This is a genomic window from Myxococcaceae bacterium JPH2 (genome assembly GCA_016458225.1).
GTDB lineage: Bacteria > Myxococcota > Myxococcia > Myxococcales > Myxococcaceae > Citreicoccus.
Genome location: JAEMGR010000023.1, coordinates 1 through 115,343, shown reverse-complemented (window position 1 = coordinate 115,343; position 115,343 = coordinate 1). Strand labels below are relative to the sequence as shown.

The following is a 115,343-nucleotide window of genomic DNA, read 5'->3' as shown; positions in this document are numbered from 1 at the left end:
CGAGGTCCCGCTCCGCGTCCACGCTGGCGGAGGACTGGCGCACCCGGCTCAGCTCGCTCAGGAGCCGCTGCGTCTCCTGCGAGGGCAAGCGGTGCTCCGGGAGCTTCGGGTGCACGATGTCGACGGCGGCGATCACCGCCCCGGGGGCCTCGACCTGGATGGAGTCGAGATCGACGCCCGCGGGAAGCAGGGGAAACTCCACGCGCTGGGAGCCCGTGAGGCTCAAGGTCGCGGTGCGACTCACCCTCGCGCTGTCTCGGTAGAGGGTGACGTGGGTGATGGGCGCTTCAGGAGTGGAGTGCAGCAGACTGCCTACCGCCAGCCCGAGTCCAAGAAGGAGCATGTCGCCACGCTAGGGGCCCGAGCGTGGGACATCCTCACCGGTTCATCATGGCTCGCGCATGTCCCGAGCACGCCCCGGGAGGCGATGCTTGGGGCTACGCGGCGCGCGAAGACGCACCTTCCAGCTCCGCGAGCCGCTCGTCGAACCGGCGGTCCAGCGCGGCGGGGAGCACCACGTTGCGCAGCAGGGACTTGCGCCGGTCCTGAGGTCCGTAGCGCGTGTTCACGACGCGGACCTCCTCGACGCTCAGGTATGTACTCTGGTGGCACGTGGCGCAGCGGTGGCGCAGCACCGAGACGCGGAAGTTCGTGCCCATGAGGTCGTCGGTGCGCAGCTCCACCAGGCTCCGCAAGTCGCCCGCGTCGATGAGCGGCTTCACGTCCGTGAAGTTCAGTCCGTGGGAGGACAGGCTGCGGGTGTCGAGCCAGCGTTGGCAGGGCTCGCAGAACAGCCGCCTCGGGCCCTCGCGGCCAGCGAACAGCGCCATGCCCACCATGACGATGGGCTCCACCACCCAGACGAGGGTCACCATGATTCCCTGCGTGGTCTTGCCCTTGCTGTCCACCCAGCCCGCGGCATTGCGCGCGGAGATCCACTCGGAGACGAAGTCCGGCGTCACGCTGCTCAGCAGCACGCCCCACGAGGCATCGGGATAGGCCTCGCGCAGCTCGAGCGCCAGCGTGCTGGCCCACGACGCGACCCAGGCCACCAGCGCGGCGACCACGATGAGGCCCCACGCGAACGGGGGACTCCGGCAGGGCGCTCGCGAGATGACGCCCTCGCCCAGCTTGCCGATGGCGGCGCCCAGCGCGCAGGGCAGGACAAACTGAAGGATCTGCAAGGGCATCACGTAGAGGAGCGGCTGATAGAGCGCCCCCATGAGCGCGGCGCAGACCAGCAGGACCAGCGCGAGCACCGGCATCCTCGGACCGAGGCGGTGAGACGGTGCATAGACAGACAAGGGCATGGGCATCGCGCCCACTCTATTCGAATCTCCTCACCGCGATGCTGCGTTCCGGGAGGTCACGGACGCGGAGGCACGTCGCGGACGCGCAAACCATACGGCCCGATGCGAAACTCCGCGCCTTCGCGCAGCGGGCGCCGCCCGTGTCCATGCACGCCGTCGATGAGCGAGCCCTCCTCGCTGTCATCCACCAGCACGAGCGACTCGTCCGTGACGCACAGGCGGATGGCGAGGCGGGAGACGCGCGCCGAGTCCAAGACGAAGTCCGCCTGCGCGGAGCGACCCAAGGTGATTTCCGGCTGCTCGAAGGCCTTGCGCTGTGCGGGCGTGCGCGCCCCCGCGTCCACGGGCCATGACTCCACGATGACCGCACGCCCCATCGCTCGACCTCCGAGGGCCTGAGGATAACCCTGCGTCCAGGCTGGGGTTTTTACCCAGGAGCGCGCCCCTCGCGCGAGGGCCCGCCCGGGCGCCTGCCCCGAGTGCCTGTCCATGGACACACGGTGGGGCGTGGACCCGGGTTGACGCGAGGGGGGAGCCTGGACACAACTTCACGTATGTCCGACCGCATCCAGACCTACGCCGAGTTCTGGCCGTTCTACCTGCGCGAGCACTCGCTGCCCATCACCCGCTGGCTCCACCTGGTGGGCACCAGCCTGGGCGTGGGCTTGGGCGTGACGGCCGCGGTGACGGGCCGCGCGGGGTTCGTGGGGGCCGCGCTCGTGTCCGCCTACGGCTTCGCCTGGGTGAGCCACTTCACGCTGGAGCACAACCGTCCGGCGACCTTCAAGTACCCGCTCTGGTCGTTCATCTCGGACTTCCGCATGGCGGGCCTGATGCTCACGGGCCAGCTCGGGCCTCACCTGGTGCGCGCCAACGCGGGCGCCTCGGCCGCCGCGTCCGAGCGGACCGCCGAGGCTTCGCGCTAGCGACACGCCGCGCTCCCACGTGTCGCTCGCGGTGCGAGGGATTAGAGGAACACGCTGAGCTGGATGCCCGTGGTCCCGAACGGGATGCTGATGACGTCCGCGTTGTGGTCGAAGCGGAGCGCCAGCCCCACCGTCCCGGAGATGCTCACGTTGGGGGCGAAGAAGTACTCCGCGCCCAGCCCGCCATGAAGGGCGAAGTTCACGTCATCGTCGAAGAGGAAGTCGAAGGTCATCCCACCCTCGACGTAGGGCCGCAGGTCGCCCGTGCGCAGGTGGTGGCGGTAGGCCGCGCCCAGCGAGAACTGCGCGTCCGCGTCGGGCTTGAGCGCGAAGTTCAGGCCCAGGTTGAGCCGCAGCGAGCCCACGTCGCTCAGGTAGTAGAAGCCACCCACCGTCGGCAGGGCGTTGATTCCCAGCGTCAGACCCTTGGCGCCCGCGGCAGGCCCATTGCTGGAGGCGCTGGCCTCCACGGGCACGTCGGCCTTCGCCGTCTCGGCGGCGGCCATCTGGAGGGGAATCGTGGTGAGAGCAATTGCGGCGAGCATGGGGAAACGCATGGAGTCGAAACCTCGAAGGATGTGACAGACAGCGGCTGTCGAGCCAACTGGGCCTTATATCCCGGTCTCTCCTGAGCGCCTCTTTTTGGCTGGAACGCTGAGTGTGCCTCCACGTCGAGGGGTAGAGGGTTCGCTCGCTGGGCGGGTCTTGATGAAGGTATGGGGAGAGCCAGACGCGGCTTGGGCGGAGTGACACTCTCATGGGCCACAGGTGTTCCCTATCGGGCGAAAGGCCCGGAGGGTGCACCATGGGGTCCTTGCAGAAGTGGGTAGGGCTATTCAGTGCCTTGGCATTGGGTGGGCTGGCGCAAGCAGCGCCGCCCAACGGTAAAGAACTCTTTCAGAAGCCTTTTCCAGGGACGAACGGGCGCTCGTGCGCGACCTGCCACGTCCTCGAAGAGGAGACCGTGCTGACGCCTCAGCACGTCGAATCGCTGTGGGCGCAGTCGCCGACGAATCCCTTGTTCAATCGGCTGGACGCGGATGACCCGAGCGCGGCGGTCCTCACCTACGCCCATCTCAAGAAGGGCCTCGTGCGGGTCACCCTGCCGGTCCCCGCGAACATGGATGTCATTGATGCGGCGGGGAATGTCATCACCCCCTCGGACCGGAAAATCTCTGTCTGGCGCGGGGTGCCGAGCGTCCGAGACACGGCCATCCTGGGGCCCTATCAATACGATGGGCGCGAGGCCTCGCTCCAATCGCAGGCCCAGTCCGCCATCCTGGGGCACAGCGAGGGTGGACTCGTCTCTCCGGAGGAGCTGGATGCCATCGCCCTCTCGGAGCGCGACGACTTCACGTCGGACCGCGCGCGGTTCGTCTCGAACCTGTTCGACTGGGGTGTCCCGCTGGCGTTCATTCCGGATCCCGAGCGCTTCATGTGGCTCACCCCACAGGAGCAGCGCGGGCGGGACGTGTACACGACGGCCTGCGAGGGCTGCCACGGCGGGAGCACGAAGAACCGCATCGTGAACCGCGCCGTCCACGACGCGGCGTTCCTCGCCCTCAAGCCCAACGGCACGGTCATCTTCACGGTGGATCCCCAGAAGGGGCCAGTGCTTCAGCGGGTGCCTCGCCCGAATGACGAGTTCCTGAACGTGGGCTTCGCGTTCTTGAGCTACCTGGGCCAGGTGGGCCAGCTGTCCATGTACAACTCGGATGTGCAGCTGCCGCGCTACCGCTTCCGGTTCTACACGGACGGCACGCGCCAGCACGCGGTCACCGAGCTGCCGCCCGTCCCGGTCACCGTGAGCGGGGATCCGCTCGACCCTCGGTCGGCGCTGGATGCGAATGGCTTCCCCATCGTGGGGCCCAATGGCGCGCCGCAGCTCTTCACGACGGACCCGGGCCGAGCGCTCATCACGGGAGACCCGGCGGACTTCGAGGCCTTCGACATTCCCTCGCTGCGAGGCATGGCGAAGACAGCGCCCTACTTCCACGACAACAGCAACGCGACGCTGCAGGACGTGGTGAACACCTACAGCCGGCTCATCCTGCCGTTCCTGCCGGACATGCACCTGCCTGCCGTCCACCCGCCCGAGGATGCGCAAGGCTTCCCCGAGTCCCTCACTCCCGCGCAGAAGCAGGACCTCATGGCGTTCCTGAAGCGCCTCTGAGTGACACGGTGCCGCGCGAGGCTCGCAGTCGCTTCGCGCGGCGCCATCGCAGTCCTCCCACTCGCCAGCGCATCCCTGATGGGAGCGTGGTTCAACGATGCGGAATCCATGACCGACCGGCCCGTGCTCGCGGAACTAGGCTCTGTGTTCGTGCGGTGCACTGGGGCCCGCGCGAATCGGTGCGGGGTATCGGATGCGAGGCGTGTGCACTTCGCTCGTCGCAGTGCTGTGTTGGGTCGGTGGGGCTTGGGGAACGACGGCGCGCGCGGAGCCGCTGCTGAGTGATGCGGAGCTGAAGGCTGCGCTCGAACGATTGGGGACGCAGGACCGTCCTGCCGACCACAGTACCGTGAGTGAGGACGAACTTCCCTCGCTGGATGTGGATCCACCGCGGCTTCTGCTCAGGGATGCGGTGAAGGAGCAGCTCGCTCCACGAGTCACGGTCCAACGCTTTGCTGAGATGTACGCGCTACCGGACGAAGCCGCGCGCGCCGTGCTCACCGCGGTGCTGCTCGCTGAGGGGAACATCCCCGTGGCGGACTCTTCCCTCGAGCGCGCCTTGCGGTCGCTTCAGTTGGCGGCGAAGGTGGCCCCGAACTCGTTGGTCCCGGTGGCCACGCTCATCTCAAGCTGGCTGCATTGGCAGAGCCCCCAGGCGCTCCGGACACTGCGAGAGCTTCTCCTCGCCGCTCCAGACCCCGTGGCATGGGCGCTGAAATTGAGGCCAGTGGCAGATACCCACATTGCTCGGTTTCTGTGGATCTTCGCCGTAGGCGAGCGCCCCGCGCTGTTGCCTCAAGCTCTGGCGTCCTTGCGCCCCGAGGACTCCTCGCCGGAGGCATGCGCTTTCCTGCAATCGGCTTTGGACTCACCGTCATTCCCGGAACAGGTGCTGCCACGGAATGCGCAGCGCGTGGCGCTGATGAAGTGCCTCCTCAACGAGGGGCTCCCGGAGCTTGCCCTTCAGCAACTTGAAGCGTTGCCCCCGGAGGAGGTTCGCGGCGCGCTCCTTCATCAGGCAGCGACTCGACTGGACGTCGCGGCGGCGTTCCTCATTCGAGGAGACAAGACCCAAGCCCAGGCCTGGTTGCCCACAGAGGCAGAACTCATCAAGGACGACCCAATGGCCACGTCCCCCAGGATGTGTGAAACGCGCGCCCCGATCGATGTGTTGAAGGCCTTGCTTGCCCCGGTTCCGCCTGCGGATGCGTTCTATTTCCTCGGTCAGATGCAGTGCGTGACGTCGCGCTACCCCTGGAGCCGATTCATGTCCGAGTTGCTCGCTCGCCAGTGTCCGGAGCGTACGCGCGAGCTTCTGGAGTGGGCCGCGCGCGCGCGGCACCCAATCGACGAGGCGGGGCCCGAAGCGGTGGAGGTCCTGCTCCCGTTCATCGCGAAGTCGATGAGTGTCATTCGTGCGGAGTCGTCCCGGCACGAGGTCGAGCTTCGTCAGGCGCTGGCGGCGCTGCCACGGCTTGGACTCGCGTCAACTCAGTCGCGAGAGGCTCTGGGCCGGCGTCTGAATGCCTCCCGACTGGGGGGCTTCATGGAACGGACCGACACACCCGAGACGGCTGGGCGTGCGGTCGTGGTACCCGTGCAATCGGTGATGCTCCCGAATGGCTTTGATGCCGTGTTGGCCCAGCGCTTGTCATCGGACCACCTCGTAGCGGTTGCATCGTCGAGTTTGTTGGACCCTTGGAATGAAGTCAGTCGTGGCGGGTACTGGGTGTTGTTCTCGGAAGACAAAGGGCGGACTTGGTCCGAGCCGCTGTACACGGGATTGCGGGTCAATGATCCCTTTGAGCTGGCCGTCGAGGAGCACGGGCCACTGGTCGTGGGAAAGACTCTGCGCTTCGAGGTTGTGCGCCGTGAACTCATTCGCGAGTCCACCTCTGTTCGTTACTGGGGTTCACAGTTTCGAGAGGAGCCGCGGCGGCGCATTTTGGAGGTGGATCTCGACCGCCTCCGGCTCGACTCGGACCATGACTCGCTCCCCGATATTGTCGAAGAGCATCTTTTCCTCGACCCGAACTGTGCGGACACCGACGGCGACGGCCGCTCGGATGCTGTCGACCCACTTCCTCGGTCCGCGCGAGCGGCTGGTCCCAAAACCGCACCTGCGGAGATCATCACCCACTTCCTTGCCTCGCTGGCTGAGACAGAGTCTTCGACTCCGCCCGACACGAAAGGGGCGAAGAAGACGCGCATCCCTCTCCATCAAACGACCTTCGTCATCTCTGAGCCGAGCGACCTGGACGGCGTGGAGGAGCCGGGCCGCATCATTGCCGTGAGTCCTGCAGAGGCCAGACTGCTGGAGCAACGGCTGGGTGAGTTCTACATGGTCGACCTCAACCTGTCCTTCAACGCCGCGGGAGACCAGGCCCTGCTGGTCTGGAGGAGCCGCGGGTATGGAGGTACGTTCCTCGTGACCAGGACGCCGGAGGGGACTTGGACGATCAAGGCGAAGAGGGAATGGGTCAGCTAGAGAAGAGGTGAACAGCGCGGGACTCGGGGGACGTGACTCAACCATGATGTTTCCATGACCGACCTACCCACGGCTCCGGGTCTAGGATCGGAGCCTGCGTGGTGCACTGGAGCCCGCGCGAGTCCGGCTGAGGTAGTTGATGAGAGGCGTGTTCACTTCGATTGCCGCAGTGCTGTGTTTGAGCTGTGGGCCCTGGGGCTCGCTGGCTCTGGCCGAGCCGCTTCTGCGCGATGCGGAGTTGAAGGATGGGCTCGAACGACTGGGGGAGAAGAACATCAAGCTCGCTGAGGATGTTCAGACCCAGCGGCTCATGGCCCTACTGAATGTGGATTCGCCTCGGACCTTGCTGGTGGGCGTGGTGCGTGAGCATCTTGCTCCAGCCGCGGCGGTTCAACGGTTCAGCCAGACCTATGGGGTGAGTCCTACCGCTGCGCGTGGCGTGCTCAGCGCGGTGCTCTTGGCGGAGCAGGGCAGGCGGATGCAACTGCTGCCCGCCTCCCTCGACCGGGCCTTGCTTGCGCTCCAAGTCGCCGCCAAAGAGGCCCCCGACTCGTTGATTCCAGCGGCTGCCTTCCTATCGGATGGAACGCTCATGGAGCGGCCCAGCGCTCTTGTCGCGCTTCGAGAGATTCTGCGCGCAGCCCCGCAACCTGCGGACCGTGCCGTGAAGCTGGTACCAGGGGTTGTTCCTCCTATGGCCACTGTCCTGTGGACCTTTGCCCTGGGAGAACGCCCGGACCTGTTGCCTGTGGCACTCGAATCCTTGGGCGTCAGGCCGAACTCACAAGAGCGATGCGTGTTCTTGCTCTCGGCCTTGGATTCGCCGGTGTTTCCGGACCAAGTGCTGTCTCGCAACGCGCTGCGTGTGACGCTGGTGCACTGCTTTCTCAGGGAGCAACTGTCGGGCCTTGCGCTTCAGCAGCTCGAAGCGCTCCCAGTTGACGCCCAGGAAGCACTGCGCGGACAGGCGGGCACTCGCGAGGATATTGCGGCGGCATTCCTTGTACGAGGGGAAAAGGATCGGGCTCGCGTATGGGCACTGGAGGCTGAGGCCCTCACCAGATTGCGCAAAGAAGTCAGCTCGGGAGCTGGCGGCGCGGACGAAACCTGTGAACAGTGGTTCAAATCCGAAGTGTTGGATGCCCTCCTGTCCTCTCAGCCGCTCACGGATGCGTTCCCGTTGATCCAACGGCGAGCGTGCATGCCCTGGGAGCATCCCTGGAGTCTGCTCACTGCCTCGGTGTTCGCTCGGCAGTATTCGTCCTACTCGCGCAAGTTGCTGAAAGACACGATGCAAAGAGTGGCTTTCAGTGGCGATGCGCCGGCGGATGATGCGGGCGCCTCGCTCCCCTTCATCAAAAACGCGCTGTCCTCTATTCGCGCCGAGTCGGCGCGGCGCAAGGCGTCCTACCTCGAGGCGTTGGCTGCGCTCTCCGAGATGTCGAGTGACAATGCCGCATCCGCTCTGGATGCCTTGAGTCAGCGTTTGGAGGCCACGCGTCTGGGCGTCTTCACCGAGCGGACCGCGGCGTCAAAAACTCCTCCATCCAAGGCGCCCAGCTCAGTCGTGACGGTGCCCGTGGCTTCGTTGACGCTCCCGGAGCGTTTCCGCCCGCTGCTGGCACAGCGGCTGGCTCCAAATCGCTTCATCGTGGTCGCGCTCTCTCAGATGTTGGATCCCTCGGGAGAGGTCAGTGGAGGGGGATACTGGGTGTTGCTTTCGCGTGACAATGGGCGCAGTTGGTCCGAGCAGCTGTACACCGGGCTGCGGCCTTACGAGCCCTTCGTGCTGGCAGTGGAGGGACACGGCCCTGTCCTCGAGAGGAACACCTTACGCTTCGAGGTCGTGCGGCGAGAACTTGTCCACGACTCCATCACGTTCCCTCCGGTGGAACTGGCGTTCCGCGAGGACTCGCGTCGGCGCGTCCTGGAGGCGAAGCTCGACAATCTTCGGCTCGACTCAGACCATGACTCGCTTCCTGATGTCATCGAGGAGCGCATGCTGCTGGACCCGAAGCGGGCGGACAGTGACGGCGATGGTCTCTCAGACGGGGTCGATCCCTTGCCACGTGCCGTTCAGACGCTGAGGGGCAAGGATGCTCGCACGGAGGTTCTCGCCAGGTTCTTCTCCGGGATGTCGAACGAAGAGTGCTCGGCCTCTCCTGGCCAGAAGCTGGTTGGGAAGCGCATGGCCGCAGCTCCCATTCCCGTGGAGCGCACCCTCTTCGTCGAGGCGACTCCGAGCGACATGGCGGGCGCGACTGCTCCGTGTCGTATCATCACCGTGAGCTCAGCAGAGGCTGAGGTGCTGCTGCAGCACCTGGGTGCGTTCTATGGGCTCTCCTTCGATTTGTTCTTCAATGCCGCGGGCGATAGGGCCGAGCTGGAGTGGGATCGTGGCTGGTACGGCGGTGCGTTCTCCGCCACATGGACCGAGACGGACGGTTGGACGCTCGTGATGACGAAGAGCTGGATTTCCTAGAGCTGTCACACGGCTGCTGCTCGGCTCCATCGAGCGACGCTTGAGCCACGTCTCGTGATGACGGGGTGCGCTTTCGTTTGATGGAGCGGGTTGCCGTGGGCGCGCGACAGTTGCCGTAGGCCACGGCGGCCGACAAGCCGTGTCCCTCAAGGGTAGACTCGGTGTCAGTGCGGCGCACCGGGCCCGCCCGTGAGTCTGACCAGAGGAATCCGATGAGAGGGATGCTCGCTTCGCTGGTCGTCGTGCTGGGTTTTCTCAGCGGGGCATGGGGAATGCCGGCGCACGCAGAGCCGCTCCTGAGCGACCTGGAGCTGAATGCCGCACTCGAGGAACTGGGCGGGCAGGATCTCCCGGCCGAGAAGGTGGTCCGGAGTGAGAAGGGGCTGTCTCTCCTGGAGGTGGAACCCCCCAGGCTCCTGCTGAGGGGTGCGCTGAAGGAGCACCTCGCGCCGCAAGCCGTGGTCCAACGCTTTGCCCAGACATATGGGCTTCCTCCCGAAGCTGCGCGCGGAGTGCTCACGGCCGTGCTGCTCGCTGAGAAGCAAGCTCGCATCGAGGACGCATCCGCCGCTCGGGCCTTGCAGTCGCTCGAGCGCGCGGCACGGCTGGCTCCGAACTCGCTGGTTCCGGCCGCCACGCTCATTTCGAATTGGACGCTCATGGTCAGCCCCCGCGCGCTCGGGACGCTGCGAGCGCTTCTCCTCGTCGCTCCGGATCCGGTGGCGCGAGCCCTGAAGTTGAGTCCCGCGGCCGAGGGTCCCATCTCTCGAAGCCTGTGGACCTTCGCGCTGGGCGAGAATCCAGAGTTGCTTCCTCAGGCGCTCGAATCCCTGCACGAAGAGGCCGACTCGCTGGATGGCTGTGCGTTCCTCCTCTCGGCATTGGAGGCTCCTTCATTCCCCGAGCAGACGTTGTCGCGAAATGAACAGCGTGTGGCTTTGATGCGCTGCTTCTTCAATGAGGAGCTGCCGGACCTTGCCCTCCAGCAACTCGATGCTTTGCCCGAGGCTGCTCGTCAGGGGCTGCGCGGCCAGATGGAGACTCGGCTGAACATCGCGGCGGCATTCCTCGCGAGGGGAGACAAGACCCAGGCTCGTGCATGGCTGCCGAACATCGCTGAACTCCCTGGGGACGACTCGGATGGAACGATGCCCGAGCTATACGAGCCTCGCTCCCAGACAAAGCTGTTGGACGCCTTGCTCTCTCCCTCGCCACATGCGGATGCGTTCTCGCTCCTCGAACAGCGTCGATGGGGGCTGTGGCGTTACCCCTGGACCCGGTTCGTGGCTGAGGCGTTCGCAAAGCAGTACCCAGGGGAGGCGCGCCGGACGTTGGAGCGGGCGACGGGCAGGACCTATCTCTTGGGCGAAGATGTGATGGCCGGGGCAGACGCCACGCTCCCCTTCGTGGAGAGGGCATTGAGGGCCATTCGTGCCGAGTCGGTCTGGCGCGAGACAGACTTTCGCCAAGCGCTGGCGGCACTCCCTTCTGTGTCGAGGCTGGGCGCTGCGTCAGCGCATGAGAAGGAGGCCCTGGGTCAGCGCTTGGACGCTGCCCGTCTTGGCGTCTTTACCGAGCGGACCGAGGCTGCGGAGGCACCTGCGAGCACGGCCGCGGATGCAGTCGTAACAGTGCCTCTGAAGTCGTTGAAGCTGCCGCAACGCTTCGAGGCTTTGCTGGCGCAGCGATTGTCCCGCACCCGCATGGTGGTGGTCGCCTGGTCTCGAACGCTGGACCCCTCGGGCGAGGTCGATGCAGGGGGATACTGGGTGCTGTTCTCGGATGACAACGGACACACGTGGTCCGAGCCGCTGTACACAGGGCTGCGGCGCTACGAACCCTTCGTTCTCGCCGTGGACGGACATGGACCGTTGCTCGTGGGAGACACCCTGCGCTTCGAGGTCGTGCGATGCGAACTCATCCACGAGTCCATCACCTTTCCTCCGGTGGGGTTGCGGTTCCGGGAGGACTCGCGGCAGCGTGTCCTGGAGGCGAAGCTCGAGCGACTCCGACTCGACTCGGACCATGATTCGCTGCCAGACATTCTGGAGGCGCGAATGCTGCTCGACCCGAATCTCGCGGATACCGATGGGGATGGCCTCTCGGATGCAGTCGATCCGCTGCCCAGGTCCGCACGAACGGCGGGTTCCCAAGCAGCCCGCGCGGAAATCCTCACGCGGTTCTTCGCTGCGGTTGACAGTGAAGTGTTCCCGTCGTCGCCAGAGTCCAAGACCCAGAAAGGGAAGACGCGAGGAGCGCGCATCCCCCTGGAGAAAACGCTCTTCGTCAAAGCCGACCTCGCGGACCTGGAGGGCGTGACAACCCCTGGCCGCGTCATTGCGGTGAGCCCTGCGGAGGAAGAAGTGCTGCGGCAGCGGCTGGGCGCGTTCTACCTGTTCTCTTTCGACTTGTTCTTCAATCTCGCGGGCGACCGGGCCCTGCTCAAGTGGAGTGCGGGGTGGATCGGGGGCTCGTTCCTCGCGAGCCAGAACTCGAAGGGGAAATGGGTGCTCACGAGAGATGAGGACTGGGTCACCTAGCTGGAGCCCAGCGCCGCTGCTCTGCTATGGGGGCGCGATGTTGGCCGACGCCCAGTTGTCACGCTCGGAAGGCTCCACGCCCGTTGGGCCCACCGTTGTCGCGCCCTCGGGTCGCCTGTTCATCGTGGCGGCCCTGCTGTTCACCTTGGCGCTCGTCGTGGCCGTGATTCTGCGCGCAGGGCCTTTGGTTTCATTGGGCATCTGGGGCACTCCGGTCGACTACGACGAAGGGGTGTACTCGGCCGCGGCCCAGTGGCTGTCTCGGGGCGTCTTGCCCTATCGCGACTTCGTCTTCGTTCACCCTCCTGGATGGCTGTACCCGCTGGCTGCGCTCACGCGGCTCCTGGCGCTTGAGCCTGCGGGAGCTTTCGCGGCTTCTCGCGTCCTGGCCGTCATCCTTGGCGTGGTGAACTCGGCGGTCGTGGGAGGGCTCGCATGGCGGTGGCGCGGCCCGGTGGCCGGGGTGTTCGCAGCGGCCTTCTATGCGGTGTACCCCGACGTGGTGCGTGTCGAGCGGGGCCCGTTCTTGGAGCCGCTGCTCAATCTCGTTTGCCTCACAGGGCTGGGGCTCGCGCTGCGCGCTCGAACGCGGAAGGCCACGTGGCTCGCGGGGGCTGTTCTGGGCTACGGCATTGCCATCAAGCTGACGGGTGGCGTCTTTCTCCTGGCCGCGTTGGCTGTCTTCTGGGGACAGGAGCGTCATGAGCGACGGCTGATGCCTCATGTCGCCGTGGCCGCTGCCATCGCTTGGTTGATCTGTGTTGCCCCTGTCGCAGGAGCGGCCCCGGTCGCGTTCCTGCGGGAGGTCTTCGTCTTCCAGCTCTGGCGACCCCCCGATGGGACCTCCCGCTTCCTCACGCGGTTGAGTGAGACCCTCTTCATTGGCCACGAGGTCATCGGTGTCTTGGCGATAGTGGGTGTCTGCCTGGCGCTCCGGGTGTGGAGGCATGACCGAGACGCGCGAGGCTGGGGCGTTGCCTTTGCCCTCATCGTCGCGCTGTTCCTGAAGAGTTCCTCCTATTGGAGCCAATACAACGCATTCCTCGCGACCGTGCAGGGCGTCCTGGCCGGCGTCGCGACGGCGACTGGGTTCAACTGGCTCGTACGGCGGTCCTTCACGGGCCGAGTGTGGGTCGCCGTGGCCGCGCTGTCGGCGGTTACCCTTGCTGCGTATTGGGGTGCTTTCAGTCCTCTCGCCAAGGATGACTCACTGGACAGCCTGCGCGCTTCCATCGCGTCGCGCGTGGCTCCTGGTGAGTGCTTCCTCCCGTTCGAGCCTGCTTGGGGCATCGCGGCCAACGTGCTCCCTTCCGGAGACAGGGAGCTGCCTCCGGTGGTGGACCCCTACGGCGCCATGTTGGTGGGCGCGATGAGCGAGGGGCGACGCTTCTCCGACGTCACCGAGGCCTTCCGAACACCCGGAGCCCAACAGGTGATTGCGCATCATGCCGCACGCTGCCCAGTCATCGTGCTGGGCTGGCGTGGTCGCTATCAGCTTGGCGAAGAGGCCGTCGCGAAGGTCATCGCGCGGCGCGTCCTCATGGGTCCGCAGGCGCGTTCCGCCATCGATGCGTGGGCCTTGAAGGACGCAGCGACGCCGTAACGGCGCGACGCTCCGAGCCCGCGCCATCACGCCGCGGCTCGGAGCCTCGCGTGATCGCGTCAGCCCTGGGTGACGTCCACCACGAGCTTGCCGAAGTTGCGCCCCTCGAGCAGGCCGATGAACGCCGTCGGCGCGTTCTCCAGGCCATCGACTCGGTCTTCGCGCAGCTTGACCTGTCCCGCGTCGACCCACGCGCCCATGTCGCGGCGGAAGGCCTCGAAGCGGTCGGCGTAGTGGTCGAGGATGATGAAGCCCTGCATGCGGATGCGCTTCTGCAGCACGGTGGCCAGCAGCAGCGGCATCCGGTTCGGTCCGGACGGCAGGTTTTCTTCGTTGTAGTGCGAGATGAACCCGCAGACCGGCACGCGCGCCCCGATGTTGAGCAAGGGCAGCACGGCATCGAACACGGCGCCACCGACGTTCTCGAAGTAGACGTCGATGCCTTTCGGGCAGGCCTCGGCGAGACGCTCGGCCAGTCGTGAATCCTTCCGGTCCAGGCAGACATCGAAGCCGAGTTCCTCGACCGCGAAGCGGCGCTTGTCCTCGCCGCCCACGATGCCGACCACACGCGCCCCCTTCAGCTTGGCGATCTGTCCGACCACGCTACCGACCGCGCCGGTCGCCGCGGCCACGACCACCGTCTCTCCCGGCTTGGGCTGCCCGATATCGAGCAGGCCGACATAGGCGGTGAACCCCGGCATGCCCAGTCCGCCCAGCGCCAGAGAGGGCCGCGCCATCTCGCCGAGCGAGAGCAGGTCCTGTCCCCCCGACACCGCGTAGTCCTGCCAGCCCGCATTGCCGAGCACCAGCTCGCCCTCACGGAACTTCGGGTTCCGGGACTTGATGATCCGATTGACCGTGCCGCCCACCATGAGTGCGCCCACCTGAACCGGCGGCGCGTAACCCGGGCCCACCTCGTCCATCAGGTTGCGCATGTACGGGTCGAGCGAGAGGGACAGCGTGCGCATCAGCACCTCCCCTTCGCCCGGAGTCGGGATGGCGGTCTCTTCGAGGCGGAAGTCCCGTGGAGTGGGTTGTCCTCGCGGGCGGGAGGCGAGGACGATGCGGCGATTGAGGGCGGGGTTGGACGACATGCGCGGACTCCAGGGGAGAGCGCTCGACGGGACACGTCAGTCCCACCGGTGGACGGAGGGCGTGGAGTCGCCGAGCACGCCCATGACTAAGGAGCGGCCACCCAGTCCGCCGCTGAAACGACACGGGGTCGTCTGTTCCTCAGCGGGACGTCGATGGGGATGGCCCAGTCGTCCCGCCGGAGTAAGAAGGTACGTGGCGAGGCCCCGTGTTGACGAAGCGGAGTCTGGGAGCCTCGCGGATAGCGAAGGCTCGCCCCAGGTCGGCATGCAGCCGCGGAGGGCGAAGCGGGGCTCGACCAGGCCGCTACCTCAAGTGATAGGTGGGTGAGCTGCCATTGGAGTAGGGCGCTGTGGTTTCTTGAACCCATTCCTCAAGCTGGCTCAAGCGCCCTGTCAATACTGTGTCGGAGGTGGATAACTCAGAACTCGATCGGAGGGGCCAGCCAGTGAGCCTTCAATGGGCACACTCTGCTCTTTTTACTATTCGCAGTCTGACATGGCGTGCTATTCGCGAAATGCGCGAAAGTACGGTTCGCGCCTTGCGCTGGAGTCATCAAATGAGAGCAGTCATCACCATCGCAGCCATCACTCTCATGACTGTTGCCTGTGGGGGAGTGGCGGATACTGCCGAGAGTCAGCCCCAGCTTGGCGTTCAGGAATCGAAGTTGCTCGATCCTTCGGATGTGCTGATTGGAAATTACTACCGGGCCGACTTTGGGGACCACACTATCACTGTCGCTGCAGGCGGAGCGTATACTACGGCGCCAATCTATGACGGGTATTGCTGGGGCGGCTCGCCCATCTATCGGAATATCAGCTTCAGTGAGACCAGTGGTTGTGGTCGGGTCTATACCGCTGAGCGATATTGGATGTGCTCTACGCTGACGCCGCCCTTCTGGGCTCCTATTCGGCTGGAGTTCTGGCCAGTTGGATGCATGGGAAACACGATTAGTTGGTTTGTGGAGCGCGACCCCGTGTCAGGAGACACCAACTACGCTTTCAAGAAGTACTGAGACGGAATGTCGCCCACTCGAGTGCTCGTGACACTCGAATGGTCCATGCTGCGCGCGGAGTTGGAGCCGTGCGCAGTGCTCAAGGCGCGGCGCGGGGGCCTTCGATGACGACTCGGAGTCCTCGGGGCTCGTTGACGGAGAAGGAGAGCTCCAGGCCGGCGCGCAGGCACAGCTCGCGGACGATGGCCACTCCCAGGCCGCTGCCTCGCGGGTCTCTTTGACGGGCTTCGCTGGCTCGGAAGAGGCGCTCGCCCAGGCGGCTCAGGTCCTCGGGGGGCACTCCCGGGCCGTCGTCCAGCACGGTGAGCCGGAAGCGCTCGGTGCCCACGGGCTCCAACAGCGCCACCACGTGCCCTCCCGGGTCTCCATGCGCCACGGCGTTGTGGAGCAGGTTGCTGACCGCCTGCTCCAGCATCGTGGGATGACAACGCACCCACAGCGGGGTGTCCGGATGGGCCGCGTCCATGGCCACGTCCTTGCGGCGGGCCAGCAATCCCAGACGCCGCACCACGCGCTCCACCAACATGCCCAGCTCCGCGCGAGGCTCGCCCTCCAGCGGATCCACGCCCTCGCCGAGCTGACACGCGAGCCTCAAGTTGTCCACGAGCGCCGCCAGGTACACGGTGTCCTCGATGCCACGCACCAACAGGGGCGACAGCTCCGTGGCCGGCGCGGTGGTGGCCAGCTCCAGCGCGAGCTGGAGCGAGGCGATGGGCGTCTTGAGGTCGTGCGCCACATCGGAGAGGAAGCGCTCCAGCGCGTGCTTCTGCGCCTCGATGCGCTCGGCATCCGAGCGCACCCGCGCGTGGGCCGCGTCCAGCACGCGAGACAAGTCCCCCAGCTCGTCCGAGGAGGTGTCGCGGGTGGAGTGATACGCCGTGCTGCCAATGGCGCCCGTGGAGCTGTGCAGGCGCCGCAGTCGGCGCAGCAGCGGGTAGATGACGAAGGCGGTGGACAGCGCCGCGGCCAGCGTCGTGAAGGTGAGCGCCGCGAGCAGCAGACGCCTCAGCCCCTGCGCGCGATCGACGAGGCGCGGCCAGTGGTACTCCAGGAGGCTGCACGGCCCCGCATCCGCCACGCGGATCAGCAGCGCGCCCGCCCAGGGCGCATTGTGGCCATCTTCGCGGAGCGGGAAGTAGACCTCGAAAGGTCGCGGGTCGCCCTCTCGCATCTTCTGCACGAGCGACTCGGCGGGGGCGGGCAGGGAGCTCGGCTGGGTGAGCACTCGGCGCGCGTCATAGGCGACCACCGTGAGGCCTTGGGGCAGGACCTGACTCCAGCCATCAGGTGCGGCGCGGCAGGCCTCGCCATGCACCTGCAGGATGCTGTCGGTGAAGACCTGGGCGCTCAGCCGCGTCGTGATTTCAATCGCCTTGTGGAAGGTGAAGTACGCCGTGGCGAGCGTGGCGAGCATCCCCAGCAGCACCGATGCGAGCGCGGTGCGCCACGCCAGCCCGCTCCACACCTTCATGGTGTGTCCTCCGGCTCGAAGCGGTAGCCGATACCCCAGGCCGTGCGCACGCTCGCGCCCGCGGGGCCCAGCTTCTTCCGGATGCGCGCCACATGCGAGTCCACGGTCCGCGCGTCGCGCTCCTCGTTGAGCGGCAAGGCCTGCTCGGCGATCTGCTCCCGGGTGAGCGCGCGGCCTGGGCGCTCCACCAGATACAGCAGCACGTCCAATTCGTTGCGCGTGAAGGACACCAGCCCCACGTCCTCACGGCTGACCGTGCGCGCGTCCAGGTCGATGCTCACGTCCGCCCAGCTTCGCTTGCGCCGGGTGGCCTCGTCCGGGATGCGCAGCCGCGCCTTGATGCGCGCGAGGAGTTCCTCCATCCAGAACGGTTTGGCCAGGTAGTCCACCGCGCCGAGTCCGAAGGAGCGCAGCCGCGCCTCCAATTCCTGTCGCGCGGTGAGGACCAGGATGGGGACTCGGAGACGGCCCTGCCAGGCCTGGAGCAGCTCGAAGCCATCCAGGCCCGGCAGGTTGAGGTCCAGTACCACCAGGGCAGGGCGCTCGCGCTCCGCGGCCTCCAGGGCGAGGCGCCCGTCGGTGACGAGCGACACCTGGAAGCCCGCGAGCTTCAGTCCGCGCACGATGCTGGCGGCGATGGGAGGGTCGTCCTCTACGACCAGGATGGGGCCCTGCGTGTCCATGGGGACGACCTTCCTCGGTTCAGGCAGCGGAGCCTAGCTGGCCAGGGCCCGCGGGGTGGCGGGTTCGGTGGACGCCGTGACGGTGAAGCTCGTGCGCGAGGCGTCCGTGCCGAGCGTGTTCTTCACCTGGACGGCCCCACTGTGCGCGCCCTGCGGGACCGTGAACGTCAGTCGGGTGTCGTTCAGCACCTGGACATGCGTCGCGGGTTGCGTGTCCACGCTCACGCCCGTCACGCCGGTGAAGCCCGAGCCCTCCACGGTCACCCGCGTGCCCGCGGGCCCCGAGGTGGGTGAGAGGGATTGGATGACCGGCTTGGCGCTGCTCTCCACCGTGAAGGTGTCCGACGTCACGACCGCGAGGTCGCTGGTGGCCACCTGGAGCGGCCCGTTCACCGCGCCCGCGGGCACGTAGGCGGTGAGCTTCGTGTCGCTCTGCACGCTGAAGCTGGCGCGCATGGCCGAGTCCCCGAAGCTGACCCGCTGCACCTGCGTGAAGCCGCAGCCCTTGAGCTGGATGGCCGCGCCCGTGACGCCGTGGCCGGGCGAGAAGCTCGTGACGGACAGGGGCACGGTGAAGACCTGGGAGGAATGCCCCGCGCCCAGCGTGTTGGTGACGACGAGCGCGTCCGTCACCGTGGTGCTGGAGAGCACCGCCATCAGCTCCGTGTCGCTGTGCACCTCGTAGCGCGCCACGGAGACCTTTCCCACGCTCACCGCCGTCGTCCCCGTGAAGCCGCTGCCCTGGAGGGTGACCTGCGTGCCCGCGCCTCCCGAGTCGGGCGAGAAGCCGGTGACCTGGGGCGCGCGCTGGGGCTTCACCTCGAACTTGTCGCTGCTGCGCGCCTTGCCGCTCGGCGTGTCGACGAGGAGGTTGCCCGTCACGGCGCCGGGCGGAACGGTGACGAGGAGCTGGGCCTGGTCGCCGGTGCCCTTCACCTGGAGGGCCGCCTCGGCGGTGGAGAACTGCCCGAAGCGCACGCGCGTCGCGCTCGCCAGCCCCGTGCCGTCAATCGTGACGGTGTCTCCCGCCTTGCCGGTGGTGGGCTTGATGCGCGAGACGGAGGGCGGCGTGACGTACTGGAAGGGCTGCGAGGACGTCGTGCTGTCTCGCGAGTTGCTCACGTGGAGGACGTCGCTGGGCGCCTTGTTGGGGACGTAGGCGATGAGCTGCGTGTCGCTCGACACCTCGAAGGACGCGGCGGGTACGTTGCCGAAGGTGACCTTCGAGGTGCCCGTGAAGCCCGAGCCCGTGAGGGTGACGGCCGTGCCTCGGCCTCCGCTGGCGGGCGAGAATCCGTCGATGCGCGGGGCCGCGTCACTCAGCACCGTGAAGGACGTGTCTGTCTTGACTCGTCCGCTGGACACGTCCGCGCTGATGGGGCCGCTCGTCGTGCCGCCCGGTGAGGTCGCGGTGAGCTGGGTGTCGCTGAGTACAGTGAAGGGAACCGAGACCCCCGGCGCGCCGATGTAGACATTCGTCGCGCTCAGCAACCCATGGCCTGTCACCGTCACGAGGGTGCCGGCCGCGCCCTGCTTCGGCGAGAAGCCGGTGAGCGCCGGCGCGGGCGTGACGCTGAAGGGCTGCGGGCTGACTCCCGAGCCGTGGGTGTTGGTGACGCGCACCGGTCCGGAGTTCGTTCGGAGCCCCACGCTCGCCACGAGCGAGGTGTCGCTGAGCACGGTGAAGGACGCGGCGGGCACGTCCTGGAAGCTCACCGCCGTGGTGCCCGTGAAGCCGGAGCCGGTCACGGTGACCTCGGTGCCTTCGGGCCCCGCGGGCGGGTCGAAGGCGGCAACGCTGGGGTTGACGTTGCTCATCACGGTGAAGGCATCCCAGGTGGCCTTGCCGCTGGGCGTGACGACGGTGATGGGGCCGCTGACCGCGCCGCCGGGGACCTGCGTGGACACTTGTGTGTCATTGGCCACGCAGGTGCTCAGGATGTTCTCGGAGAAGTACACCGTGGCGCCCGACAGGTTGCTGCCTCGGAGCACCACCTTCTGGCCCAGCGCGCCGCTGCCCTGGCTGATGCCCGAGAGCGTGGGCGGAGGCGTGACGGCGAACGCGGTGGTGGACGTGGCGGTGCCCGCGGGCGTGGTCACCTCGACGGGCCCATTCGTCGCGGTATCCGCGACGCGCGCCACGATGCGGCTGTCCGTCCAGCAGCGGAAGTACGACGAGCGTGCTCCCGCGATGCGCACCTCCTTCACGCCGGTGAAGCCCGAGCCCGTCACGGTGACCATCGTCCCGGGCGCTCCTCCGGTGGGGTCGATGTCGGTGATGACGGGCGCGGCGGAGCCAGCCATGGCCTTCACCGTGCTCGGAGGAGGAGGCGCCGAGGGCGCGTACTGTCCTTGCAACACCAGCCCGGTGACGAACTCCACGCCCTGGAGCGTGAGGTCCTGGAAGTCTGGCGCGTTCTTGGGGAAGCCCTGCTTGTCTCGCATCTTCTGGAGCGCCTGCGACTGCTTCCACGCCACCACGCCCATGAAGATGGCGCCGATGATGCCCGTCACCAGCGACAGCAGCGTGCCTAGCGCGAGGCTGGCCTCGTAGCTCACCACCAGCGGATCATCCTGGTCCGGCGTGAGCGACACCTTGGGGTTGTCGATGTCGTAGTAGAGGGCCTCGACGCCGTCCTTCTTCCTCAGCTCCAGCGTGACGGTCCCGGACGCCTGGGTGACGAGGTGATGCGAGGTCCCCTTCAAGGACATCGCCAATCCCTTGCCATTGGTGACGGACAACTTGAAGGACGTCAGGTGGATGTCCTGGCCATTCACCTTGCCATCCACCGAGTGGGCAAGGCTCATCACGGGCGGCGAGCCCGACACTTTCAGCGCGGACTCGGGGACGTGCAGCACCTTGGCCATGGTGGGGATCATCAACGTCAAGAGGCAGTTGTCGTCGATGGAGAGGCTGGTGTTCTGCGTGGCGGTGGTGCCGAGCCAGACGCTGGTCTGCACGGGCATGGGCAGCGGGTCCGTGGGCGGCGGGAGGTTGCCGGCCATGGCGAAGAGGACGAGGTCGGACTCGGGGTCCTTCGTCAGACGGAACGCGCCCGTGGTCGGCATGGACGCCGAGACGTCGCGCTGAGACGGCTGCTTCGCGGACATGCTGAGCTGCGACAGGTACTGGAGCACCCCGGTCTCGAGCTGGTTCGCGTAGGTGGAGTCCGGTGTCACCTGCACGGTGAACGTGTTCTGCGGGTCGAAGAACCAGACATACGTCTGCGCCTGCGGCGTCTCGTCCGCTGGGATGAGGGTGGCCTGTGAGATGACCGCGGCCCCGCCCTTCACCGCCCCCTTCACTCCGGTGACCAGGTTGACGAACTGCCCGTTGGCATACGTCCAGTCGCCCACGAGGCCGGGCGTGCTCTGCGCGGGAACCAGGACGTTCATGGACTGCTGGAGCTGCGCGGGCGCGCGGACGACGTTCCAGATGCGGGTGAGCGCGAGGTCTCCCGCGAGGGTCGCTCCAAACGAGAGGTCGGCGCCGGAGGCCACCTGCCGCGAGCTCAGGCGCGCGGTGCCCTTGGGCTGACCGTCCTGGAAGAAGGTGACGAGCTCCTGGTCGAGCGTCACCGCGACGTGGTGCCAGCTCCCGTCGCTCATCACCGCGGGGACTCCCGGCGCGACGCAGCGCTGGTCACCCCAGGTGAGCACGAGCTGATTGTCCTCCAGGCCGAGCGACAGGCCCTCATTGCTCATGGACAGCAGCGTCTGCGGTCCGGTGCCCTCCGTGCGGACCCACGTCTCCAACGTGAGGGCGTAGCTGTTCAAGTTCCAGACTCCGCCCGGCACGCCCGCCGATGGCGCGGTGCCGGTCGTCGAGAGGAACCAGTCCCGGTAGACACACCCGAAGCCGAGGTTCGCCAGCTTCACGCCAATGGACATCATCCCCGAGACGAGGACCGTCTCCCGCGTGGTGAGGAGCGCGTAGGGCAGCGTCAACACCAGCGCTCCCGCGGTCGTGTCGAGCGAGGTCGTGGTGCTCGCGACATCCAGTTGCAACAGCAGCGACGCGTTCACGGGCACCACCACGGGCTTGGCTCCGTCCGTGGAGTTGGCGATGAGCGTGGCGACGAGCGTCGGGTCGATGCCGATCGCGAGATTCCATCCCAGGTTCACATCCGTCATGACTGTCTCCCCCCTCTGGGCGCCCCAAGCGCCTCGCAAGGTGAGAAGAGGATGCGCGGCAGGTGTGGAGAAAGTGTGGAGCGCGCTCACGGCACCGGGGGCTTACCGGACTCGACGCTCGCACTGGCCCATCAGCGTGAAGACATACTGGGGATGTTCCGGGTCATCGCTGGTGATGTGAACACCCATGTGCCTGAGGCCCGGCGTTCGAGGTGAGAAGGACAGGGTGATGCTCACGGCCGAGCGTGGCGCGAGCTCCAACGGCAGCGTGGGCATGGCGCCGATGATGAAGTCGCCGGGCGTGGTGAAGACGACGCGCTGGATTCTCAACCGCGCGGTGCCGGTGTTGCGCAGGAGAAAGTCTTGGGCTGGGCCTGGGACGCGTTCGACCGCCGTGCCCAGGTCCCAGAGGGTGCCGGAGGGAAGCGCGTCGCCACCGTTCGTGACCTCCAGCGCGGGAACGCCGCTCACGGTGCTCGACATGGTCCTCCTTGGACTCACTGCTCGGACTCACTGCTCGGACTCACCCCTCGCGGGCGAGCAGTGCAGAACCAAGGCCATGGGCGGAAGGACGCGCTCTTCGAGGGCGCGCGTCGCGTTGCGCGACTCGCACCAGGGTGGACGTGTCCGTGGACGCGTCAGGGACTGCGGCTGACACGTCAGGGGTGGGCCTCGTCCTGGTGAGAGGGCGAGGCCCTGGGTGTGATTCAGGCCACGGTCAGGACAATCTTCCCGTGCGTCTTGCTCGACTGAATCAACTCCTGCGCTTTCCGCACGTCATCCAGGGGCAGGACCTTGTCCATGCGCGGACGCACGGCGCCCTTGGCGACGAGCCCCACCAGGTCCTCGAAGTCCTTCGTGTTGGGCTTCACGAGGAAGCGGACCGCGGAGCCGATGCCCATCGCGCGGGCCTTGTCCTCGTCGACGGCGTTCGCCGTCGCGGTGATGACGCCGCCCTTCTTCACCAGCGGATAGGAGCGGGAGAGGACGTCCGCGCTGCGCGTCAGGTCGATGACCGCGTCGACCTCCTGGGCGAAGTCCTCGAAGCGCTGCGTCTGGTAATTGACGACCACGTCGGCGCCGAGCTGCTTCAAGTAGTCGGCGTCCTCGCCCGCGGCGGTGGCGATGACCCGGGCCCCCTTGGCCTTGGCGATCTGCACCGCCATCGCGCCCACGCCGCCCGCCGCGCCGTGGATGAGCAGCGTCTTGCCGGGCGCGGCCTTCGCCACTTGCGTGACGAGCTGATAGGCGGTGAGGCCCGCCACGGGCAGCGCCGCCGCTGTCTTGTCATCCACCGTGTCTGGGATTCGCGCGAGCGCGCTGACAGGCACCGCGGTGTACTCGGCGAACGAGCCCGTCCGGCTCAAGCCATACACACGGTCGCCCTTCTTGAGCTGCGTCACGTTCTTGCCGACGTCGGCCACGTCCCCCGCGAAGTCCTGGCCCACCACCACGGGCAGCTTCACCGGCATCAGGTCCTTCATGACGCCCTGTCGGAAGATGGTGTCGAAGGGATTGACGCCCACGGCGTGGACGCGCACCAGCACGTCGTCGGGCCCGAGCGAGGGCATGGGCGCCTCCTCGAGCTTGAGTTCATCGACTCCACCGTAGTTGTGGATGCGGACGGCCTTCATGGTGGCGCTCCTTCGCGTGAGCTGGGGTCGCGTGCTCACGGAAGGTCGTCAGCCACCCGAGGACTGACAAGGCGAGCGAGGCGGGCGCCGTGGAGGGCCCTTCCTCGCTCGCCCGGTGATTCAGGCGCTGACGCCCACGCCGATGGGGCAGCTCACGCCGGTGCCGCCCACGCCGCAGTACCCGCCTGGGTTCTTGTCCAGGTACTGCTGATGGTAGTCCTCCGCGTAGTAGTACGTCGGCGCGGGGAGGATTTCGGTGGAGATGTCTCCGTGCCCTCGGGCCTTGAGCGCCGCCTGGTAGGCGTCTCGGCTCTGCTCGGCCGCGCGCTTCTGCGCCTCGCTGGTGAAGTAGATGCCGGAGCGGTACTGCGTGCCCACGTCGTTGCCCTGACGCATGCCCTGCGTGGGGTCGTGGTTCTCCCAGAAGACGCGCAGCAACTGCTCGTACGAGACCTTCTTCGGGTCGTAGACGACGCGCACCACTTCGTTGTGGCCCGTGAGGCCGCTGCAGACCTCTTCGTACGTGGGGTTGGGCGTCAGGCCCCCGGCGTAGCCCACCGAGGTGCTGTGCACACCCGGGACCTGCCAGAACTTCCGCTCCACGCCCCAGAAACACCCCATGCCGAAGACGGCGACTTCATCGCCTTCCGGAACGGGCCCCTTGAGTGGCGTGCCCAGCACGGTGTGGCGGGCGGGAACAGGCATCTCCGAGGCGCGACCAGGCAACGCCTCCTGGGGGGTCGGGAGCCTCAGCTTCTTCGGGGATGTGAAGAACATGCTTCAGCAATAGCGCCCAGAGGGCAGGAATGCCATGTGGCCAGGGGTGTTCTAGCGTCCAGCCCGCCATGCGCTCTCGACTCCTCGCCGCCCTCTGTCTGCTCGCTCCCGCCACTGTCCTCGCCGAGTCCGCCCCGGACGCCCGCTGCGCCGGGAAGCCTCAGGCCCGCGCCGCCCGCTTCTCCGCGAAGGCGATGAAGGGCGCCTCGCCCGCCGAGCGCTACGCCGCCTATGTCCGCGCCTGTGCCCTGGGCGACGTGGTGACGCTGACCCAGCAGCTTGTCCGATTCCAGACAGTGAGCGCCGAGACGCCCGCGTCGAAGGGGCCCGAGGCCGAGGCCATGGGTCGCTTCCTCGCGCAGTGGGCGAAGGCACACGGCTTCGACTACCGCGCCGTGGGCGCCAACGACGTCTTCGAGCTGTCGTGGGGCAAGGGCGCGCCGCGGCTCGGGCTCATCTTCCACGGTGATGTGGTGCCCGCTCCGGTGCACGAGTGGAAGCGTCCGCCCTTCGAGCCTGTCGTGGAGAACGGCCGCCTGTACGGCCGCGGCGTCGAGGACGACAAGGGGCCGATCGCTTCGGGGCTCGTCGCGCTCGCGATGGCCAAGGAGCTGGGGCTCCAGCCGCAGGGCCGCATCCTCGTCGCCATCGGCAATGGTGAGGAAGGGGACTGGACGGGCATGGGGCGCTACGCGTCGACCGAGCCGCTGCCCACGCACGTCATCTCGGTGGACTCGGGCTATCCGGTCAACGCCGCGCAGTCTGGCTTCGTCGCGTGGCACCTGGAGGCGCCGGTGGGCGCGCCGGCCGCCGCGGCGGGCACCGCGAAGATGCGCGCGGTGAAGGCGCAGGCGGGCGAGTTCCTCACGCAGGTGCCGGGGCAGGCCACGCTGACGTTGGCGCCCACGACGGGGCGCACGCGCGAGCAGGTGCTGGAGGACGTGCGCGCGGTGCTGGCCGAGGTGGGCAAGGCCCGCGCGGACCTGAAGGCGGACGCGGCCGTCGAGGGTGACGCGGTGGTGCTGACCACGCATGGCAAGGCGATCCACTCGTCGGTGGCGGACGAGGGCCACAACGCGCTGTGGGACCTGGCCGCGGTGGCTGAGCGTCTGCCATTGGAGGACAACGGCATCGCGGCGATGTTGCGCGTGGTGGCGCGTCGCTTCGACGGCGACCACCACGGCGACAAGCTGGGCCTGGCCTACTCGGACACGCTGATGGGGCCGCTGCTGGTCGCGCCCACGGTGCTGCGCGTGCAGGACGGCAAGGTCACCCTGGACGTGAACATGCGGCGCCCGCGTGGACAGGACGCCGAGACATTCGCGGCGTCGCTGGTGAAGGCCGCCGAGCGCTTGGGGCAAGACACGGGTGGCCGGGTGAAGGAGGCGGCGGGCCGCTACGTGGGCGAGCCGCACGTCGCGGACACCTCGGGGCCGCTCGTCACCACGCTGCTGGACATCTACCGGCGGCACCGCAACGCGCCGGACGCGGTGGCGGGCTCGGTGCGCGGCGGCACGTATGCGCGGCTGTTCCCGCGCGCGGTGGACTTCGGGCCCGCGTTCCCGGGTGAGGAGTACACGGGCCACGCGCCCGACGAGTCCATTGCGTTGGAGACGCTGGACGTGGGCACGCAGATGCTGTCGGAGGCGGTCCACACGCTGGCGCTGACGCCCGCGCCCCGCTGAATCCCAGACATCACTCCTGGCCGAGCGGAGCGCGGCGCGGCCAGGTCACGGTGAAGGTGGTGCCCTCCTCCGCGGTGGAGCGCACCTCCACCTCGCCCCCGTGCGCCTGGGCAATCTGGCTGACGATGTAGAGCCCCAGTCCCAGGCTGCGTCGCCGCTGGGCGTCCGGGTCGGGCGCGCTGGGCGCCTTGAAGGGGTCGAACAGGCGCGGAATCATCTCGGGCGCAATGGGGTCGCCCACGTTGTGGACCTCCATCCGCACGTCATGCGCCTCGCCGATGAGGCGCGTGCGCACCGGGGTCCCCTCGCGACCGTGGCGCACGGCATTGACGACCAGGTTGCCCAGCACCTGGGCCACGCGGTCGGGATCCCAGTCGCCCCACGTGTCGCCGTGCGCCTCCAGGCGCAGCTCCGGCGCGGGGTACGCTGCCTCGAGTTCCTCCAGCGTCGTCCGGCACACCTCGGCCATGTCGACGTGCTGGCGCGTGACGGGGATGCCGCCTCCGAGCCGGCTGCGGGCGAAGTCCAGGATGTCGTTGATCATCCGCGTCATGCGCGCGGTGGAGGCGCGGATGCGGTCGACCGCGCGCTGCCGGGGCGCATCCAATGGCTCACCATGCCCGAGCAGGAAGGCGGACGCGGTGATGGCATGCAAGGGATTGCGCAGGTCATGGCCGAGCACCGCCAGGAGTTGCTCGCGGAAATCCACCGCGCGCTGGAGCGCGGCCTCGGTTTGTTTGTGTTGGGTGATGTTCACCACGGAGCAGCCCACGCCGAGCAGCTCGCCGCTGGCGGTCCGCACCGGGAAGTAGTTGCTCAGCCAGCTTCGCTCCTCGCCGGTGAGGGCATCTTTCACGTTGAACGCGGCGTCGCGGATGGGCTCTCCGGTGTGCAGCACCTGAAGCAACAAGGGCTTCACGGGGCCCGCCACGGATTCGGGGAGCACCTCGTCGAAGTGGCGGCCCAGGTGGTTGGGCACCGGCACGCGGTTGATGTCCGCCAGGGTCTGGTTGATGCGCAGGTAGCGCAGGTCGCGATCCAGGAAGGCCAGGCCCACGGGCGCCGTGGCGAGCAGCGCATCCACCAGGGCCAGGGAGCGCTCGGCTTCCTGGCTCGCGGCGCGCTCTCGGGCCCGGGCGTGGCTCGTCAGCGTTCGGGCCATGGCCCGATCCAAGGCCTCCTCCATCCGCTCCAGGTCCCCCGGAATCAGGGGACGACCGCCGGCCTCCAGGCGCCGCAGCAGGCACTGGCGCAGGAGCGCGTACTCGGTGGCGACCTCGCCCACATCGAAGCCCTGGTCCATCCGCGTCATCGCGTGGGCCTCGGAGGGGTGTGGATCAAACCGCTCGGGGCCTTGCTCCACCGCGTCGGCGAGCGCGGTCAGCAGCTCGGGCATGTGGTCCATCAGCCAGGGGGCATGGTCGGAGCGGCCCGCGTAGAGCGCCTGCGCCTCGCGTCGCCACGCCTCCAGCACGGCGGCGTGCTCGCGGCGCAGGAAGTCCGCGGCCCGGAGCCCATCCGCGCGTCCGGTGCTTGTCTCCACGCAGGGGGAGTCCGGCTCCTGCATCACCCACCTCCTGGGGGGGCGCTCGCCCATGCCGCCTTCTCCACAGTCTGGACACGCTCGGGCGCAACGGCCTCGTCCCCGCGTCTGGGGAGGGCCGCGCGAGCGCCCGCTGGAAGTGTCTGCCTCTGGCATCTGTCTCACGCCGAGGCTGTGGGTCTGAACGGGCTCGGGTAGGGTGTCCGGAAGATGCGCACCCTTCTGCTCTCCCGCTCCGATGTGTCTCGCAACCTCCAGTCGCCGCTGCTCCTGGAGGACTTGCGCGAGGCCTGTCGCGCTGATGCCCTGGCTCGCACCGTGGCCGCGCAGGGCCCGCGTGTGTCGTTGCACCTGGGAGGCACCGCGATGGTGCGCTTCCCTGGGTGCCTGCCGAATGTCCCCGCCTACTCGGTGAAGGTGAGCGCGCGATTCCCCGCGCGGACGCCCGCCGTCCAGGGTGTGGTGCAGCTGCATGACCTGGGCACCGGCGAGCTGATGGCGGTGATGGACTCAGGCCACCTGACGGCGGTGGGCCTGGGCGTGATGGGCGCGCTGGGCGCGGACGTGCTGGCCCGTCCCGATGCCCGCCGCGTGGCGCTCTTGGGCTCCGGCGCCTCGCTGGTGATGCAGCTCAAGTCGCTGCGGTTGGTGCGCTCCCTGGAGCACGTGCGCGTGTTCGACCCGACGGATCCATCGCGCACGGCCGCGCTCGCCGCGCGCCTGTTCACGGAGCTGGACGTGCCGGTGCGCGTGGCGGAGTCCGTGGACGAGGCCATGGCGGACGCGGATCTCATCGGGGTCGACCTGGCGAGCCGACAGCCCCTGCCGTCCCCGAGCCAGCTGCCTCCGGGCGCGCACCTCACCGTGCTGGGCATGGACGAGTCCGGCGCGGGCGAGGGCGCGGCCGTGCTGCGCCAGCAGACCCTCTTCGTGAGCGATCACCGCGGGCTGTTGATGGGCGCCGCGTCAGCGGAGGCGGGCCTGGTGGAGCTGGGCGAGGTCCTCGCGGGCCTGAAGCCGGGCCGCACGTCCGAGTCGCAGGTGACGGTGTTCGCCCCGGTGGGGCCGCCGCTCATGGACCTGGCGTCGGCGTGGCACGTGTACCAGTCCGCGCAGGCCGATGAGGCCCTGCACGGACTGGACTTCGGCGGGTGAGGCGAGGGGCTACGCCAGCGCCTTCTGCAGGCGGGTGGCCTCGTCGCGCAGCTCGCTGCCCTCGGGGAGGGACAGGGCCAGCAGCTTGGTGACGGTCGCCTTCGCCTTGTCCTTCTGGCCCGAGCGGGCCTGGGCGAGCGCGAGGTTGAGCAGGGGCTCGGGCTGCGACGGGCCTCGGCGCACGGCCTCTTCCAGCACCGTCAGGGCGCGGGGGAGGTGTCGCTCGGCGGGCTCGGCCGGCATGCGCAGCAGGAGCTGGCCCAGGTTGTTGGCGGCGCGCCAGCCATCGGGAGACAGCCCCATGGCCGCCTCATAGGCCGCCACGGCCTTCTCGAACGCGGGCGGCTCCTCGGCCTCGTAGCAGGTGGCCTCGGCCATCTTCAGGCCCTCGTTGGCGAGCCCGAGCGAGTCCATGGTCCGGCACAGGTGCAGGGCCTGGGCGAACTGCCCGCGCGCGAGCATGAGCTGCGCGAGGTTGGCCTGCGCGTCCGGATCCTTCGGGCGCTGCGCGGCGAGCGCGGAGGCGGCCTGGTAGGACGCGCGCTGGTCTCGCGTGGCCATGGCCAGCACGGTGAGGGCGGCCAGCAGGCGCGGCTGGTTGGGCACCGCCTTGAGGCCCTGCTCCAGCGCGCGCCGCGCACCGAGGAAGTCCTCCTTGGCGGACAGCGCGTGTGACAGGGCCAGGTAGGCGGGGACGAAGCGGGGCTGCTGCGCGACGACGGCGCGCAGCGAGGCGAGACCTTCGTCCGCCTTGCCGGCTTCCAACTGGACCTGGCCCAGGCGGTAGCGGAACACGCCGTTGGTGGGGTCGAGCTGGGCGGCCTTGGCGAGCGCATCCATCGCCTGCGGCGCCTTGTCCTGCTTGATCAACATCATGCCGCGCCCGAAGTGGGCCTCGGCACGGGCCGCGTCCAGCGCGAGGACCTTGTCGAAGGCCTTCAGCGCGGCGTCGAGCTGGCCCTTCTGCGCGGTGAGGTTCGCGCGCACCAGCCAGGTCTCCGCCGTGGCGCCTTGGGCCTCGGCCTTGGCGAGCAGGGCTTCAGCCTGGGGGAGCTGTCCCTCCACGAGGGCCAGCTTGCACATCACCACCAGCGCGTCGCGGTTCGTCGGCTGGCGGGCGAGGGTCTTCTCCGCCTCGGCCTTCGCCTGGGCGATCTGCCCCGCGGCGAGGAGCTTCTCCAGAGGATTCATGTCGGGAGTGTCCCCCAGGGACCTGGGGCTGTCGAGCGGATGAGAAACCGCGAGGCCGCGGGGAGGCGCGGCCTCGGGATGGGGACGACTACCAGCCGTGGACGAGGTTCTTGATGCCCTCGCCCACGTTCTTGATGCCCTCGCCGACGTTCTTGATGCCCTCGCCGACGTTCTTCACGGCGTCCGTGACCTTGCTCACGTCCACGTCCACGCCGAACTCGAGGCTGCCGCCGATGCCGAGCGCCGCGCCCACGTCGAAGTTGGCGGACAGCTTGCCGTCCTTCAGGCCGACGTTCGCCTCGAACTCCACCCCGATGCCCGCGAAGGCCTCGGCGCCCACGTGCGCGGTCGCCGGTCCAATCTCCTGGCTGACCTCGGCGCTGGCGCGAGCACCCGCGAAGGCCTCGCCGCCGACCTGGGCCGCCACGTCGCCGTGGAGCGGATCCACGACCACCTTGCCCGTGACGTTCGCCTCGGCGCCCACGTTGCCCTGCGCGCCCCACGTCGTGCGGCCCACGGGGCTGTCCACGTGGCCCTCGACGGAGCCGCGCACCAGGTCCGCCTTCGCCTCCAGCGAGCCCTCGGCGATGACCTTGCCCTTGAGCGGATCCACGCTCACCGAGCCGTTGCCACCGACGGAGGCCGTCAGGGCCTGGCCCTCGACCTTGTTGTAGAAGGAGCCGTCCTTGTCGCCGACCTCGTGCGAGCCGGAGAAGGCCGTCCAGTCCTTGCTGAACTCACCGGACGCCACCTGCTGCTCGTAGCCGCTCGTCTCCAGGCGCTTCTGGATGGCGGCCTGCTCGGGGCTGTTGGTGTTGGTGCGGCTGGTCTCGACGCGCTTGCCTTCGAGGAGCGCCTGCTCCTTCGGGGTCAGCGTCTCGCCCCGGTCCTTCTTCGCGAGGGCCGCGTCCAGCTCCGCGCGGCGGGCCGGGTTCGTGTCGCGGCGCAGGTCGACCTGGACTTCGCGGTGCGCGGTGTTGCGCTCGGCGCCCTGCTCTGCACGGTTCCGGAGGACGGGACGCTGACGGTTGAACTCGAGGGAACGCGTGGGCATGGGCGACTCCGAAGCGGCGCGAATTTGGGGAGAAGGATGCGACTTGTAGGAGTTATCCGCGGGCGGAGCGGGAAGTTTCCTCCATGGGTCTTTTCCCGCGCGTTTTTTCGTAAACCGAGCGAAATCCATGCTCCCAGGCCGCGTGCCGCCTCACGGCCGGTGTGAAACATGTCTCACGTTTCGCCGGGTGGGGTGATCGCATAGCGCCCCGGCGCGAGGACGCCGGAGGGATCCACCGCTTTCTTGATCCGCTGGAGGACCGCGACGGAGTCATCCGTCACGGCCAGGGTGTCCCCGGCGGACTGGAGCCCGAGCCGCGTGGGGTAGTAGCCCGCGCCGGCCAGCTCCCGCGCCAGGGCCTGGTAGCAGGCCTGCGCGCGCGCGTCCTCGCCTCGGACGTCGCGATCAAACGCCAGCGCCAGCACCAGATAGAGACAGCGCGGCGAGTGGGTCAGCAGCGCGAGGTTGGGCTCCAATCCGAAGAGGCGAGGCACCCGCTCCGCGAGATCCACCGCGCGCCGGGCCTCTTCTCCGGTGAAGGGCACCGCCACCGAGCACCAGATGAAGCCGCAGCGGTCGCGATCCGGGTGCGGCGCTTCTGGACGCGGGCTCCGCTTGCGCCAGTACGCCATGGTGAGGTTCGCGTCGGAGGGGACGCCTTGAAAGGGGCTCTCGCCATCCGGAGGGATGGGGCCGAGGCGCACCGGCTGCGGGAGCCCGTCGAGCGCGGCGCATAACCGCCGCTCCAGCACCGCGCCCAGCTCCGCGTCCGGCGCATGGAGCGCGCCGCTGATGGCCCACCGTCCGCCGAGTCCCTCGCGGAACTGCTCCAGCGCCCAGGCGGGCAGCGGCGTGCGGCCGCGCGTCTCGGCGAAGGGATACTGGCGGGCCACGCTGAAGGCCTTGATGTCGTTCCAGAAGAAGAAGCTGCCGCGCAGCGTGCCGTCGAGCGCCAGCTCCTGGAGGCGATCCACCCGCTCCCAGAGCTGCGCCTCCTCTGGCACCGCGCAGAAGAACTCACGCAGGTAGGGCTGCTTGCGCGCCAGCCAGAACGTCATGCGCGTGATGACCCCCAGCGAGGACTGGCTGAACAACCCGTCCAGCGAGGGCCCCACGCCCCAGCGGAACAGCGGCGCGGTGCGCGAGCCCGCGAAGCGCGCATGGCCTGTCTCCAACAGCTCTCCCGTGGGGAGCACCACCTCCAGGCCGCACACGTGCTGGAAGATGTCCGCGTGGGGGCCGCGCCCATCGCCGCGCTCCAGCGCGTTGCCCACGAGGCTGGCGTCCGCGGATCCACCGATGGTGGTGATGAACAGGCGCGAGCCCTGGGCTCGCAGCCACGCGTGCGCCTGTCGAAACGTGACGCCCGGCTCCACGGTGAGGTACGCGAGCTTCTCGTCGTAGCCAAGGATGCGGTTCATCCGCCCCAGCTCCATCAGCGCGCAGCCATCGCTGGGGGGCACGCGGGAGCCATAGCCCCAGTTGCGTCCGCTGCTCACCGGGTAGACGGGAATGCCATGCACCTGCGCGATGCGCATGCACGCGCGGACCTCCTCCGTGCTGGCGGGCCGCAAGATGGCGGGAATGCGCTGCGCGGTGGCGAAGGTGGCCGTCTCGGCCTCGGCCAACGCGTCCGGCTCCGTGATGACGTGCGGTTCGCCCAGGGCCTCGCGCCATTCCACGAGGGCCCGCTCCAGCGCGCTCATGACGCCACCTCCACGGCACGTGGGGCCAGGGAGCGAACGGGGCGGCGCACGGAGGTCCTGCGAGGGGAGACAGTCACGCGGGCCAGTATGCCAGAGGCTCGCGCGGCGCCTCGCGTCTCACGCGGGGCTACCAGCTCCCGTGAGAGACCTCGCGCGGCTTGGAGAAAAGGCTGTCATTGCCGTGCATCAACTGCACCTCGCCGTGAGCCACCTCGCGCACGTCGTCGAAAGACACGGCGTAGTCGCGATGTCTCAGGATTCCTTTCTCGACAATGATTTCATCCGCGGTCAGGTCGATGACACGGCCGATGGTGTGGCCATCATGGCCCTTCACTTTCATTCCCCTCTGAATCTCCCAGCGTCGAAACATGGCGATGGCTCCCGAGGCCACGCGCGTCGGGCCTCTCGGCAAACCTGCGGAGCGCGGGTGGGTTCGCAGCGGGCATCCTGTGGAGCGCCGCGTCGTGGGCACGTCGAACATGCACGGACACACAACGGGGTGGATGTGACTGGGAGGTTGTGTCTCCCCTCCCGAGCCGATGCTGAAGCACGACGATGCGCTGGCGCGGGTGGTGCCTGACGTGCGCTGTGATGTCGTGGTTCGCAATCCCAGTCTCACGGACGTGAGCCCTCGGCTTCGAGCGGTTCAGCGCAACAGCCAGTAGGTGGCCATGCCCACCAGGATGCCGAGCCACAGCTTGCGGAAGCGCCACATGGCCACCGCCGCCAGGAAGGCCGCGAAGAGGCGGACTCCCGCTTCCCCGCGCTCACCCGGCAGCGCGGGGACGACGAGCGCCGAGAAGGCCGCGATGGGGACGAACCGCAGGAAGCGCTGCCAGAACGGTGGCACCTCCACGCGCAGCCACAGCCCCGCGAGCCGAGGCGCGTACGTGACCGCGGCCATTCCCAGGATGATGGGCAGCACGTTCATGGTGCCTCCAGCTCCTCGGTGGGCCGAGGCGCGGGAGCACCGGCCGTGAGCCACGCGCCCGTGAGACTTCCCACCACGCTCGCGAGCAGCAGGGCCGCGCCACCCGGCATGAAGCGCGAGGCCATGAGCGCGAGGAGGCCGGAGAGCACCGCCACGCCCACCTCCACGCTGCCGCGCAGCAGCGGAATGAGCAGGCCGAGGAAAGCCAGCGGGAAGACGAAGTCCACGCCGAGCCGCGTGGGGTCCGGCAGCCCTTGGCCCAGCAGCGAGCCGGCCAGGGTGAACAGGTTCCACGGGATGAAGACGCTCAGCTCCACGCCCAACAGATAGGCGAACGAAGCGTGAGGCTCGGCGAGCACCACGCCGTAGGCCTCGTCGGTGAGGCAGTGCGCCGCCAGCAGCCGCTGCGCGGGTCGCAGGGACAGCCGCTGGGACAGGGACAGGCCGTAGAGCAGGTGCCGCGTGTTGAGCAGGAGCGTGGTGAGGATGATCTCCACCCCCGAGGCCCCCGCCGCGAGCAGCCCCACCGCGCTGAACTGGGAGCCTCCCGCGAAGACGAGCGCGCTCATCAAGAGCGTGTCGAGCACGCTCAGCCCTGCGCCCCGCGCGCTCACGGCGTAGGCCAGCGAGAAGGGAATCAACCCCAGCCAGAGGGGAATGACGGCGCGGAAGCCTCGGAGGAAGTCGCGCGCGACAACGGAAGTCATGCCCCCAAACTACGGAGCGACCGCCTCGCGCGTCTTGAAGGATCCTGCGCTCGCGGCATAGCGGCCCGGCGACAGGCCGACCCGTCGCTTGAACTCGCGCGTCAGGTGGCTCTGGTCGCTGAAGCCCAGCTGCGCGGCCACTTCTCCGGGCGGCTTGCCCTGACGGAGCAGCTCTCGGGCGCGGCGCACGCGCAGCTCGATTTGATACGCGTGCGGCGGCAGGCCCAGCTCGCGACGGAACACGCGCACGAGGTGAAACACGCTGAGTCCCACGTGGCCCGCGAGCTGCTCCAGCGTGACGTTCTCCTCCGCGTACGCCTCCAGGTAGTCGCGCGCGCGGCGCACCGCCACGTGCTCGATGCCCACGGGCCGTTGCTCCGGGTGCGGCCGGGTGTGGCGCGCCACCAACGCCGCGAGGGCCGCGAACAGCCGCGTCTGTCGCTCCAGCGCGGTGGCGGGCTGCTCCAGCGAGGCGTGCAGCCCTCGGATGAGCGCGGCCACCTCCGGGTCGTCCACCACGGGCGACTCGAAGAAGGGCACCCCGCGCGCAGTGCCCGTCAGCGCTCGCGCCGCGTCTTCCAGCAAGCGGGGCTCGGGGTAGAGCATCCGGTAGGACCAGCCGTCCTCTTCGGCGCCCTGGCCCGTGTGAATCTCGCCCGGGTTCACCAGCACGATGCTGCCGGTGGGCGCGTAGCGCATCTTCCCTCGGCAGCGGAACGCCTCCACGCCTCGCTCGATGACGCCGATGGCGAACCCGTCATGGCTGTGCGGCGCGAAGGTGTGGGTGATGTACGTGGCCTTGAGCAGCTCCAGCCCCCCCAGCTCCTCCGGGCGCCAGAGCACGCACTCCTCGCGCGGGCCCAGCAGCGCGGGGGCGACAGGGCGATGGGGTGTTGGCATCACGGCGCGGACACTCCCGGGCGGACCTCCCCGATGAGGCGAGGGCTCGGCGTGCCGAGCGTAAAGAGCGGCGACCGCGAGGTCTTGAAGAAAATTGCGCGGGGTCGGCCGCCGGACCGGCTGCCCGCCTGCTTGGGCCTCCCGTGGCGGCGGGCGAACGGTGGCCAGATTGGAGAGACGCGGGCGTGACGCGGCCCGCGGCTTCGGGAGGGAGGAGGGATGCGCCGCATCACCGACTACGCGCTGCTCGGGGACTGTCACTCCGCGGCGCTCGTGGGACGCGACGGCTCCATCGACTGGGCATGCTTCCCGCGCTTCGACTCCCCCGCGGTGTTCTGTCGCATCCTGGACCCTCGGCACGGAGGCTCGTTCGGCGTCGCGCCGGAGGGGCGCTTCCAGTCCACGCGCGGCTACGTGGAGGACACCAACGTCCTGGTGACCACCTTCACCACGCCCCGCGGTGTGCTGGAGCTGACCGACTGCATGCCCGTCTATCCCGGCGGCGGCATGGGCACGCACGTGGGCACGCGCCACGCGCTGCTGCGCCGCGTCCGCTGTCTGCGCGGCGCGGTGCGCGTGCGCTGCGTCGTGGCGCCTCGCTTCGAGTACGGCGCCTTCACCCCGCGCTTTCGCCTCACCTCGTCGCGCACCGCCGAGGTGGTGGGTGGCGCGGATGCCCTCTGGGTTTCTTCCACGCATGCCCTGTCCGCTTGCGAGGCCTCCCTGCGCGCCCGGTGGGAGCTGCGCGCGGGTGATGAGGCCTGGGTGGAGGCCGCGTGGACGCGCTCCTTCATCGAGCGCTCCACCGCCGACGCGCCGGACCGCGACGCCTTCCGGCAGCACCTCGAGGACACGCTCACCTTCTGGCGCACCTGGATTGCCCGCTGCGTCTACACCGGCGAGCACACGCGCGCCGTGCGCCGCAGCGCGCTGACGCTCAAGGCCCTCACGTATGCGCCCACGGGGGCCCTGGTGGCCGCGCCGACGACGTCCCTGCCCGAGGAGCCCGGTGGCGTGCGCAACTGGGACTATCGCTACACGTGGATCCGCGACTCGTCGCTCGTGCTCAGCTCGCTGCTGGCGCTCGGCTATCGAGACGAGGCGGACGCGTTCCGCTTCTGGATGCGCCGCACCAGCGCGGGCCGGGCCGTGGACATGCAGATCATGTATGGGATTCGCGGCCACCGCATGCTGCCCGAGGTGGAGCTGCCGCACCTCGCGGGCTATCGCGGCTCGCGCCCGGTGCGCGTCGGCAACGGCGCGGTGAAGCAGCTCCAGCTCGACGTGTTCGGCGAGTTCCTGGAGGTGGCGTGGCTGTACGCGCGCGCCGGCGGACCGGTGACGAAGACGAACTGGGACTTCCTCTCCGGCCTGGTGGAGGAGGTCATCCATCGCTGGCGACTGCCGGACCAGGGACTGTGGGAGGTGCGCGATGTGCCTCGGCACTTCGTGCACTCGAAGCTCCTGTGCTGGGTGGCGGTGGACCGAGGTGTGCGACTGGCCAAGGCCCGTGGCCTCCCCGCGCCGCTGTTCCGTTGGACGCGCGAGCGCGAGCAGCTGCGGCGCTACTTGCTGGAGTGCGCGCGCGACGGCTGGTTCCCGCAAGCCGAGGGCATGGACGCCGCCGATGCCTCCACGCTGCTGGTGCCGGCGCTGGGCTTCCTGCCCGTGGAGGACCCGCGCGTGGTGCGCACGGTGCAGGTGGTGCGCGAGCGGCTGGAGCATGACGGGCTGCTGCGCCGCTATCTGGGGCCGGATGGACTGGACGGCTCGGAGGGCGCGTTCCTTCTGTGCTCGTTCTGGCTGGTGGATGTCCTGGCGCACTCGGGTCATCGCGACGAGGCCGAGGCGCTGCTCTCGCGACTGCTGTCGCTCTCCAACGACGTGGGCCTGTATGCCGAGGAGGCCATGCCCGGCACGGGCGAGCCGATGGGCAACTTTCCGCAGGCCTTCACGCACATGGCGCTGGTGTCCTCTTGCGCGCAGCTCTCGGCCCTTCATGCCGTGGAGCAGCGCGCGCTGGCCCACACCGCCTACGACTTCTCGGAGAAGGCGCTGGACCACCTGCTCGCGCGTCGCCGGCATGAACCTCGGGAGTCGGCGAGCGCGGAGCTGCCCGAGTGGCTTGCCTCCCTGCCGCTCTAGCGCGCGCCACTCCAGGCGAGCGGGCGGGCCCCGGCGCGAGTTTCGTGCGGACGACAGCGCTCCTGGTCGCTCCCTCGCGCGTGTCCATCTTGGGCGAGGGGAGGTGTGGCATGGAGGAACTCATCGGCTTCATGGCGTCGCGGCGGGGACGGTGGGTGCGCATCGTGGCCGGCGCGGGACTCGTGGTGGGCGGGTTGTCCGCGCGCACGCCCGGCGGCGCGAAGCTGGCGGCGGTGGGGCTGGTGCCGCTCCTCTCGGGCGCGCTCGATGTCGTGTTGCTGGGGCCGCTGTTTGGACATTCCTGGCGTGGCGCGGACGTGCGGCGCGAGCTGGGTCAGCCCGAGGCGGCGCCGCTGATCCACACCTCGGACTCGCGGCCCGGCCCGCGCCTTGTTCCTCCCACGCTTCACTGACGCGCGCTCAGCCCTTGCTCACCTGGAAGGGAATATCGAGCGTGCCGAAGGCCTCACCGGTGCGCGCGTCGACGAGCTGCAGCTCCAGCTTCACCGCGCTCTCCCGACGCGTCACGCCCTGGAAGTAGAGGAAGCCATCCAGTCGTCCGCCGGGCGCCAGCGTGCCCTCGGGCAGCGCGCGGGTGAGCATGTCCTCGGTGGGCAGCGGCTCGGGGTACGGCGCGCCGTAGTAGCCCGGGTAGTAGTAGGGGTCGAACCAGGGGCCGCCCCAGTACGGACCCCAGCCAAACCCTCGCCGCCACCCGGGGCCATAGCCATAGCCATATCCCAGACCCACGCTCCACGACGCGGGCGCGTAGGTGGTGTCGCTGTTCCCCGAGCCTCCGGTCCCCTGCTGCGCCAGGCCATTCTGGAGCGTGAGCAGCGGCAGCGCGGAGTAGTGGAAGTGCGAGTCCGCGCCCACGAGCGAGAACGCGCTGTACTGGATGCGCAGCGGCCGGCCGCTCTGGTTCTGGACCTGCACGAAGACGGGAGTGAGGCGCTGGCCCAGGTCGGACGGGTGTCCCTTCCAGGCCGTGCCGTCCGCCACCAGATGCACGCCTTCTTGCTGGGTGGTGGCCGCCGCCGTGTCGCCTTGGACGACTTGAGCCGACGGGGCCGGTCGCAACTGCGAGCCCGTCGGGGCACAGCCTGCAATCAACATCAACACTGCTATCCCCACGGAACGCGCACGCATCGCAGCTCCTCCTGCCACTCAAACTAGGGCGGCGAGCGCGAGGTGATTGTCGAGCACGAGACCTGCCCTGGAGCCCGGACAGGGAGGCGGGGGCGCTACGGCTCGGCGGGGGTCGCGGGGTCCGCGGGTTCGCCCGGCCAGGCCGGTGAGGTGAGGGCGCTCCAATCCTGGTGCCGCGCCCACTCCTCCAGCGTGAGCCAGCTCACCTGGGGATGGTCGTGCCGCAGGGTGAGCACGTCGACGTGGTAGCCCACGCGGTCGAGCCACTCGTACATCATCGCGAGGTCCTCGCTGCGCTGGCGGATGTCTTCCAGCGGGACCTGCACGTACTTGATGCGGTGGCCACTCACCATAGACAGGAGGCCCGCGGCCTGCTGCCCCGTGACTTCGTCGGAGGCCAGCTCGATGCGCTCGCCGATGAAGCGCTCCGGGTGCTCCAGCGCCACCATCGTGAGCGCGGCCACGTTGTCCAAGGCCACCATCTCCAGCCCGCGCGTGGGGGGCAGCCCCTGCGCGAGCACGCCAGACTTCAATCCCTCCATGAGCATGGGGCTCAGGAAGTTCTCCATGAAGAACGTGGGCGCGAGGATGGTGGCGGGCAGGCCGCTGCGCCGCACGTACAGCTCCACGCGGTGCTTGCTGTCGAAGTGCGGGATGCCGGTGAGTCGGTCCGCGCCCGCCACGGAGGAATAGATGAAGTGGCGGATGTTGGCGCGCTTCGCGGCCTCCACCATGTTGATGCCCTGGCGCGTCTCCGCGTCGGGGCCGCCCGGCCCGAAGGGCGAGGCCATGGCGAACATGGCATCCGCTTCCCGCGCGGCCTTCTCGATGGAGCCCACGTCCTCGAAGTCTCCGTGCACGAGCGTGGCGCCTCGGGACTCGAGCTGCCGGGCCGCTGGGCTGTTCAGGTCTCTCACCAGGGCCAGCACCCGATGCCCCCGCCCCAGGAGTTGACGGGTCAGCGCGCCTCCCTGATGGCCGGTGGCGCCGGTGACGAGCACAGTGAGAGAGAAGTCCACGGGCATGGGTGTCCTCCAGGCGTGATGCCTGCCCGCACAAGGTGGGGTCGCTGTCTTGGGCTGGCGAGGTCCCGGGTCCCCCGCATGCCCGCCTTGTCGACAATTCTCCGAGGGCAGGCGGGCAACCCCGCAGGCGTTCCCGACGCGACGTTCTCGGGACTTCGCGCGTGTGGGTCGCGGGGAGGCCGTGACAGGGTTCGCGTCGTCATGAGTCCGCCCGCGCAGCCTTCGCCCTCTGAGCTGGTGTCCGCCGCCCAGGCGCTCGACGCGCAGTTGGCTCGCTTCGAGACACTCGCCGCGCGGCTGCAGCAGTCCTCGCTGGTGTCCGAGCAGGACCTGGAGCACGCCTCGACGACCCTGCGGGACCTGGCGGACCTGGACGCGCAGCTCCGTGAGCAGGTGGCTCAGTTGGTCTCCGCCATCACCCGCGTTCGGGATCGCCAACAACAGCAGGCCGAGTCCGTGAACACGCGCGCGCGCGAACTCCAGGAGCGCACCGAGGTCTTCAAGGCGCTGCTGACCCGGTATGGCGCCCTGGGGCAGAGCGCGGCGGAGCTGAACGCGCGGATGCAACGCTTCTCCGTGCTGAGCCAGCAGGCGTCACGCACGCCCTCTCAGGACGTGGAGCTGGCGGAGCAATTCCAGGCGCTCCAGGAGCGGATGACGCAGGTGGCGGAGGAGGCGCGCGCGCTGGCGGAGACCGCGGAGGCGAGTCAGTTCTCGGACATCGCGCGGCAGGCGGGGGGGCTGGGACAGCAACTCCAATCCGCGCTCCAGGCGCTGGGCGTGCTGCGTGCGCACCTGCTCGCGTCGGAGTAGGCCGTCAGCTCAAGTAGGTGGGCGCGAAGTCATCCGGGTTGTCGATGGGGCGACGTCCCGCGATGCCTGTTTGAAGGTCGTGCCAGTGGCTGACCTCGTTCTCGCCGAAGCGCCAGCAGAGATAGACATGGCGTTCACCCCGCCGTGCGCGGAAGTCCACGAGCCCGTCCGCGCCTTTGATTTCCAGACCCATCTCCTGGATTTGAAGCAGCTCTCCGCGGATGCGATTGAGCAGGGCATCGCGTTCGTCGCGCAGGGGCTCCAGGGCCGAGTCGCTCCGGTCCCCTGGCACCTCCAGGTCCTCCGCGAGCCTTTGCACGCGATCCACCCAGGGCCGCACCCGCTCGAAGGTGCGGTGCAGGAGCGGCACGAGTCGGTTTGCCTCTTCCACGCTGAAAAAGCGCATCGCTCACAGCATGCAGCCGGGGGGCCCACCGCCGCCACCCCCGCATGCCCTCCGCGCGCCTGGATGGCCCGAGAGGACAGGGCTCGCCTGGACGTGCACGACAGGAAGGTGGGACTTGGGGGTGATGTCGCGCGCGAGGATTCAGCCGCGCAGCAGTGTCTGGAGATTCTCGGCGAGCCACCGCCCGGCCGCGTCGCGCAGGGGGAAGTCCGCCTCGCGCTCATGGAACTCGGGGGAGTGCTCGGCGGCGCAGCGGCCCGACTCCGAGGGGGAGTCCGTGTCGGGCGCGGCGAGGTCCGCGTGGAGCATCGCGTGGAACACGAGGAAGTCCACCACGTAGGCCGGCACATGTGGCCGATCCAAGGCGGGGTGGATGCGAATCTCGCGCAGGCGCGCGTCGTAGCCACCCAGGTAGATGCTGCGGCGCTTGCGGCGCGCGGGCTTGCGAGCCCAGCCGAGGTCCACCTGCACCCGTCCCCCGAAGTAGGTGGTGCCGAGCCGCTCGGCCACGGCGCGCAGGTCGAAGCAGCGTCCGCGGGTGCGAAGCGGGGCGCCCGGGCGTCGTTCCCGGCGCAGGAGACCCTGGCGAGGATGGATGTAGTCCTCCAGGGCTTGTTGGGCCGCGCTGTCGCCGCGCCGCACATAGTCCGCCATCGCACACACGACGTCATCCGGTGCGCCGAGGAAGAGGTGATGCACGCGCAGGCGCAGGCCTTCTTCGACGCGGCGGTAGCTGACCAGCGTGGCGCGGTTGTCCGTGAGGCGCAGGTGGACCGGGACGCCGAGCGCGGCGGACATTCGCCGAGCCAGCTCCGCGGCCAGGGGCAGCGCGTCCTCGCGAGACGGCAATCGCGAGCGCACGGGCTCCGCGGCGCGAGCGGGCTCGGGCGCGTCGAACAGCGCGAGTTGCGAGGGCGACTGCGAGGGCATGCCCCTGCAAGGTAAGCCCGAGCCCCGGGTCCTGGCCAGACCGATGCGAGCCCCGCCGTCCCTGGAACCCCAAGGGAGGATGAGAGGCGGGAGCGGTGGGAGTCCTCGCCCGAGAGGTGTGACCGTGAGGCCCTGGCCCGAGGTGTTGAAGCCGCATGGCATCGCCGCCCTGGGGACTCCGGTGCGTCTGCCCGTCGACGCGGACCACGCGAGGACCGAGGCGCGGTTGAAGGAGAAGCTGCCGGAGCGCTACCGGCGCTTCTGCACCGAGCTGGGCACCGGGGAGACCTGGTGGAGTTGTGGGTTCCCTGGCACACGCGAGGCTTCTTCGATTCCCCCCGCGACATCCACACGCGGCTCACCTCGCGGGTCGACGCGAGCGGAGGCGCGCGCCAGTCATTGCCGGGCAACGCCATCCAACTGGGGCATGCGCTCCTCGGGGGGGCCGCCCGCTCCGCGCGTCGTCGGCGCCAGCAGCGCGGAGCTGTTCCTGGTGCCGGACGAGCCGACGGACCGAGATGCGTTCGCGCTCTACGCGCTGGACCACCGCACGCCCACGGGGACGCATCCCCGGCTGGTGAAGCTGGCCCAGTCCTTCTCCGCGCTGCTCCTGGAGGGCTTCGTGGGGAAGCGGCTGGCGCGGCTGCCTTTCACGCGCGCGCATCAGGAGGAACAGTTCGCGCCGGAGTTCCGTCCGCGCGAGCTGCCCGCGCCGTGGAGCGCGAGCGCGGTCTTGAGCGACTGGGCCCCCTGTCTGAACGCTGAAGACAGACAGCGACCTTGATGCATCCGTCCCTGCATGCAGAAGGGCGTCGCGAGCGTTTGTCGTGAGGCACGACCACGTGGGGCACGGTGCGTTCTCGTCGGCCAGATTCGTGTCCCGGGGCGCTTCACGGGAATCCTCGTGTTGACCACGGCACAGTGCCGCGCGGTCCCTGGGGCGTGTACCGCTGAGCAAGTGGGCGAGCGTGCCCGTGCTTCGGGGCTGCGGCGGCGCTTCGAGGCGGTTAGCCTGACGGGACGCGCGATGAGGCGCGACCCGAGGTAAGCCCGTGAGTCGAGTGTCCCGGAGAGAAGCGTTGCAAGGCCTGGCCGCCGTAGGAGCCACCGCCGCGGTCTCGGGCTGCTCGAAACATGCGGCGAGCAGTGAGGAGACGGCCATGAATCAACCAGCAATCCAGGACGCGGTGCGGGCCGTGACACCGCTCGGCATGATGTGGAAGACGCCCGACCCGTTCCTCTTCTGCGTCCACCACGACGACCGCTACCCTGCCGGCAACGAGCACATGGGGCCCGCGGCCTCGCTCGCCGGCCGAGACATCGGCCAGGACTTCGAGGGCCGCGATGGCTGGCGCATGTATCACGGCGAGACCGTCCCCGGTTTCCCCCAGCACCCCCACCGGGGCTTCGAGACCGTCACCATCGTGCGTCGCGGTGTGCTCGACCACTCCGACTCGCTGGGCGCGGTCGCGCGCTTCGGCGGTGGTGACGTGCAATGGCTCACGGCGGGCAAGGGCATCCTCCACTCGGAGATGTTCCCGCTCCTGCGGCGCGACGCCGCGAATCCGCTCGAGCTGTTTCAGATCTGGTTGAACCTGCCGCGCGTCGACAAGATGGTCGAGCCGCACTTCTCCATGTTCTGGAATGACACCATCCCCACCGAGGTCATCAAGGACGAGCGCGGTGGCGCGACCGAAGTGCGCATCATCGCGGGGCGACTCGGCGACGTGCGCGCGCCTCCGCCGCCCCCGAAGTCGTGGGCCCGCCGCGAGGACACCGACGTGGCCATCTGGACCGTCAAGATGAGCCCCGGCGCGCGCTGGACCTTGCCAGCCGCCTCGGCGGGTGTGCATCGCATGCTCTACTTCTTCCAGGGCGCCGCGCTCCGCGCCGCGGGCCGTGCCATCCCCGCGTCGAGCGCCATCGAGCTGCGCGCGGACCGCGACGTCATCCTCGAGAATGGTCCGGATGAGGCCGAGCTGTTGATGCTCCAGGGCCGCCCCATCCAGGAGCCCGTGGTCCAGCAGGGCCCCTTCGTGATGACCACGCGCGAGGAGCTGTATCAGGCGTTCATGGACTTCCGGCAGACCGAGTTCGGCGGTTGGCCGTGGCCCAAGAACGACCCCGTGCACGGCCGTGAGCAGGGCCGGTTCGCCCGGCACGCGGATGGTCGCGTCGAGAAGCCCACGACCTGAGGCGCGCGCCGGGCTCGGCCGGAGGACTACAGCTCCAGATAGGACAGCACCGCGCCGAGGTCCGCGTCCGAGAGGGCCTCGGTGCTGTAGGGCGGCATGTTGCCTCCCACGCCGAAGAACTGTCCGTGCCGGACCTTCTCGATGACGACCTTGGACTTGGGCACGCCGGGGAACACCGTGCCGTAGTCCTTCGTCACCTCGGGGAGGATGGAGGCCAGCTCCGTGAGCCGGCCCTTACCGGTGTGCAGCTCGCCGTGACACGTCTGGCAGGCCGCGCGGTACACCGTCGCGCCTCGGGTCGCGTCGCCGCGCGCCACCTCGTTGATGTCCTTCACGATGGTGAAGGGCAGCGCCGTGGCCTGCGCGTCCGGGCTGATCCGCACGAGGTACTCGTACAGCGAGCGGCTCATCGGGTCGTCCGGCTCCAGCTTCGACACGCCCCGCATGAAGTTGACGTAGCAGAAGTTCACCGAGTCCAGGAGGCGCGTCTCGTTGCCGCCCCACCAACTCGGCCGCGAGGCCACGTTGTAGAGCGAATATCCCGAGTCGATGCGCTCGGCCGGAGCCTGCGGCGTCGTCACGTGACAGGTGGCGCAGGAGAAGCGATTGAACGTGCTCTCCGACAGCCGCGCGTCGTGGAACAGCTCCTCGCCGAAGTCCGCCGCGCTCTTCTTCTCTTCCCCGCCACAGCCGACCAGCAGTCCGAGCAGCGCGGCGCCCCACATGAGGCGCTTCATGGCTGCCCCCGAATGATGCTCACCGAGTCCGGGAAGATGCCCATGGGCACCGTGGACACCACCTTGCCCTCCTTCAGGTCCACCACGAGCAGCGAGCCCGGGCCAATGTGGTCGCCCTCGCAGACAGCCAGGCCGTGCCGCTCGTCGGGCGTCAGGGTCAGCTGGTGCACGTTGAAGCAACCATCCTGTGAGAGCTGAATGGTGCGCAGCACCTGGGACGTGGCGGGGTCGATGACCGCGATGGCGTCCTCGCCTTGATAGGGCATGTACAGCGTCTTCCCGTCCGCGGTGAACACGCCGAACATCGGCGAGCCCCGCAGCGGAACCATGCGCTGCGCGTTCATTGTCCGCGTCTTGGCTTCGAGCACCTGCACCTGTCGGCTCGCCAGCGAGCTGACCCAGACATCGCCCGTGATGGGGGACATCGTCAGGGCATAGGGCTGGTGCCGCGGCGCGGTCGCCGTGCCCACTCCCGAGTCCGCCACCTTCACCCGCGTCGGGAGCGAGTTCTCCGTGGCGGGCAAGTCGACGATGGCCACTTCGTCCGACCAGCACGCGATGTAGGCCGTGCGCTCGTCGGCGGAGAGGCGCACCGCGTGCGGCGCGGGGCAGACCTTCAGCCGCGTCTTCACCGTCATGGAGTCCGCGTCGAGGATGACGAGCCGCGCGTCCATGTCGCGCTCGCTGCCGCCTTGTCGCGCGACGTCGGCGATGCGCAAGAGGTCGAAGTGCGTCTGGTACAGCGTCTTCCCATCCGCGCTGACGATGACGTCGCCCGGATTGCGGTCCACCCGCGTGGAGCCCACGATGCGGTTGTCCTCGGCCGACACCTTGAGGCAGTAGCCATCCGCCGTGCCAGTGCCGTGCGCGCCATGTGGCCCCGAGCCACCTCCCGGCACGTAGTTGGAGATGCCCACGTAGTAGTAGTCATTCTTCGGAGAGACGGCCGTGTGATGCGGCCCCTCCAACTCCACGGGGTTGAGGCCCACGGGCACGCGCTGCGCCTTGCCCCAGCCCGGCGTGCCTAGGCCCTCCATGTCCAGCAGGCTCAGCGAGTCATCCAGGCTGTTGGTGACGATGATGCGTCCCGCGGGCCCCGGCGGTGGAATCGTCGTGCCTCCGCGCATCCACGGCTTCGGCTCGGCGTACTCGAGCGCGGGCACCTTCAGCAGCCCGTCCGCCTCCGTCGCTGACTTCTCACAGGATGCCAGCGCCAGGGGCGCCAGCAATCCCAGCCATGCGCCGCGCCTCACTTCGCCATCCCCACGCGGAAGGTGACGGGCGTGGCGAGCTGATACGGGCCCTCGGTGATGCGGTTCTGCACCAGATAGGCGCTCGTCACCTGCACCGTGAGGTCCTTGCCCGCCACGTCGCGCAGCGTCTTCCACGTGGTGTCATCGAGCTGCCACTCCAGCTCGGACGTCAGCACCGCCACCGGGCACTTCTGGCCTGGCAGCTGGACCTGCACCCAGTACAGGTCGCCCGTGTAGGGCGGCAGGTGGGCCTCGGCGGTGGGCACCACCCAGTTCGCCACGCGGGCGAGGAAGGACGGGCCGCTCGCGCGTGGATGGCCCACGGTGGAGGGGCGCGTCTTCCCGGGGCGCTCCAGCGACGCGCGCAGCGGAGACGTCCACGTGAAGCGCGGCGCCGGGTCGCTCGCGGCGAAGGTCTGGCTTGGCTCGGGGGTGAGCAGCGTCACCGCGCGCGAGCTGTCCGCGGCCTTGTCCTTCGCGTCCACCAGGGCGCGCCAGGACTCGTCGGTGGCCTTGCCCGCGTAGAGGGGCTCGCCACATTCGTCGGTGGTGGGGGGATCGTCTTTTCCACAGGCGGTCAATGCCAATGCCGCGGCCGCGCAGGTGCTCCACAGGAGATGGTGGTTCATCGTCGTCCTCAGGGTTGTGGGTCCACACGCCGCCGGCCACGGCGCAACAATGAAATCGTGAGCAGAAGCAACGCGGCGGGGACCGCATTCCCGGACATGGCGCCGCAGCCGCTGGAGCTGGGTTTGGGGGTGGGCTCGTCCACCACCGGGCCCGCGTCAGGTGGCTGGGCGGACGTGCCCGCGTCGGTGCTGCCTCCGTCGGCGGTGCCTCCGTCCGGCGCTCCGTCGGGGTCGAGCGGCGCGAGGATCAACTGCGCGAGCTGCGGCCAGCGCGATGGACACAGCTCGTGCACGGGCGTTCCCGCCGGACACCGATAGGTGCCCTGCGTCTGATCCAGACTGTAGATGGGCTCCCAGGTGGTGCCCTCGTCCTGGCTGCGCGCCAGCGACCACTCATGCACCCAGGGCGAGCCGCAGCCGTAGAGGACCTCGCCCCGACGCAGCACGCACGCGTTGCCGCTGGGCAAGGGGAGCGGGACGAAGGGCGCGCCGCCCTGGCTGCGGAAGAACGTGTTGTACGTGCCCACCCAGGCCGTGCCGCCGTCCGCGGACAGGTCCATGTTCACGAAGGCGTCGTTCAGTCCCCCTTCGTTCAACGAGACGAAGGTGCGCCCGCCGTCGTCGCTGCGCAGGATGTACGTGAAGCCCTGCGCGGACACGCGCGCCCACACGCCCTCCGCGGACACGGGGCTGGTGGTGGCGAGCACGAAGTCATAGGGCCGCACGAGCGTGGGGAAGTTCTGCGGCAGCTCCTCCCAGGTCTCGCCCGCGTCGTCGCTGCGGAACAGCAGCATGCGCGTGGGCTCCTGCGCGGACGCATAGATGCGCCGAGGGTTCGCCGTGGACACGCGCACGGCGGAGAACAACGTGTTCGGGCGTTGCAGCGACAGCGCTCGCCACGTCTCGCCGCCGTCGTCGCTGCGATAGAGGCCGTTGCTCGCCGCCGTGGAGCGCCCCGTGGCGGCGTAGAACACCCGGTCATCCGTGGGGTGGACCGCGAGCGCCGTCACCCACGTGTCCTTGAAGTAGGGGTGCGTGCTCCAGGTGCAGGCTCCGTCCCCCGAGCGCAGGAGCGCGTTGCCCGTGGCGGCGAGCAGCTCGCCGGACTCACGCCACACGAAGGAGTCGGGCTTCCAGCCGCCGTAACCCATGGCCTCGGGGCAGACCCAGCGCCACGTCTGTCCGCTGTCTCGGGACACCACCGCGCCGAAAGTGGTTCCTACGAAGAAGTCCTCTGGGTGGCCTCGGCGCAAGGTGACGTTGGAGGTCTCCGGTAGCCCGGCGTGTGCCCGCACGCCGCTCGCGGCCAGGACGCAGGCCACCGAGAACAGCCTCCAGAAGGGCGCGATTCGATACGTCTTCATGCGCGAACTCCGAGGGCCCGGCCGACCGTGCCCCGCAAGATACCTCCGGAGCCACCACTTCATAGTGGGACTTGTTCTTCGTGGAATGCGCGATATGAGTTGATTGCAGGGCCGTTGAGCAGGCGTCGGGAGGGGGGCCGTCCCGGCAATGAGGAGTCCCGACATGGGCTGGAGGCGAGCCGCTGGGTGGGTGCTGCTCGGGAGCGTCTTGGGGATGGTCGCGTGCAGCAAGGGCACACCGCCCCAGCCGCCTCCACCCGCGCACGACGACGGAGGTACTGACGGAGGCCCCGACACGGACGCGGGCGTCGAGGAGGGCAACGCGCTGCTGGAGACGGGGGACTGGGACGACTTGGATCGCCTCGCGGTCTGTCGCCCCACGATGGACCCTGGCGTCGCCTGCGGCTCGCCCGACTTCTTCCTGGGGCCCTTGTGCAACGTGCGCTCGCTGAGCGACGTGGCCGTGCCCGCGCTGTACTCGGTGCGCATCAACTGGGACTTGCTGGAGCCCGGGGGACTCGTCGACAGCCTGCGGGTGGTGACGGATGGCGGCACGTCCACGCTCGGCACCGTGGCGTTGCCCGGGCAGGAGGTGGGGCCGGACCGGTTCTATCTGTCCACGCGTGAGGGATTGGAGGACGGCGGCTCCAGCACGCTCGCACTGTCGGGTTGTGAGTCCCATGCGCGTGGTCGCCGGCTGGTGGGGTGCTACGCGCGCTGCGCGAACGGCGAGCCCGTGCGGCTGGGCACCTTCGTGGCGGAGCGGTTGGTGCGCCGCGAGGGCGAGGCCGAGTCCTCGGGCATGGCGTTGCTCTCCGAGTCGCCGGTGGGGCGCGGGGACGCGATGGGGCTGCTCGTGTCCCAGGCGCATGCCTTCGTCGTCTCCGGGCCCGACGTGGCGCGCGGTGTCCCTGGCGGGCTGACTGTGTTTGACGTGAGCGACCGCGCCGCGCCCGTGCTTCGCGCGCACATCGATGCGCCCATGGGAGACACCTGGCGCGCCGTGGCGGCCCGAGACGACGTGCTCTACGTAGCCAGCAGCGCGGAAGGGGTCATCGCCTTCGACGTCAGCGCGCCGGCTCAGCCCCAACGGTTGTCCACGCTTCCGATGCTGGGCGCGGCGCCAGTGGATGCGCGCTCGGTCTGGGGTCAGGACGCGCGGCTGTATGTCTCCGTGGGCGCTCCCTTGGCGCGGACGCATGTGTATGACGTGAGCCAGCCGCGGGCCCCGCGCCTGCTGCAAGCGCTGAAGCTTGGCGGAGCGAACCCCGCGCTGCGCGAGCACCTCCCGGAGTCTGCCTTTTCCTTCGAGGGGCGGATGTATGTCAGCCACGGGCGAGAGGGATTGAACATCCTGGATGAGCTCAGCTCGCCCGCGCTCAATCCGTTGGGCCGCTACACCTATCCCGGCGCCACCAGCCACGCCGTGCGCGTGGGACGGTTCGGCGCGCGGCTCATCGCCTTCGAGGGCGGACAGGACTGGGCGGCGCACCTGCGGGTGCTGGACGTGACGAACCCCGAGCAGGTGTCACTGATTGGGGAGTACCGGCTGCGCACGCCTGTCTCCATCGGCGCGTTGGAGCTGCGCGGGACGACGCTCTACGTGGCCCACCATCAGGACGGCGTGCGCGTGTTGGATGTGTCAGTGCCGGAGCGGCCGAGGGAGCGGGCGTGGTTCAACTCGTTCTCGGCGGAGTACCCGGGCGCGGGCCACGGCTTCGTCGATGGGCTCGTGGCCGTGAGTGCGCCGGGCGACGGATATCTCTATACGGTCGACACGGCGCGCGGCCTCCTCATCTTCCGGGAGCCCTGATGCGCCCGTTCCCCTCGTCCTCGGAGCCCGCCATGTCCCATCGCCACTCCTCCTTCCCGCACCGCGCCCTGCTGGGGGGCACCTTGCTGCTGGGCGCGTGCTCGCATCCGCATCATCACGCGGAGCAGGCGCACGGCCCACAGATGCCGCACCGCTTCGAGGACGCGAACGCGTGGGCCGCGCGCTTCGACGACCCCGCGCGCGATGCGTGGCAGCAGCCGGACGCGGTGGTGGCGGCGCTCGCGCTGCCCGCGGACGCGAAGGTGGCGGATGTGGGCTCGGCGACGGGCTACTTCTCCGTGCGGCTGGCGCGCGCGGTGCCCCAGGGCCGTGTGTATGGCGTGGACATCGAGCCGGACATGGCGCGCTACCTGGGCGCGCGAGCGGAGCGCGAGGGCCTGACGAACCTCACGCCCGTGGTCGCCACGCCGGATGACCCGAAGCTGCCCGCGCCCGTGGACCTGGTGCTCGTGGTGGACACGTACCATCACATCTCGGACCGGCCCGCGTACTTCCGCCACCTCGCGGAGCATGGCCTGTCGCCCCAGGGGCGCCTCGCCATCATCGACTATCGCCTGGACTCGTCCCGCGGTCCGCCCGCCGAGCACAAGCTCGCGCCGGACGCGGTGCGCGCGGAGCTGGAGTCCGCGGGCTACCAGCAGGTGCGGTCCTTCGACTTCCTGCCCGAGCAGTACTTCCTGGTCTTCTCGCGGCGGTGACAACGATTCAGTTCCTCTGGGGGGAGTGACATGGCGGCAACCGCGGTGGGGTCCGACCGGGCCGGGATGGGCCTGGGGATTCGTGAAGTGGATGTCGTGGGCTCGGTGGGCACCCGCGTCGTGTGGGAGCCCGTGGTGCAGGGCGCGGTGGAGCAGGCCACGCGCGCCTACGAGTCCCTGGCGAGCGCGCAGCGGGAGCGCGTGCGGGAGGAGGCCATCCTGGCTTCGGCCGCGTCCCGGGCGACGCTGGTGGAGGTGATGCGGAGCGCCCGTGACTTCGCGGGCGCGGCGCGGTTGCTGGAGTCGCGAGGAGACGACGCGGCGGCAGCGCCCCTCTATGAGCAGGCCGGAGAGCTGCGACCCGCCGCCGAGGCGTGGCTGCGCGCCGGTGAGGAGGGCCGCGCGGCGGCGGCGTTCGAGCGAGGCGGCGTGCTGGAGCTGGCGCTGGAGCTGTACCGGTCGCAGCAGGCGCTGGAGTCCGTGGCCCGGGTGCTCACCCGCCTGCGTCGCCCCGGCGAGGCGGCGCGGGTGTACCGCGCGCTGGGCAACACCCACGCGGAGCTGGAGTCGCTGCGCGCCGTGGCCGCGGAGGACGTGGGGCGCCGGGACACGGTGCTGCGGATGAGCGCGCTGCTCGATGCGCGCGGCGACACCTGGCGCGCGCTGGTGCTCTTGGCCGACGCCGTGCGCGAGTCCCCTGACTCGGAGCTGCACGCGGAGCAGGCGCGGCTGCTGAGGCAATTGGGACTCGCCTCGCCGGCCGAGGGTGCGGTGGCGGCCGAGCGCACCCCGGCTCCGCCTGACGGCTACGAGTACCTGAAGGCCATCCCCATCTTCGGCGAGCTGCCCCTGGAGGACATGAAGGACCTCTACCGCGTGGCCCGGCCCATCGTGGTGCCCGAGGGCGTCGTCGTCATGGAGAAGGGCGCGCGCGGCACGGGGCTCCTGGTGTTGCTGGAGGGCATCGTGGATGTGCACGCGGGGCCGGGGCCGGACGCGCGCCGGCTCAACACGCTGGGGCAGGGCGCGTACCTGGGTGAGATTTCCCTCATCCTGGATGGGCCCACCTCGGCGCATGTCCGCGCGAGGACCGCAGTGCGCGCCCTCCGGGTGACGCATCTGGACTTCCAATCCTACCTGGACACCCATCCCGCGGCGGCGCTGCGCATCTATCGACTCTTCACGCAGAACCTCGCGGAGCGCGTGCGTGCGCTGAGCGCCTGAGCTACAGAGGCCCGCATGGCGGATACCCCTCCCCGCGCGGACCCGAGGACGCTGCAAGCGGTGCCCCTGGCCAGTGAGGCCCGCGTGGACGCGGCGCTCGCCGGAGGACCCGGTGAGGCGTCTCGGCTTCAGCGCGAGGCGGAGTCACTGGAGGCGCTCGGGCGTCACGCGGAGGCGGTCTCGGCGTTCGAGTCCGCGCTGCGCGCCTGGGTGAAGGACGGGGCGCTGTTGCGCGCGGCGGCCGCGTGGGTGTCCCTGCGGCGGCTCGGTGGAGACGCGGCGAAGCCAGCGCGCATGTTGGCGGAGCGCTTCGCCCTGGCGCCCGGCGCGACGCCCTCGGAGCCGGGGCTCGTGCCCGACGCGGGCGCGGTGTCCACCGTGCCCATCTTGTCCTGGGTGGATCGCGAGGCCTTCGTGGCGCTGCTGGAGGCGCTGGAGGTGCGCGCCTTCACGTCCGGCCGCGCGGTGGTGACCGAGGGCGCGCCGGGCGACTCGATGTTCGCCCTGGTGGATGGCACCGCGGAGGTGGCGCGCACACTCGAGGGCGGTGAGCGCAAGGTGGTGGGCACAGTCTCCGCGGGAGACTTCTTCGGCGAGTTGGCGCTCGTGTCCGAGGGGCCTCGGCTGGCCAGCGTCGTGGCCACCTCGCGCGCGGTGCTGTTGGAGCTGACGCGCGCGCGCGTGGAGGCCGCGGCCGTGAAGCACCCGACGGTGGCCACTGCCGTGCAGACCTTCTTCCGGCGCCGCCTGGTGGAGAACCTGCTGCGCAGCAGTCCGCTGCTCAGCCCGCTGTCGCCCGCGCAGAAGCAGGCGGTGGCGCGCGAGTTCGACCTGCGCGCCGTGCCCGCGCGACAGGTGCTCCTCACGCAAGGTCAGCCGGGCGATGCCTTCTACCTGTTGCTGCGCGGCCAGTGCCGGCCGTACCTGGAGCAGGCCAGCGGCAGGAAGGTGGCCCTGCCAGACCTTCGCGAGGGTGACGTCTTCGGTGAAATCTCGCTGCTGCTCGACAAGCCCGTGTCCGCCACGGTGCGCACCGAGTCCGACTGCGTCCTGCTGCGGCTGGACCGAGGCGCCTTCGAGCGGCACATCCTCAGTCAGCCGGGCATGAAGGGCATGCTGATGCGCATGGGCACCGAGCGCCTCCAGCGCACCGCGCGGCTGTTGTCCGGCCGCGAGCTGCTGGAGGGCGACCTGCGCGTGTGACGCCGCGCGACGCCGAGCTTCAGGGCGTGGCGCTGTCGTCCAATCGGATGGGGTGCGCGCGCAGCCACTCCTGCGCGCGGCGCACGCGGTCCGCGGCGGCGGGACGTCCCTGCGTCTCCAGCAGCGCGCGGTAGGGCTCCAGGCTCTCCGCGGTCCACGCGGGCAGCGCCTTGAGGTCCGCCAGCGCCACCAGTTCCTCGGCGGTGCGGCCCCGGGCCTCCTGGCGCGCGGTGAGCAGCGCGGCGAGCACCATGCGCGCGGGCTCGGCCTCGAACGCGATGGCCGCGTCGCTGAACGCCGCGCGCGTCGCCTCGTCCGCGGCCGGGTTCTTCGCCTCGGCGTGCAGCCGGTCCACCAGGTGCTGGAGGAAGTCGTCGTCGACGGCGCCCTTCACGGCGCGCAGCAACGCCGCCACCACCTCGCGCCGGCCCTCGGGGTTCGCGGGCGGAGACTTCATGGCGCGCAGGGGCTCCCAGAGGACACAGGTGAGCCACAGCTCCTCCTCGGGGGCGAAGACGGAGGGCGTCGTCGGCTCTCGCAGCCGCGCCTCGACGCGGGCGGCGCGCTCCTTCGCCTCGCGGGCGATGCGCTCGGACAGGGCGGGGTCCGACTGCACCTGCTCCACCAGCGCTTCCACGTGCGAGTCGTCCATCGCGCCCGCGAGCGCCTCGTACTTGCGCGCCAGCTCCGCGTGACGCACGCACCACTCGCGGAACTGCACGTCGAACACCACGTCCAGCACCGGGTTGTTCTCCGGACGCACGCGGCCCGTCTTCTTCGCGGCGGTGGCCAGCAGCGCGCCCACGCTCAGCGCCTGACGCTCCTCGGGCGTCGAGGCTCGCGAGGCCCGCGTCAGCAGCACGGCGCCCAGCTTCTCCTGGAACGCGCGGGTGCCCAGCGCGCGCAGGGTGCCCACGGACAGCTCGTGCCTCGCCGCGGCGGCGTCCTGGTTCGCGCGCTCCGCCAGGCGGGCCAGCTCCTTGCCCACGTGCGCGTCGAAGTCCTTCGCCTCGAAGCGCAGCCCGGCCACGGGGCCCGCGTCCGCCAGCAGCGCGCCCAGCCGCTCCAGCGCGGCGGACAGCTTGGACACGTCCGGATCCGACAGCAGCGCGAGCGCGCCCTGGAGGTCTTCCGAGAGGGGACTGGAGGCCGGGGGCGGAGGCGGCGCGGCCTTCGCGCGGTCCTCGGCGGCGTGGCAGGCCTTGTACTTCTTGCCGCTGCCGCAGGGGCATGGGTCGTTGCGACCGGGCTTGGTGGTGCTCACGGCGGCGCACCGTAGCGCCCCGCCCGGCCCCGCGTCTCGGGCAGCGCGGCCCAGGCGCCAGAAAGCAGACGCCCGGGCCCCTCGCGAGGAGGAGCCCGGGCGCCGGGACTTCACAGGGGCGAACGTCGCCCCGCGATTACATCGAGTAGCCGAGCGTCAGGCCGAACACGTGCGCCGTACCGGAGTACGTGCCGCTCATGCCCGGGGACGTGCTCTCCTTGTCGGAGAGCGCGACGAACTGGTAGCCGAGGTCCGCGCGGAAGGGCTTGAACTGATAGCCCACGCCCGCCGTCACCTTCAGGCGGTTCGCGTCCGGCAGGTCCGGCGTCAGCGTGCTGTTGGGGCTCGGCGACGGGTCGTAGACGAAGCCCAGGCGAACCTGGAGGTCCTGCGTCACGCCGTACTCACCGCCGAGGCTGTACTTCCACCGCGCCCGCCACTTCTTCGGCACCGGGTTGTCGATGGCCGGGTTCTCGAAGTGGATGGCCAGCTCGGAGAAGGTGGACCAGTCCACCCAGCTCGCGTCCGCCGCGATGAGCAGGCGGTCCATGGGGGAGTAGGCCAGACCCGCCGTCACCGTGGACGGCAGCGTCACGTCGGCCGTGGCCTTCTGGTCCTTCAGCAGGGACTGGAACTCCGTGGGGATGTTCTGGAAGTCCGCCTTGCCCTTGAAGCCAATCTTCACCGCGCTGCGGTAGTGAAGACCCATCTTCAGGTTGTCCAGGATGCTGGCCTGCACGCCGACGTTGAAGCCGGAGCCCCAGTCCGCGCCACCCAGGTGGATGGTGCCCTCGCTGTTCACGAAGTTGAGCTGGCGGCGCAGGTCGATGGTGGCCCGAGCGATGTCGAGGCCCACACCGAAGCGGAAGCGCGGGTGCAGCTCATACGCGAACGTGGGGTTGATGTAGTACGTGGCCAGGGCGGACTCGTGGCCGCGGAAGCGGCCCACGAAGTCATCCACCCAGCGGCTGCGCGCGCCGTAGGGCGTGAACACGCCCACGCCGAACGCGGCCCTGTCGAAGGGCTTCGCCACGATGAACAGGTGCGGCGGCGGCGACAGCGTCGTCTTCTGGCCCTGGCTGGCGGACGCGCCCACCGGGGTGAAGTTGATGCTGGGCAGGATGCCCGTGTCGCCCAGCGTGATGTCCAGCTTGTTCACGCCGACGATGTTCGCCGCGTTGCTGTAGATGGCGGATGAGTCATCCAGCCATGCGGTGGCGGCCGAGCCCATGCCTGTCGCGCGGCCGCTGTGGGTGTCGATCTGAAAACCCGCCGCCTGGCTGGCGCCAGCCGCGAGCAGGGTGACGAGGGAGAGTGCTTTCTTCATGATGGTGTGATTCCTCTCTCGCGTGCGCCGCTACTGCGGAGCCGCCACGGTGCCCGTGTTCAGGAAGCCGACGACCTGGGCCTGCGCCTTGCCCGCGATGGACCCAAGGTCCGGCCGCAGCAGGAACCCGTGGTACTTCGTCTGGCTGTTGGCCGGGATGTCCGAGTAGTTGGCCGGGTCGAACATGTACGCCGCCACCGTGCGCGGAGCCTTGTCGCCCCGGTTCGCCGCGTTCACCAGCGCCAAGGAGGCCTCGTTCGGGATGGTCATGTCGCCCTTGATGGTCTGCACCATCACCGCGCGGTTGGCGTGCGCGTTCGGCGCGTTCATCAGGGAGTAGGCGTAGTTGCGCGCGTCAGCCGGGTCCAGGATGGTGTTGGCCAGGACGATGAACTGATCGAACGCCGGCGTGCCCGGGTCGATGCCCTGCGAGTGCAGGAGGCCGATGAAGCCGTCCTTCACGGTCGCGAAGCTCGGCGAGGTCATCAGGATGTTGACCAGGTCGCCGCCCGCCACGTTCAGCACCGCGTGCTGGATGTTCGGCGAAGACGCCGTGGACATCGTGCCCATGATGCCGCCGAGGCTCTGACCCACGAAGTGGATCTGCGAGCCGTCCAGCTTGTCCGCGCCGGTGAGGGCGCCCACGCGCTGGTTGATGTTGCCCGGGCTGGTGGCCTGCAGGATGCGAATCACCTGGCCCATGTCGATGATGTGCTGGCGGAAGTGGTCGCGCGTGGCGAACAGGTTCACCGTGTCCAGGAAGTTCCAGCCCGAGACGGCCGGGTTGAACGTGCCGCCCTCGCACAGGCCGCCGGTGACGGCGCCCGTGTTGTCACGCTGCGCGATGCAGCGGCCCTTGTTGGCGGCCGAGCACACCATGTCGCCCACGCCCGGGGTCGGGTCGCAGACATCCGACTGGGTCCGCGCGATGCAGCGGCCGTAGCTCGGGTTGGTGGCGTAGCTGCCGGAGGTGTCGCACTTCTGGGTGGCCGGGTCGGCGCAAGCACCGTCCTGCGGCGCGCCGCCCACGTTGAAGCCGATGCACGAGATGCGGTCGCCGTGGAACGGAGCGTCGATGGCGATGGTCGCGTAGCCCGCGGCGCCCAGGCTGCCGGCGATGGCCTTCATGGACTCGCGGTTGCCCGTCAGGCCGTGGGCGAAGATGACCACGGGCCAGCCGTTGGCGGGCATCGTGGTGCCCGCGGGGGGCAGCGTCAGGTAGAACGGCGCGAACTCACCGCGCAGCTTGGTGGGGTCCGGGTTGAACGTGCCGCGCGGATCCGTCAGCAGGTTCGGGATGATGAGCTCGCCCGCGTAGAGGCGCGCGTTGAGGTTCGCGGGCGGGTTGGGCGCCAGCTGGAGCGCGAGCGGAACGTTGGGCAGCTGCGCGGGCGGGATGGACGCGGGCAGCGTGTGGAGCTGCTGGGCCACGCTGTTGATGCTCTGCGTGGTGAACGTCCAGGCCAGCGCGACCTGCGAGCGCTTGATGCCGGCCTTCTCGAGGTTGTCGAACAGGGGCTTGAAGGCCTGGCGCAGGGGCTCCACGGCCTTGGCGCTCTCGTCCGGGATGCCATTCACCTGGCTCTTGCCGTTGACGTAGACCGGGTTGGCCAGACGCATCAGCGCGAAGGCGCCAGCGGGGGCCACGCGGCGGCCGAGCGTGTTCTTCAGGCCGGTGGTGAGCACCGCCCCGTACTGGGTGGCCTCATCCAGGGGCGCCTGGGGAACGAGCTGCAGCTGCTGCGGCGAGGTGGACGTGCCGGAGGCCGGCTTGCTGCTCGCGCAGTTGATGCACGGGGTGACGGAGGGCGGGGTTCCCTTGTCGGTGTTGGTCAGCTTCAGGAACTTCACGCCCGTGGCCAGCGTGGCCTCGTCCAGCGCGCCCATGTCGATGGCGCCCTTGGTGTCGCTGTTCTCGGAGATGATGGGGCTGGTCGTGGAGAAGCCGTCCAGGGTGTTCAGACCCTGCACCAGCTGCGACTGCAGACCCGTGCCCGGGGGAACCGGAAGGTTCAGGTGCGCGGGCGTGCCCGTCTTGGGGTCGGCCGGCGCGCGGACCAGGTCGTTCGGGAAGGGGATGATGCTCGCCGTCGGGTCGAACGTCGCCTCGGGCTGGTTGGTGATGGTGAACGTCCAGAGCAGGACGATGTCCTCGCGCTTGATGCCCTGGGCCACCAGCGCGCCGATGAGCGGCGAGTAGGCGCGGCGGATCTGCTCCAGCTTCAGCGCGCTCGCGGTCTGGTCGGCCAGCTTCTCGGCCGGGTTGGTCTTGGAGGAGGGGATGATCTCCGTGGCGGGACCACAATCCGGAGCGGTCAGGTCCTCACACGTGACCAGCGACTTGGGCGAGCTGACAAATGCCCAGGTGCTGGAGGCGATGACGTTCTTGCCGTCCAGCGTCTTCAGGCCGTGCTCGCCGCCGATGAGCGCCACCGCGTAGCGGCCGCCCTTGGGCCAGGCGTTGGCCTTGGTCTTGGCGTCCTGCGGGATGATGTTGATGTAGCCCGTGTCCGGGTTGTAGCCGATGAGCGGGTCGATGGCCGCCGTCTCGAGCGGCGTCCCCTTGTAGAGGTCGATGATCTTCACGGTGTTGGCGTTCACCGAGAAGGGATCGAGGTTCGCCACCTTCGTGTTGGCGATCGCCGTCGGCGGGAAGCCGTTCAGCGTGTTCAGGTAGTCCCGCGTGAACTCCTGCTGCGCCGCCGGAGCCTTGGGGTCGATGGGCGCGTTGACCAGTCCGGTCTTCTGGTCGATCGCCAGGTCATTGGGGGATGGAACGATGGCCGGCGATGCAGCCGGATTGAACTCTGCCAGGCCAACGGCTTGGGGCTCTGGATCCTGAGCAACCTCAGGGTCACAGGCCGCGGCGCCCAGGGCCAGGGCCCCGACGAACAACAGCTTTTTCATGGTAGGAGTTCCCCTCCAAGGTGAACTGCTGGAAACAAGTTGTTGCGTACCACGTCCCGTCGTACGCCGAAAGCGAAGGGACTTGACGCGTCGAGTCAGACGTGTCGCTGCCCCGCCGGCCGCTCGCGCGGCACGTGCGGGTGTGGATCGCGCGAGTGACGGCGGGGCCGGTTACGCTCGCGCGCATGCGCATGAAACATCTGCTGAGTGTCGTGGTGCTGATGACGGCGTCGCTGGCCCACGCGGAAGAAGCGGGAGGGCTTACCTGGAGTGCGCCCGCGGAGTGGGCGGTCCAGCCGGCTCGGCCCATGCGGGCGGCGACGTACAAACTGCCCGCGGCGAAGGGTGACGCGGAGGGGGCGGAGCTGGCGGTGTTCTATTTCGGCGCCGGCCAGGGCGGGGCGGTGGGGGACAACGTGAAGCGGTGGCTGGGGCAGTTCCAGCGGCCGGATGGCACGTCGGTGGAGAAGGACGCCAAGACGAAGACGGAGAAGATCAACGGCCTGAGCGTCACCACGGTGGACGTGAAGGGCACGTACGCCGGCGGCGGCCCCATGATGGGGCCCTCCGCGCCGAAGCCGGGTTACCGGCTGCTGGGGGTCATCGTCGAGGGCGCGGAGGGGCCGCTGTTCTTCAAGCTCACCGGCCCGGAGAAGTCGGTGGCCGCCGCGGAGAAGGGCTTCCGCAAGCTGGTGGAGTCGGTGAAGTCCGCGAAGAAGTAGGCGCGGATCCGCTCCGCGCTTCCTGCCTCAGCGCTTCTTGTTGGGCGTGGTGCCCTTCACGGGCTTGAGCACCGCATGCGTCGCGGGCGCCTGGGCCGCCGCCTTCTTCATCGCGGCGGGCACGGGCTTCTTGGCCAGGTCTGGCATCAGGAGGATCTCGATGCGGCGGTTGCGCGCGCGCCCCTGCGGCGTGGCGTTGGGGGCCACCGGACTCATCTCGCCGTAGCCCGCGGCCACCAGCCGGCGCGCGGGCACGCCGCCAGACTCCTGGAGGGCGCGCACCACCGTCACCGCGCGCGCCACGGACAGCTCCCAGTTGGTGGGGAACGTCGCCTTCAGCTTCTCGGAAGGCGGCGAGTCGTCCGTGTGTCCCGACACCTGGATGACCTTGTCCTCCACCTTCGCCAGCACCGCGCCCAGGCGCGTGAGCACCTCGCCGCCGCGCTTGCTGATGCTCGCGTCTCCCGAGTCGAAGAGAATCTTGTCCACCAGGTCCACCTGGATGCGACCGCCCGCCTGGGAGACGCGAATCTCCCCGTTGGCGATCTCCTTCTTCATCTTGTCCTCGAGGTCCTCATAGGTGGCCTTGAGCTTGGCCAGCTCCGCCTCCTGCTCCTCCACCGTCTTGGTGAGCTGGTCCTTCTCGGCGGACAGCTTGGTGTGCTCGGACTCCAGCGAGGCCAGCTTCTGCGTCAGCTCTTCGCGGGCCTTGTCCGCGGCCTGCGCGCGATCATGCGCCACGCGGGCCTCGGCCTCCGCGGTCTCCGCGCGCGCCTGCGCGTCCTTGGAGGACCGGTGCGACAGCCACAGCGTCACGCCGCCAAGCAGGACCACGAGCGCCGTCACGAGCCAGGGCACCCACGCGCGTCCACGCTCGGACGGCAGGGGGTACTGCTGGGCATGCTCCTCCATGTCTCGACCTCTCAAGGGGGGATGGGTGCCGAACACCCTAGCGGGAGCGCGGGGGTGTGCCTCAAGGCAGTGCGGGTGCGTGGAGGTATCTCGAAGTTCAACGTTGCACCTGGAGCGCACGGCCGATGTTTCACGGCGCACAGTCCGCGGTGTTCGCGCGCTCGCGCCCGGGTGCGCGGCAAGCCCCTTGCTTTGGTGGGGCGCCAGCGCTCCCTGCGCTCACCCTGGAGGAAGTCCGTGTCGATGTGCAGCAGTCCCGAGCTGGATGCCTATGTGTCTCGCGCCGTGACGCTCTTTCCCGAGGACACCGTCTTGGGGGCGCTCCAGCTGATGTATCGCCATGGGGCGCGGGTGTTGCCCGTGGTGGATGGGACGCGAGGCGAGCTGTTGGGCGAGGTGACGCTGGACGAACTGCACCGACTGTCGCGGCGACTTCCGCTCGCGCGCATGGCTGAAATTCTGACCGCGAAGGCGCGCGCCGCTCGGGAAGAAACGACCGAAGCCGAGGAGGAGGACCATTCGGGTGACTCCTCCTCGGTGGGGTGGCACTGAAGCCGCGCGCGACTACGGACGCGCGGGCGTGTGGAACTCCGGGATGAGTTCACCCGTGAGGCGGATGCTCTTCATCACCGCGTCGTGGGACAGCGCGCCCACTTGATGGAAGGTCATGAGCGCGTCGATGCCCAGCCCTTCGTAGTGCCGCAGCCGCTTGCGCACCTGGTCCTTCGTGCCCACGAGCAGGGACTCCTGCGCGCTCAGCACGTTCCAGATTTCTTCGTCCGGAACCTTCTCTCCGGACATGACCCGGCCGAGCAGTCGCTGCGCCTGGGACTGCGGCGCGTGCGGATCCTTCTGGCGCAGGTACTGGCCGGTGAGGCCGCCTCCCGCGGGGTCCTTGGCCAGCGCCTCCAGCTCGGCGGCGGTGCGGATGAAGAGGTCCTTGGCCTCGAAGAAGGTGAACGAGCCGGTCGTGTACCAGGCCGCGGCGCGCGCGGCGCCGTTCTCCATGGCCTCGCGCTCGCTGTCCGCGCAGTGCACGAAGGTGAAGAAGGCGACCTGGTCGTTGACGAACTCACCCACCGGCTCGCAGCGCGTGCGCAGCGCCTCGCGATACAGGTGGATCATCTCCGCCACTTCCTCGGGCGATGCCCACAGCGTCACGCCGAGCGCGCCCACGCCGTTGCGGCCCGCCTGCTCGAACGAGGCCGGGCTGGAGCACGCCTGCCACAGCGGCGGGTGGGGCTTGCGGTAGGGCTTGGGGATGACCTGCACGTCGCGCAGCTGGTAGTCCTGGCTCTCCCAGGAGAAGCGCTCCTGCGTCCACATCTTGGGAACCATCTGGAACGCTTGCTGGAGCTGGTCGCGCGTGCGGTCCGGGTCGATGTTGAAGACGCGCCACTCGGGCAGTGTGCTGCGCGCCAGACCGAGCTGGAAGCGCCCGCCGCTCAGGTGGTCGAGGAAGGCGGCGCGCTCGGCGATGCGGATGGGGTGGTTGAAGCGTCCGGGTGCGAGCACCGACGCGTGGCCCACGTGCAGGTTGCGCGTGCCCATCGCGATGGCGGTCAGCATGCACTCGGGCGCCGAGCTGTAGCTGAACTCCACCGCGGTGTGGTGCTCGACCTGCCACCACACGCCGTACCCCATCTCATCCGCCAGCCTGGCTTGCGCGAGTGTTTCCTGGATGAGGTCGTGCTCGTGGTTGGGACCGCTCCACCGCTCCTTCGGGTGCTGCATCTCCGAGAAGATATCGAGTCGCATGGCGTACACCCCCCCGCGCGGATGCGCGTGTCACGGGTGTATCGCGACCAAGCTGGCGCAAGCGAGGGGGCTTTGTCGCAGCGTCTGTTTCAACAGTGACGCGCGGGTGGCTGACGGCTCGCACCCGCGGGCGGGCTGCAATCCCACCGCCCGGCCACAGCCTGTGGGGGTGGCCCCCGGCATTCCGTGGGGGGCGGAGGAGGCGAGGGTATGAAGGCCGTGGCGATAATCCTGGCGGCGGGCGAAGCCCGGCGGATGTCCTACCCCAAGGCGCTCATCGAGCACGAGGGAGGCAAGAGCTTCCTTCAATCGCTGACGTCCACGTTCGGCAAGGCGGGCTGCACGGTGATGGCCGTCCTGGGCAAGGACGCGGAGGCCGTGCGCGAGCAGCACCCGGGCCTCGAGTTGGTGGACAGTGAGCGCTGGCAGGAGGGGCCGCTCGCGTCCATCCGGACGGGGCTCGACGCGGCGCTGGAGGCGGGGGCGGACGTGGTGATGCTGCATCCGGTGGACATGCCCGCGGTCCGGGCCTCCACGCTCAAGTCGCTCCTGAAGATGATGGCGGAGTCGGAGGAGTCGCTGCGCCCCGAGTTCGAGGGCGCTCCGGGTTGGCCGCTGGTGCTCTCCCGCTCCGCCGCGGAGCGCGTGCGCGCGGCCGAGGGCTCGCAGCTGGAGCCGGTGCTCGCCACGTTGAAGCCTCGGCGCGTGGCGGTGAAGGACCCGGGCGTGGTGGTGAACATCAACACGCCGGAGACGTATGAGCGGCTCTTCGGCGGCCCGCCCCGGCTGGCGCCTCCGCCCAAGCGGCGCGGCACCAAGCGCATGGGGCCCACCACGACCACGGTGGCGGACATCGCCGGCGCCTCGGCACCCCTGGCGGCGGCTTCCGACGAGTAGCCCTCCGGGGGCCGGGCCGCCCTTCGCGGAAGGGGGCCCGCGCATCCCGGGCTAGAACGCGAAGCCCATCCCGAAGTACGGGCCCGCGAGCGCGTCCTGGTGCTCGATGCCAGGCAGCAGGCCGGTGTCGTCCAGGTAGAGGCCGTGCCAGCCGCCGCGCAGGTTGAAGGCGCCCAGGTGCAGCGCGACGCCCGCCTGGACTTCCACCTGGCGGTAGGGGAACGGCGTGGCTTGCACGCGTCCCTCCACGTCCCAGCGCGACTCTCCGATGCAGGCCTCGCCCGAGGCGGCGAAGCTGGGGCCCACGAAGAGCACGCCGGGCGCGTGTGTACTGGCGACGCCTGCTTCCACGCGCAGGCGCCCTCGCTCGGTGGAGACGAGCGCCACCGTCAGGTGCGTGCCCAGCACGGTGAGGTGGTCGAGCGAGTTCGTGCCGTCACCCACCGGAAACGTCAGCCCGGTGACGCGCAGGTCGATGCCGGCCTTCATCCCATCCATCGTGAGGAAGAGTCCCAGCGCGCCGCCTTCGCCCATGCGCGCGCCCTGCACGCCCATGCGCACCAGGAGCGGCGCGCGCGCGTCGTCGGGGGCGTTCTCCGTGCGGACGGGGGAGCCTCGGCGCGCGCGGCGAGGTGTCCGCATGCGGAGGGTCGCGCTGATGGCGCCCATCGGTCCTCGGATGCGCACGCGCACGGGCGCGTCCTCGGGAGGCTCGGCCGTGTCCTCGGGGGGCGGCGTGGAGGTGGCGGTCGCGGCCGGCTCCAGACGGGGTACATGCCCGCCGACATGCGCCTCCGCGCGCGACGAGGTCAGGCACGCGCCCGCCGCGAGCGCGGTGCACAGCACCTTCCACATGGTGACCACGAATCACTCCTTCCAGGGCGGCCAGGGGGATGGCCGGGGCGCGCATGAAACGCCCGCGTGCCTTCCGCGCCCATGGTCCCTGGGGTGGGGAGTGTCGTCGTCCAGCCCGCGCTGTGTGGCCCGAGACACCTCGGTCCGCGCCTGAGGACGCGAGCCCGTGCTCTCCGCTCGCTTCGCTAGAAAGCGAGCCCCACGCCCAGGAACGGACCGCCGAACGAGTCGATGTGTCGCACGCCGTCCACTTCGCCGGCGTCATCCAGCACGAGGCCGCGCATGCCTCCGCGCACCACCACCGCGCCCAGGTGCAGCGCGAGCGCCGCGCTGGCGTCCACCTGGCGGTAGGGGAACGGCGTGGCCTGCACTCGCGCCTCCAGGTCCACCGGGCCCACGATGCATGCCTCCAGGGACAGTCCGAAGCTCATCCCCACGAAGCGGATGTCCGGCGCCGTCGCCGTGCTGAGGCCCGCCTCCAGGCGCAGCCGCACCGGGTCCAACGCCACCAGCGCGTAGGTGAGGTGACCTTCCAACAAGGTGATGGAGTCGGTGCCGGGGCTGCCGTCATCCGTGGGCAGCACGAGGCCCGTGGCCTGCACGACGAAGCCGAAGCGCTCGGCGTCGAACCCGAGGAACACGTCCCCCGCGCCGCCTCCGCCCAGCGGGCCTCCCTGCAGGCCCATGCGCAAGGAGAGCGGCGCCGCGTGACGGCGCTGGCTCAGCGACTCCTGCGGGACGTCATCGTCCTCCACGAAGCGCGAGCGGTCGTGGCTGCCCCAGCCGAAGAGCAGGTGCCAGAAGGAGATGCCGGGGTCCGCCACCCGGCGCACGTGGGGCCCGTCCCGGTGGTGACGCTCTTCCCGCCGCGGCTCGGGTTCGTCCGTGCCGATGGCGGTGGCGTCGTGCGTGCCCCGGTCGTCGGGAGCGGAGTCGTGGTCGTCGTCGCGAGAGTCGTCGCGCGAGTCGGACTTGCTGGAGTCCGAGTCGGAGTGCTTGCCAAAGCGCGCCTCGGCGGGAGTCGCGGACAGCAGGCCCCCGCAGAGGAGGGCCGCGCACAGTGCGGAGCGAAAGGGAAACACGAGAAGCACCTCGTGCAAGGGAGTCAGGGAGCCGGCCCTTGCTCCCTGACGCCTTGACGCACGAGTCTATTCAATCCGCCCGTGCGTCCGGAAACGAGGGCCCTGTCTCAGGGGATGGGCGGCTGGGCGTTGGGCAGCAGGCAGATGCTGGAGGGGGTGGGGCCGGTGATGATGGAGCACTCCTGGAGCGGCGTGCAGTCGATGGCCTTGTACGTCTGCTTCGAGGTCTCCAGCAGATCGCACGGGCTGCGCAGGAACACGGTGAGGGGTTGCTCGTAGAGGGTGCCGTCGTCGGCCTGGCAGGACTCGTAGTCGCCATCGCTCTTCAGGAGCGAGCCGTCGCGCACCGCGCAGCGCGCGGGCTGGGTGCTGGTGCTGCCCGGCTCGCACGGCCCCACGGTCCGAGCCGCGCAGGCGGAGGCGACGCGGGCGTCGATGGTGGCGTTGGCGCAGATGCGCAGGTTGAGGTGCGGATCCCCCTCCACCCAATCGCGTCCGTGGCAGGCGTAGGCCTTGCCGTAGACGACGCCCTTGAAGCCGGGCTTGGTGAGGTGGGGCTGGAACTTCTCGTCGAGCACGACCTCCACCTTGAGGGCCTCGGGCGCGAACAGGTTCCCGTAGAAGGCGCCCTCGCGGAACGTGTACGCGCCGAAGCGCTCGGTGGGGTACTTGCGGTTGGAGGCGGCGGGGCGCACCCACGTGCCAGGCGCCGCGGCGCGGTCCCTCGGCGCGGACATGACGCTGTAGGTGCCGGTCTTGGGGCACATGAACGAGATGCTCGGCTCGAGGCCACCGCAGTCGTTGCGGTCCGCCTCCGCCAGCTCCGCAACGCGGGTACAGCCGCGCGGGTCCTCGCAGATACGAAGCACGCGGTCGCCGCCGATGTCGCCCAGCTTGCCCGTGCAGTACTTGGGATAGGGCGCGCCGGCGGACACCGTCACCTCCATGCCGGGTGTGCACGTGCCCACGCCCTCACCCACCCAGCCGCAGGCGGCATCCAGGCCCGTGGCCTTGGCGTCCTCGCAGGGCAGGAACTCAGAGCTCCAGGCCTCGGAGACGCGCAGGGGATTGAAGCGCCAGATGTCGCGCGGATCCTCGCCGCGCAGGGACAGCGACACGACCAGGTCATAGGCGTTGTTGCGCGCCAGCAGGCATGACGTCACCAGGCCCAGGCACGTGCTGCTCGGCTTGTCCTTCACCCACTCCGGACAGAGGTTGGCCTCGCCCGGGAAGCTGTAGCTCGTGCCCGCGTGGTCCACCCACTTCACTTCCTGGCCGGGCGGGAGCGCGCAGCTCGCCAGGTACTTCATCACCTCGCGCGCGGCGGGGTCCTCCAGCTGGTTCTTCAGCGAGGCATGGACCGCGAACGTCCTCGTGGTGAGCGGTTGCTGGATGAGCGCGGTCACCGCGGCGCGGTTGGTGGTGAGCGCGTTGAAGAGCAGGTGCCGCGTGTCCAGGGAGTTGAGGATGCGGACGCCGGCCTCGTCGTCGGCGGCCGCGCGGGCGGTGCCCGGGAGGACGAGCAAGGCGCACAGACACGCGAGCACGCCAGACAGCGAGGCGCGCGGGTGGACGGGCGGGGCGAAGAGCGACATGGGTGGTGGACCTCGGAGTCAGGACGGAATGGCTCCGCCCCTAGCACGCCCCGGGCCGAGCCTCGGGGGCCCGTGCTTCCGCGCACTTGCGTCTCGGGGGAGGACTTCGGGGTGTTGTCTGGGCGGCTACAGGCGGAGGGCGTTGTGGACGCCCGGTCCTCATCGCCGCGCGACCTTCTTGGTCTTCGCCTTGGGGCGAGTGGGCGCTCGCGCGGGAGGACGCGGTGGCGGCTCGGTGCGCGCGGCCGCGACGGCTTCGGGAGCGACGGGGGCGGGCGTCACGCGCAGCCCCACGCGCCGGTTGCGCTCGCGGTTCTGCGGGCTGTCCGAGGGCACCACGGGGCGGAACGCGGCGTGGCCCGTGGCGCTGAGCCGCTCGGGTGCAATCGCGCCGGAGGCTCCCAATGCTCGCACCACCGCGACCGCGCGCGCGGCGGAGAGCTCCCAGCTCGTCGCGGCCGGGGTCTCGCGAGGCGACTCGTCCGTGTGGTCCGCCACCTCGACGCGGTGGTCGCTCAAGGGCCCCAGCACCGTGGCGATGCGCGCGAGCCGCTGCGTGCCCGCGGGCGTGAGCGTGGTGGCGCCGGGCTCGAAGAGGAGCCGCTCGGACAGCTCCACCTTCAACGACTCGCCGCCGAGTTCGAGGAAGGCGGTGCCCGCGGTCCGCTCGGCCTCCAGCACGGGACCGAGCGTGGCCAGGACCTCCTCGCGCCGGACTCGCTGTGCCTCCGCGCCTTGGGCCTGGAGCGCGGCGGCGGCGCTGTCCAGGTCCGCGGCCTGCTGCTGGCGCTCCAAGACCCGGAGCCTGCGCTCCATGGCCTCGCGCAGGGCGCGCAGCTCGGAGCCGCGCGCCTCGGACTCGGTGGCCTCGTGCTCCAGTTGCGCCGCGCGCTCCATCAGCGCGGTGATGGAGCGCCCCGCCACCTGAGCGCCCAGGATGGCCGCCAGCGCGACGACCGCCAGCAGGCCCCAGGGCAGCCACCACCGTCGCGCGCGCGCCACGTTGCTCCGGGCTTCGTCCATGCACACCGAAGCGTAGCGGGCCCTCGGATGTGGGCGGCAAGGCGCGCACCGTCCGACAGCGCTTGGTGTCCGGGCCCCAGGTCTGGGAGCACCCGGGCGCTCACTCCGGCGCGGGCTTCTTCCAGAGGGGCAGGCGCAGCACGAAGCGGGCGCCGGGGCCATCCGGCGCGTCCTCCACGTCCAGCTCGCCGCCGTGCGCGCGGGCAATCTGCCGGGAGATGTAGAGGCCCAGGCCCAGGCTGGCGCGGGCGTGCTCGGCGCTGGCGCGGGCGAAGCGCTCGAAGATGCGCTGGCGCGCCGCGAGAGGAATCCCCGAGCCCCAATCGCGCACGGCGATGATGGCCATGTCGCGCTCGCACTCCACGGTCAGCTCCACCGGCAGGCCGCTGGCGTACTTCATCGCGTTGGACAGCAGGTTCATCAGCACCTGCTCCACCCGCGGCCGGTCCGCGCGCGCCACCACGGGCGTGTCCGCGTGCACCACCGCGGCGCACCCGGCCACCGCGAGCGCTTCCTCCATGCGGGCCACCAGCTGATGCACCAGGGTGGTCAGCTCCACCGCGTCGGTCTCCAGCTCCATGCGGCCCGCGCTGATGCGCGCCACGTCGAACAGGTGCGCGACCAGCCGGGTGAGGCGATCCGCCTGCCGCAGCGCGCCCGCGAGGCCCTGCTCCAGCCGCTCCGGGAGGTCCGGCGTGGGCCGGTCCAGCGAGCGCTGGAGCGAGGTGAGCTGCAGGTGCAGCGCGGACAGCGGCGTGCGCAGCTCGTGCGTGGCGATGGCCACGAACTCGTCGCGCGCGGCCACGGCCTGCTCGACCTTGCGATACAGCCGCGCGTTGTCCACCGCGAGCGCGGCGCGCTGGGCCAGGTCCTCCAGGAAGGCCAGGTCGCCCGGCGCGAAGGCTCGCCCCGCTTCGTTGGACACCGCGCTGAGCACGCCCAGTGTTCGGCCGCGCGCCACCAGCGGGACGACCATGAGGGAGGCCGGCGTGAGCTGATCCAACAGCCGGCGGTGCTCGGGGCTCACCGCGAGCTGCTCCATCCACGAGTCGTCCATCCGCGCGACGAGCTGGGATTGCCCCGTCTCCAGCGCGCGGCGCACCGGCGAGCGCGAGCCCGGCGGCGCGGCGAAGGCGAGCGTCTGCTCCAGCAGCGATTGGTAGGCCGGGTCCTTGGCCAGGCGCTCCACGCGCTCCAGCCGCTGGCCATCTTCGTTGAGCACGTCCACCAGGCAGTAGTCCGCGAGCTGCTCCACCACGAGCCGCGCCACGGTGTGCAGCGTGGTGCGCCAGTCCAGTGAGGTGGACAGGCGCGTGGTGGCCTCGGCGAGGAAGCGCAGGCGCTCCTCCACGCGCTTCTTGTCCGTCACCTCCATCACCGTGGCGCCCACGCCCAAGAGCTCCGCGCCGGTGGTGACGGGGAAGAAGGTGCCGAGGAAGTGGCGCGGCTCGCGGCCGTCCTGGCTCGTGAGCGGTTGATCCACCAGCGCCTCTTGCGTGCGGAGCACGTGCTGGAGCATCGGCTCCACCGCGGGCGCGCGCTCGGGGCCCAGCACGTGCTGGACGGTGCGGCCCAGGTGGGCCTCCATCGAGACGTTGTTGAACTCGGCCAGCATGGGGTTGATGCGCAGGTAGCGCAGCTCGCGGTCCACGAAGCCCATGCCCATGGGCGAGGCGGCCAGGAAGGACTCGAGCATGGCCAGCGACGCGTCCCGGTCGCGCAGCGCGAGCCGGGCCTCGCGGTACAGGCGCGCGCTCTCCACCGCCAGCGCCGCGCGTCGGGCGAACTCCGCCGCGTAGGCCAGGTCCTGCTCGGTGTAGCGCCGCGCGGGCGAGGCGGACGCCAGGTTGATGAGGCCGAAGCGCCGCTCACCCACCGCCAGGGGCAGGAGCATGGCGGAGCGCGGGGCGAGGTCCTCCAGCACGCGGCGGTGCTCCTCCGAGCGCGCCTGCGAGTTCATCCACGCGCCATCAATCTCGGCCACCAGGGCGGGCCTGCCCTCGGAGAAGGCGCGCGCCAGCGGCGTGCCCGCGCCCACCAGGGGAGGAAAGGGCAGGGCCTCGTCCAGGAGCGCCTGCCGCGCGGGGTCTCGGGCGGTGAGGGCCAGCCGGTGCAGCGCGCCGTCATCGCCCAGCATGTCCACCATGCAGTAGTCGGCCCACTCCCGCGTGGCCAGCCGCGCCACCGCCTTCAGCGTCGTCTCCCACTCCAGCGACTCGGCCAGCAGCCGGCTGGAGGCGCTGAGGAAGGCCTCGGCGCGCTCGGCCACCTTGCGCGCGGTGATGTCCACGAGGATGCACACCGCGCCGGTGAGCGCCCCGTCCTGCGCCCGCAGCGGGGAGGTGGAGTGCAGCACCGTGCGCCGCACGCCGTCGAAGGCGATGATGTCCACCTCCTCGTTGAGGATGGCCTCGCCGGTGCGCAGCGTGCGCACCAGGGCCCACTCGTCGCCGCTCAGCCGCTTGCCGGTGGCGGGCCAGTACCCCTCGAAGCGCTCGTAGTCCTCCACGCGCGCGATGCGAGGGGCCGGCGTGCCCCAGATTCGGGCGGCCGCGTCGTTCTGCTCCAGCAGGCCGCCCTGGGCATCCACCAGGTGCACGCCGACGGGCAGCATGGGGAGGACGGCATGCAGCCGCTCGCGCTCGGCGAGGACGGCCGCGATGGGAGGGGGCAGGGACATGACGGACATGAACGCGCTGGCGCCCCGCGCGGCGACGGCCCGCGGCGGGCGACTTCATTCTTGGGAGATTGGTTTTCCGGTGAATCGGATGATACTCGGAAAATTTCCGGCACGTCCGCGAGGGGCTTGATTCATGCGGGCGGTCAGGGCGTCATCGGGGCTTTTTCCGAGCGGAAGCCGAGGACGTACGGATGGCGATTGCGTGTGTGGTGCTGGACTTCGACGGGACGTTCACGGACGTGGTGGCGGAGGGCGCGCCCTTCCAGGCGCACTTCCGGGCGGGGCTGGAGCGGCTGGTGGGGCGGGAGGTGGGGGCGGCCTGGGACGAGGAAGTGGCCGTGCTGCGCAACGGGGTGGACTCGTACGGCTGGGAGATGGCGGGGCGCATCGTGGCGCCGGCCGTCGCGGACCCGTACCTGACGGCGACGTGCGTGGCGCACCGGCTGTTCCAGCGCTTCGGAGCGCTCCCGGAGGAGGGGCCGCGCACGGAGGCGGTGCAGACGCTCTACCGCGAGGCCTACGTGCACTCGGCCACGGCCTTCAAGCCCGAGGCGAAGGAAGTGCTGGAGGCGCTGCTGGCCACGGGGATGCCGGTGTCGGTGGTGACGAACGCGCACACGGACATGGTGGAGGCGAAGCTGGACCGGCTGGCCCCGCGCGGCCGTGAGCGGCTGAAGGTCTTCGGCGACGCGCGCAAGTTCCAGCTGGAGGACGCGGACCCCATGGACGCGCGCTTCGCGGCGCTGCCCGAGTCGCAGGTGCTGGAGGGCGTGCTGGGGCGGCCGGTGTACCTGCGGCGCGGCCGGTACTACGCGGCGCTGCGGCGCATCTGGGAGACGACCGGCACGAGCCCCGAGTCCACGCTGGTGGCGGGCGACATCTACGAGCTGGACCTGGCCCTGCCCGCCGCGCTGGGCGCCAGCGTGCAGCTGGTGGCGCGCGACAACGTGCTGCCCTACGAGCGCGCCGCGGTGGAGCGCCTGGGCGCGCGCGGTGGCGTGGACCGCAGCCTGCGCGCCCTGTTGCCTCGCCTGCGCTGAAGCGCCCTGGGCTGGCGCGCGCGACGCACGCCATGGCTGAATTCCGGGACACCCGGCGCGCCAAGGCGCCGAGCACCGGAGGCGCAGCCATGGCGGTGTCCGTGTTCTCCCCGTGGGTGGGAGCGATGCTGCTGGGTGTCGGGGCGCTCGCGTGCGCCACCGCTGCGCCCACTCCAGCGCGGGAGTTCGTCTTCACGTCCCGGCCGGCGCGCGCGCCCGGCTGCGAGTTCGAGGTGTGGGAGGAGCGGGAGCCGCCGCGGCCCTTCGCGGTGGTGGGCGGCCTGCCCTTCACCGCCAACGAGTGGCTGGGCCTGAAGGGGCGCAAGGACGCGCTGCGCGAGACGGTCTGCGAGTCCGGCGCGGACGCCGTGCTGCTGGGGCGCCCCGCCGAGCGCCGCATGGGCCGAGGTGCCGTGCGCGAGTACCAGGCGTGGTTCATCGCCTACACGGACGTGCCGACCCCCGCGCCGCCTCCCGAGGTGCCTGCTCCGGTAGTCCCCGAGGGGCCGCTGCCCAAGGGCTCCTTCCACGTGCCCGTCATGACGACAGGGGCCAAGGATGAGCCCGAGGGCACGCAGACGCGCGAGGTGGTGGCGCCCACGCCTGTCCCCTGAGCCTGCCCCGCAACGTGCGAAGCCCCGCCTCCCGGTGAGGGGAGCGCGGGGCTTCACGTGCAGCGAGTCTCCCGAGGGGGGACTAGACCTTCGCGCCCGGCGTGGGCTGGAAGACCTCGTTGAACTCGGCGAGGCACTTGTTGAGCGTCGCCTTGATGTCGTTGGTGAGCTCGCGCTTGGCGTTGATGTCCTGGGCGATGTTCGGGTACTTGCCGTCCGCGAACTCCAGGAACTCCTTCATCCAGCGCACCACGTCGCTCACCGGGACGTTGCGGATCCAGCCGCGCTTGTTCGCGTCGTCCTTGTTGGTGGCCGCGTAGATCTGCATGACCTGACGCTCGACGGAGAGCGGCTCGTACTGGCCCTGCTTGAGCAGCTCCACCATGCGGGCGCCGCGCGCCAGCGTCTCCTGCGTGGCCTTGTCCAGGTCCGAGCCGAACTGGGCGAACGCCGCCAGCTCGCGGTACTGGGCCAGCTCCAGCTTCATGGAACCGGCGACCTGCTTCATGGCCTTGATCTGCGCCGAGGAACCGACGCGCGACACGGAGAGGCCCACGTTGATGGCCGGACGGACGCCGGAGAAGAAGAGGTCCGTCTCCAGGAAGATCTGCCCGTCGGTGATGGAGATGACGTTCGTCGGGATGTAGGCGGACACGTCGCCGGCCTGCGTCTCGATGATGGGCAGCGCGGTGAGCGAGCCCGCGCCCTCCTCGTCGGACAGCTTGGCGGCGCGCTCCAGCAGGCGGCTGTGGATGAAGAACACGTCGCCGGGGTACGCCTCACGACCCGGCGGACGGCGGAGCAGCAGCGACAGCTGGCGGTACGCCACGGCCTGCTTGGACAGGTCGTCGTACACGATGAGGCCGTGCATCTTGTTGTCGCGGAAGTACTCGCCGATGGCCACGCCCGCGTACGGGGCGAAGAACTGCATGGGCGCCGGGTCGGAGGCGCTCGCCGTCACGACCGTGGTGTACTCCATGGCGCCGTAGCGGGTGAGCTTCTCCACCACCTGCGCCACCGTGGACTGCTTCTGCCCGATGGCCACGTAGATGCAGTAAACGCCCAGGCCCTTCTGGTTGATGATGGCGTCCACCGCGACGGCCGTCTTGCCCGTCTGGCGGTCACCGATGATGAGCTCGCGCTGACCGCGACCCACCGGCACCAGCGCGTCCAGCGCCTTGATGCCCGTCTGCAGCGGCTCGTGCACGCTCTTGCGCTTCACGATGCCGGGCGCCTTCACCTCCAGGCGGCGGGTCTCCGTGGCCTGGATGGGGCCCTTGCCGTCCAGCGGCTGACCGAGCGCGTTCACCACGCGGCCCAGCAGGCCCTTGCCCACGGGCACCGAGGCGATCTGCCCCGTGCGCTTCACGGAGTCACCCTCGCGGATGTCCTTGAACTCGCCCATGATGGCGATACCGACGTTGTCCTCCTCGAGGTTGAGCACGAGGCCCTGAACCCCGGTGGAGAACTCCACCAGCTCACCCGACAGCGCGCCCTCCAGACCGTACACGCGGGCGATACCATCGCCCACGGACAGCACGGTGCCGGTCTCGGCGACGGTGACCTTCTTGCCGTAGTCCTTGATCTGCTCCCGGATGATTCTGCTGATCTCGTCGGCGCGGATTTCCATGAGCGTCTAGCGTCCTTGAACTGAGGGGGCGGCCAGAACGGGGAGGGCCACCCGGAACCTTGAAAGCCGGGTGCCCCCTATCACGCCCTCCCACTCCACCGCAACGCGGACGCGGAGCCGCACTGCGGGTGGATTATCGCCGCGGTAAGGTGAGCCGAGCGCTCACCGCCCGAGAGGGGTGGGGCTCTCGCGGGGCAGCCAGACGGTGAAGCGGGTGCCCGCCGGGGAGCCGGACTCCACCGAGATGCGCCCGGCGTGGGCCAGGACAATCTGCCGGGAGAGGTACAGCGACAGCCCCAGGCCGTCCGCGCCCCCGCCTCCGTCCCGGCGGAAGGGCTCGAACAGGGTGGCCGGGTCGTCCACCGACAGGGGGGGGCCTTCATGGTGGACCTGGAGCGTGACGCCGTCCACGGTGCCCGCCAGCTTCAACCCCACCGGAGTGCCCTCCGGCCCCAGCCGGAGCGCGTTGGCCAAGAGGTTGTCCACCAACTGCGCCACCCGGTCCTCGTCCCAGTGGCCCCGGGTGTCTCCGCGAGTCACCACCTCCAGGATGCGGCCCGGGTGGGAGCGCCGGCGCTCATCCGCCACCCGCTCCACCACGTTCTCCATCTCCGTGGGCACCGGGTGCATCGCCAGCCCGCCCGCCAGTCGCGCCCGAGTGAAGTCCAAGAGCTCGTGGATCATCCGCTCCAGCCGCCGCGCCGCGTGCGCCACGTGCCGCACCAGGCGACCCTGTGAGTCGTCCAGTCCGCCCACCCGCTGCAGCGCGCCCGTGCCCAGCTGGATGGCCTGGAGCGGCGCGCGCAGGTCATTGCCCACCACGCCCAGGAACTGGTCCCGGAAGTGCTCCGTGCGCGCCGTGCGCTCCTCGGAGGCCTTGCGGCTGCTCACGTCCCACACCGCCGCCAGCCGCACGGGCCGCCCCTGCAGGGTGACGGTGCGCGCCAGCACCTCCACGGGGATGCGCCGCCCGTCGCGGTGGAGCGCCGCCACTTCGTAGGGGGCCTCCACCTCGCGCTCCATCACCTCGCGCGCCGAGGCGCGGAACTCCGGCGCCACCCAATCCAGCACGTTGCGCCCGAGCAGCTCCGCCGGCTCCGCCATCCCGATGAGGCGCGCCAGCGCGCGGTTGGCGTCCACGCACACGCCCCGGTCGTGGATGAAGTACCCGTCACACGAGACGTCCGCGATGCTGCGCATGTGCGCCTCGCGCTCGCGCAGCGCCGCCTCCGCCAGCGTGCGCTCCGTGTCGTCGCGCACCACGAGGACGACGCCCGCGGGCACGCCACCGTGCGCCGCCGGCACCATGCTCACGGACAAGTGCCGGGGGGCATCTCCGGGCGCCAGGGCCTCCGTCAGCGGCACGTCGCTGACCTGCTCCCCGGCGAGCGCGCGGCCCAGCAGCGAGGACAGGGCGGGTGCCAGGGAGGGCCACACCTCGGAGGGCCTCCGCCCCACCATGACGGACGGCGGCAGCTCGCACAGCGAGGCCAGCGCGTCGTTCACCCACACCAGCCGGGGCTCGGGGTCCAGCAGCGCCACGCCCCACCCCGGGGCATTCATCAGGGCGCCAAGAAATGGCCGGGCCTCCTCGGGCACCGCCGCTGGCGGAATGCCTACCGAGAGCCGGTGAAACACAGACTGCGACATGGGCAAGGTCGTCCAGAAAGCGCGGGTTTGTCCGCGCTAGGAGGGACTATACCTGCTCCCGGGTGGAACGGGAAATGCGGGTTTGCCCTGAACTGCCTGGACTGGAACGACCTGGGGCGTCCGGGACGCCCTGGGTGACCTGGACCGACTACTTCAGCTCGCGGCGCATCTGCGCGAGCTGGGTGCGGAGGCTGCCGTCATAGAGGGTGCCGCCGACCTGAGCGGCCACGCCGCCGAGCAGGGCGGGGTCCACGCGGGTCTCCAGGACGACGTCGCGCTCGGTGAGCTTGGCGAGCGTCGTCTTGAGCTGCGCGAGGGTCTCGGGCGCGAGCGGGACGGCGCTGGTGACCTGGCCCCGGACGCGGCCGGCCTTGGCATCCGCCATGTCGCGGTAGAGGCGGGCGATGTCGGGCAGGTACGCCAGGCGGCTGCGGTCCACCAGCAGGCGCAGGCCGTTGACCAGGGAGGGCTCCAGACCGGACTGCGTCTTGATGACGGCCTCGACGACGCGGCCGCGCTGGTCAGCGGTGTAGGCCGGGTTGAGGAGCACGTCCGTCAGCTCCGCGTTCGCCGTGAAGAGGCGAGCGAGGGAGGTGAGTTGCTCGGCGACGGCATCGGTGCGGCCGGCCTCCGAGGCAACGTCGAGGAGGGCGCGAGCGTAGCGGCGGGCGATCGAGACGTTCACCATGGCGGCGCGCCCTTAGCATGGTGTTCCGGCTGCGGCAACGCCGGAGGCATCTGCCGCCCCGTCCGGTGGCCGACGCCGGGCCCGGCCGGCGGGCGGACAGGCTCCGAGGCAAGGTCGGTGACAGGTGCCTTGGGTCGGGACTTGGCGGATCGCCCCAGACACCCGTAGCGTGGGGGCCAACGTCCCGTTTCCCATGCAAGAACCCGTCATCGGCATTGACCTGGGTACCACCAACAGCGCCGTGGCCACCGTGGAGGATGGTCGCCCGCGGCTCATCCCGTCACGCGCGGGTGGTCGCCTCACGCCCTCCGTCGTGGGCCTCAATCGGAACGGGGACCGCGTGGTGGGGCAGGCCGCGCAGGCGCTCGCGGAGGAGCAGCCGGACGCGGTGGTGTGGGCCACCAAGCGCTTCCTGGGGCGCCGCTACACGCCCGAGCTGATGCAGCAGGCCCGCTCGCTCGTGCCCTATCCCGTGGTGGCAGGCCCCACCGGGGACGTGCGGGTGAAGCTGGCGGGGCGCGTGCTGCCCATCACCCAGGTGTCCGCGATGATCCTGGGCGAGCTGAAGCTGGACGCCCAGGCGCACTTTGGCCGCGAGGTGCACAAGTGCGTCATCACCGTCCCGGCCAACTTCGATGACAACCAGCGCAACGCCACGCGCGAGGCCGCGGGCATCGCCGGGCTGGAGGTGGTGCGGCTGGTGAACGAGCCCACCGCCGCGGCGCTCGCCTACGGCCTGTCGCGCGGCTTCGAGGGCAGCGCGCTGGTGTTCGACCTGGGCGGCGGCACGTTCGATGTCTCCATCCTGGATGTGAAGAACGGCGTCTTCGAGGTGCGCGCCACGGGCGGCGACCACTCGCTGGGCGGTGAGGACTTCGACCAGCGCATCGTGCAGTGGCTGCTGGCGCAGGTGGACGACAGCTACCGCGACGCGGTGTCCCGAGACCCCACCTCGCTGCGGCGCTTGAAGGTCGCGGCCGAGGCCGCCAAGCGCGAGCTGACCGAGCGCGCCGAGGCCACCATCTCCGTGACGGGGTTGGGAGACCACGCGGGCTCGCGCCGCTTCACGGACGTGGAGACCGCGCTCACGCGCGACTTCTTCGAGGCGCTGTCCGAGCCGCTCTCCCGCCGCTGCCTGGAGGTCTGTCAGTCAGTCATGGCCGAGGCGCGCATGGACCCGCGCACCGTGGACGTGGTGCTGCTGGTGGGCGGCATGACGCGCGTGCCGCTGGTGCGCCGGCTGGTGGCGGACTTCTTCGGCCGGCAGCCGTCCACGGACGTGCACCCGGACGAGGCCGTGGCGCTGGGCGCCGCGGTGCAGGCGGACGAGCTGGTGCGCCAGTCGGGGCAGGCGCTGCTCCTGGACGTGGCGAGCCAGAGCCTGGGCGTGGGCGTCCTGGGTGGCCGCGTGAAGCGACTCATCCCGAAGAACACGGGCGTGCCGGTGGTGGCGCGCGACATCTTCTTCCCGGGCACCGCGGGCCAGTCCGAGGCGCGCATCCCGGTGTACCAGGGCGAGAGCGAGTTCCAGGACGAGAACCACAAGCTGGGCGAGGTGGTGCTCAAGAACCTGCACGTGGCCGCGCGTGGCGAGACGCCGCTGGAGGTCGTCTTCGAGCTGTCCAGCGAGGGCATCCTCGCGGTGAAGGCCACCGAGCTGACCACCGGCAACATGGAGGCGGTGCGCCTGGAAGCGCGTCCCAGCCTGCCGCACGGCGAGGTGGAGAAGCTGGGCGCCGAGCAGGCCAGCTACGCGCAGGAGCAGGGCGTGGTGGACGCGCAGCGCGCGGCGGAGATGTTCCGCAAGCTGCTGGAGCGCGGCGAGAAGCTGTCGCGGCTGTTGCAGCGCAGCGCCCAGGAGAACCCCAGCCCCGAGGCCGAGGCCGCGGTGGGCAACGTGCAGCGGTTGTTGGAGGGCGGGCGCACCGCGCTGGACGCCGGAGACACGGCGCAGTGCGCGCGGATTGCTCGCCAGCTCACGCAGTTGCTGTCCGGGCGGTCCGAGTCGCGCGGCTGACGTCCAACGCCGCACATCGGGCCCGTCCACCAGCGCACGTTGCCCTGAGGGGTGCGTGGTCGCGCGAGGAGGGGCTCCCTATCTCGCGCGAATGAATTCCGCCGCCGGAGCGCCGACCGGGCGCGACACCGTGTTCGTGGTGGACGACTCTCGGACCGCCCGGGACGTCCTGCGCCTGCACCTGACGCGGCTCGGCTGCGACGTCGTCCCGCTGGAGGGCGCGGACGCGTGCATGGCAGAGCTGGAGCGGCGCGTCCCCGCCTTCATCCTCATGGACCTGCGCCTGGAGCGCACGCAGGGCGACGAGGCGTGCCGCGCGGTGAAGAACCACGCCGCGGGACGCAACGTGCCCGTCATCATGCTCACCACCGCGGGCGAGCCACATGAGGTGATGCACTGTGGCCGTGCGGGCGCGGACGACTTCCTCCCCAAGCCCGTGTCCGCCGAGGCCCTCGCGGCGAAGGTGGCCGCCATGCGCCTGTCGCGTGAGCGCGCGTATGACCGGCCTCCCCGCGGGCGCGGCGTGCTGCTCGTGGAAGGTGGCCGCTTCCTGCACACCTTCCTGGGCGGAGCGCTGGAGCACGAGGGCATGCACGTGCTCTACGCGCGCGACCTGGACGAGGCCATGGGGTTGGCGGACGAGCATGGCAGCCGCCTGGACGGGTTCGTCTTGGACGTGTCTCGCCTGCCGCGCGAGGTCCTGTCGCTGGCCGCGCAGCTGCGCGAGGTCCACCCGCGCAAGCCGCTGGTGCTGCTGTCCTGCGCGGAGGAGCCGCTGGATGTGCTGGTGCGCTCCCAGGCGCTGTGTGGCGCGCCGCTGCTCGTGAAGCGCAACCTGGGCGCGGATGAGCTGCTGTCGCGCGTGCTGGGGCGGCTGGTGCCCGGAGGCTCGCCGTTGCGGGCCGCGGAGCGCGTGCCCTTCTTCACGGTGGTGGAGTACCTGTCCGCGGGCGGAATGACCCACAGCGGCTTCAGCCACGACGCCAGCCCCGAGGCGCTCTTCGTGCGCACCCTCACGCCCGCGCGCGAAGGGTCGCGCCTGGCGCTCAAGCTCCTGATGGCGGGGCAGCGCACGCCCAGCGTCGCCGAGGCGACAGTGGCCTGGGCCAATCCGCCGCGCCTGGGCAGTCCCTTCCATGCCCCGGTGGGCATGGGGCTGCGCTTGGAGCGCATGGACTCGCAGCTCGCGCAGCAGTTCGTGCGCTTCGTTCCGCGCAGCCTCGGTTTTCTGCCCGCCGCCGCGAGCCGCCTCTCAACTTTCTGAGAGCACTCGGACGGACCGGCATTCTCGCAACCCCGCGCATTCCCGAAGTCTCCGAGCCGCGTCCTCCATGGCATGGGGGTGGCAAGGGGCCCGTGCCGAAGCCGTCAGGGCGCATGGCGAAGACCTCGCGTGCATCCGGATGGGGCCGACGACGACACGAGAGGAGTGCTTCATGCGGTGGATGCGCCAAGGCGGTTTCGCGTTCGCGGTGTTGCTGGCGGGGTGCGGGAGCGAGCCCAAGCGCCCGCCCTTCGACAACGAGCCGGTGCAGATGAAGGCTCGGCTGGAGGGCTTCTCGGACTGCGGCGGTCTCGAGGACTACATCGAGAGCAGCGCGATCCGTCAGATGCGCTCGTACCTGGAGATGCAGAAGCCGAGTTACTGGTCGCAGTCCGACGGGAAGGGCGGCGTGCTCGAGGACGCGGGCGCGCCCGTGCCGGCGACGGCGGACGGCAGCCAGGGCCCCAAGGACTACACGGGCACCAACAACCAGGTGGCCGGGGTGAACGAGGCGGACTTCGTTCAGAACGACGGCACGCACATCTTCGTGCTGTCCGGCAATCGGCTGTACGCGCACCGCTCGTGGCCAGCGGAGCAGCTCACGCTCGCTTCCTCGACGCAGCTGGAGGGGTGGCCGCAGGCGATGCTGCTGGAGGAGCACGGTCGACTCGTCGTCGTCTCCAGCGTCTACGAGGAGCGGCCGGGCACCGTCTTCTATGCCGGCAGGTCGTTTGGCGGCGACGATGCCCCGGTGGGGATGGCGTACTGCATGGGGCGCGGCTTCAGCTGTGGCCCCGGCTTCGGCGACACCGTGAAGGTGACGACGCTGGACGTGACGGACATCGCGCATCCGAAGGTGGTGGATCAGCTCTACCTGCCCGGCAGCTACTCCGATGCGCGGCGCGTGGGCGCGTCGGTCCGGCTGGTGCTGTCCGACACGTTCCGCTGGCCTCGGGACATGCGCTGGAGCGTCGACTACTCGAAGGACCTCTACGACAACAAGAGCCGGCTGGAGAAGGCCATCGACCAGCTCATCGCGAAGAACGAGCAGCTCATCCGCGACCAGGCGCTGGAGCAGTGGCTGCCGAAGGGCCGGCACGTGGACGGCCAGGGGCAGACGACGCCGCTGACGTATTCGTGCTCGGACTTCTCGCGGACCAACGCGCCCTCGGGGCTGGGCTTCGTGACGGTGGCGTCGATGAACCTCGACACGCCGCTGGCGCCGCCGGGCCGCACCCAGCTCATCGCCGAGCCGGGCGAGGTGTACGCCTCGAAGGACTCGCTCTACCTGGCGACCAATCACTGGTGGTGGTGGGCGGAGCCGGGCCAGAAGGACTACGTCTACATCCACAAGTTCGACCTCCATCAGCCGGGCGCGGTCAGCTACGTGGGCACGGGCACGGTGGAAGGACACCTCATCAACCAGTTCGCCATGGATGAGCACGAGGGCGTGCTGCGCGTGGCCACCACGCTGCGCAGCCGCGTCGCCGAGCCGAACCATCCGGAGTGGTGGTGGGGGCGGGTGGAGACGTCCAACCGCGTGTCCACGTGGCGCGAGGGCGATGGCCAGCTCGTGGAAGTGGGCCGCAGCGAGGACCTGGCGCCGGGCGAGAGCATCTACAGCGCGCGCTTCGTGGGTCCCCGGGGCTACGTCGTCACCTTCCGGCAGGTGGATCCGCTCTACACCTTCGACCTGAGCGACCCGGCGCATCCGCGCAAGGTGGGCGAGCTGAAGGTGCCGGGCTACTCCACGTACCTGCACCCGCTGGACGAGACGCACCTCATCGCCTTGGGCGAGTACATCCCGGAGAACGGGGACTGGCGCAGCCGGGCGCTCAAGCTCTCGCTGTTCGACGTGAGCGACATGGCGCACCCGGTGGAGGCGTTCTCGCAACTGGTGGGCACGGCCTATGGCTGGAGCGAGGCCGTCTACGAGCACAAGGCCTTCAACTACTTCCCGGCCAAGAAGCTGCTGGCCATTCCCTTCTCGGACTACTCCAACGCGTGGGACTACTGGAGCGGCTTCCGCTCGGAGCTGCGCGTCTTCTCCGTGGACGCCGCGACGGGCTTCACGGCCAAGGGCGCGCTGTCCATGTCGGACGTGTACGTGATGCAGCAGAGCCACGATTGGACGTGGTACTGGACGCCCACCGTGCGCCGCAGCGTGATGGCGGATGACTACGTGTATGCCATCACGGACGCGGGCATGCGCGTGGCGAAGGTGGACAGCCTCCAGGCGCCGCTCATCACCACGTCGTTCCCTCGGCTCGTCGTGCCATAGCGAGGCGAGGAACCCGGGCAGGTCAGGCAGGGGAGGGGCTGAGCGTCGACGGCGGGTTCGCGCATTTCCACCGTGAAACCGCTATAGGCCCCTGCCATGCCGTTCGACGCCTCGGTCTCGTCCGACCCTTCTCGGTTCTCGAATGAAGTGCGCCAGCTCTGGCGGCTGGCGTTCCCCATCGCCATCGCGCAGGCCGGGCAGGCGATGATGGGCCTGGTCGACACGCTGGTGGTGGGGCGGGTCGGCACGGAAGCGCTGGCGGCGGCGGGGTTGGGCAACAACCTCTACTTCGCCGTCAGCAGCTTCGGGATGGGGCTGATGATGGGCTTCGACCCATTGCTGTCCCAGGCCTTGGGGGCGGGGAACCCCGGCCGCGCGCGGGAGCTGTTGCGGCAAGCGGGGTGGATGGCGCTGCTCGCGGGGATGGCGCTCTGCTCCCTGCTGTGGTGGGTGCCTGGCGCGCTCCATTGGATTCCCGGTATCGAGCCCCAGGTCATCGAGCAGGTCCGGGTCTACATGCTCTGGCGGGCCCCGGGCGTCCCCCTGACGCTGGCCTTCATGGCGGCGCGCTCCTATCTCCAGGCCAACGCGAATCCCCGGCCGCTGGTGGTGGCCACCGTGGTGGCCAACATCTGCAACTTCCTGTTGGACGTGCTGCTCGTCTTTGGTGGCGCTCAACTGCCGGCGTGGTGTGGCCCGCTGCGGCTCATCCCAGCCATGGGCGTGGAGGGCGCGGCGATCGCCACGCTGCTGTGCACGGTGGTGCAGATTCTCATCGTCGTGTCTGCGGTGCGGCGCATGAGCGTTCCTCCGGGGACGCGCTCCTCGTGGACACCCGTCTGGGCGGACATCTTCCAGGGCGGAAGGCTCGGGACGCCCATTGGGTTGCACATCGCGGCGGAGGTGGGGGTCTTCTCCCTGGCCAGCCTGCTGGCCGCGTCCCTGGGCAACGCGGAGGTGGGCGCGCACCAGATCGCCATCTCCTACTCCAGCCTCACCTTCACCGTGGCCGTGGGCGTGGGCAACGCGGGGAGCGTCCGGGTGGGATGGGCGGTCGGTGCGCGCAACACGCCCCAAGCGCGCCTCAGTGGTTTCGTGGCCTTCGCGAGCGGCGCCGCCTTCATGTCGCTGATGGGGCTGGGGTTCGCGGTGTTCCCGGAGCAGTTGGGCAAGTTGTCGGGCGCGCCGCCCGAGGTGCTGACCTTGCTCATGCCGCTGCTCGTGGTGAGCGCCGTGTTCCAGGTGTTCGATGGCGTCCAGGGCGTGGGCGCGGGCGTGCTGCGGGGCGCGGGTGAAACGCGCTTCACCTTCATCGCCAACATGGTGGGTCACTACCTCATCGGGCTGCCGCTGACCTTGCTCCTCGGCTTCCATCTGGGCCTGGGGCTGTGGGGCATCTGGTGGGGGCTGTGCGCGGGCCTCGTGTTCGTGGCGCTGGCGCTGCTGTGGCGCTTCCACCGCGTGAGCGCGGGCACGCTGGTGCCGGTGGAGGCGTAGCCGATGGGTTCCGGCCCGGTCTCGTGCTTGCAGGCTCCGCGGACTCCGGAGGTGTTCGAATGCTGGGGTTCGCGAAGTCCGTGGCCCGGGGCCTGAAAGCCCGCGGGTTTGTCGTGGCGGTCGGTGTGCTGTCGGCGTGTGGGTCCTCGGAAATCCGAGCCCGGGAGGGTTCGGATTGGACGGATTACGGAGACGTCGGCGCGTTCTGGCAGAGCAATGCCCCCGGGGAGCTGTCCGCGTGTGGCTCGCTCCATCCCGACCTCCGAGCGGTGGATGGCGATGCCAGTGTCTGTCTTCACGTCCGCCTGGACCGTGATTGGCTCACCGCGGTGAAGTCGCCCACGGTGCTGCACATCGACGGTCACGCGACGGTGAGTCCCCAGACTCCCAGCGCGCCGGACGTGTCCTGGGAGGCGGGCGACTCGCATTCGTCCGCCGTGGTGGCGGCCTGGGTCTCGCAGCTTTGCTTCTCCGAGGCGTGGAGTACGCCCGTGGAGCAGCAGCTCCAAGGCACGCTGCGGCTGAACTCCGTTCAGGACGGGCGGATCGCGGGCAGGTTGGTGCTGGACATGACGGGAGCCCCCGCGGGCGTGCGCCTGTGCGGCGGCGTCATCGACACCGTTCGCGGGGACATCGACTTCTCGCTCCCGCGCTGACGCTCGCGAGTCAGCGCTTGCGGCTGGGCGAGAGGAACTTGCGGGCCTCGCCGGCGCCCGGGCCTCGGGGCGCGAGTTCCAGGTAGCGGTGATAGTGCTCGGTGGCCTCCTGGCGGTTCTGCTGACGCAGGCTCAGCCGGCCCAGCTCGAGGTGGCAGCGCGCGGCGCGTGGGGCCACCTCCAGGCAATGCCAGAACTGCTCCCGCGCCGCGCCGTAGGACTTGGCCGCGACCATGTTTCGTCCCACCTGATAGGCAATCAGGGCCTCGGAGGGGATGTCTTCCTCCACCCCTCCGCGCCCGTTGGGTGAGGCGCGCGCGGGCGGGGGCTCGTCATGGGGCGCGGAGAGCGGTGTCGGAGTCGTCGGTGGAGGCGTCGCGGTGGCCACCGGGGTTGCTGGGTCCGGACGGGGCTCCAGCTTCGCGAAGACCTTGGACGGATGCTCGTCGGCCTCGAAGGTGCGCACCCACGGCAGGTGGCCGAACGCAGTCACCTCCAGCCGGTACTCCTGTTGATTGGGCACCTCGGTCACGGTGACGGGCGTGTCCCCGAGCAACACCCCGTTCAACCGCACCTGGGCGCCGGGAGGCTGGGACTCCACGCGCAGGGTGGGAGTCGTTCCGCGCGCCATCCCCCAATGCGCCACGCCGCCCGCCACCACCACGAGGCCCAGCACGCCCAGCGCCCAGGCCCACGAGGACCGTTCCTCGCGCGGAGCCGGCGTGGACTCGGCGGGTGGGGGCGTGGACAGGGCCGGTGCGCTCGGCTGCGAAGGGGCTGGGGGGGCGACCTCATCCTGCGTGGGCACGAGGAACCCAGCGGGGTCGGTGGAGCGCTCCGACGCGGGGGCCGCGCCCCAGAGCTCGAGCTGACGGATGAACGAATCAGACAGACGGCCCGGGCGATGCTGCGACGCCAGCTCCGCGTGGAAGAGCCACGTCATGAGCTGCTTGCGCGCGTCGGGCGTGAAGAGGGGCGCCCGCGAGCTGAGCCACTCGGACAGCGCGAGCTGGAGGGCCTCCGCGTGGGGATAGCGGTGCTCGCGCGAGGTGGCCAGCGCGCGCTGGACAATCACTTGCATCCCCGCGTCCAGCTCGGGCACCAGCGAGTTGAGGGGCGTGAGGCGACCGTGGATGGTCTTCTCCAGCACCTCCATCTGCGTGCCTTCCGCCGGCAGCCGCCCGCTGAGCATCTGGAATAGCACCACGCCCACGGAGTACACATCCGAGCGCGCGTCCAGCTCGCGCGCGCGCGCCTGCTCGGGCGACACGTAGTGGTGTTTGCCCTTCACCACGCCTACCGCCGTCTCGGGCCCGCCCGTGTGGCGCGCCTTGGCGATGCCGAAGTCGGAGATCTTGACCTCGCCCTCGTAGCTGACCAGCACGTTGTCCGGGGAGATGTCCCGGTGGACGAGCTTCAGCGGGCGGCCCTGCGCGTCCGTGCGCGTGTGGGCATGGTGCAAGCCCTTGCACATCTCGATGGCGATGCCCGCCGCCAGCGGCGCCGGCAGCACGTTCAACCCCTGGGCGCGGGCGCGCTTGAGCAGCTTGGACAGCGCTTGTCCATCCACCAGCTCCATCGCCAGGAAGTACTCGGACTCCACCTGTCCGAAATCAAACACCTGGACGATGTTGCCGTGATTGAGGCTCACGGAGATGCGGGCCTCATTGAGGAACATCTCGGAGAACGCGGGGACCTCCGCGTAGTCACTCAGGACCCGCTTGATGACCACGGACTTCACCACGCCCGGCGCGGGGGTGAAGCGTGCGCGATAGACGACGGCCATTCCGCCCGCACCCAGGCGCTCCAGCAGCTCATATTTGCCGAAAGAGGTCGCGGGCGTGTCAGTCACGGTTCGCGAGGCTAGCGCACCTGTCGGCGTGTCGTGAGTTTCCGCCAGATGGCGCATGGCGTTGACCCGGATTGGGCGCACGCACTCTCTCTGCGCATGGGGTGGGTTGTTCGAGTCCCACCCCAACTCCAACCTGCCCGAGTGAGACATGCAGACCAAGAACCCGAGTGCTGTCGCGCCGCTGGTGTTGTTGTCCTCCCTGTTGGCGGGCCAGGCCCTGGCCCACGGCTCCATGGAGGTGCCCATCAGCCGTGTCTACCAATGCTACAAAGAGGGCCCCGAGAACCCGAAGTCCGCCGCGTGCAAGGCCGCGATTCAACTGGGCGGCACGCAGGCGATGTATGACTGGAACGGCGTGCGCCAGGGCAACGCCAACGGCAACCACCGCGCGCTCATCCCGGACGGGAAGCTGTGCAGCGGTGGCAATGAAAGCCACAAGGGATTGGACCTCGCGCGGACGGACTGGGTGTCGCGCGTGCTGACGCCGGACGCCTCGGGCAACTTCGAGTTCGTCTTCTACGCCACCGCCGTGCACGCCACCGCCTACTTCCAGCTCTACGTGACGCGCGACGGCTACAACCCCGCGCTGCCGCTGAAGTGGTCGGACCTGGAGACGGCGCCGTTCTGCGCGGTGACGAGCATCACGGCGCAGAGCAATCGCTTCCGCATCAACTGCCCGCTGCCGCGCAACAAGACGGGCTCGCACGTCGTCTATGCCATCTGGCAGCGCTCGGACAGCCCGGAGGCGTTCTACTCGTGCAGCGACGTGACGTTCGGCGCGGGGCTCGGGCTCGTCGCGCCTTGGAAGGAACTGGGGCAGGTGCAGGCCCGCGAGGCGCTGCCCGCGCGCAGCACGGTGACCTTGCGCGTGTTCGACCGCGAGGGGCACGACGTGGAGAGCCACCCGGTGCTGCTGGAGGCGCCGCTGACGTCCGAGGCGTGGCTGGAGCGGCTCGCCCAGCGCGTCAACGCGGACTCGCGTCGCGTGCGCGTGGGGACGCTCCAGTCCTCGGGAGAGGTGGCGCCAGCGAAGGCGGCGCAGGGCGCGAGCGTGTACGCGCGCGAGGAGGGCGTGTCCTTCCAGGTGGACATCCTCAAGCCCTCGCCGTGAGGCGCTACCAGGGCAGGTACTGCTGAATCATCTGCCGCCACACGGGCCAGTCGTGGTTCTCGCCATGCCAGATGGCGAGCTGGTGGCCGATGTCCTTCTTCCACAGGATGCTGGAGAGGTGCTCGTTGGAGGGGCGGCAGAAGTCATGCTCGCCCACCGCGAGCACCATCTCCACGCGCTGGAGGGCGGAGAGGCGCGCGGGGTCCGTCAGGTTGGGCAGCCATTGCGTGCACGAGTGGAAGTACACGTCCGGGTCGCTGTGTCCGTCGAGGAACTCGTCGGTCTCGAACTTGCCGCCCATGGAGAGCAGGCGTGAGAAGACATGCGGGTGCCGCAGCCCGATGTTGTACGCGTGGAAGCCGCCGAAGCTGCACCCGGCGAGCGTCAGGCGTCCACCGCTGCTCCGCCCGGTGACGAGCGGGACGACCTCGTGCAAGAGGTAGTCCTCCCACTGGGCGTGGCGCATGACGCGGTCATGCGGATGGAGCGAGGCCTTGAACCAGGACTCCTCATCCACCGAGTCCGCGCAGACGACCAGGTACCGGCCGGACTGGATGCGGTCCGCGATGGCGCCAATCAGGCCGAAGTCCTCCGCCTGATAGAAGCGCCCCTTGCTCGTGGGCAGCAAGAGCACGGGCTCACCCGAGTGGCCAAACAGCAGCACTTCCATGTCGCGCTGCAGGCGCTCGCTGTACCAGCGGTGGTATTCGCGGTTCATTCCCGCGACCTTAGCCGCCCCTTGGGATGTCTGGACAAGTCAGCGGGAGGACGCGCTGGGCCGAGTGAACAGCCGCGCGGTGCCTCAGAAGCGCGCCACCGGCCCCACGACCACGGTCTGCAAGGGCTTGGTGCACTCGGAGAAGACGTTCTTGGTGAACTTCACGTCACACCATTGCATGGCCGCCGCGAGGGAGAGGCCCCAGTGCTCTCCGACCCAGCCATCCACACCCAGGCGGAAGGCCATGCTGGTGACCTCGAACTTCTCGCGGCGCAGGCGCCCCAGGTCATCCGGGGTGAGCGGCTTCGCCCAGCTCCGGGCCAGTCGCGCGCCCAGCCACGGGGTGATGGGCTTGTCGCGAAAGAAGCGCAGGCGCGCCTCCAGGCCCAACGCCTTGTAGTCGAGCTGCACGCGCCCGCGCTGGGCAGGGTCCTCCTCCGAGCTGAATTCCTTTCCCCACGTCTCCGCGCCCTCGAGGATGACCCCGAGGGACAGTCCCGGGGGCGCCTCCACGCCCAGATACCCTTGCAGCGCGGGCCCCTTGGCTCGCCACTCGCTCAGGGCATCCAGCGTGACGCCCGCGCCGAGGGATGCATAGCCGTGCCAGCCCTCCGCGACCGCCTCTGTTCCCAGACTCAGCGCGACCAGCGCCACGACTCGCCTCGACCACTCGTTCATGGCACCAGTCTAGACGACTGGTGCGATGCGGGTGGGCGCTCAGTAGCGGGTGCGGCAGCGGCTCAGACAGACCAGTCGCGTGAGCAGACAGTGGCGGAGGCACTCTTCATTGTCGTTCACGCCCCCATCGTCGGGGCCGGGGTCGTCCACGCAGGACTCCGAACAGACGCGATAGGCTTCCAGACAGTTTTGCTGACAGGGCCCGGGCGCGAGCGCGCCATCGGTCTCGGCGGGCGGCGCCGAGTGGGGGGCCTGCCAGCCGGAGTCCGTGCAGTTCGTGGTGCAGTGCCCCTCGCAGGCCAGCTTCGCATCGGACCGCGCGCGCAGCTCCGCTTCACAGGCCAGCGACGTGTAGTCGAACGCCGCGCCATCCGCCTGGCAGCTCCAGTGTCCCCGGATGCACTGGCTCGCGGTGACAGGGATTGTGTCCCCCTTGTCGGCCTCCTTGCTCTCGGGGGCCTGACCGCATGCCCCGACATACGTCACGACGACCGTGGCGAACAGCAGCGCCATTCCAATCCGTTTCACTGAGCCTCCTTTGGGCTGGGCTCACATACCCGAGCCGGCGCGGGTTCCCATCTGTCCCGCCGCCAGGGCTGAGTAGCGGCCACGCGACACTGCGAGACTCTTCGCGCACCCGACGCCCAAGGGAGCACAGTCGGACTGTCACCCGGCCATCCTCCAGCGGGCTCTCAGTGCGAGAGCCAGGGCTCCGCTTCCGGCGCGGGTGTGGCATGAAGGCCTGGTGAGCACTTCATCCGAGTCGTTCGCCGCCTTCACCCTGGACGCGCTGCTGGCGCAACAGCAACAGGGTGAGAAGCCTTATCTGGAGTTCTTGCGCAGGGCCGCCATGAGCGGGGGCCTGTACGTGCTCGAGGCGGGCGCGGAGGACCGTCAGCGTCCGCACGCGGAGGACGAGGTGTATTACGCCGTCTCGGGGCGCGCGCGGCTCACCGTGGGCGAAGCGGTCCAGGACATCCAGCCGGGCCACTTCGTCTTCGTGCCCAAGCACGTGCCCCATCGCTTCCATGACATCGCCGAGCGGCTGGTGCTCCTGGTTCTCTTCGCCCCGGCCGAGGGCGGCGGCTAGGCTGGCGCGCATGTCGGTCACTTTCGAAGCCGCGGTCGCCTCCCTCCGCGAGGCCCTCACGGATGCGGGGCAGGGGCTCGTCGAGCGCGAGGCCATGGTGGAGCTCGTCGCGCTGTCCGCCGTGGCGGAGGAGCACCTGCTCGTCATTGGCCCACCCGGTACCGCCAAGAGCGAGGCGGTGCGCCGCACGGCGCGGGGACTGGGCGGCTCCTACTTCGAGTACCTCCTGGGACGCTTCACCGAGCCCTCCGAGCTGTTCGGTCCGGTGGACCTGCGCAAGCTGCGCGAGGGCACCGTGGAGACGGAGACCACGGGCATGTTGCCCGAGGCGGAGGTGGCCTTCCTCGACGAGGTGTTCCTGGGCTCCACCGCCATCCTCAACACGCTGCTCGGGCTCCTCAACGAGCGCACGTTCCGGCGGGGACACACGCGGATGCGCTGTCCCTTGCGGGTGTGCGTGGGCGCGGCCAACGCGCTGCCCGAGGAACCGTCGCTGGCGGCCTTCGCGGACCGCTTCCTCGCGCGCATCTTCATCGAGCCCGTGCCCGACGCGCGGCTGGAGGACCTGCTGTCTGGCGGCGCGAGGCTGTGGTCCACCTCGGAGCCGCGCGTGGCGTCGATGGCGTCGCTCGATGTGCTCACCCAGGCCGCGCGCGAGGTGGAGCTGGGGCGCGTGCGGCCACACCTGGCGCACGCGCTGCGCACGCTGCGAGGCGCGGGCATCGCGCTGTCGGACCGGCGCGTGGTGAAGACGCAGCGGTTGATCGCCGCGGCCGCGGTGCTCGCCGGGCGCCGCGAGCCGTCGGCGGCGGACCTGTGGCCGCTCGTCTACGCGGTGCCGACGCAAGAGGCGCAGGCGCTCGCGCGCGAGGTGCTGCGTGAGCAACTCGCGGCCTCGGAGAGCGCCACGCTGTCCGCGGCGGCGTTGGAGGCCAGCGCGGGACCCCAGGTCCGAGCCCAGCGCATCGCCGCGGCGGGACATGTCTTGTTGGCCGCGCGCCCGCTCGACTCCGAGGTCGAGGCGCTCGCGTCCTGGCGACTCAAGCTGGAGGGTGTGGCGCGCGAGATGGATGCGGGCTTCGCGCCGGAGGCCCGTCCCGAGGCGCTGCGAGTCTTGCGCGAGTCGCTGATGGCCGCGCTCCAGACCGCGTCCAAGCAGGAGCGCGCGGGCTCCGAGGCGCGCGTCGCGTGAGCGCGCAGGTGAGGTCCGGCATCGCGTGCGCTCTCTTGATCCGCTCATGACTCCGCAAGCCACGGGTGCAGCGGGCTCGGCCGAGCTTCGCTGGTTGCCCCGTCCCATTCCGCTCAAGCCCATCGCGGTGGCGGGCGTGGGGCCGGTCGCGCTCGCGCTGAAGCGTCGCGTGCTGGAGGCGTCGGATGCCCAGCTCGCGCGATGGAGTGGTGTGGCGGGCGAGGGCGTGCTCGTGCTGCTCGGAGAGGCCGAGACGCTGCCGTGGGTGGATGGCGCGCTCTATCTGGGGCGTGACCCAGTGGCGCCATCACTGCTGCTGCCGTGCGCTGTGCGCCCCGATGCGCCGCTCCCATTGTGGGAGCGCGCGTGGGTGGCGCGGATGCCGAAGGGAAGCACGCCGCTGGCGGTGCTGCCCGAGGGGCAACGGCTGGTGCCCGTGGGGCCCGCGCGGGTCGTGCACCGCGCCACGCTCGAGGCCTGGGGGAACCCGTGAACGCGCTGCCCCCAGCGTTGCGTCCGTGGGCGCGCCAGCTCGCGCTCCTGCCCGAGGATGCCAGCGCCTCCTTGGGGCATTGGCTGATGCGATTGTCCGCGGCGATAGGACCCGTGGGCGCGACGAATGAGGTCGTGCGGGGCGGCGAGCCGGAGGGCTACGACGGCCTGACTCGCCGTGGGCCGTTGGAGCGGCTGCTGACCAGCGAGTGGTTGTGGGCGCTGGAGGCTCCTGACGAGCTGGTGCGGCGCGCGGCCATGGGCGAGCTGGCTTTTCTCCAGCGGTCCTATCAGCAACCCAAGCGCACGCGTCGCTCGGTCGTGCTGCTGGACGTGGGCCCTGATCAACTGGGCCTCCCACGGCTTGCCCAGCTCGCGGTGCTGCTGACGCTGGCCCGTCGCGCTGAAGCGGCGGGGGTGGCCTTTGCCTGGGCCCTGCTCCAGCACTCGCCCCAGGGCGCGTTGTTCGAAGTGGTGACCGAGGAGTCGCTGCGCGCCTGGAGCGAGGCCCGCACGCTCGACACGCCGACGCCCTCGCGGCTCGCGGAGTGGCGCGAAGTCCTGGCGCTCGGTTCCGATGAGCTGTGGCTCGTGGGTGCGTCGCGGCTGGGCCAGTTGCCCGAAGCCCAGGGCGCGTTCCGGGTGGAGATCAGCGAGCCGATAGCCCTGGGCACGCGAGCGCTGCACGTCGATGTGAAGCCCCCGACGCGCTCGGCGCAGCGGCTCGTGCTGGAGCTGCCCGCGCAGGAGGTCTGCGTCCGCCTGCTGCGCTCCCCGTTGCGGGCCCGGGCTCCGAAGCCCGTGACGACCGCTACTCGGCTGCGGGGCTTCGCGTTCTCGGGGAATGGCCGCCGGCTGGTGCTCTTCCGGGAGGACAACGCGGTCCTGTCCCAGATCATCCCGAACTCGGTGAACGCGACGGTGCCCAAGCCGCGTGGCTTGTCACCTCGGCCGGGTGAGACGGTGGTGGCCGCGGGTTGGCGGGGCGATGGGGGGCTCCTCCTGCTGACGTGTGATGAAGCGGGTCAGCCACGGCTGCGCGGTCAGCTTCGCTGCGCGCGGGGGCTGCGGCAGGTCCACTTCGCGCCGGACGTGACGGAGCACACGCCGCTTCGTGCGTCGAGTCCGACTCAGCTCCCAGGCCGGCTGCTGTCGTACTTGGACGCGAAGGGGCAGGAGCAGCTCCTCGTGGTCGAGGTGAGCGGCAAGGTCTTCAGGACCCGCTCTACCGACAAGGATGCAGTCCTCGGCCTGGACCCACTGGGCCTGGGGACGGTGGTCGCGAGCATTCGCGTGGAGCCGAATGATGTCGTGCTGTTGGCCTGGATGGAGAAGGGCGGACCCTCCAATCCAAAGTGGAGCTTGTCGCTCGTGAGGACAGGTCGCGAGGGCTCCATGGAGACCTCGCTGCCTGCCATGGGGAGCCGGGCCTTCTTTGGATGGACGCCCAAGCCGTTCGAGCGTCCCGGTCCGCTGCTCGCGTTCCTTGGTGAGCGCGATACGTGGCAGGTCGGCTTCGAGCACTCGCTGCATTCCATCACCGTGCCGAAAGAGGTGCGCGTGATGGGAGCCTGTCTGGATCCGGCGGAAGGAAAGCCGCGCTTGCTCGTGCTGGAGCCGAACCAGCGGACCTTCTCGTTCATGGGGGTTGGAGGCTCGGTGGAGGTGGTGATGGAGGCGCCGGGTCGCGTGCTCCAGGCGGAAGTGAGCCATGGGGTGGCGGTGCTGGGCTGGCGGACGGAGGACGGGCTGGGAGTGTGGGACTTGAACGCGAGACAGACCTTGCTGCGTCTCTCCCCGGAGCTGCGGTGATGCGTCCGAGTGGGGCAGGGCTTCGCCCTCGTGCGCACCTGCATCGCGGCACCGTGCGCGCGCGGGCGCTCTGGTTCGATCCGCGTCTCCTGGGCGAGGCGGAAGCCCGGCGCCGGGTGCTGTCTGTCTGGGAGCCTGACGCGCTCGTGCTTCACGTCGCGGAGGGCTACCTGGTTCAGTGGGAGACCTCGCGCGCCACGGATTGTGCGCAAGCGCTGGGCTTGCCCCTGACGTGGGAAGAGGGAGCGCTCCTGTCCGTGCCGCTGCTCCCCAAGGAGCGCGCGCGCTTGAGCCTCTCCGCGGAGGCCGTGGTGCTCGTGACCGCGGGCGTCGCGACCGTGCATGCGCTGGCGGGAGCGCGGCTCGTGGACCCCTCTGCGTGGCTGGACGCGTCCGGATGGCAGCGGATGGCCGTGGCGGGCTTGGGCGCACCACCCCCGCCGGTGCCTCATCTGGAAGCACGTCCCGCGCCCACCCGAGAGTCCTTCGGCCCGGGCCTGCCCGTGCTCGCGAAGGAAGCGCAGGAGCTGCTCGCGGGAATGCGCGGGACACCGGCCGCTCGAACAGAGACGCCTGCTCAATCCAACGCAACCCGAGCGGGTTCGCTCGCGCGTCGTGGACTGCGGAGCGCGCTGGCCGAGTGGCTCGGGTCGCTGTTGATGGGGATGCGGAGGGCCCAGCCGAAGCGGGTGCTTCCTCAGGGACCGCGCGGTGCCCGGGACGTGAACGGGGTGATGCGTGTGAGCGCCCGGAAGGGCTCGCATCAGACCGGCGGCGCCACGGATCCGAATCGATCCGGCGAGGGCACGGAGACGCATCCGCCGGGTGACGCTCCGGCCATTCCTCGCATCAGCCTGTTCCAGCGGATGACGGACTGGCTGATTCGCCACACCCCGTTCGGGCCGCTGCTCGGGGAGCGCAAGGCTGCGTATGTGCGCAACCTCCTCGGGATGTTCGAGTCGGGGAAGCTCGACGAGGCCCTGCGCTACGCCATCCCCTTGGGGGGCGAGTCGAAGGAGCGTGTGCCGCTCTCGCTCGGGATGCCCTCGCCTCGGGCCGACCTGCGCATCCAGCCGAAGCCCGATGCGGGCGACGGGCAGGATTTCGGCGGGGGTGCCGCACTCCACGCCGTGCTCAAGCAGCGCTATCGAGAAGCCTTCACGCGCCTCGAGCGCGAGGGTCGCATCGAGGAAGCAGCGTTCGTCCTGACGGAGTTGCTGGGCGCGCATGAAGAAGCCGTGTCCTTCCTGGAGCGGCACGGCCGGCTCAAGCTCGCGGCGGAGGTAGCCGAGGGACACAACCTGGCCCCCGGGCTCGTGGTGCGTCAGTGGTTCCTGGCGAAGGACCTGGCGCGCGCGGTGGCCGTGGCGCGACGGACCGGGACGTTTGGGGACGCGGTGATGCGATTGGGCCGCACCCATCCCGCCGAATCCGAGTCGCTGCGGCTCCTCTGGGCGGACTCTCTCGCCGAGTCGGGAGATTGGGAGCAAGCCATTCGCGTCGCCCGCGTCCTGCCGGGCGCACGCGCCTTGATTGCCCGATGGTTGGAGCTTGGCTCGGACCTGGGGGGCCTGCCCGGCGCGCGGCTGTTGGCCCTCCGCGCGGTCTTCTCGCCCGAGGACTTCGAGCGGACGCGGAATCGCGTGCGCGCGCTGCTGGAGGATGAGGACCCCGAGCGTGCGTGGGAGCGGCTTGCCTTCGCCTCCTCGCTGGAGGACGCGCAACCTGCCTCGGAGATGCGGGATGCGCTCCTCGGGCCCACCGTGCGCGCGCTGCTGCGTGAGCAAGCCCCGGGACCGCAGGGGGCCGCGATCGCCGTGGTGAACAGCCTGCTGGAGGAGCCAGCGCTGGTGGCGATGCGCACCGACCTGCCGCGACTGCGCGAGGGCTCCGCTTCGTCCGCACTCTGGTTCGACGCCGCGACCGTGGCCTCGCGAACGCTGCGGGTGACGGAGCGAGAGCGAGGGCTGTACCCCATTCATGACGTGGCGGTGCTGCCTGGCAATCGGCTCCTCCTCGCGCTGGGCGAGGCGGGCGTGCGTCTGGTGGAGCGCGGGGGGCAACGTCTGGCCCACTTCGACGTGCCGGCCTTTCGCCTCGTGGTCGCGATGAAGGGACATCGGGCGTTGGCGCTGGCTCGGCGAGGGGACTTGATGCGCGTGTCGCGCCTGGACCTGACGCGCCGTCAGGCCAGCACGTGGTGCGATATGCGGATCCACGCTTGGTCCTCGCTCTATGACGGCGACCGATGGTTCGTGTCCGAGGTGGACACGGTGCTGATGTTGGATGTGCTGGCCGAGGCACCGCGTGCCCTGTGGCGCGTCACAGAGGTGGGCGGCCGAGTGCTGGCGCTGGAGGCGGATGCCGAGCGGATGTCATTCATTGCGTCGGGTGAGAGTCCGTCGCGGTGGAGCTACTCCCTGGCGTCGGGCCCCACGCTGCGCGCACGCACCGAGATGACCCTTCCGGATCCACCCCTCTCCATCTCGCTCACCCCGGACGGAGAAGTCAGCATCCAATGCTTGGGCTCCTCGACGCCGGTGTGGGTGGCCCCGGGGCAGGGCCGTTCCTTGAAGACCCCTACGCAGTTCCATCCGAAGCTCACGGCCTTGTGGCTGGGCGCGAACTGGCGTGCGGAGCAGCTGGAGTTCTCCGCGCACGAGACCGAGGTGCGTCTGGCGAACCTGCGCGGGCGCGTGTGCGCGTGGCTGTCTTTCGAGGGAACCGCACGAATCCAGGTGCGCTTGACCGCGGACGCGCTCGTCTGCTTCGACGAGCTGGGGCGCGTGGTCTGGCTGAATCTCCAGACGGGTGCGCTGTCGCGCGTGCCCGTGCGCTGAGCCTCGGATTCAGAAGGCGATGCCCAGGCGCGGTGTTGCACCAGACGGGCACGCATCCTCGCGTGCCCGTCCGGAGTACTTCGTGAGGTGAGGCGTTAGATGGCCGTGCCCGTGGCCTGGAAGACGACCTCGGCCGCGCGCACCGTGCCCAGCGAGGTGTAGCTGGAGGCGTCCATCACCAGCAGCCACTCGCCGAGCAGGCTTCGGTCATAGAACGAGTTGGTGTCCGGCGTGGAGCCGCCGGGCGCCACGCTGCACGTGTCGGCGAAGGCCGCGTTCTGGAAGGGCGTCGCGCAGCTCGGGTCCGCCACGTTGCACGCGGGCGGCGTGGAGACGCACGCGGTGAACGGCACGTAGTGCAGGACCGAGCGCGGGTTGCCATTGGGGAAGCGGTCCACGTCGACCAGCTCGAACTCCGCCACGTAGGTGCCCATCTTGAACGCGTCCACGGTGTCGCGCACCAGGAAGGCATCCACGGAGACGGGAGCGCCCGTGTCCGTCACCAGGTTGACGCGCACGTTGCGCACGCGGTGCCCGTTGCGCGCCGCGAGCGCGGGCGTGGCGGCCAGGTCCGAGGTCGTCACCTGGAAGCGCGTGCCCACCAGGCTGGGATGCGCGGTGGTGAGCGTGCCCAGGTCCTTCAGCCGCGTCGTCTCGTCCACCGTGAGCGCGTGGAAGGAGGTCGCGGGCAGGCGGCGGTAGTACAGCGTCTGGCTCTGCACGGTGTGCGTGGGCAGGTCGTCCAGCGACACCAGCTTCGTCTGCATGTCCGGGTAGGTCAGCAGGTTGAAGTCATACGTCGTGCGGAAGCCCGCCGGGATGGCGCTGTCGCCCGAGGCCGGGTCGAAGGGCAGGTACTGGTACTCGGCCACGCGGATGAGTTCCCAGTAGCGGTAGATGAGTTCATCCAGCGTGCGCGTCGCGGTGGCGTACACCTGCTGGCCCACCAGGAGCTGGTCGAACGCGCGCAGCTCGGTGCCGGTGCCGAAGTCCACGATGCTCTGGAGCGCGTCGCGTGCAGCCACCGCGTTGCGCTGGCGCAGCAGGACGGTGTCTCGCTCCATCATCGCGAGCTTGTACTCGGCCTGGGCCTTGGTGACCTGGGCCTGGAGGTCCAAGAGGTCCAGGGTGATTTCCACCTGCGACTGGCTGAGGATCTCCTTCTTCACCTCATCCGCGATGACGCTGCGCGGGACGCTCTTCTGGTTGCCGCTGATGATGTCCCACAGCTCGGTGCCGCCCGCCTTGAGCTTGTCCTTGAAGGGCTGACTCTTGGCCGCGTCGGCGGCGGCGCCGGAGAGCGCATCCCAGAGACCGGACAGGAACGAGTTGTTGTCGCTGCTCGAGGGACCCGAGCCCGCCACGGGCGTGCTGCTCGACTCGGACTTGAAGCTGTTCTTCACCTCGTTCCAGAGCGCGTCCGCGGCCTTGCCCGCCACGGCCGCGAGGAACTGGCCGCCGTAGGCCGAGGCCACCGAGCCCACCAGGTCCAACAGGAAGTCGCCGAAGCCCTTCGCCTGCGCGTTGTACTTCTCGATGATGCGCGTGTCCGTCGTCTGGATGTCCGCCGTCAGCGAATCAATGGCCGCCTTGCGGTTGGCGATGGCCGTCTGGAGCGCGTTGGCGGACGCGGCCGCCACGGTGACGCGCTGGTCCGCGGTCGCGAGGTCCGCCGCCAGGGCGATGACCTCGTTGTTCAGCTCGCCCTGGTGCTGGGTCATCCAAGCCGTCAGCTGCAGGCCGTTGGACAAGGTCAGCCAGTTGGACACGGAGCTGTCGAGCACGCCGTACAGCGTGTTGAACTGCGTGCGGCGCTGCTCGTAGCGCACGTGCGGGTTGAGCGGCGTGTCCTTGGCCAACCCGAAGAAGTTGCGCTGCGATTGGATGTAGCTGAGCTTCGTCACGTCGTGCCGGAGGACCGGGCACAGCGCGCCGTGCAGGTACACGTCCGGGAAGGGCTTGCCCGTGGGCGGCACGTCACAGTCCAGCTTGGCCTGCGACAGGATGCCGCTCATCTCCATGATGGCCTGCGTGTACTGGAACGAGGCCGGCTGCAGCTCGCCGCGCTTGAAGAGCGCGTTGCCGTGCGCGGCGCTCACCCGCCACGTCTGCGGCGCCAGGAGCGCGCGCAGCATGTCCACGTCTCGACGCGCCACGCGGAGGGCCTTCTGCGTGCCCGGCGTGCTGGTGGCGCCCGCGGTGCCGTTGGTGGCCGAGGGGCCGACGTAGCAATTGCGCGTCTCGTTGTGCGGCTGGCAGAGATAGTCGTCGTAGAACTCGCACGAGCCGGTGGGGGCCTCCTGCACGATGACGCCCACCGTGACGCTCGCGCGGTTGCCACGCTTGCCGTAGCGGCCGATGGCCGGCGCGGGGTTGATGAACTCCGCGGCCAGGTCCGTGTAGTGGCCGTTGTACGGCGCGCTCAGCGACACGTCATGGCCCGTCTGCGCCGTCGAGCGGCACAGCATGTCCCCGTAGAAGGGGTTGTAGGCGCAGTTCTCGTCCGCGCAGTCCACGCGGCCATCGCCGTCGTTGTCCACGCCGTCGCTGCACGCGGCGACGGTGTTCTCCTGGATGCCGCACGCGCTGGTGGCCACCAGCGGGTTGTTGAGGCACTGGTAGTCCGCGCAATCGGGGTAGTGGTCCCCGTCGTTGTCGATGCCGTCCGTGCAGGTGGCGGTCGTGCTCTCCTGGAGGAAGGGGTAGTACTGGGCATCGCACAGCTTTACGTAGGGGTTGTCCGAGCAGCCCGGATCCGCGCAGTCCACGCGGCCGTCGCCGTCGTTATCGATGCCGTCCGTGCAGTTCTGAAGCGTGCGCTCGCTGCCGCACGAGGTGACGCGCGGGTTCACCTGGCACTCGCGGTCCGCGCAATCCACGTCGCCGTCCAGGTCGTTGTCCAGGCCGTCCGTGCAGGCCGCCTCGGTGGACTCCTCCATGCCGTTGGTGAAGGCGATGGCCGGTCCGTAGTTGCACGTGGCGGTGCCGGAGCAGCCGGGGTCCTCGCAGTCCGGCAAGCCATCGTTGTCATTGTCGAGCCCGTCGGCGCACTTCTCCTCGCCGCCCTCGCCCGTGGTGCCGCAGTTGGTCGCGGAGGCCTTGCAGCTATTGTCCATGCAGTCCGTGTAGCCATCGCCGTCATCGTCGATGCCGTTGGAGCAGGCCTGCTCGGAGAACTCGCCGTTGGAGACATGGCTCACCTGGCAGATGGAGCGCACGCCACACTGCGGATCCGCGCAGTCCACCTTCCCGTCGCCGTCGTTGTCCACGCCGTCACTGCACGCCTCGGCGGAGACCTCCTTCTGGAGCTGCGACCAGGAGGCATCCGGGCACACCGTGACGTGCGGGTTCTTGCTGCAGCCGTAGTCATCGCAGTCCGTGTAGCCGTTGTGGTCGTTGTCGATGCCATCCGAGCACTGGGCGTTGTCCGCCTCGGTCAGCATGTCGCAGAGCGCGATGGAGGGATTCCACCGGCACTTCAGGCTCTGGCAGTGGAGGTTCGAGTCGGTGAAGCACTGCTCGGGCGTGACGTACGCGGACTTCTGGGGCTCGCGCACCAGACCGCGCCCGACGATGCCGGTGTACCGGACGAGGACGTCGCCCGAGCGCCCCGCCGCGCCGCCGTTGCCGCCGCCCTGCGGAGACTTGACCATCGTGCCCAGCTTGCAGGTCACCGAGGGATTGGGCCCGGGGCTGCCGGTGACCGTGGTCGTGATGCCGGTGGCCTGACCATCCTTGCCATCCTTGCCGTCCTCGCCCTTCTCACCCGTGGCGTTGACGCGCACGCCGCGCAGCACGTTGGCGTAGAGGACGAACTGGCCCGCGTTGCGGCCATTTCGCCCGGAGGGAGCGACAGGGCCCTCGGGTGCCTCCGGGACAGCGGGGCGAGGCCCCGGAGTGGTGCGCAGCGGAAAGTCGTGCGAGTCGAACTCGCCCGTCGCGATGATGAGGCTCGTGCCGCCCGTCTCCACGGCGCCAGCCAGCTCCACGCGGGGCGCGACGATGACGATGGCGGCGTAGTCCTGCAGCTCCGTGGTGGGCTCGTAGAGCTTCGCGCAGGCGTGCGTGCTGCTGCATGCGCCGCCGCCCACGGTGTCCCAGGTGATGACGGGGGACTGCGTGGCGAACACGCCATCCGCGTTGGGCAGCAGGGCCTGGTTGCCCTTGAGGAAGACCGGGTAGTCCCGGGCATAGGCAGAAACCAGGCGCACCTTGTCCGTGGGCTGGTGCTTGGTGGTGAGGATCCCGCGCAGGTCATCGAAGCGGGGAGAGGGCAGCACGCGCAGCAGGTCCTGCACCGTCATGTCCAACGTGGAGGGCGCCAGGGGCAGGCCGCGCAGCTCGTCGAAGTTCATGGGTGACGAGAAGGCCAATGGCTGCGCCGTGGCCATCACGGTGTCGTCGGGAGTCTCTTCGGGTGCGGGCGCGCCCATGTCGCCACAGGCCGCAGCGGCCAGTGCGCACACCAGTGCACACAACCTCCCCAGCCCGGGCCGGGGATTCCAGTTCAAACGCATGCTCGTCCACTCCTTGGTTCCGGGGGGAACGCGGAGCAGGCGTTTTCTTCCCTCTTTTTCGACGGAGAAGGGTCGGGCGGCCTCAGGCGCCCGACTCTCTCGTGGACCTACTCTTCGTACATCAGGCACTCCTCACACCAGCTATCGGAGGTCTTGCGCGGAGGCCAATCGGCGACGGGCTCCCCCTCCTGGCGGGCAAGGTGGTGCCTGAAATGTTTGTCGACGTGTTGGGTGAAGTAGCCACCCAGCCGAGCTTCCAGCAGGAGGGAGAGGTCTTCGGCCGTTCCGCGCCGGGACAGCGCTTCGAGCGCGGGATGACTCAAGAGGCTCCGCTTCTCCCTGGGGTTGGCGTCTTGCTCCGAAACCTCCTTGAGCAGGAGGTTCGCGAACAGGGGGCCGCTGACCTCCGCATCCAACTTGGCGAGCCATTCGAGGGCAGTGCGTCGACCGCTCTGGTCGGAGTCATCGACGGCCATCCGCCTGAGTGGTTCCAACCATTCCCGCTGGCCTTGCTGAACAAGCCCCGCGAGCGCGAGGACGCGGACGTGCGGACTCTCGGCGTGCGACAGGGATTGGAGTCGGTCCACCCATCCCGGTCCGCTTTCGCCCAGTGAAAGCAATCCGGAGAGCGCCAGAGACTGCTCCCGCTCTTCGGTTTCCCGGAGCGCCGCCAGGAGCACGGGACGATCTTCGGGTACCGGGGTATGGGACAAGGGTCGATCCAGAATCCGTTGGAGGAGTTCCGTGTTCTCTGGGTAGTGCGACGCGACGAGCGCCCAACGTGCGGCCACGGCCGGATCTCTTGTTCGGAGCTGCTGGTACAGATGGAATCGCACCGCCTGCGCCAGGTTGAAATCACAGAGGCGCCGGTACAACACGCGGTGCCGGGCAACCTCCCATTCTCCCAGCAACTCCACAGCCTGAGAGAAGAACCTGGGAGGTGCCACCATGGAATGCGGCACGATGCTCGCGACGTGCGCCGCCTGGATGACACGGTCCAGCCGACGCAGCAATTCCTCGTCTCCCCAATGGGCTCGCAGCGCGGCGAGGGGGAGCAGGAGCCGCCTGGCGGCAAAACGATGGAGAGCACGGGAGGCATTCGCGAGTCGCGCCACCTCTTCGCGACTCGGGCCGGACCGGCGCCCCAGGAGTTCCTCCCACTGCTCGTCGCTCAGCCCCTCACTCCATTCACAGAGCAAGTGCCACGCCTCGGGGCGCTCCCGATGGGCGAGCGCGATGTTGACGTTGCGCATCGCTCCTTCGGGGATGTCCGAATCCGGCGCCACCAGCAGGTGACGATCGGTCTGGTACCACTGTTCGAACAGCCACGCCTCCAGCTCAGGAGGCTGCGGGACATGCCCTGAAAGGCTGAGGATGCTGCTCCTCTTTCTGGGAGACAGTTGGAGCAGTTCCTCCTTCAGGGCGTCATCGAGGGATTCGAGCCTCGCGATGTCGAACATCATGCGCAGGCCCGAGATGACAGACATCCCATAGGCTGGGTCTCCGCTGAGCTGCACGAACTCGCGACCGGAGAGCGTGAGTCCGTACTTCGTCGCCACACGCAGCGCGTTGACGCGGATGCGATAGTGCTCGAGCGGGTCGAAGGCCAGCTCCCGTAGAAAGGGGATCTGTTCGTTGCTCCCGAAGATGTCGAGCAACGAGAGGGCGCGAAACCTCAGGTCGACGGACTCTCGGGGCTCTGACTTCAGGAGTGCAACCAATTGCGCGGCGATGCTCTCGCGCGAGGACCACACCAGACGGGCCTGCAGGGGCAATCTAGACGCCGAGTTGGGACCGGCTGGCGAGACCGACCGCGAACACGCGGGATGTGCCCCACCAAGGTAGTGCAGGCAGTCACCCTCACGCAATTCGAGGCCACTTCAACGTCGCCCTTGTCCGCGCGCGTCGACGCGCGAGCCACCGGCCCGATGTTCCGCGCACTGGATGAAAGCACCGCCTGAGCGCGTCAGGCGTCGCGCAGGTGCGAGGGGATGAGGACCAGGCTGGCGGTGAGTGCGCGCGTGGAGTCATCCACCTCCAGCACCACGCGGACCCCCTCCACGGTCACCAGCAGGGACGGCTGCTCGCTGGGGAGGGCCATGAGCCAGTGGGATGTCCGAGGGGCCTCGGTGGCGGCCAGCTCGGCGGCGCGCAGCAGGTGCAGGCGCACTGCGTGCCGCACCGGCGCGGGCAGGGCGTGCAGCGCGTACAGGCTCTCGTCGGGCAGGCGCAGCGCGTAGGGCGCGGGCGCCTCGGGCCGCTCGCGCAGGCGCAAGTCACGCAGGCGTGGGTACAGCGTGCCCACGAGCGCCTCGGGTCGCTCGGGTCGGCGCAGGATGTCCACCACGCCGCCCAGCGCCATGTCAGGGGGACTCTCGGCCGAGGACATCAACATGAGCGGCAGGTGGCGCAGCGCCGCGTCCGTTCGCAGCCGTCCATACAGGGCCCAGCCGTCCACGCGCGGGGGCACCATGTCCATCAAGATGAGGTCGGGGTGATGGTGGCGCGGGTTGCGTCCCAACCAGTCGAGCGCCTCGGCGCCGTCGGTCGCCAGGGACACCGAGAAGCCCGCGGCGTGGGCGGCGTGTCCCACGCCCTCTCGCCACGCGCGGTCATCCTCGACGAGGAGCAGATGCTGCCGGCCGGACATGTCTGATGAGAGCAGAGCAGCTTCCCCCCAGGGCGGCCAAGGGTTTGTCACGAACAACCCCACCCCCAGCGTTGGCTGCTGGACACTGCCGGCTTTCTTGGACTCGGCGGGGATGGGAAGCCGACGCGTTCCCTGGACGACGGGACCGTCTTGTTCAGTCACCCTGAGGTGCGCAGCTTGTGACGGACCATGGCCCTCCGTCTCCAACTCGATGCTCGGGTGCTCCGGGTGCTGTCTGGCTTCAGCGCGTCCATGCGAGAGCAACTCCAGGCGGAGCTGGGGGCGCTCCCCGTGACACTGCCCGTGGGCGAGACGCTGGAGCCCGGCTGGACAGGCATGGCCGTCCTGGCCTCGGGCTTCCGGGTGCGCTACCGGCTGGAGCAGCGCGAGGGATTGCTGCGATTGACGGAGCTGCTCATGCCCGAGTCCTCGGGTTCATTCCCTCCGTCCTCGCTCTCCTGAACCTCAGTACGACGCCTCCATCGCGCGCAGCGGCCGGAAGGGCGACAGCGCGCGCACCAGCTCCTCCAGGTCCAGCGGCTTGGGGATGGAGGCGAGGATGCCGTCGGGGGCGGGGCGGGTGGCGCCCGCGCCGGAGACGACGATGACGGGCAGGCGGCGCAGCGAGGGGTCCTGGAGGATGCGCTCCATCAGCTCCCAACCGCTCATCACCGGCATCATCAAGTCGAGCAGCATGACGTCCGGGTGAGGCGGGCGCCTCAATCGCTCCCATGCGTGGAGTCCATTGATAGCGACCTCCACGTTGAAGCCCTCGAGCGTGAGGAACTCCTCCAGCATCTCTCTGCTGTCGGCATGGTCTTCGACGAGAAGGATGAGGTTGCGCGTGGGCATGGGCAGCGCGAAGACTCACCCTGCTCGAAGGGGTGGGGAAGTCCGCGGCTCGGCCGAACGTCGACCCGTTGACGACTGGACGCCCCGCGTGTGCACCGGTTGCCACGCGCGGTGCGTCAAACCGTGTTCTCGGCTTCCCTGGTTGCAGAGCTGAAGCCTTCTTGAACACCCTCCCCGGAACGCGGGCAGCCCTGGGGCGGGCTATACCAGGGGGCATGGTGTCCATGGCTCCCGCTCCGCGTCCTCCCGCCACCGCGCCGTGGCTGGAGGAGCTCGATATCCTCATCCGGGCCCGCTATCCGCTGCTCTACCTGGTGTCGTGGGAGGAGCACCGGGTGGAGGCGGTGTTGGCGGACCTGGCGCGCTCGCATGGCAAGGCCGTCTTCCATTGGTCCGTCACGCGAGGACTGCGCAACATGGGAGGCTCGCGAAGCCCCGCGCAGCCCGAGGCGACGAGAGACCCGCACGAAGCGCTGGCGGCCATCGAGAAGCTGAACGAGCCCGCGCTGGTGGTGCTCAAGGACTTCCATCCCTATCTCGAGGAGCGGAGCGTGGTGCGCGCGCTGCGCGAGCTGGCGCACTTCCTCAAGAGTACCTTCACGACGGTCATCCTGCTGTCGCCGACGCTGAACATTCCGATCGAGCTGGAGAAGGAAGTCTCGGTCGTCGATGTGCCGCTGCCGGACTACCACGACCTCTTGCGGCTCTTGAAAGAGATTGTCGCGCTGGTGCGCAAGGGCAACAAGGCGACGGTGGAGCTGTCGCGCGAGACGGCGGATCAGCTCATCAAGGCGGCGCTGGGATTGACGTTGTCGGAGGCGGAGAACGCCTTCGCGAAGGCCATCGTCGCGGATGGGAAGTTGGGGCCGGAGGACATCAAGCGCATCCAGGACGAGAAGCGGCAGGTGATTCGCAAGAGCGGCTTGCTCGAGTACTACCCGCCGGAGGAGAGCCTGGGGAGCGTGGGCGGCCTGCGGAATCTGAAATCGTGGCTGAGTCAGCGCACGGCGGCCTTCGGAGAACGGGCACGGCAGTTCGGTCTGCCCGAGCCTCGGGGGTTGTTGTTGTTGGGCGTGCAGGGCTGTGGAAAGAGCCTCACGGCGAAGGCGGTGTCGGCGCACTGGAACCTACCGCTCTTGCGTTTGGACATGGGGCGAATCTTCAGCGGGCTGATTGGTTCGTCCGAGGAGAACCTGCGCAAGGCCATCCGCGTGGCGGAGAGCGTGGCACCGGTGGTGCTGTGGGTGGATGAGATTGAGAAGGGATTGTCCGGGGTGGCGTCCTCGAGCACGGCGGACAGCGGGGTGTCCGCGAGAGTGTTTGGGACACTGCTCACGTGGCTCCAGGAGAAGACCGCGCCGGTGTTCGTGGTGGCCACGGCGAACCGCATCGACGGCTTGCCGCCCGAGGTGCTGCGCAAGGGACGCTTCGACGAAATCTTCTTCATCGACCTGCCGGAGCAGGCCGAGCGGCGAGACATCTTCCGCATCCACCTGGAGCGCCGGAAGCGCCACCCCGCGAACTTCGGGTTGGATGCGCTGGCGGAACTGACCGAGGGCTTCAGCGGCGCGGAGATAGAGCAGGCAGTGATTGCCGGACTGTACGAAGCCTTCGCGGAGGGAACGGAGCTGGAGCAGCGGCACCTGGCGCGAGCCATCCAGGAGACGTTCCCGCTGTCGGTGACGATGAAGTCGGAGATCGACCGCTTGAGGGACTGGGCGCGAGGGAGGACCCGGCCCGCGTCGGACAGAGTCACGGGCGAGGCCAGCTCATGAAGTCGAGGCTCTCACGCTTCCTGAACCTGGAGCGGGAGCGTCCCGAGCGAGGGGCGCCACAGGCCTCGTCGTTGGAGAGCAGTGGCCGGTTCGAGGCGCTGTCGGAGCGAGAGGCGGTGGCGGGGGAGACAGGCGTGCCGGAAGCACACCTGGAGCGCTTCAAGGGACAGGAGCCGCTGGCGCTGACGGACGAGGAGCCGGCGCTGGACTTCCCGAGGTGCGTGCACTGCGAGTCCGAGAACGGTCGCTTCGCCTCCACGTGTGGCGTGTGCGGAGCGGACCTGGGTTCACCGGAGCAGCAGGCGGCGAACACGGAGCGGTGGAAGGCGCAGCGAGAGGCGAGGGAGGCGGAGCGAGCGTCGGCGCAAGCAGGAGGATTGGCGCGAGCGGAAGCGGAGCGGCGCGAGGAGTCCGAGCGTTACGGGCGGATGCTGGATGCGTTGCGAGCAGAGGAGCGAGCGACTTCCCGTTGGAGCCGCTTGGGTGAGCACACCACGGTAGGGACCGCGTTGCTGTCATTGATACCGGACCCCCGGGTGAGGTGGGGCACTGTCGCGGTGGTGGGACTTGGGGCGCTATGGATGGCAGGCCACGGCCCCATGTCCGTGAGGTCCATCGGAAGGGCCCTGTCCTTTCTTTTATTGCTCCTCTTCCTGCCGAGGCGAAGCTCAAGCGGCTGGAGGCGCTGAGTAGACGTCCCCGATTGGGCAACCAGGGCGTTCGAGCTAGCTGCCTGCCCCTGGTGACGGTCAGTCTTAGAGATGCAGTCGCCATGCCGCGCGGCCCCCTCCTCCGTACATGGGGCATGCATCGTCGGAGATGGCCATCAAAATGGAAAGACAAGGACCCCGTGCAGCGGGCGGCGAGCCTGAAAGGCTCGATTCGCTCGTGGTCTATGGACAGTTGAGAATCCCGTCACTAGCGTCTGGCCGTTTTCGATTCAGAACCGGTGAGGGGGACTCCCGGAGGTCATACGGTGATGCGACGGTTGGGTTTTAGGGCGTTTTTCAGTATTTGGGCTGTATTGGTTGTCAATCTTGGGTTTTCGTCCGATGTAATGGCGTCTTGCTTGGATGGGCAGACTGGCTCATGTGCAAACGACTCTTGCAAGGGAACGAGGACCTGCGTCGGCGGTGAGTGGACAGATTGTCTTTACTCACCGACCTCCACTGTGTCTTGCAGTGTTTGTGGGAAGAGTGGCTTCCTGTCTTGCGACCCGGAAGGGAACCTTCTCGCCGGAGCCTGTTCCGCCAAGCATGCCGAGGTTTGCGATAACTGCGACAATGATCAGGATGGTCTGATCGACGAAGGCTTGACTGCTGGAAGCTGTGATCCGCAGGGTAACGGGTGCACAGGCACCAGTACATGCGTTGCAGGCGGCTGGCAATGCGTGGTGCCTTCAGGGAAGACGGTGGACTGCTCTGCCTTGGCAGGTGCTCCCGCCCGGAGGCAATGTAGTACCACGGGCACTGCCGGTATCTGTGTTCGTGACGTGGCATCAGCCGAGCTCTGTAACGGCGTCGATGACAACCGAGATGGAGCGGTTGATAACGCGCTGGGACAAGGCAGCGACACGCTAGCCAGTACCTGCACGGGCCCCAATGGGCCCTGCCCCAATTCAACGAAGCGGTGTGTGGGAGGCCAGTGGTCGTCGTGCGTGGCTCCTGCCGAGGTCTGCGACGGTCTTGATAACGACTGTGATGGCCTGTTCGATGAGGACAATGTCTGTCGATACGGGACAGGAGCTGTGTGCCAGTGTCAGCCGGCTACTTGTGGACAACTCGGGAAGAACTGTGGGGGCGCGCCAGACGGGTGTGGAGGCACGCTTCAATGTGGAACGTGCTCAGCGGGGATGGGGTGTGGCGCAGAAGGCGTAGCGAATGTCTGTGGCTACCTGAATGGATGCACGCCAATCGCCAAGGCGACAGCTTGTGTGGGAAAGAGTTGCGGGCTTGTCTCAAATGGTTGCGGCGGACAGCATGACTGCGGAACGTGTACTGGGAATAATACCTGTGGTGGTGGTGGTGTCGCCAACGTATGTGGTTGCTCTCCCGTTGCACTCACAGTGGCGTGTTCAGGGGCGGGGAAGAACTGCGGGTTTGTCTCAAATGGTTGCGGCGGCCAGTACGACTGCGGAACGTGTACCGGCAGTAATACCTGTGGCGGAGGTGGGACTACCAATGTGTGCGGGTGCACTCCTCAAACTCAGGTCTCAGCCTGCGCAGGAAAGAATTGCGGACTTGTCGCAAATGGGTGCGGGGGCCAGTACTCCTGCGGAACGTGTACCGGTAGTAATACCTGTGGTGGCGGCGGAACTGCCAATGTGTGTGGATGCACGCCACAGACACAGGCTGCAGCATGCACTGGAAAGAACTGCGGCACCGTACCCAATGGCTGTGGGGGCACGTATAGCTGTGGAGTTTGCTCTGGCTACAACACATGTAGCGGTGGAGGTGTCGCTAACGTATGTGGCTGCACCCCGATGACCGCAGCGACAGCATGTGATGTCGAGTGTGGCAGCGTTGCAAATGGTTGTGGTGGCACCATCAACTGCGGGACTTGTGGTGCAGGGAGTTATTGCAAGGCAGGTGTTTGCACCGGCGGGAAAGGCAGTTCCAGCGAATCACGCACTTGGGATGGGGGCTCGCCGTGAGGATGCACGACAAAGGAGTCTGGTGGTAGGGAGAGATGAGTGGGATGGGAGTCTGGCTATTTAATTGCTTGTGAATATTTACTATTCGGCCCAGGGAAAATGAAAAGTAAGCAATGGAGATTTACAGGGTTGCTGCTGCTGGTTGCGTTGTCCTGTGTTCAGGACAGCGAGGACTGGGGAGCACACGGGTCGTCGGCGCATAGCGCACTTGTGCGTCTTGACATGTCGCCCGACGCAATTATTCCAACTGAGCTCGCTGCTGATGGATATACAGTTGGAAAATTGACAGGGACAGGAGCGGCAAGTCCGGATGGCGCCGCGACGTATTCTCTTCCTATCTGGGTTCCTGCCGGCCGCGCGGGAATGCAACCGGACTTGGTCCTCTCTTATCAGAGTAGAGCTGGGAACGGGCCGGTAGGATTGGGCTGGACGTTAGGTCCGGTGTCGACCATTGCTCGCTGTCGAAGAACCATGGCGCAAGACGGTCGTGTGGAAACCGTAACGTTCACCCAGGCGGATGCGTTTTGTTTGGACGGCCAGCGTCTCGTTCTGATGAGTGGAGTTTATGGTGCATCCGGTGCTGAGTATCGCACAGAGATGGATACGTTTATCAAGGTGGTCTCGCTTGACGCGGATGCTCTCGGGCCAGCGCAGTTTCGTGTGTACATGAAGGACGGGCGCATTCTTACGTTCGGCAAGCTGAACAATTCGACACTGCAAGGGCAGCGAGTGAGTGCCAGGCCGTATGGCCTGGGCGGCGTGGCGGAGAGTCGAGATGGCAAACTGAATCGACTCGCTTGGTCGTTGGTGCGTGTGGAGGATCGAAGCGGCAACTATATCTCGTACTTCTACGGCCAGGACGAGGGTGGCGGAGGAGGAGGGGCGACTTCAATTCAAGGAGCCTATGAACAGTGGCTTGAACGAATTGAGTACACGGGAGGACCGAGTCAAGGACCCACGCGTTCCGTTGTTTTTGACTACCAGCCAGAAGCAAGGCCCGACTCAGCAATTTCGTACACGGCTGGCTTTAAGTTGAAGAACACAAAGCGGCTAGCTCGCCTGCGGATGCTTGCTCCCAATCCTACTGTAGCTGGGCTTGTTCGGAGCTATGAGTTTTCGTATGTCCAGGATCCGACAAGTCGCATCAGTACGGGGGCTGAAGACGGGGCCAGCTTGCTTTCGAGTGTGACGCAGTGTGATGGTCTTGGTGTCTGCATGCGTCCTGTAGTGTTTAGCTGGGCTTCTGGTAGTCTTGAATATGAGGAAATAAATACAGGCATCGCGGATGTAAAGCGCAATCTCCACTCAGTTGACGTGAATGGCGATGGCCGAGACGACCTCCTGTATACGAGAGCAGAGACGGGGCGTTTGCCAGGATGGAGGATGCGCCTAGCTTCTGCTGATGGGTTTGGACTGGATTATCCGGTCGATCTTCCTGATGAATATTCGATGGGTGGTGAGCGTTTTTCAGATCTCGATGCGGATGGACGCATTGATGTCTCGACACTCCGATGGGAGAATACTGGCGGCCCGAGTATATTGAATCGCGTCGGTCACTATGTGTTCAATGGCACTAAGTTTGACTTGCGCGAACTGGAGGTGGATTCGGAGAGATTGAAGAATTCGCCGTGGGTTTCGGATTTTGATGGAGATGGCTACCCGGATCTGATCCGCCTCCGTGAAGTGAATAATCATATTCAGTTGAGTTGTCGCTCGAATCTGGGTGGTAGTTTTGGTCCCTACTCGGACATCGTTGTTTCGGATGTTAATGATAATGCGCAGATGGTTGCGAATCTGGACGGCACGAACCGCAGCAGCCTGCTGTTCACCGAGAAGCGCAGTGTTGAAGTTCCTGGCGGGGGGCACATTTATGAGAAGGTGGGGCTGAATTATTGGGCGCTAAGTGTTCGCAATGGAGTTTGGGAGAAGAGCGAGACAACGCTTACGCGCCTAGATGCAGATAAGGATGATGACGAGACCGCTGATGGTCCTCAGATTCTTTTTGCTGATGTTAATGGGGATGGCCTGCCGGATGCGATTGCTGCGCAAGATGCTGGAGGGGACGTTTCCGTTCAGATTAATACGGGAGGTGGCTTTGCGGTAGGTGCCCTTCAAACGCTGCCGGCGGACTGCAAGCTCCCTGCGTTCTTGGGTGATAATGGAGTCAGAGTCTTTGACTATAATCAAGACGGCCGTGAGGACCTTGTGCTTTTGGGGCGCCGAGGGGATGACGTAGGGCCTCAGTTGGTAAAGGTCCTGGTGTCTACGGGGGCCGGCTTCACTTGTAGAGTTCTGACCATTCCGCAAGGCGAGCCCGCTACTTTGGGAGGGTATGGTCTTAGTCAGCTTTTGGATTTCAATGGGGACGGCCTGCGCGACCTGGTACAGGTTGTTGATGGGACGCTTCGTTTGTATTTGCGTAAAGGACTTCCTTCTGCGCTCTTGCTTGGTGTGCAGGACAGTGCTGGTGCTCGGATGGAGTTTTCCTATAAGCCCATAACGGATTCTAGCGTCTATACTCCGAGCTTTGCCTGTGTTGCGCCGCAGCGATGTGTGCATGATGGCATGTGGCTTGTTTCGGAAGTTCGCTCGGAGATGGGTAGTGGGGGTTGGCGGCCAACGAATTTTCAGTACGAGGATGGCCGCTCGGACATACTTGGTCGTGGGTGGCTTGGATTCGCAGCGATTGTGGCGCGGGACGGGCTGTCGGGGGCAACGGTTCGGACCGAATCGGACAACCACTCCAGGTTGGGGACCTTCTACCCCTATGCGAAGCTGCCCGGGCGTGTCGTTTCTCAGATTGAGGATGTTGGGTCTGCGAGAGTCCATCGTCAACATCAAGAGAGTCAGTACGCTGCCAGCGTCCGTGATGTTTTGGATGGTCAGAAGATCCTCACGGTGCTTCCTGCCTCCGGATGGACTGAGTCCTACGAGAGGTTCAAGACTGAAGGGGCAACTCAGGGATTGCAGCAGCGATCAGCCTCCATATGGGAGTATGAAACGACATACGGAAATCTCAAAAAGGTTCGGCGAACAGTCTCGGCCGGCGGAGAGGTCATCCAGGATGACGTTCGTGAGCTTCAATACTATCCTGCCAATGTGTCGGACTGGCTGGTCGAGCTCGTTCAGCGTGAGTCGGAAGTCAGTACCGTGGGGGCGACTGCCGTTACGAGAGTTACTGGCTATACTTACTCCGCGCAAACGGGGCTGCTGGAGAGTCTTGTTGTTGAGCCTGGAGATGCCAGATTTCAGTTGTCTACGACCTATGTTCGCGCGTCGGATGGACTTGTCGTAGAGACAAGACAGGAGGCGGCCGGGTATTCTCCTCGCTCTGTCTTCTTTGAGTACGATCCGTTGGATCGCGTGTACCCTATCGAAAGCAGGAACGCGATGGGGCATGTTGTGAGGTTTGCCTATCATCCGGGCCTTGGTGTTCTGGCGTCGCGATCAGATGTTAATGGAGTTTCAATCTCGGCTCAGTTTGATGGTTTTGGGCGATTGCGAAAGCAAGACAACCCAACACTGAGTGATGTGACTGTCTCGTATCGCGCCTGCGCTGCGCCTTGTTCGTGGGAGGTTGTGTCTTCTGTCGCGGGCGGACAGAAAACAGTGTCGGCGTACGATAAGTTTGGGCGTCGCTTGAGTGAGCAGTGGAAGGCATTTGGTGGCGAAGATGTTCGCTCTGTTTATGAGTATGATGAGTTGGGTCGATTGGTAGCCTCTTGGTCACCGTCTCCAACGGGCTATCAGTCTGTTGTTACTCGATTTTTATATGATGCCCTGGGGCGAGTTGTTGCCCAAACAAACTCTGATGGCACTGTTCGAACAACACGCTATGTCGGCGGTCAGATTTCCGAGCGGGACGAAAAGGGGAACGAGCGCATCATTCAGTTGGATGCCCTGGGAAGACCGAGGACAAGCACTGACGAATGGAGTGATGCTCCTGGCGGGGGACGTCATGTTGTGACGCAGTATTCGTATGGGCCATTCGGGGTCAAGACGACCATACTTGATGGCTATGGGAAAGGTACTGCGTTCGAGTATGACAAGCTGGGACGAGCTGTTCTCGTTCGAGACTCCGATAGAGGGCTGCAGATCACCAACTATAGTCCGTTCGGTGAGGTGCTGAATGTTACCGATGGAAATGGTGATGTGACTGCGTATACGCGAGATTCTCTTGGGCGGGTGGTGATGCTGACCAATCGAGATGGCATTTCTCGATTCGGCTGGGATGTGTCTCCGAATGGGATAGGAAAGCTCGCAAACCACATCCAGGAAGGCACGGATACGGGGTCCTTCCTGGATGACACTGTCGCTGTTTATTCTTATGACTCGCTCTCGCGTCTCGTGACGGAGACCTGGAGTGTTGAGGCGCGGTTGTTCGCCCCCATAAACAGGACATATGATTCATATGGCCGCCTGCAATCAATAGCGTATCCGCAAGTTGCTGGTCGCAGGCTTGTGGTGGAAAACGAATACGCAGAATGGGGCCACTTGCGCGCTGTTCGCGGCGCAGGTGGAGGCAGTACCTATTGGAGTGCGTTGAGTCGCAATGGCGTAGGGCAGTTGACAGGCGAGTCGTTTGGAAATGGCCTGGTTGGCGTGCGTAGGTATGATTTGCGGGGTCGACCAATCTTCATGGATACGAGTATTGGGGGGCAATCCCTCCAGACTCTTGCTTATGAATATGAACCCAACGGGAATCTTCGAGGGCGACATGACAGAGTAGGGCAGATAAGTGAAGAGTTTCGATATGATAGCCTTGAGCGGCTTAGTCAGTGGTCTGTTTTTCAGAATTGCAGCTCGTCTCAGGTTGTTTATTCGTATGATGAAATAGGAAACCTGACGAAGCGGGACGGTCAGGGGCAGACTCTTAACTATTTCTATGAAGGCACTGGAGGAGCAGGGCCTCATGCTGTCACCCGAACGACGATGGGCGGGTACACGTATGATGCAAAGGGAAATCAACTGACAGCGCCGGGGCGTTTGGTCGAGTACACTACGTTTGATCTCCCTCGGCGTATTGTTGGTGGGGCCGTTGAGGCCAGTTTTCGCTACGATGCTATTGGTTCTCGCGTCGTTAAGAGGACGCCTGAAGAGGTCACAACCTATATTGGTGGGCTGTATCAGGAGAGGCGCAGTGTTGCCGGCGCGGCGGTGCACGTGTTTAGTGTTGTCGGCGCTGAAGGGCCAGTCGCGCAGGTGGTTTGGACGGTCGATTCGGACAGTGTTTTGCGTCGGGATGAGACAAGCTATCTTCATGTCGATAGTCTTGGAAGTGTTGGGGTTGTTACTGATGCTGGAGGACAGGTTGTTGAACGATTGAAATATGAGCCTTTCGGCGGGCGACGATATCCTCACTCCCTGTCGACGCCTGTTTCTCGGGGCGGGGGTAATGTGCGTCAGGGATTCACGGGGCATGAGCATGATGATGAGTTCGGACTCATCAATATGCGCGGGCGTGTGTATGATTCCGTGCTTGCTCGTTTTCTCAGTCCTGATGCTTTCATTCCGAATCCGCTATCAAGTCAGGCGCTCAATCGGTATTCGTATGTTTACAATAACCCGCTTCGCTATACGGACCCTACTGGGTTCCTGCCCAGGGAGGTTGCCTATGATGACTGGGGCAGTGGCGGGGCTGGCGCTAATCATGGGCCCGGGGGCACTCTCCGACGCAGGGCTAAGGTATTTGCAGCAGCCAATGAAGAGGAGTGCACTATCCCTGATGCTGCTGGGCAGGGGGCCTGCTTTGTGTCGGTGGGGGGAAGTTTGGACGATGCATTTGGGGATGCCTACGCTCGTGCGGGCTCCAATCGGGCGTGGTTCTCCGGCGGGAGTTCGAAAGGGAATCGGAGCTTTTTTGCTAGCTTTGTAGTGGGCGCTCCTCTCCTCCAGAATACAAGTGTTGCGACTGGTGAGCCGTTGTTCCTGTCTGCGCTGCGTCAGATGGGTATTGGTAGTGGGGCGGCTAGCTTTGGCATCCTTGTGCTCCTCGCGCCCAGTCAGCTCGATGGGCCGTCATGCGAAGGGGGTGGGGGGCCTTGCGATGCTTCAAAGCCTGAAGACAGTCCGCCTGGGGTGGCCGAAACCGCGCCGACGAGCACGACGGATGCCACGACAGAGGCTGCAAAAGAGGTGGAAGAAACGGGTGCAGAAGAGCCCGAACCGGAGCCATCTGCTGAGGGCGCGGGGGCAGGCAAGTGCAAGCCGATGCCGGAATGCCTGAAGAGACCACCGAACCCATATGGGAAGAAGGGTGGGCCAGAACATCAGGCGAAGGTCAAAGAGATTGTGGAGGAGGTGACAACTCGAGGGCTGACAGCAAAAGAGGAGCTCAGGGTAGAGATTACAGATGGCCTGAAGTCCGTTCGTTATGCTGATGTCGCTGCTGTAGATCCTGTCACCAAGACTCTTGTGGAACTGCACCAGGTCGGGCGACAAACGCAGAGTGGTTTGCCTGTGTCGCGTGAGAGAAAGGCTATTCAGGATCTCGAGACGCAAACGGGGATACGCCCGTTCTTTCACCCCTACAATATTCTCCCGTCGGGGGAGTGAGGAGGATGTATGGGTCATCAAGTGAATTTCTTTGCGTTGCCTGATGATGTTGAGCGGATTCGGCTGGGTGTTGATGCGATTGAGCCGATGGTTATTATTACGAGCCGCTCCGATGGGCCGGAGCCGCGAATTGTTTCTGGGTTCGATTTTGAGGAGAAAGGGCGGCGCTGGTTCTTCTATTATCTTGTGCGCATGAGTGATTTGAGAAGCGTCGTGGTGCGGCATATTCCGACTCAAGGGTACTGGGAGGTGGATTCTCTGGTGTCGCCAGTAGTGGAATATACGGACTGTAAGTTTGACGGCGAGGCTCTTGATTCTGGGCGAATCTATTATGTTGATGGTTTCTATGGCGAGAGTCGTGAGTGGGTTGAAAAGGGAGAAGAGTTTCGCTTGTGGGCGAAGAAAGTGTTGAGCGTGGTTAGGAAATGCTTGAAGCGGCAAGGGGGGCGCTATTTTGGCTCATCTGCTATTGAGTGGATCGCAAGAGAGAATGCGGAGTATGTCTCGATGCGAGCGGAGTATCGAAAGGGAGCGCAGTTGCCTGGATGAGTCGGCGCGAGCCGGATTGTTGAGTCGTTGTGTTTTGCTGGGATTGATTTAGTCGTTGGATGGAGCGGGTTCGGCACAGGACCCGTTCCTTGCTTCGGGCCCTGCATGGACGGCGAAGGGGATGCAGGACGGCGAGTGCATTGCTCGCCGTCCTGGCATGGCAGGCAGAATGGATGCTCAAGATTGCGCGATTTCGTTAGTCCTGCAGTCGTAGATTGAGACGAGCGCCGTGAGTCCGGTAATGGCAGACGATGGCGACGGCTTGATGGTGGCGGCGCCAGCGACTCCAGGCCAAGACGTGCTCAATTGGAGCAACAGCGCGTCGGAGCAGGGTCACCAGCAGCCCGCGCACCTCTTGGACGGAGAATCGGACAAGGAGAGTCAATGCAGGCCGCGCCGACCGAGAAACGCCCGCATGGGGTTTCTTCGCGTCGGCAGGCCGAGGGCTTTTGGGGGCAAACCCTCCTGAGGTCCGAGGTTGGCAAGTGCCCGTGCCGCGGCGAGGAAGACGTGAGCCACCAGACACAGCGTCATGTGTCGATGCCACGCCGTCCACGTGCGTACCTCATAGTCAGCCAGGCCCACTTCGCCCTTGGAGGACTCGAAGTCCTCCTCAATCACCCACCGACTGCCGGCCACCCTCACCAGCGAAGCCAATGAGGCATTGCGGCGGGCATGGGCCACGTAGAAGGCCACCTTCCCATCCGAGAGGCTTCGCCGGAAGAGAAGCCAGCGAGACAGCCCCAGGTGGCGATTGAGGCGAAGCCGGGCCCACTCGTAGCGGCGAGGGCCTTTGGTTCCTGCGCCCGCGGACATGCACACCCATGCCTCTGGCGGGACTTC

At 68.5% G+C, this 115,343-nt stretch carries 89 protein-coding genes (1 of these 89 running past the window's edge); 40 read left to right on the top strand and 49 right to left on the bottom strand.

From position 1 onward, the window contains the following. The 3 genes from JGU66_28140 to JGU66_28130 all read right to left on the bottom strand — a co-directional run. Positions 1-343 carry the start of a mucoidy inhibitor MuiA family protein gene (locus JGU66_28140; protein ID MBJ6764658.1) on the bottom strand. Its footprint begins 1,811 nt before the window's first position, so 343 of the gene's 2,154 nt are visible here — the first part of the coding sequence; it begins with the start codon at positions 341-343; its stop codon lies beyond the left edge, outside the window. Positions 344-437: 94 nt separating this feature from the next. Beyond that, on the bottom strand, positions 438-1,259 hold the full coding sequence (locus tag JGU66_28135) for a hypothetical protein (protein ID MBJ6764657.1): 822 nt from the start codon (positions 1,257-1,259) through the stop codon (positions 438-440). A 107-nt stretch (positions 1,260-1,366) separates the two neighbouring features. Beyond that, entirely contained in the window at positions 1,367-1,687 is a 321-nt protein-coding gene (locus tag JGU66_28130; protein MBJ6764656.1) for an FHA domain-containing protein, read from the bottom strand. 177 nt (positions 1,688-1,864) lie between these two features. Between JGU66_28130 and JGU66_28125 the strand changes: the two genes are divergently transcribed. Continuing rightward, complete coding sequence (locus tag JGU66_28125; protein MBJ6764655.1) at positions 1,865-2,236, top strand: DUF962 domain-containing protein; 372 nt, start codon at positions 1,865-1,867, stop codon at positions 2,234-2,236. A 41-nt stretch (positions 2,237-2,277) separates the two neighbouring features. On the opposite strand, the gene JGU66_28120 is transcribed toward JGU66_28125, so the two are convergent. Further along, positions 2,278-2,781: an outer membrane beta-barrel protein gene (locus tag JGU66_28120; protein MBJ6764654.1), complete on the bottom strand. Its 504-nt coding sequence runs from the start codon at positions 2,779-2,781 to the stop codon at positions 2,278-2,280. Positions 2,782-2,993: 212 nt separating this feature from the next. On the opposite strand from JGU66_28120, the gene JGU66_28115 reads away from it, so the two are divergent. The 5 genes from JGU66_28115 (at position 2,994) to JGU66_28095 (ending at position 13,522) form a co-directional block, all read left to right on the top strand. Further along, positions 2,994-4,409, top strand: coding sequence for a cytochrome-c peroxidase (locus tag JGU66_28115; protein ID MBJ6764653.1), 1,416 nt, complete (start codon positions 2,994-2,996; stop codon positions 4,407-4,409). 202 nt (positions 4,410-4,611) lie between these two features. After that, positions 4,612-6,897 (top strand): hypothetical protein, encoded by a 2,286-nt coding sequence (locus JGU66_28110; GenBank protein ID MBJ6764652.1) that lies wholly within the window; start codon positions 4,612-4,614, stop codon positions 6,895-6,897. A 148-nt stretch (positions 6,898-7,045) separates the two neighbouring features. Continuing rightward, positions 7,046-9,379, top strand: coding sequence for a hypothetical protein (locus tag JGU66_28105; protein ID MBJ6764651.1), 2,334 nt, complete (start codon positions 7,046-7,048; stop codon positions 9,377-9,379). A 221-nt stretch (positions 9,380-9,600) separates the two neighbouring features. Then, positions 9,601-11,919 carry a hypothetical protein gene (locus JGU66_28100; protein MBJ6764650.1) on the top strand — a complete coding sequence of 773 codons (2,319 nt, stop codon included), beginning with the start codon at positions 9,601-9,603 and terminating at the stop codon, positions 11,917-11,919. Between the two features lie 37 nt (positions 11,920-11,956). Further along, the gene (locus JGU66_28095) at positions 11,957-13,522 is read left to right on the top strand and encodes a glycosyltransferase family 39 protein (GenBank protein MBJ6764649.1); all 1,566 of its coding nucleotides are present in this window, start codon (positions 11,957-11,959) and stop codon (positions 13,520-13,522) included. A 59-nt stretch (positions 13,523-13,581) separates the two neighbouring features. Here JGU66_28095 and JGU66_28090 read toward each other — a convergent pair whose 3' ends face one another. Then, positions 13,582-14,616, bottom strand: coding sequence for an NADP-dependent oxidoreductase (locus JGU66_28090; GenBank protein MBJ6764648.1), 1,035 nt, complete (start codon positions 14,614-14,616; stop codon positions 13,582-13,584). A gap of 557 nt (positions 14,617-15,173) precedes the next feature. On the opposite strand from JGU66_28090, the gene JGU66_28085 reads away from it, so the two are divergent. After that, a complete protein-coding gene (locus tag JGU66_28085; protein ID MBJ6764647.1) occupies positions 15,174-15,629 on the top strand; it encodes a hypothetical protein in 456 nt (151 codons plus the stop codon). 79 nt (positions 15,630-15,708) lie between these two features. Here the strand turns inward: JGU66_28085 and JGU66_28080 are convergent, their stop codons facing one another. The 6 genes from JGU66_28080 to msrA all read right to left on the bottom strand — a co-directional run bounded on the left by JGU66_28080 (position 15,709) and on the right by msrA (position 24,328). Further along, positions 15,709-17,100 (bottom strand): HAMP domain-containing histidine kinase, encoded by a 1,392-nt coding sequence (locus JGU66_28080; protein MBJ6764646.1) that lies wholly within the window; start codon positions 17,098-17,100, stop codon positions 15,709-15,711. Then, positions 17,097-17,783: a response regulator transcription factor gene (locus JGU66_28075; protein ID MBJ6764645.1), complete on the bottom strand. Its 687-nt coding sequence runs from the start codon at positions 17,781-17,783 to the stop codon at positions 17,097-17,099. Before JGU66_28075 ends, JGU66_28080 begins: the two co-directional genes overlap by 4 nt. 33 nt (positions 17,784-17,816) lie before the next feature. Further along, on the bottom strand, positions 17,817-21,917 hold the full coding sequence (locus tag JGU66_28070) for an IPT/TIG domain-containing protein (protein MBJ6764644.1): 4,101 nt from the start codon (positions 21,915-21,917) through the stop codon (positions 17,817-17,819). A gap of 102 nt (positions 21,918-22,019) precedes the next feature. Continuing rightward, a complete protein-coding gene (locus tag JGU66_28065; protein MBJ6764643.1) occupies positions 22,020-22,400 on the bottom strand; it encodes a hypothetical protein in 381 nt (126 codons plus the stop codon). 224 nt (positions 22,401-22,624) lie between these two features. Continuing rightward, complete coding sequence (locus tag JGU66_28060) at positions 22,625-23,551, bottom strand: NADP-dependent oxidoreductase (protein MBJ6764642.1); 927 nt, start codon at positions 23,549-23,551, stop codon at positions 22,625-22,627. Between the two features lie 120 nt (positions 23,552-23,671). Beyond that, complete coding sequence (gene msrA, locus JGU66_28055) at positions 23,672-24,328, bottom strand: peptide-methionine (S)-S-oxide reductase MsrA (protein MBJ6764641.1); 657 nt, start codon at positions 24,326-24,328, stop codon at positions 23,672-23,674. 68 nt (positions 24,329-24,396) lie between these two features. Between msrA and JGU66_28050 the strand changes: the two genes are divergently transcribed. Further along, positions 24,397-26,013: a Sapep family Mn(2+)-dependent dipeptidase gene (locus JGU66_28050; GenBank protein ID MBJ6764640.1), complete on the top strand. Its 1,617-nt coding sequence runs from the start codon at positions 24,397-24,399 to the stop codon at positions 26,011-26,013. 10 nt (positions 26,014-26,023) lie between these two features. Here the strand turns inward: JGU66_28050 and JGU66_28045 are convergent, their stop codons facing one another. Continuing rightward, a complete protein-coding gene (locus tag JGU66_28045; GenBank protein MBJ6764639.1) occupies positions 26,024-27,580 on the bottom strand; it encodes a PAS domain-containing protein in 1,557 nt (518 codons plus the stop codon). 186 nt (positions 27,581-27,766) lie between these two features. On the opposite strand from JGU66_28045, the gene JGU66_28040 reads away from it, so the two are divergent. Continuing rightward, the gene (locus tag JGU66_28040) at positions 27,767-28,711 is read left to right on the top strand and encodes an ornithine cyclodeaminase family protein (protein ID MBJ6764638.1); all 945 of its coding nucleotides are present in this window, start codon (positions 27,767-27,769) and stop codon (positions 28,709-28,711) included. A gap of 9 nt (positions 28,712-28,720) precedes the next feature. Here the strand turns inward: JGU66_28040 and JGU66_28035 are convergent, their stop codons facing one another. The 7 genes from JGU66_28035 to JGU66_28005 all read right to left on the bottom strand — a co-directional run bounded on the left by JGU66_28035 (position 28,721) and on the right by JGU66_28005 (position 35,203). Continuing rightward, positions 28,721-29,902 (bottom strand): tetratricopeptide repeat protein, encoded by a 1,182-nt coding sequence (locus JGU66_28035; protein MBJ6764637.1) that lies wholly within the window; start codon positions 29,900-29,902, stop codon positions 28,721-28,723. 88 nt (positions 29,903-29,990) lie between these two features. After that, positions 29,991-30,956 (bottom strand): hypothetical protein, encoded by a 966-nt coding sequence (locus tag JGU66_28030; protein MBJ6764636.1) that lies wholly within the window; start codon positions 30,954-30,956, stop codon positions 29,991-29,993. 173 nt (positions 30,957-31,129) lie between these two features. Then, positions 31,130-32,662 (bottom strand): FAD-binding oxidoreductase, encoded by a 1,533-nt coding sequence (locus JGU66_28025; protein MBJ6764635.1) that lies wholly within the window; start codon positions 32,660-32,662, stop codon positions 31,130-31,132. 127 nt (positions 32,663-32,789) lie between these two features. Continuing rightward, entirely contained in the window at positions 32,790-33,032 is a 243-nt protein-coding gene (locus JGU66_28020) for a hypothetical protein (protein MBJ6764634.1), read from the bottom strand. Between the two features lie 276 nt (positions 33,033-33,308). Next, positions 33,309-33,593, bottom strand: a complete 285-nt coding sequence (locus JGU66_28015) for an AzlD domain-containing protein (GenBank protein MBJ6764633.1) — start codon at positions 33,591-33,593, stop codon at positions 33,309-33,311. After that, positions 33,590-34,300: an AzlC family ABC transporter permease gene (locus JGU66_28010; protein ID MBJ6764632.1), complete on the bottom strand. Its 711-nt coding sequence runs from the start codon at positions 34,298-34,300 to the stop codon at positions 33,590-33,592. Before JGU66_28010 ends, JGU66_28015 begins: the two co-directional genes overlap by 4 nt. Before the next feature lie 9 nt (positions 34,301-34,309). Next, positions 34,310-35,203, bottom strand: coding sequence for an AraC family transcriptional regulator (locus JGU66_28005; protein MBJ6764631.1), 894 nt, complete (start codon positions 35,201-35,203; stop codon positions 34,310-34,312). A 216-nt stretch (positions 35,204-35,419) separates the two neighbouring features. Between JGU66_28005 and JGU66_28000 the strand changes: the two genes are divergently transcribed. Next, the gene (locus JGU66_28000; GenBank protein ID MBJ6764630.1) at positions 35,420-37,345 is read left to right on the top strand and encodes a glycoside hydrolase family 15 protein; all 1,926 of its coding nucleotides are present in this window, start codon (positions 35,420-35,422) and stop codon (positions 37,343-37,345) included. A 110-nt stretch (positions 37,346-37,455) separates the two neighbouring features. Continuing rightward, positions 37,456-37,758 (top strand): DUF2892 domain-containing protein, encoded by a 303-nt coding sequence (locus JGU66_27995; GenBank protein ID MBJ6764629.1) that lies wholly within the window; start codon positions 37,456-37,458, stop codon positions 37,756-37,758. 7 nt (positions 37,759-37,765) lie between these two features. Here JGU66_27995 and JGU66_27990 read toward each other — a convergent pair whose 3' ends face one another. Beyond that, positions 37,766-38,494 (bottom strand): hypothetical protein, encoded by a 729-nt coding sequence (locus tag JGU66_27990; GenBank protein ID MBJ6764628.1) that lies wholly within the window; start codon positions 38,492-38,494, stop codon positions 37,766-37,768. A 95-nt stretch (positions 38,495-38,589) separates the two neighbouring features. Continuing rightward, complete coding sequence (locus JGU66_27985) at positions 38,590-39,519, bottom strand: NmrA/HSCARG family protein (protein ID MBJ6764627.1); 930 nt, start codon at positions 39,517-39,519, stop codon at positions 38,590-38,592. A 201-nt stretch (positions 39,520-39,720) separates the two neighbouring features. Between JGU66_27985 and JGU66_27980 the strand changes: the two genes are divergently transcribed. After that, a complete protein-coding gene (locus JGU66_27980) occupies positions 39,721-40,332 on the top strand; it encodes a hypothetical protein (protein ID MBJ6764626.1) in 612 nt (203 codons plus the stop codon). A 4-nt stretch (positions 40,333-40,336) separates the two neighbouring features. On the opposite strand, the gene JGU66_27975 is transcribed toward JGU66_27980, so the two are convergent. Then, positions 40,337-40,738, bottom strand: coding sequence for a DUF2203 domain-containing protein (locus JGU66_27975; protein MBJ6764625.1), 402 nt, complete (start codon positions 40,736-40,738; stop codon positions 40,337-40,339). Between the two features lie 141 nt (positions 40,739-40,879). Next, complete coding sequence (locus tag JGU66_27970; GenBank protein MBJ6764624.1) at positions 40,880-41,668, bottom strand: hypothetical protein; 789 nt, start codon at positions 41,666-41,668, stop codon at positions 40,880-40,882. Between the two features lie 124 nt (positions 41,669-41,792). Between JGU66_27970 and JGU66_27965 the strand changes: the two genes are divergently transcribed. Together JGU66_27965 and JGU66_27960 are read left to right on the top strand one after the other, a co-directional pair. After that, on the top strand, positions 41,793-42,452 hold the full coding sequence (locus tag JGU66_27965; protein MBJ6764623.1) for a hypothetical protein: 660 nt from the start codon (positions 41,793-41,795) through the stop codon (positions 42,450-42,452). A 427-nt stretch (positions 42,453-42,879) separates the two neighbouring features. After that, positions 42,880-43,863 carry a pirin family protein gene (locus tag JGU66_27960; protein MBJ6764622.1) on the top strand — a complete coding sequence of 328 codons (984 nt, stop codon included), beginning with the start codon at positions 42,880-42,882 and terminating at the stop codon, positions 43,861-43,863. 26 nt (positions 43,864-43,889) lie between these two features. On the opposite strand, the gene JGU66_27955 is transcribed toward JGU66_27960, so the two are convergent. From JGU66_27955 to JGU66_27940, 4 genes are read right to left on the bottom strand one after another with little or no spacing between them, the layout of a single operon-like run. Beyond that, positions 43,890-44,600, bottom strand: a complete 711-nt coding sequence (locus JGU66_27955; GenBank protein ID MBJ6764621.1) for a c-type cytochrome — start codon at positions 44,598-44,600, stop codon at positions 43,890-43,892. Then, positions 44,597-45,853, bottom strand: a complete 1,257-nt coding sequence (locus JGU66_27950; protein ID MBJ6764620.1) for a hypothetical protein — start codon at positions 45,851-45,853, stop codon at positions 44,597-44,599. Before JGU66_27950 ends, JGU66_27955 begins: the two co-directional genes overlap by 4 nt. Continuing rightward, positions 45,850-46,482 carry a hypothetical protein gene (locus JGU66_27945; protein ID MBJ6764619.1) on the bottom strand — a complete coding sequence of 211 codons (633 nt, stop codon included), beginning with the start codon at positions 46,480-46,482 and terminating at the stop codon, positions 45,850-45,852. The genes JGU66_27950 and JGU66_27945 overlap by 4 nt, the downstream gene beginning before the upstream one ends. An 8-nt stretch (positions 46,483-46,490) precedes the next feature. Next, the gene (locus tag JGU66_27940; protein ID MBJ6764618.1) at positions 46,491-47,846 is read right to left on the bottom strand and encodes an exo-alpha-sialidase; all 1,356 of its coding nucleotides are present in this window, start codon (positions 47,844-47,846) and stop codon (positions 46,491-46,493) included. A 163-nt stretch (positions 47,847-48,009) separates the two neighbouring features. Between JGU66_27940 and JGU66_27935 the strand changes: the two genes are divergently transcribed. Genes JGU66_27935 through JGU66_27920 form a run of 4 tightly spaced genes read left to right on the top strand, consistent with a single transcriptional unit; the run spans position 48,010 to position 52,805 of the window. Beyond that, positions 48,010-49,659: a hypothetical protein gene (locus JGU66_27935; GenBank protein MBJ6764617.1), complete on the top strand. Its 1,650-nt coding sequence runs from the start codon at positions 48,010-48,012 to the stop codon at positions 49,657-49,659. Between the two features lie 32 nt (positions 49,660-49,691). Beyond that, a complete protein-coding gene (locus JGU66_27930) occupies positions 49,692-50,378 on the top strand; it encodes a class I SAM-dependent methyltransferase (protein ID MBJ6764616.1) in 687 nt (228 codons plus the stop codon). 30 nt (positions 50,379-50,408) lie between these two features. Continuing rightward, positions 50,409-51,602: a cyclic nucleotide-binding domain-containing protein gene (locus JGU66_27925; protein MBJ6764615.1), complete on the top strand. Its 1,194-nt coding sequence runs from the start codon at positions 50,409-50,411 to the stop codon at positions 51,600-51,602. A 15-nt stretch (positions 51,603-51,617) separates the two neighbouring features. Continuing rightward, complete coding sequence (locus JGU66_27920) at positions 51,618-52,805, top strand: cyclic nucleotide-binding domain-containing protein (protein ID MBJ6764614.1); 1,188 nt, start codon at positions 51,618-51,620, stop codon at positions 52,803-52,805. A 19-nt stretch (positions 52,806-52,824) separates the two neighbouring features. Here the strand turns inward: JGU66_27920 and JGU66_27915 are convergent, their stop codons facing one another. The 3 genes from JGU66_27915 to JGU66_27905 form a co-directional block, all read right to left on the bottom strand. Then, on the bottom strand, positions 52,825-54,069 hold the full coding sequence (locus JGU66_27915; protein MBJ6764613.1) for an SEC-C domain-containing protein: 1,245 nt from the start codon (positions 54,067-54,069) through the stop codon (positions 52,825-52,827). A 136-nt stretch (positions 54,070-54,205) separates the two neighbouring features. Further along, complete coding sequence (locus JGU66_27910; protein MBJ6764612.1) at positions 54,206-55,396, bottom strand: outer membrane protein transport protein; 1,191 nt, start codon at positions 55,394-55,396, stop codon at positions 54,206-54,208. A 30-nt stretch (positions 55,397-55,426) separates the two neighbouring features. Next, positions 55,427-58,303 (bottom strand): hypothetical protein, encoded by a 2,877-nt coding sequence (locus JGU66_27905; protein ID MBJ6764611.1) that lies wholly within the window; start codon positions 58,301-58,303, stop codon positions 55,427-55,429. A 191-nt stretch (positions 58,304-58,494) separates the two neighbouring features. Here JGU66_27905 and JGU66_27900 point away from each other — a divergent pair, with 191 nt between their 5' ends. Next, positions 58,495-59,025: a hypothetical protein gene (locus JGU66_27900; GenBank protein MBJ6764610.1), complete on the top strand. Its 531-nt coding sequence runs from the start codon at positions 58,495-58,497 to the stop codon at positions 59,023-59,025. A 27-nt stretch (positions 59,026-59,052) separates the two neighbouring features. Here JGU66_27900 and JGU66_27895 read toward each other — a convergent pair whose 3' ends face one another. Further along, the gene (locus tag JGU66_27895) at positions 59,053-59,937 is read right to left on the bottom strand and encodes an OmpA family protein (protein MBJ6764609.1); all 885 of its coding nucleotides are present in this window, start codon (positions 59,935-59,937) and stop codon (positions 59,053-59,055) included. Positions 59,938-60,180: 243 nt separating this feature from the next. Between JGU66_27895 and JGU66_27890 the strand changes: the two genes are divergently transcribed. Beyond that, the gene (locus JGU66_27890) at positions 60,181-60,489 is read left to right on the top strand and encodes a CBS domain-containing protein (protein MBJ6764608.1); all 309 of its coding nucleotides are present in this window, start codon (positions 60,181-60,183) and stop codon (positions 60,487-60,489) included. Positions 60,490-60,501: 12 nt separating this feature from the next. Here the strand turns inward: JGU66_27890 and JGU66_27885 are convergent, their stop codons facing one another. Then, positions 60,502-61,695: an LLM class flavin-dependent oxidoreductase gene (locus JGU66_27885; GenBank protein ID MBJ6764607.1), complete on the bottom strand. Its 1,194-nt coding sequence runs from the start codon at positions 61,693-61,695 to the stop codon at positions 60,502-60,504. Between the two features lie 210 nt (positions 61,696-61,905). Here JGU66_27885 and JGU66_27880 point away from each other — a divergent pair, with 210 nt between their 5' ends. Next, the gene (locus tag JGU66_27880; GenBank protein ID MBJ6764606.1) at positions 61,906-62,592 is read left to right on the top strand and encodes an NTP transferase domain-containing protein; all 687 of its coding nucleotides are present in this window, start codon (positions 61,906-61,908) and stop codon (positions 62,590-62,592) included. Positions 62,593-62,643: 51 nt separating this feature from the next. Here the strand turns inward: JGU66_27880 and JGU66_27875 are convergent, their stop codons facing one another. From JGU66_27875 to JGU66_27855, 5 genes are all read right to left on the bottom strand, one after another. Next, positions 62,644-63,447, bottom strand: a complete 804-nt coding sequence (locus JGU66_27875; protein ID MBJ6764605.1) for a hypothetical protein — start codon at positions 63,445-63,447, stop codon at positions 62,644-62,646. 185 nt (positions 63,448-63,632) lie between these two features. Beyond that, on the bottom strand, positions 63,633-64,529 hold the full coding sequence (locus tag JGU66_27870; GenBank protein MBJ6764604.1) for a hypothetical protein: 897 nt from the start codon (positions 64,527-64,529) through the stop codon (positions 63,633-63,635). Between the two features lie 107 nt (positions 64,530-64,636). Then, positions 64,637-66,124 carry a hypothetical protein gene (locus JGU66_27865; protein ID MBJ6764603.1) on the bottom strand — a complete coding sequence of 496 codons (1,488 nt, stop codon included), beginning with the start codon at positions 66,122-66,124 and terminating at the stop codon, positions 64,637-64,639. Positions 66,125-66,283: 159 nt separating this feature from the next. Further along, the gene (locus JGU66_27860) at positions 66,284-67,147 is read right to left on the bottom strand and encodes an OmpA family protein (protein MBJ6764602.1); all 864 of its coding nucleotides are present in this window, start codon (positions 67,145-67,147) and stop codon (positions 66,284-66,286) included. Between the two features lie 100 nt (positions 67,148-67,247). Continuing rightward, positions 67,248-69,836 (bottom strand): GAF domain-containing protein, encoded by a 2,589-nt coding sequence (locus tag JGU66_27855; GenBank protein MBJ6764601.1) that lies wholly within the window; start codon positions 69,834-69,836, stop codon positions 67,248-67,250. A gap of 182 nt (positions 69,837-70,018) precedes the next feature. On the opposite strand from JGU66_27855, the gene JGU66_27850 reads away from it, so the two are divergent. Together JGU66_27850 and JGU66_27845 are read left to right on the top strand one after the other, a co-directional pair. Continuing rightward, the gene (locus tag JGU66_27850; protein ID MBJ6764600.1) at positions 70,019-70,867 is read left to right on the top strand and encodes an HAD family hydrolase; all 849 of its coding nucleotides are present in this window, start codon (positions 70,019-70,021) and stop codon (positions 70,865-70,867) included. Between the two features lie 32 nt (positions 70,868-70,899). After that, positions 70,900-71,481: a hypothetical protein gene (locus JGU66_27845; GenBank protein ID MBJ6764599.1), complete on the top strand. Its 582-nt coding sequence runs from the start codon at positions 70,900-70,902 to the stop codon at positions 71,479-71,481. Positions 71,482-71,563: 82 nt separating this feature from the next. Here the strand turns inward: JGU66_27845 and JGU66_27840 are convergent, their stop codons facing one another. From JGU66_27840 to atpH, 3 genes are all read right to left on the bottom strand, one after another. Beyond that, complete coding sequence (locus JGU66_27840) at positions 71,564-73,111, bottom strand: F0F1 ATP synthase subunit alpha (protein ID MBJ6764598.1); 1,548 nt, start codon at positions 73,109-73,111, stop codon at positions 71,564-71,566. Positions 73,112-73,273: 162 nt separating this feature from the next. After that, entirely contained in the window at positions 73,274-74,761 is a 1,488-nt protein-coding gene (locus JGU66_27835; protein ID MBJ6764597.1) for a PAS domain S-box protein, read from the bottom strand. Positions 74,762-74,909: 148 nt separating this feature from the next. Beyond that, entirely contained in the window at positions 74,910-75,449 is a 540-nt protein-coding gene (gene atpH, locus JGU66_27830) for an ATP synthase F1 subunit delta (protein MBJ6764596.1), read from the bottom strand. Positions 75,450-75,642: 193 nt separating this feature from the next. On the opposite strand from atpH, the gene JGU66_27825 reads away from it, so the two are divergent. The 5 genes from JGU66_27825 to JGU66_27805 all read left to right on the top strand — a co-directional run bounded on the left by JGU66_27825 (position 75,643) and on the right by JGU66_27805 (position 83,164). Beyond that, entirely contained in the window at positions 75,643-77,466 is a 1,824-nt protein-coding gene (locus tag JGU66_27825) for an Hsp70 family protein (protein ID MBJ6764595.1), read from the top strand. A gap of 91 nt (positions 77,467-77,557) precedes the next feature. Continuing rightward, the gene (locus tag JGU66_27820) at positions 77,558-78,730 is read left to right on the top strand and encodes a TIGR02266 family protein (GenBank protein ID MBJ6764594.1); all 1,173 of its coding nucleotides are present in this window, start codon (positions 77,558-77,560) and stop codon (positions 78,728-78,730) included. Between the two features lie 172 nt (positions 78,731-78,902). Continuing rightward, positions 78,903-81,011, top strand: coding sequence for a beta-propeller domain-containing protein (locus JGU66_27815; protein ID MBJ6764593.1), 2,109 nt, complete (start codon positions 78,903-78,905; stop codon positions 81,009-81,011). A gap of 96 nt (positions 81,012-81,107) precedes the next feature. Then, a complete protein-coding gene (locus JGU66_27810; protein MBJ6764592.1) occupies positions 81,108-82,508 on the top strand; it encodes an MATE family efflux transporter in 1,401 nt (466 codons plus the stop codon). Between the two features lie 59 nt (positions 82,509-82,567). After that, a complete protein-coding gene (locus JGU66_27805; protein MBJ6764591.1) occupies positions 82,568-83,164 on the top strand; it encodes a hypothetical protein in 597 nt (198 codons plus the stop codon). Positions 83,165-83,174: 10 nt separating this feature from the next. Here the strand turns inward: JGU66_27805 and JGU66_27800 are convergent, their stop codons facing one another. Continuing rightward, positions 83,175-85,016: a protein kinase gene (locus JGU66_27800; protein ID MBJ6764590.1), complete on the bottom strand. Its 1,842-nt coding sequence runs from the start codon at positions 85,014-85,016 to the stop codon at positions 83,175-83,177. A 148-nt stretch (positions 85,017-85,164) separates the two neighbouring features. On the opposite strand from JGU66_27800, the gene JGU66_27795 reads away from it, so the two are divergent. After that, the gene (locus JGU66_27795; protein ID MBJ6764589.1) at positions 85,165-86,127 is read left to right on the top strand and encodes a lytic polysaccharide monooxygenase; all 963 of its coding nucleotides are present in this window, start codon (positions 85,165-85,167) and stop codon (positions 86,125-86,127) included. Positions 86,128-86,131: 4 nt separating this feature from the next. On the opposite strand, the gene JGU66_27790 is transcribed toward JGU66_27795, so the two are convergent. The 3 genes from JGU66_27790 to JGU66_27780 form a co-directional block, all read right to left on the bottom strand. Continuing rightward, positions 86,132-86,845, bottom strand: coding sequence for an esterase family protein (locus JGU66_27790; protein ID MBJ6764588.1), 714 nt, complete (start codon positions 86,843-86,845; stop codon positions 86,132-86,134). A gap of 84 nt (positions 86,846-86,929) precedes the next feature. Beyond that, the gene (locus JGU66_27785) at positions 86,930-87,523 is read right to left on the bottom strand and encodes a hypothetical protein (protein MBJ6764587.1); all 594 of its coding nucleotides are present in this window, start codon (positions 87,521-87,523) and stop codon (positions 86,930-86,932) included. Between the two features lie 39 nt (positions 87,524-87,562). After that, a complete protein-coding gene (locus JGU66_27780; GenBank protein MBJ6764586.1) occupies positions 87,563-88,051 on the bottom strand; it encodes a hypothetical protein in 489 nt (162 codons plus the stop codon). 322 nt (positions 88,052-88,373) lie between these two features. On the opposite strand from JGU66_27780, the gene JGU66_27775 reads away from it, so the two are divergent. The 5 genes from JGU66_27775 to JGU66_27755 are packed head-to-tail and all read left to right on the top strand — an operon-like array spanning position 88,374 to position 94,949. Next, positions 88,374-88,613 (top strand): cupin domain-containing protein, encoded by a 240-nt coding sequence (locus JGU66_27775; GenBank protein ID MBJ6764585.1) that lies wholly within the window; start codon positions 88,374-88,376, stop codon positions 88,611-88,613. A 10-nt stretch (positions 88,614-88,623) separates the two neighbouring features. Beyond that, complete coding sequence (locus JGU66_27770; protein ID MBJ6764584.1) at positions 88,624-89,805, top strand: AAA family ATPase; 1,182 nt, start codon at positions 88,624-88,626, stop codon at positions 89,803-89,805. A 46-nt stretch (positions 89,806-89,851) separates the two neighbouring features. Continuing rightward, on the top strand, positions 89,852-90,298 hold the full coding sequence (locus JGU66_27765) for a hypothetical protein (GenBank protein ID MBJ6764583.1): 447 nt from the start codon (positions 89,852-89,854) through the stop codon (positions 90,296-90,298). Next, entirely contained in the window at positions 90,295-92,109 is a 1,815-nt protein-coding gene (locus JGU66_27760; protein MBJ6764582.1) for a hypothetical protein, read from the top strand. Before JGU66_27765 ends, JGU66_27760 begins: the two co-directional genes overlap by 4 nt. Further along, the gene (locus JGU66_27755; GenBank protein MBJ6764581.1) at positions 92,109-94,949 is read left to right on the top strand and encodes a hypothetical protein; all 2,841 of its coding nucleotides are present in this window, start codon (positions 92,109-92,111) and stop codon (positions 94,947-94,949) included. Before JGU66_27760 ends, JGU66_27755 begins: the two co-directional genes overlap by 1 nt. Before the next feature lie 95 nt (positions 94,950-95,044). Here JGU66_27755 and JGU66_27750 read toward each other — a convergent pair whose 3' ends face one another. From JGU66_27750 to JGU66_27740, 3 genes are all read right to left on the bottom strand, one after another. Further along, positions 95,045-99,466, bottom strand: a complete 4,422-nt coding sequence (locus JGU66_27750; protein ID MBJ6764580.1) for a hypothetical protein — start codon at positions 99,464-99,466, stop codon at positions 95,045-95,047. Positions 99,467-99,573: 107 nt separating this feature from the next. Then, positions 99,574-101,241, bottom strand: coding sequence for a hypothetical protein (locus JGU66_27745; GenBank protein ID MBJ6764579.1), 1,668 nt, complete (start codon positions 101,239-101,241; stop codon positions 99,574-99,576). 191 nt (positions 101,242-101,432) lie between these two features. Then, entirely contained in the window at positions 101,433-102,116 is a 684-nt protein-coding gene (locus tag JGU66_27740; GenBank protein ID MBJ6764578.1) for a response regulator, read from the bottom strand. Between the two features lie 189 nt (positions 102,117-102,305). On the opposite strand from JGU66_27740, the gene JGU66_27735 reads away from it, so the two are divergent. Continuing rightward, positions 102,306-102,578: a hypothetical protein gene (locus JGU66_27735; protein ID MBJ6764577.1), complete on the top strand. Its 273-nt coding sequence runs from the start codon at positions 102,306-102,308 to the stop codon at positions 102,576-102,578. A gap of 3 nt (positions 102,579-102,581) precedes the next feature. Here JGU66_27735 and JGU66_27730 read toward each other — a convergent pair whose 3' ends face one another. Beyond that, positions 102,582-102,968, bottom strand: a complete 387-nt coding sequence (locus tag JGU66_27730) for a response regulator (protein MBJ6764576.1) — start codon at positions 102,966-102,968, stop codon at positions 102,582-102,584. 215 nt (positions 102,969-103,183) lie between these two features. Here JGU66_27730 and JGU66_27725 point away from each other — a divergent pair, with 215 nt between their 5' ends. The 5 genes from JGU66_27725 to JGU66_27705 all read left to right on the top strand — a co-directional run bounded on the left by JGU66_27725 (position 103,184) and on the right by JGU66_27705 (position 114,500). Next, positions 103,184-104,743 (top strand): AAA family ATPase, encoded by a 1,560-nt coding sequence (locus tag JGU66_27725; protein ID MBJ6764575.1) that lies wholly within the window; start codon positions 103,184-103,186, stop codon positions 104,741-104,743. Then, positions 104,740-105,432, top strand: coding sequence for a hypothetical protein (locus JGU66_27720; GenBank protein MBJ6764574.1), 693 nt, complete (start codon positions 104,740-104,742; stop codon positions 105,430-105,432). The genes JGU66_27725 and JGU66_27720 overlap by 4 nt, the downstream gene beginning before the upstream one ends. A 968-nt stretch (positions 105,433-106,400) precedes the next feature. Continuing rightward, positions 106,401-107,396, top strand: coding sequence for a hypothetical protein (locus tag JGU66_27715; protein ID MBJ6764573.1), 996 nt, complete (start codon positions 106,401-106,403; stop codon positions 107,394-107,396). 129 nt (positions 107,397-107,525) lie between these two features. Beyond that, positions 107,526-113,951, top strand: coding sequence for a VCBS repeat-containing protein (locus tag JGU66_27710; protein MBJ6764572.1), 6,426 nt, complete (start codon positions 107,526-107,528; stop codon positions 113,949-113,951). 9 nt (positions 113,952-113,960) lie between these two features. Beyond that, positions 113,961-114,500 carry a hypothetical protein gene (locus JGU66_27705; protein MBJ6764571.1) on the top strand — a complete coding sequence of 180 codons (540 nt, stop codon included), beginning with the start codon at positions 113,961-113,963 and terminating at the stop codon, positions 114,498-114,500. A 381-nt stretch (positions 114,501-114,881) separates the two neighbouring features. Here the strand turns inward: JGU66_27705 and JGU66_27700 are convergent, their stop codons facing one another. Next, positions 114,882-115,196: a hypothetical protein gene (locus JGU66_27700; GenBank protein MBJ6764570.1), complete on the bottom strand. Its 315-nt coding sequence runs from the start codon at positions 115,194-115,196 to the stop codon at positions 114,882-114,884. Positions 115,197-115,343 lie beyond the last annotated feature (147 nt).

Coding starts and splice junctions, on each gene's coding strand:
- JGU66_27855 (MBJ6764601.1), bottom strand. CDS start 69,836: ATGTCCGTCATGTCCCTGCCCCCTCCCATCGCGGCCGTCCTCGCCGAG.
- JGU66_27725 (MBJ6764575.1), top strand. CDS start 103,184: ATGGTGTCCATGGCTCCCGCTCCGCGTCCTCCCGCCACCGCGCCGTGG.
- JGU66_27945 (MBJ6764619.1), bottom strand. CDS start 46,482: ATGAACCACCATCTCCTGTGGAGCACCTGCGCGGCCGCGGCATTGGCA.
- JGU66_28025 (MBJ6764635.1), bottom strand. CDS start 32,662: ATGAGCGCGCTGGAGCGGGCCCTCGTGGAATGGCGCGAGGCCCTGGGC.
- JGU66_27865 (MBJ6764603.1), bottom strand. CDS start 66,124: ATGTCGCTCTTCGCCCCGCCCGTCCACCCGCGCGCCTCGCTGTCTGGC.
- JGU66_28130 (MBJ6764656.1), bottom strand. CDS start 1,687: ATGGGGCGTGCGGTCATCGTGGAGTCATGGCCCGTGGACGCGGGGGCG.
- JGU66_27765 (MBJ6764583.1), top strand. CDS start 89,852: ATGACTCCGCAAGCCACGGGTGCAGCGGGCTCGGCCGAGCTTCGCTGG.
- JGU66_27875 (MBJ6764605.1), bottom strand. CDS start 63,447: ATGTGGAAGGTGCTGTGCACCGCGCTCGCGGCGGGCGCGTGCCTGACC.
- JGU66_27860 (MBJ6764602.1), bottom strand. CDS start 67,147: ATGGACGAAGCCCGGAGCAACGTGGCGCGCGCGCGACGGTGGTGGCTG.
- JGU66_27930 (MBJ6764616.1), top strand. CDS start 49,692: ATGTCCCATCGCCACTCCTCCTTCCCGCACCGCGCCCTGCTGGGGGGC.
- JGU66_27970 (MBJ6764624.1), bottom strand. CDS start 41,668: ATGCCCTCGCAGTCGCCCTCGCAACTCGCGCTGTTCGACGCGCCCGAG.
- JGU66_28000 (MBJ6764630.1), top strand. CDS start 35,420: ATGCGCCGCATCACCGACTACGCGCTGCTCGGGGACTGTCACTCCGCG.
- JGU66_27805 (MBJ6764591.1), top strand. CDS start 82,568: ATGCTGGGGTTCGCGAAGTCCGTGGCCCGGGGCCTGAAAGCCCGCGGG.
- JGU66_27885 (MBJ6764607.1), bottom strand. CDS start 61,695: ATGCGACTCGATATCTTCTCGGAGATGCAGCACCCGAAGGAGCGGTGG.
- JGU66_27775 (MBJ6764585.1), top strand. CDS start 88,374: ATGAGCGGGGGCCTGTACGTGCTCGAGGCGGGCGCGGAGGACCGTCAG.
- JGU66_27895 (MBJ6764609.1), bottom strand. CDS start 59,937: ATGGAGGAGCATGCCCAGCAGTACCCCCTGCCGTCCGAGCGTGGACGC.
- JGU66_27920 (MBJ6764614.1), top strand. CDS start 51,618: ATGGCGGATACCCCTCCCCGCGCGGACCCGAGGACGCTGCAAGCGGTG.
- JGU66_28125 (MBJ6764655.1), top strand. CDS start 1,865: ATGTCCGACCGCATCCAGACCTACGCCGAGTTCTGGCCGTTCTACCTG.
- JGU66_27995 (MBJ6764629.1), top strand. CDS start 37,456: ATGGAGGAACTCATCGGCTTCATGGCGTCGCGGCGGGGACGGTGGGTG.
- JGU66_28065 (MBJ6764643.1), bottom strand. CDS start 22,400: ATGTCGAGCACCGTGAGCGGCGTTCCCGCGCTGGAGGTCACGAACGGT.
- JGU66_27790 (MBJ6764588.1), bottom strand. CDS start 86,845: ATGAACCGCGAATACCACCGCTGGTACAGCGAGCGCCTGCAGCGCGAC.
- JGU66_28045 (MBJ6764639.1), bottom strand. CDS start 27,580: ATGCAGGAGCCGGACTCCCCCTGCGTGGAGACAAGCACCGGACGCGCG.
- JGU66_27960 (MBJ6764622.1), top strand. CDS start 42,880: ATGATGTGGAAGACGCCCGACCCGTTCCTCTTCTGCGTCCACCACGAC.
- JGU66_27825 (MBJ6764595.1), top strand. CDS start 75,643: ATGCAAGAACCCGTCATCGGCATTGACCTGGGTACCACCAACAGCGCC.
- JGU66_27840 (MBJ6764598.1), bottom strand. CDS start 73,111: ATGGAAATCCGCGCCGACGAGATCAGCAGAATCATCCGGGAGCAGATC.
- JGU66_27785 (MBJ6764587.1), bottom strand. CDS start 87,523: ATGAACGAGTGGTCGAGGCGAGTCGTGGCGCTGGTCGCGCTGAGTCTG.
- JGU66_27740 (MBJ6764578.1), bottom strand. CDS start 102,116: ATGTCCGGCCGGCAGCATCTGCTCCTCGTCGAGGATGACCGCGCGTGG.
- JGU66_27975 (MBJ6764625.1), bottom strand. CDS start 40,738: ATGCGCTTTTTCAGCGTGGAAGAGGCAAACCGACTCGTGCCGCTCCTG.
- JGU66_27720 (MBJ6764574.1), top strand. CDS start 104,740: ATGAAGTCGAGGCTCTCACGCTTCCTGAACCTGGAGCGGGAGCGTCCC.
- JGU66_27730 (MBJ6764576.1), bottom strand. CDS start 102,968: ATGCCCACGCGCAACCTCATCCTTCTCGTCGAAGACCATGCCGACAGC.
- JGU66_28095 (MBJ6764649.1), top strand. CDS start 11,957: ATGTTGGCCGACGCCCAGTTGTCACGCTCGGAAGGCTCCACGCCCGTT.
- JGU66_27985 (MBJ6764627.1), bottom strand. CDS start 39,519: ATGCCCGTGGACTTCTCTCTCACTGTGCTCGTCACCGGCGCCACCGGC.
- JGU66_27900 (MBJ6764610.1), top strand. CDS start 58,495: ATGAAACATCTGCTGAGTGTCGTGGTGCTGATGACGGCGTCGCTGGCC.
- JGU66_27880 (MBJ6764606.1), top strand. CDS start 61,906: ATGAAGGCCGTGGCGATAATCCTGGCGGCGGGCGAAGCCCGGCGGATG.
- JGU66_27770 (MBJ6764584.1), top strand. CDS start 88,624: ATGTCGGTCACTTTCGAAGCCGCGGTCGCCTCCCTCCGCGAGGCCCTC.
- JGU66_28075 (MBJ6764645.1), bottom strand. CDS start 17,783: ATGGACACGCAGGGCCCCATCCTGGTCGTAGAGGACGACCCTCCCATC.
- JGU66_27990 (MBJ6764628.1), bottom strand. CDS start 38,494: ATGCGTGCGCGTTCCGTGGGGATAGCAGTGTTGATGTTGATTGCAGGC.
- JGU66_28090 (MBJ6764648.1), bottom strand. CDS start 14,616: ATGTCGTCCAACCCCGCCCTCAATCGCCGCATCGTCCTCGCCTCCCGC.
- JGU66_27890 (MBJ6764608.1), top strand. CDS start 60,181: ATGTGCAGCAGTCCCGAGCTGGATGCCTATGTGTCTCGCGCCGTGACG.
- atpH (MBJ6764596.1), bottom strand. CDS start 75,449: ATGGTGAACGTCTCGATCGCCCGCCGCTACGCTCGCGCCCTCCTCGAC.
- JGU66_27980 (MBJ6764626.1), top strand. CDS start 39,721: ATGAGTCCGCCCGCGCAGCCTTCGCCCTCTGAGCTGGTGTCCGCCGCC.
- JGU66_28020 (MBJ6764634.1), bottom strand. CDS start 33,032: ATGTTTCGACGCTGGGAGATTCAGAGGGGAATGAAAGTGAAGGGCCAT.
- JGU66_28115 (MBJ6764653.1), top strand. CDS start 2,994: ATGGGCCACAGGTGTTCCCTATCGGGCGAAAGGCCCGGAGGGTGCACC.
- JGU66_27750 (MBJ6764580.1), bottom strand. CDS start 99,466: ATGCGTTTGAACTGGAATCCCCGGCCCGGGCTGGGGAGGTTGTGTGCA.
- JGU66_27940 (MBJ6764618.1), bottom strand. CDS start 47,846: ATGAAGACGTATCGAATCGCGCCCTTCTGGAGGCTGTTCTCGGTGGCC.
- JGU66_27935 (MBJ6764617.1), top strand. CDS start 48,010: ATGGGCTGGAGGCGAGCCGCTGGGTGGGTGCTGCTCGGGAGCGTCTTG.
- msrA (MBJ6764641.1), bottom strand. CDS start 24,328: ATGTTCTTCACATCCCCGAAGAAGCTGAGGCTCCCGACCCCCCAGGAG.
- JGU66_28100 (MBJ6764650.1), top strand. CDS start 9,601: ATGCTCGCTTCGCTGGTCGTCGTGCTGGGTTTTCTCAGCGGGGCATGG.
- JGU66_27845 (MBJ6764599.1), top strand. CDS start 70,900: ATGGCTGAATTCCGGGACACCCGGCGCGCCAAGGCGCCGAGCACCGGA.
- JGU66_28050 (MBJ6764640.1), top strand. CDS start 24,397: ATGCGCTCTCGACTCCTCGCCGCCCTCTGTCTGCTCGCTCCCGCCACT.
- JGU66_28070 (MBJ6764644.1), bottom strand. CDS start 21,917: ATGACGGATGTGAACCTGGGATGGAATCTCGCGATCGGCATCGACCCG.
- JGU66_27705 (MBJ6764571.1), top strand. CDS start 113,961: ATGGGTCATCAAGTGAATTTCTTTGCGTTGCCTGATGATGTTGAGCGG.
- JGU66_27835 (MBJ6764597.1), bottom strand. CDS start 74,761: ATGTCGCAGTCTGTGTTTCACCGGCTCTCGGTAGGCATTCCGCCAGCG.
- JGU66_27810 (MBJ6764592.1), top strand. CDS start 81,108: ATGCCGTTCGACGCCTCGGTCTCGTCCGACCCTTCTCGGTTCTCGAAT.
- JGU66_28015 (MBJ6764633.1), bottom strand. CDS start 33,593: ATGAACGTGCTGCCCATCATCCTGGGAATGGCCGCGGTCACGTACGCG.
- JGU66_27735 (MBJ6764577.1), top strand. CDS start 102,306: ATGGCCCTCCGTCTCCAACTCGATGCTCGGGTGCTCCGGGTGCTGTCT.
- JGU66_28120 (MBJ6764654.1), bottom strand. CDS start 2,781: ATGCTCGCCGCAATTGCTCTCACCACGATTCCCCTCCAGATGGCCGCC.
- JGU66_28035 (MBJ6764637.1), bottom strand. CDS start 29,902: ATGAATCCTCTGGAGAAGCTCCTCGCCGCGGGGCAGATCGCCCAGGCG.
- JGU66_27815 (MBJ6764593.1), top strand. CDS start 78,903: ATGCGGTGGATGCGCCAAGGCGGTTTCGCGTTCGCGGTGTTGCTGGCG.
- JGU66_28030 (MBJ6764636.1), bottom strand. CDS start 30,956: ATGCCCACGCGTTCCCTCGAGTTCAACCGTCAGCGTCCCGTCCTCCGG.
- JGU66_28010 (MBJ6764632.1), bottom strand. CDS start 34,300: ATGACTTCCGTTGTCGCGCGCGACTTCCTCCGAGGCTTCCGCGCCGTC.
- JGU66_27925 (MBJ6764615.1), top strand. CDS start 50,409: ATGGCGGCAACCGCGGTGGGGTCCGACCGGGCCGGGATGGGCCTGGGG.
- JGU66_27905 (MBJ6764611.1), bottom strand. CDS start 58,303: ATGAAAAAGCTGTTGTTCGTCGGGGCCCTGGCCCTGGGCGCCGCGGCC.
- JGU66_27755 (MBJ6764581.1), top strand. CDS start 92,109: ATGCGTCCGAGTGGGGCAGGGCTTCGCCCTCGTGCGCACCTGCATCGC.
- JGU66_27795 (MBJ6764589.1), top strand. CDS start 85,165: ATGCAGACCAAGAACCCGAGTGCTGTCGCGCCGCTGGTGTTGTTGTCC.
- JGU66_28080 (MBJ6764646.1), bottom strand. CDS start 17,100: ATGAAGGTGTGGAGCGGGCTGGCGTGGCGCACCGCGCTCGCATCGGTG.
- JGU66_27955 (MBJ6764621.1), bottom strand. CDS start 44,600: ATGAAGCGCCTCATGTGGGGCGCCGCGCTGCTCGGACTGCTGGTCGGC.
- JGU66_27850 (MBJ6764600.1), top strand. CDS start 70,019: ATGGCGATTGCGTGTGTGGTGCTGGACTTCGACGGGACGTTCACGGAC.
- JGU66_27910 (MBJ6764612.1), bottom strand. CDS start 55,396: ATGAAGAAAGCACTCTCCCTCGTCACCCTGCTCGCGGCTGGCGCCAGC.
- JGU66_27820 (MBJ6764594.1), top strand. CDS start 77,558: ATGAATTCCGCCGCCGGAGCGCCGACCGGGCGCGACACCGTGTTCGTG.
- JGU66_28060 (MBJ6764642.1), bottom strand. CDS start 23,551: ATGAAGGCCGTCCGCATCCACAACTACGGTGGAGTCGATGAACTCAAG.
- JGU66_28085 (MBJ6764647.1), top strand. CDS start 15,174: ATGAGAGCAGTCATCACCATCGCAGCCATCACTCTCATGACTGTTGCC.
- JGU66_28040 (MBJ6764638.1), top strand. CDS start 27,767: ATGCGCACCCTTCTGCTCTCCCGCTCCGATGTGTCTCGCAACCTCCAG.